Annotated in this window: 78 protein-coding genes and 4 pseudogenes; 57 read left to right on the top strand and 25 right to left on the bottom strand. The window is 42.8% G+C overall.

All coding sequences use genetic code 11. The features are described 5' to 3' along the window. Positions 1 to 179: 179 nt before the first annotated feature. Entirely contained in the window at positions 180 to 848 is a 669-nt protein-coding gene (locus EDD68_RS09555) for a hypothetical protein (protein ID WP_132372026.1), read from the bottom strand. Positions 849 to 1,237: 389 nt separating this feature from the next. Here EDD68_RS09555 and cysK point away from each other — a divergent pair, with 389 nt between their 5' ends. Together cysK and EDD68_RS09545 are read left to right on the top strand one after the other, a co-directional pair. Beyond that, the gene (gene cysK, locus EDD68_RS09550) at positions 1,238 to 2,176 is read left to right on the top strand and encodes a cysteine synthase A (protein WP_132372014.1); all 939 of its coding nucleotides are present in this window, start codon (positions 1,238 to 1,240) and stop codon (positions 2,174 to 2,176) included. Between the two features lie 129 nt (positions 2,177 to 2,305). Further along, positions 2,306 to 3,226: a DMT family transporter gene (locus tag EDD68_RS09545; RefSeq protein WP_243646823.1), complete on the top strand. Its 921-nt coding sequence runs from the start codon at positions 2,306 to 2,308 to the stop codon at positions 3,224 to 3,226. 42 nt (positions 3,227 to 3,268) lie between these two features. Here EDD68_RS09545 and EDD68_RS09540 read toward each other — a convergent pair whose 3' ends face one another. After that, entirely contained in the window at positions 3,269 to 4,591 is a 1,323-nt protein-coding gene (locus tag EDD68_RS09540; RefSeq protein WP_279388251.1) for a short-chain fatty acid transporter, read from the bottom strand. Between the two features lie 247 nt (positions 4,592 to 4,838). After that, complete coding sequence (locus EDD68_RS09535; RefSeq protein WP_132372012.1) at positions 4,839 to 5,432, bottom strand: hypothetical protein; 594 nt, start codon at positions 5,430 to 5,432, stop codon at positions 4,839 to 4,841. 234 nt (positions 5,433 to 5,666) lie between these two features. Here EDD68_RS09535 and EDD68_RS09530 point away from each other — a divergent pair, with 234 nt between their 5' ends. The 3 genes from EDD68_RS09530 (at position 5,667) to sdhB (ending at position 7,872) form a co-directional block, all read left to right on the top strand. Further along, positions 5,667 to 6,581: a phosphotransferase gene (locus EDD68_RS09530; protein ID WP_132372011.1), complete on the top strand. Its 915-nt coding sequence runs from the start codon at positions 5,667 to 5,669 to the stop codon at positions 6,579 to 6,581. Between the two features lie 210 nt (positions 6,582 to 6,791). Beyond that, the gene (locus tag EDD68_RS09525) at positions 6,792 to 7,169 is read left to right on the top strand and encodes a hypothetical protein (RefSeq protein ID WP_132372010.1); all 378 of its coding nucleotides are present in this window, start codon (positions 6,792 to 6,794) and stop codon (positions 7,167 to 7,169) included. Beyond that, positions 7,120 to 7,872, top strand: a complete 753-nt coding sequence (gene sdhB, locus EDD68_RS09520; protein WP_132372009.1) for a succinate dehydrogenase iron-sulfur subunit — start codon at positions 7,120 to 7,122, stop codon at positions 7,870 to 7,872. Before EDD68_RS09525 ends, sdhB begins: the two co-directional genes overlap by 50 nt. 101 nt (positions 7,873 to 7,973) lie before the next feature. Here the strand turns inward: sdhB and EDD68_RS09515 are convergent, their stop codons facing one another. Then, positions 7,974 to 8,180 (bottom strand): hypothetical protein, encoded by a 207-nt coding sequence (locus EDD68_RS09515; protein ID WP_132372008.1) that lies wholly within the window; start codon positions 8,178 to 8,180, stop codon positions 7,974 to 7,976. 99 nt (positions 8,181 to 8,279) lie between these two features. Continuing rightward, a complete protein-coding gene (locus EDD68_RS09510) occupies positions 8,280 to 9,101 on the bottom strand; it encodes an alpha/beta fold hydrolase (RefSeq protein ID WP_243646822.1) in 822 nt (273 codons plus the stop codon). Positions 9,102 to 9,261: 160 nt separating this feature from the next. Between EDD68_RS09510 and EDD68_RS09505 the strand changes: the two genes are divergently transcribed. Further along, positions 9,262 to 10,590, top strand: coding sequence for an amino acid permease (locus tag EDD68_RS09505; RefSeq protein WP_243646821.1), 1,329 nt, complete (start codon positions 9,262 to 9,264; stop codon positions 10,588 to 10,590). A gap of 147 nt (positions 10,591 to 10,737) precedes the next feature. On the opposite strand, the gene EDD68_RS09500 is transcribed toward EDD68_RS09505, so the two are convergent. Beyond that, the gene (locus tag EDD68_RS09500; protein WP_132372006.1) at positions 10,738 to 11,361 is read right to left on the bottom strand and encodes a LysE family transporter; all 624 of its coding nucleotides are present in this window, start codon (positions 11,359 to 11,361) and stop codon (positions 10,738 to 10,740) included. 165 nt (positions 11,362 to 11,526) lie between these two features. Here EDD68_RS09500 and EDD68_RS09495 point away from each other — a divergent pair, with 165 nt between their 5' ends. The 3 genes from EDD68_RS09495 to EDD68_RS09485 all read left to right on the top strand — a co-directional run bounded on the left by EDD68_RS09495 (position 11,527) and on the right by EDD68_RS09485 (position 13,130). Next, entirely contained in the window at positions 11,527 to 11,781 is a 255-nt protein-coding gene (locus tag EDD68_RS09495) for a hypothetical protein (protein WP_132372005.1), read from the top strand. Positions 11,782 to 12,132: 351 nt separating this feature from the next. Next, on the top strand, positions 12,133 to 12,681 hold the full coding sequence (locus EDD68_RS09490) for a DUF7010 family protein (protein WP_132372004.1): 549 nt from the start codon (positions 12,133 to 12,135) through the stop codon (positions 12,679 to 12,681). A gap of 53 nt (positions 12,682 to 12,734) precedes the next feature. Beyond that, complete coding sequence (locus tag EDD68_RS09485) at positions 12,735 to 13,130, top strand: VOC family protein (RefSeq protein ID WP_132372003.1); 396 nt, start codon at positions 12,735 to 12,737, stop codon at positions 13,128 to 13,130. Positions 13,131 to 13,295: 165 nt separating this feature from the next. Here EDD68_RS09485 and EDD68_RS09480 read toward each other — a convergent pair whose 3' ends face one another. The 6 genes and pseudogenes from EDD68_RS09480 to EDD68_RS09455 form a co-directional block, all read right to left on the bottom strand. After that, positions 13,296 to 14,627, bottom strand: coding sequence for a D-serine ammonia-lyase (locus EDD68_RS09480; protein WP_132372023.1), 1,332 nt, complete (start codon positions 14,625 to 14,627; stop codon positions 13,296 to 13,298). Between the two features lie 30 nt (positions 14,628 to 14,657). Beyond that, positions 14,658 to 15,710 carry a C45 family autoproteolytic acyltransferase/hydrolase gene (locus tag EDD68_RS09475; protein WP_132372002.1) on the bottom strand — a complete coding sequence of 351 codons (1,053 nt, stop codon included), beginning with the start codon at positions 15,708 to 15,710 and terminating at the stop codon, positions 14,658 to 14,660. 466 nt (positions 15,711 to 16,176) lie between these two features. Then, positions 16,177 to 16,292: pseudogene (locus EDD68_RS15715) on the bottom strand (IS4 family transposase); the annotation flags it as partial. Positions 16,293 to 16,505: 213 nt separating this feature from the next. Then, positions 16,506 to 17,003: an RDD family protein gene (locus EDD68_RS09465; RefSeq protein ID WP_132372001.1), complete on the bottom strand. Its 498-nt coding sequence runs from the start codon at positions 17,001 to 17,003 to the stop codon at positions 16,506 to 16,508. A 417-nt stretch (positions 17,004 to 17,420) separates the two neighbouring features. Next, positions 17,421 to 17,717, bottom strand: a pseudogene (locus EDD68_RS09460) (transposase); the annotation flags it as partial. Between the two features lie 358 nt (positions 17,718 to 18,075). Beyond that, entirely contained in the window at positions 18,076 to 18,291 is a 216-nt protein-coding gene (locus EDD68_RS09455) for a helix-turn-helix domain-containing protein (protein ID WP_132371999.1), read from the bottom strand. 139 nt (positions 18,292 to 18,430) lie between these two features. Between EDD68_RS09455 and EDD68_RS09450 the strand changes: the two genes are divergently transcribed. The 7 genes from EDD68_RS09450 (at position 18,431) to EDD68_RS09425 (ending at position 24,291) form a co-directional block, all read left to right on the top strand. Further along, entirely contained in the window at positions 18,431 to 18,772 is a 342-nt protein-coding gene (locus EDD68_RS09450; RefSeq protein WP_132372022.1) for a PadR family transcriptional regulator, read from the top strand. After that, complete coding sequence (locus tag EDD68_RS09445) at positions 18,759 to 19,400, top strand: HAAS signaling domain-containing protein (protein ID WP_132371998.1); 642 nt, start codon at positions 18,759 to 18,761, stop codon at positions 19,398 to 19,400. Before EDD68_RS09450 ends, EDD68_RS09445 begins: the two co-directional genes overlap by 14 nt. Positions 19,401 to 19,480: 80 nt before the next feature. Continuing rightward, complete coding sequence (locus tag EDD68_RS09440) at positions 19,481 to 20,929, top strand: DUF4153 domain-containing protein (protein WP_132371997.1); 1,449 nt, start codon at positions 19,481 to 19,483, stop codon at positions 20,927 to 20,929. An 84-nt stretch (positions 20,930 to 21,013) separates the two neighbouring features. Next, a complete protein-coding gene (locus EDD68_RS15595) occupies positions 21,014 to 21,145 on the top strand; it encodes a hypothetical protein (protein ID WP_279388250.1) in 132 nt (43 codons plus the stop codon). Positions 21,146 to 21,320: 175 nt separating this feature from the next. After that, a complete protein-coding gene (locus tag EDD68_RS09435) occupies positions 21,321 to 21,980 on the top strand; it encodes an HAD family hydrolase (RefSeq protein ID WP_132371996.1) in 660 nt (219 codons plus the stop codon). A 369-nt stretch (positions 21,981 to 22,349) separates the two neighbouring features. Beyond that, positions 22,350 to 23,606, top strand: coding sequence for a YeeE/YedE family protein (locus EDD68_RS09430; protein WP_132371995.1), 1,257 nt, complete (start codon positions 22,350 to 22,352; stop codon positions 23,604 to 23,606). Positions 23,607 to 23,751: 145 nt separating this feature from the next. Then, entirely contained in the window at positions 23,752 to 24,291 is a 540-nt protein-coding gene (locus EDD68_RS09425) for a hypothetical protein (protein WP_132371994.1), read from the top strand. 61 nt (positions 24,292 to 24,352) lie between these two features. On the opposite strand, the gene EDD68_RS09420 is transcribed toward EDD68_RS09425, so the two are convergent. Together EDD68_RS09420 and EDD68_RS09415 are read right to left on the bottom strand one after the other, a co-directional pair. Beyond that, a complete protein-coding gene (locus tag EDD68_RS09420) occupies positions 24,353 to 24,547 on the bottom strand; it encodes a hypothetical protein (protein WP_132371993.1) in 195 nt (64 codons plus the stop codon). 121 nt (positions 24,548 to 24,668) lie between these two features. Next, on the bottom strand, positions 24,669 to 26,141 hold the full coding sequence (locus EDD68_RS09415) for an amidase family protein (protein WP_132371992.1): 1,473 nt from the start codon (positions 26,139 to 26,141) through the stop codon (positions 24,669 to 24,671). Positions 26,142 to 26,311: 170 nt separating this feature from the next. Here EDD68_RS09415 and EDD68_RS09410 point away from each other — a divergent pair, with 170 nt between their 5' ends. Both EDD68_RS09410 and EDD68_RS09405 read left to right on the top strand, forming a co-directional pair. Then, positions 26,312 to 26,515 (top strand): FmdB family zinc ribbon protein, encoded by a 204-nt coding sequence (locus EDD68_RS09410; RefSeq protein ID WP_132371991.1) that lies wholly within the window; start codon positions 26,312 to 26,314, stop codon positions 26,513 to 26,515. A 545-nt stretch (positions 26,516 to 27,060) separates the two neighbouring features. Beyond that, on the top strand, positions 27,061 to 27,534 hold the full coding sequence (locus EDD68_RS09405) for a hypothetical protein (protein WP_243646820.1): 474 nt from the start codon (positions 27,061 to 27,063) through the stop codon (positions 27,532 to 27,534). A 97-nt stretch (positions 27,535 to 27,631) separates the two neighbouring features. On the opposite strand, the pseudogene EDD68_RS15660 reads toward EDD68_RS09405, so the two are convergent. Continuing rightward, positions 27,632 to 28,110, bottom strand: a pseudogene (locus EDD68_RS15660) (IS1634 family transposase); the annotation flags it as partial. Positions 28,111 to 29,036: 926 nt separating this feature from the next. On the opposite strand from EDD68_RS15660, the gene EDD68_RS09395 reads away from it, so the two are divergent. Continuing rightward, positions 29,037 to 29,387, top strand: coding sequence for a hypothetical protein (locus tag EDD68_RS09395; RefSeq protein ID WP_132371990.1), 351 nt, complete (start codon positions 29,037 to 29,039; stop codon positions 29,385 to 29,387). A 449-nt stretch (positions 29,388 to 29,836) separates the two neighbouring features. Here EDD68_RS09395 and megL read toward each other — a convergent pair whose 3' ends face one another. Together megL and EDD68_RS09385 are read right to left on the bottom strand one after the other, a co-directional pair. Beyond that, on the bottom strand, positions 29,837 to 31,054 hold the full coding sequence (gene megL / locus EDD68_RS09390) for a methionine gamma-lyase (RefSeq protein ID WP_132371989.1): 1,218 nt from the start codon (positions 31,052 to 31,054) through the stop codon (positions 29,837 to 29,839). A gap of 134 nt (positions 31,055 to 31,188) precedes the next feature. Further along, positions 31,189 to 31,866: a CPBP family intramembrane glutamic endopeptidase gene (locus tag EDD68_RS09385; RefSeq protein ID WP_132371988.1), complete on the bottom strand. Its 678-nt coding sequence runs from the start codon at positions 31,864 to 31,866 to the stop codon at positions 31,189 to 31,191. 809 nt (positions 31,867 to 32,675) lie between these two features. Here EDD68_RS09385 and EDD68_RS09380 point away from each other — a divergent pair. From EDD68_RS09380 to EDD68_RS09355, 6 genes are all read left to right on the top strand, one after another. Further along, the gene (locus EDD68_RS09380) at positions 32,676 to 33,215 is read left to right on the top strand and encodes a transcription repressor NadR (RefSeq protein ID WP_132371987.1); all 540 of its coding nucleotides are present in this window, start codon (positions 32,676 to 32,678) and stop codon (positions 33,213 to 33,215) included. 716 nt (positions 33,216 to 33,931) lie between these two features. Next, positions 33,932 to 35,122, top strand: a complete 1,191-nt coding sequence (locus EDD68_RS09375) for a glycine C-acetyltransferase (protein ID WP_132371986.1) — start codon at positions 33,932 to 33,934, stop codon at positions 35,120 to 35,122. Positions 35,123 to 35,163: 41 nt separating this feature from the next. After that, on the top strand, positions 35,164 to 36,126 hold the full coding sequence (locus EDD68_RS09370) for an L-threonine 3-dehydrogenase (RefSeq protein WP_132371985.1): 963 nt from the start codon (positions 35,164 to 35,166) through the stop codon (positions 36,124 to 36,126). Positions 36,127 to 36,537: 411 nt separating this feature from the next. After that, positions 36,538 to 36,861: a DUF342 domain-containing protein gene (locus EDD68_RS09365; protein ID WP_165902127.1), complete on the top strand. Its 324-nt coding sequence runs from the start codon at positions 36,538 to 36,540 to the stop codon at positions 36,859 to 36,861. A gap of 131 nt (positions 36,862 to 36,992) precedes the next feature. Beyond that, the gene (locus tag EDD68_RS09360; RefSeq protein ID WP_132371983.1) at positions 36,993 to 37,514 is read left to right on the top strand and encodes an acyl-CoA thioesterase; all 522 of its coding nucleotides are present in this window, start codon (positions 36,993 to 36,995) and stop codon (positions 37,512 to 37,514) included. Positions 37,515 to 37,595: 81 nt separating this feature from the next. Continuing rightward, positions 37,596 to 37,832, top strand: a complete 237-nt coding sequence (locus EDD68_RS09355; RefSeq protein WP_243646819.1) for a hypothetical protein — start codon at positions 37,596 to 37,598, stop codon at positions 37,830 to 37,832. Between the two features lie 395 nt (positions 37,833 to 38,227). Here the strand turns inward: EDD68_RS09355 and EDD68_RS09350 are convergent, their stop codons facing one another. Then, on the bottom strand, positions 38,228 to 39,913 hold the full coding sequence (locus EDD68_RS09350; protein ID WP_132371982.1) for a sensor domain-containing protein: 1,686 nt from the start codon (positions 39,911 to 39,913) through the stop codon (positions 38,228 to 38,230). A 459-nt stretch (positions 39,914 to 40,372) separates the two neighbouring features. Here EDD68_RS09350 and hutH point away from each other — a divergent pair, with 459 nt between their 5' ends. The 10 genes from hutH (at position 40,373) to EDD68_RS09300 (ending at position 52,775) form a co-directional block, all read left to right on the top strand. Beyond that, positions 40,373 to 41,911 carry a histidine ammonia-lyase gene (gene hutH, locus EDD68_RS09345; RefSeq protein ID WP_132371981.1) on the top strand — a complete coding sequence of 513 codons (1,539 nt, stop codon included), beginning with the start codon at positions 40,373 to 40,375 and terminating at the stop codon, positions 41,909 to 41,911. A gap of 3 nt (positions 41,912 to 41,914) precedes the next feature. Then, positions 41,915 to 43,486 (top strand): helix-turn-helix domain-containing protein, encoded by a 1,572-nt coding sequence (locus tag EDD68_RS09340; protein WP_132371980.1) that lies wholly within the window; start codon positions 41,915 to 41,917, stop codon positions 43,484 to 43,486. Between the two features lie 121 nt (positions 43,487 to 43,607). Continuing rightward, positions 43,608 to 44,942: a YjiH family protein gene (locus EDD68_RS09335; RefSeq protein WP_132371979.1), complete on the top strand. Its 1,335-nt coding sequence runs from the start codon at positions 43,608 to 43,610 to the stop codon at positions 44,940 to 44,942. 23 nt (positions 44,943 to 44,965) lie between these two features. Then, on the top strand, positions 44,966 to 46,624 hold the full coding sequence (gene hutU, locus EDD68_RS09330) for a urocanate hydratase (RefSeq protein WP_132371978.1): 1,659 nt from the start codon (positions 44,966 to 44,968) through the stop codon (positions 46,622 to 46,624). 177 nt (positions 46,625 to 46,801) lie between these two features. Beyond that, the gene (gene hutI / locus EDD68_RS09325) at positions 46,802 to 48,064 is read left to right on the top strand and encodes an imidazolonepropionase (RefSeq protein ID WP_132371977.1); all 1,263 of its coding nucleotides are present in this window, start codon (positions 46,802 to 46,804) and stop codon (positions 48,062 to 48,064) included. 31 nt (positions 48,065 to 48,095) lie between these two features. Beyond that, complete coding sequence (hutG, locus tag EDD68_RS09320) at positions 48,096 to 49,016, top strand: formimidoylglutamase (protein ID WP_132372018.1); 921 nt, start codon at positions 48,096 to 48,098, stop codon at positions 49,014 to 49,016. Positions 49,017 to 50,217: 1,201 nt separating this feature from the next. Beyond that, positions 50,218 to 50,556 carry an ArsR/SmtB family transcription factor gene (locus tag EDD68_RS09315; RefSeq protein WP_132371976.1) on the top strand — a complete coding sequence of 113 codons (339 nt, stop codon included), beginning with the start codon at positions 50,218 to 50,220 and terminating at the stop codon, positions 50,554 to 50,556. Positions 50,557 to 50,632: 76 nt separating this feature from the next. Further along, complete coding sequence (arsB, locus tag EDD68_RS09310; RefSeq protein WP_279388253.1) at positions 50,633 to 51,682, top strand: ACR3 family arsenite efflux transporter; 1,050 nt, start codon at positions 50,633 to 50,635, stop codon at positions 51,680 to 51,682. 167 nt (positions 51,683 to 51,849) lie between these two features. After that, on the top strand, positions 51,850 to 52,275 hold the full coding sequence (gene arsC / locus EDD68_RS09305) for an arsenate reductase (thioredoxin) (protein WP_207902567.1): 426 nt from the start codon (positions 51,850 to 51,852) through the stop codon (positions 52,273 to 52,275). Positions 52,276 to 52,283: 8 nt separating this feature from the next. Beyond that, positions 52,284 to 52,775 (top strand): HIT family protein, encoded by a 492-nt coding sequence (locus EDD68_RS09300; RefSeq protein ID WP_132371973.1) that lies wholly within the window; start codon positions 52,284 to 52,286, stop codon positions 52,773 to 52,775. A gap of 110 nt (positions 52,776 to 52,885) precedes the next feature. Here EDD68_RS09300 and EDD68_RS09295 read toward each other — a convergent pair whose 3' ends face one another. Beyond that, entirely contained in the window at positions 52,886 to 53,116 is a 231-nt protein-coding gene (locus EDD68_RS09295; RefSeq protein WP_132371972.1) for a hypothetical protein, read from the bottom strand. Positions 53,117 to 53,390: 274 nt separating this feature from the next. Here EDD68_RS09295 and EDD68_RS09290 point away from each other — a divergent pair, with 274 nt between their 5' ends. The 4 genes from EDD68_RS09290 (at position 53,391) to EDD68_RS09275 (ending at position 56,979) form a co-directional block, all read left to right on the top strand. After that, positions 53,391 to 53,621, top strand: a complete 231-nt coding sequence (locus tag EDD68_RS09290; RefSeq protein WP_207902566.1) for a FeoA family protein — start codon at positions 53,391 to 53,393, stop codon at positions 53,619 to 53,621. Beyond that, complete coding sequence (gene feoB / locus EDD68_RS09285; protein WP_132371970.1) at positions 53,615 to 55,603, top strand: ferrous iron transport protein B; 1,989 nt, start codon at positions 53,615 to 53,617, stop codon at positions 55,601 to 55,603. The genes EDD68_RS09290 and feoB overlap by 7 nt, the downstream gene beginning before the upstream one ends. Positions 55,604 to 55,622: 19 nt before the next feature. Next, on the top strand, positions 55,623 to 55,856 hold the full coding sequence (locus tag EDD68_RS09280) for a FeoB-associated Cys-rich membrane protein (RefSeq protein ID WP_132371969.1): 234 nt from the start codon (positions 55,623 to 55,625) through the stop codon (positions 55,854 to 55,856). Positions 55,857 to 56,250: 394 nt separating this feature from the next. Then, positions 56,251 to 56,979 carry an SAM-dependent methyltransferase gene (locus tag EDD68_RS09275; protein WP_165902126.1) on the top strand — a complete coding sequence of 243 codons (729 nt, stop codon included), beginning with the start codon at positions 56,251 to 56,253 and terminating at the stop codon, positions 56,977 to 56,979. Between the two features lie 95 nt (positions 56,980 to 57,074). Here the strand turns inward: EDD68_RS09275 and EDD68_RS09270 are convergent, their stop codons facing one another. Further along, positions 57,075 to 57,257 (bottom strand): SE1832 family protein, encoded by a 183-nt coding sequence (locus EDD68_RS09270; RefSeq protein ID WP_132371967.1) that lies wholly within the window; start codon positions 57,255 to 57,257, stop codon positions 57,075 to 57,077. A gap of 267 nt (positions 57,258 to 57,524) precedes the next feature. Here EDD68_RS09270 and EDD68_RS15240 point away from each other — a divergent pair, with 267 nt between their 5' ends. Then, on the top strand, positions 57,525 to 57,680 hold the full coding sequence (locus EDD68_RS15240; protein WP_165902125.1) for a hypothetical protein: 156 nt from the start codon (positions 57,525 to 57,527) through the stop codon (positions 57,678 to 57,680). 328 nt (positions 57,681 to 58,008) lie between these two features. Here EDD68_RS15240 and EDD68_RS09265 read toward each other — a convergent pair whose 3' ends face one another. Next, complete coding sequence (locus tag EDD68_RS09265; protein ID WP_165902124.1) at positions 58,009 to 58,860, bottom strand: GNAT family N-acetyltransferase; 852 nt, start codon at positions 58,858 to 58,860, stop codon at positions 58,009 to 58,011. A 43-nt stretch (positions 58,861 to 58,903) separates the two neighbouring features. After that, positions 58,904 to 59,632 (bottom strand): zinc ribbon domain-containing protein, encoded by a 729-nt coding sequence (locus EDD68_RS09260; protein WP_132371965.1) that lies wholly within the window; start codon positions 59,630 to 59,632, stop codon positions 58,904 to 58,906. 249 nt (positions 59,633 to 59,881) lie between these two features. Between EDD68_RS09260 and EDD68_RS09255 the strand changes: the two genes are divergently transcribed. The 3 genes from EDD68_RS09255 to EDD68_RS09245 all read left to right on the top strand — a co-directional run bounded on the left by EDD68_RS09255 (position 59,882) and on the right by EDD68_RS09245 (position 62,601). After that, complete coding sequence (locus EDD68_RS09255) at positions 59,882 to 60,721, top strand: lipoate--protein ligase family protein (RefSeq protein WP_132371964.1); 840 nt, start codon at positions 59,882 to 59,884, stop codon at positions 60,719 to 60,721. 2 nt (positions 60,722 to 60,723) lie between these two features. Beyond that, the gene (gene lipA, locus EDD68_RS09250) at positions 60,724 to 61,656 is read left to right on the top strand and encodes a lipoyl synthase (RefSeq protein WP_132371963.1); all 933 of its coding nucleotides are present in this window, start codon (positions 60,724 to 60,726) and stop codon (positions 61,654 to 61,656) included. A gap of 702 nt (positions 61,657 to 62,358) precedes the next feature. Beyond that, the gene (locus EDD68_RS09245; RefSeq protein WP_132371962.1) at positions 62,359 to 62,601 is read left to right on the top strand and encodes a hypothetical protein; all 243 of its coding nucleotides are present in this window, start codon (positions 62,359 to 62,361) and stop codon (positions 62,599 to 62,601) included. A 45-nt stretch (positions 62,602 to 62,646) separates the two neighbouring features. On the opposite strand, the gene EDD68_RS09240 is transcribed toward EDD68_RS09245, so the two are convergent. Together EDD68_RS09240 and EDD68_RS09235 are read right to left on the bottom strand one after the other, a co-directional pair. After that, positions 62,647 to 64,218 (bottom strand): FMN-binding glutamate synthase family protein, encoded by a 1,572-nt coding sequence (locus EDD68_RS09240; RefSeq protein ID WP_132371961.1) that lies wholly within the window; start codon positions 64,216 to 64,218, stop codon positions 62,647 to 62,649. A 334-nt stretch (positions 64,219 to 64,552) separates the two neighbouring features. After that, on the bottom strand, positions 64,553 to 65,743 hold the full coding sequence (locus EDD68_RS09235; protein WP_132371960.1) for an MFS transporter: 1,191 nt from the start codon (positions 65,741 to 65,743) through the stop codon (positions 64,553 to 64,555). A 731-nt stretch (positions 65,744 to 66,474) separates the two neighbouring features. Here EDD68_RS09235 and EDD68_RS09230 point away from each other — a divergent pair. The 3 genes from EDD68_RS09230 (at position 66,475) to EDD68_RS09220 (ending at position 69,375) form a co-directional block, all read left to right on the top strand. Further along, positions 66,475 to 66,966, top strand: coding sequence for a hypothetical protein (locus EDD68_RS09230; RefSeq protein ID WP_132371959.1), 492 nt, complete (start codon positions 66,475 to 66,477; stop codon positions 66,964 to 66,966). A gap of 575 nt (positions 66,967 to 67,541) precedes the next feature. Continuing rightward, on the top strand, positions 67,542 to 68,828 hold the full coding sequence (locus EDD68_RS09225) for an APC family permease (RefSeq protein ID WP_132371958.1): 1,287 nt from the start codon (positions 67,542 to 67,544) through the stop codon (positions 68,826 to 68,828). Further along, positions 68,812 to 69,375 carry a bifunctional transcriptional activator/DNA repair enzyme AdaA gene (locus EDD68_RS09220; protein WP_165902123.1) on the top strand — a complete coding sequence of 188 codons (564 nt, stop codon included), beginning with the start codon at positions 68,812 to 68,814 and terminating at the stop codon, positions 69,373 to 69,375. Before EDD68_RS09225 ends, EDD68_RS09220 begins: the two co-directional genes overlap by 17 nt. Before the next feature lie 574 nt (positions 69,376 to 69,949). Here EDD68_RS09220 and pdxR read toward each other — a convergent pair. Next, the gene (gene pdxR / locus EDD68_RS09215; protein ID WP_132371957.1) at positions 69,950 to 71,332 is read right to left on the bottom strand and encodes a MocR-like pyridoxine biosynthesis transcription factor PdxR; all 1,383 of its coding nucleotides are present in this window, start codon (positions 71,330 to 71,332) and stop codon (positions 69,950 to 69,952) included. A 97-nt stretch (positions 71,333 to 71,429) separates the two neighbouring features. Here pdxR and EDD68_RS09210 point away from each other — a divergent pair, with 97 nt between their 5' ends. The 11 genes and pseudogenes from EDD68_RS09210 (at position 71,430) to EDD68_RS09160 (ending at position 81,798) form a co-directional block, all read left to right on the top strand. Continuing rightward, positions 71,430 to 72,101 carry an FMN-binding negative transcriptional regulator gene (locus EDD68_RS09210; RefSeq protein ID WP_243646818.1) on the top strand — a complete coding sequence of 224 codons (672 nt, stop codon included), beginning with the start codon at positions 71,430 to 71,432 and terminating at the stop codon, positions 72,099 to 72,101. 57 nt (positions 72,102 to 72,158) lie between these two features. Further along, positions 72,159 to 72,798 (top strand): annotated as a pseudogene (locus EDD68_RS09205) (LysE family translocator). 294 nt (positions 72,799 to 73,092) lie between these two features. Beyond that, positions 73,093 to 73,587: a cupin domain-containing protein gene (locus tag EDD68_RS09200; protein ID WP_243646817.1), complete on the top strand. Its 495-nt coding sequence runs from the start codon at positions 73,093 to 73,095 to the stop codon at positions 73,585 to 73,587. A 286-nt stretch (positions 73,588 to 73,873) separates the two neighbouring features. After that, on the top strand, positions 73,874 to 74,269 hold the full coding sequence (locus EDD68_RS09195) for a MerR family transcriptional regulator (protein ID WP_132371955.1): 396 nt from the start codon (positions 73,874 to 73,876) through the stop codon (positions 74,267 to 74,269). Then, a complete protein-coding gene (locus tag EDD68_RS09190) occupies positions 74,266 to 75,786 on the top strand; it encodes a class I adenylate-forming enzyme family protein (RefSeq protein ID WP_132371954.1) in 1,521 nt (506 codons plus the stop codon). The genes EDD68_RS09195 and EDD68_RS09190 overlap by 4 nt, the downstream gene beginning before the upstream one ends. Then, the gene (locus tag EDD68_RS09185; RefSeq protein ID WP_132371953.1) at positions 75,783 to 77,453 is read left to right on the top strand and encodes an acyl-CoA dehydrogenase family protein; all 1,671 of its coding nucleotides are present in this window, start codon (positions 75,783 to 75,785) and stop codon (positions 77,451 to 77,453) included. The genes EDD68_RS09190 and EDD68_RS09185 overlap by 4 nt, the downstream gene beginning before the upstream one ends. A gap of 324 nt (positions 77,454 to 77,777) precedes the next feature. After that, the gene (locus tag EDD68_RS09180) at positions 77,778 to 78,554 is read left to right on the top strand and encodes a TerC family protein (protein ID WP_132371952.1); all 777 of its coding nucleotides are present in this window, start codon (positions 77,778 to 77,780) and stop codon (positions 78,552 to 78,554) included. 90 nt (positions 78,555 to 78,644) lie between these two features. Continuing rightward, positions 78,645 to 79,076, top strand: coding sequence for a universal stress protein (locus EDD68_RS09175; protein WP_132371951.1), 432 nt, complete (start codon positions 78,645 to 78,647; stop codon positions 79,074 to 79,076). A gap of 342 nt (positions 79,077 to 79,418) precedes the next feature. Further along, positions 79,419 to 80,258 (top strand): alpha/beta fold hydrolase, encoded by an 840-nt coding sequence (locus EDD68_RS09170; protein WP_132371950.1) that lies wholly within the window; start codon positions 79,419 to 79,421, stop codon positions 80,256 to 80,258. Positions 80,259 to 80,273: 15 nt separating this feature from the next. After that, positions 80,274 to 80,828, top strand: a complete 555-nt coding sequence (locus EDD68_RS09165; RefSeq protein ID WP_243646816.1) for an ATP-binding protein — start codon at positions 80,274 to 80,276, stop codon at positions 80,826 to 80,828. A gap of 130 nt (positions 80,829 to 80,958) precedes the next feature. After that, entirely contained in the window at positions 80,959 to 81,798 is an 840-nt protein-coding gene (locus tag EDD68_RS09160) for an alpha/beta fold hydrolase (protein WP_132371949.1), read from the top strand. Positions 81,799 to 82,224: the final 426 nt, after the last annotated feature.

Below are 82,224 nucleotides of genomic sequence, written 5' to 3'. Positions count from 1 at the left end.
ATGGACATTAAAAAAGATGACCCCGAATCAATATCGGGATCATCTCTTAGCTGCATAGGGTTTTTATAACTGTCCACTTTTCGGGGTACAGTTCAACCCTGCTTTCACGCGGTTTTCTTTTCATCACCTTTACAAAAATATTTATTTTTTCTTATGTCCCAGTCTCTACCCGAGTTGCATTAATATAACGAGTATCTATAACCCAGATTGATGCTTTTTCTTGCAAAGTAGGTCCCTTCAGAAGAACTGCTTATACTAAAGCCCACTGATTCCAGGAATTCAATCGAAAATTCCCCGCCCGCACTGTGTGTAGTTTCTACTACTACGGTTGCGGTCCCGCTGGTTTCAATTTCAGTAGCGGGGAAACTTCCTGATGTCGAAATGGTACTGGAATGCTCGTTATCATGTTCCCAGGTGCCTGAGCTCGCTTCTTGCCAGTATGTGTCTAAAATCTCGTTGATTTGACGGAAAGATCCACTAGAATAGACTCTCATGACTGTATATAGTCTAGAGACTGCTGGTCCATCTTCCCTTTCTTCATAGATCGTATGAATGGTATACGTTCCTGAAGATAGAGTCGCATCTGTGTTTTGTTGGGATGGATCTGGCTTTACGCTTTCTCCATAGGTGGTTAAAAGTTCTCCTGATTTTTTATCCAAAACTTTGATTTCTACCGTATCACCCTTTTCACTTCGCTTCAGTTCAATATCCGATCTGTCATAAGGGATTGTGACGTTCAAGTCTTTTAATTTTACCTTTGTCTCACTTTTTACTTCTGCTCCCACAACTCCGGGAGTTATCAAAGAAACCAGCAAAAGAACGGCCAATAAGAATGAGACACTCTTCATTTTACGCACTAAACATAAACTCCTTTTTCATAATTTAACATAAGCGCTTATGTTATCTATTATTCTATCAGGACATGCCAGGACGTTGTATTGAAGAAAAATAGGATAAAAAATGCCATTCACCCCCTTCTTTTATAGATTTTTGATAAATAAATGTAGCTAAACATGGCAGGTGTACCACAATGTTTTTTAGAGTAGATTTAATGTGGATGACTCTAGACCAAACTTACACATCCTAGCCCCTTTTAAAGTATTTTTAAGATTTCAGCAGAAGGTAAACAGGGTTTACGGTAACCTGGTGCATGTCTGTTTTTCCAGTTCAAACTTGAATGGAGCATTTTTGATTTCATCTATGTTAAAATGAGAAAAAACGAAAAGGAAGGGTCAATATGGTTCGGGTAGTAAATAATATCGCAGAATTAATCGGAGATACCCCCTTAGTGAAGTTAAACCGCATCGTGCCTGAGGGTGGTGCGGATGTATATGTAAAGCTGGAAATGTTTAACCCGAGCGGGAGCGTAAAAGATCGCGCTGCCTTCAATATGATTATGGAAGCAGAAAAAGCGGGTCTGCTCAAGCCGGGTGCCACAATCATTGAGCCGACGAGTGGCAACACCGGAATCGGCCTGGCGATGAATGCGGCTGCCAGAGGGTATAAGGCGATTCTGGTCATGCCTGATAATGCGACCAAAGAGCGGATCAAACTGTTAAAAGCTTACGGTGCGGAAGTGGTGTTAACTCCGGCAGCCGACAAAATGCCGGGGGCAATTGAAAAAGCCCACGAACTGATGAAAGAGATTCCGAATGGATTCATGCCCATGCAGTTTGAAAACAAAGCGAATCCGGATGCCCATCGTGACACGACTGCCCGGGAAATTATGGAGGCAATGGAACAGCTGGGGAAGCCGCTGTCAGCCTTTGTTGCTACTGCAGGAACAGGCGGAACGATTACTGGAACAGGAGAAGAACTGAAAAAAATGTACAAAGATCTGACTGTGCATGTAGCAGAACCATCCGGGTCTCCAGTACTTTCGGGCGGAAAACCAGGCAAGCACAAACTGGTGGGTACGAGTCCGGGATTTATACCTGATACATTGAATCAGGATGTGTACGATGAAATTATTCAGGTAACGGATGAAGATGCCTATCATATGACACGGAGACTTGCACGTGAAGAAGGTATTCTGGTAGGCGCTTCAGCCGGAGCAGCCTGCTATGCAGCCATCCAGGTTGCCGGAAGGAAATCACCAGAAGAGGTGATTGTCGCAATTGCTCCGGATACAGGCGAACGTTATTTATCCGGGGACCTGTTTGATTTTTCAAAGTAAACATGTCAAGGAAAATTACTGTAGGGGGTGACTCTATAAATGGAGCATCCCTGTTTTTGTATGGCAGATCATACGTTTTAAAGTAACCACATGCTCTCCACTTTTTAATTTAAAAAAGGCGGGATGAAGTTGAATGGTTTTCTAAGGCATTCTGGAATGGTTCAATTGCTTATGCTCTTCATTGCTGTTTTATGGGGCTATGCATGGGCGCTGATGAAGATGGCACTGAATTATATGGGGCCATTCACCTTTTCGACTCTTCGTTTTGCAGCCGGAACGTTAACGATGTTTATGGTACTCCTGTTTCTAAAAAAGCTTAGGCCGCCAAAACAAGCGTTGAAAAATTTGATGATTCTAGGGATTTTTCAGACGACGTTCGTATTTTTGCTGGTCATGTTTGGAATGCAGTTCGTGGAGGCCGGAAAATCCTCAGTTCTATTGTATTCCATGCCGATCTGGAGCGCCGTACTTGCTCAAGTCATCCTGAAAGAAGATATTACGGGTCTGAAATGGCTGGGAATTGTCGTAGGCAGCTCTGGCTTGACCTTCATGATTGGCTGGGACTTTTTACTGGAACAAAATACGATGAAGATCATTGGGGAGCTATTGATTGTCCTTGCAGCGGTGTCCTGGGCAGTTGCCAATGTTTTTTATCAGAAAGTGTTTGCAGGATGTAATCAAATACAGGTGACAGCTTACCAGATGCTGTTCGGAACGGTTGGATTAGGGCTGGCAACCATGGTTGCAGAATGGGACCAGCCTGTGCAAATCACTCCCCATAGTATTTACATCGTACTTTATACAGGTGTGATGGCATCAGCCTTTTGTTTTACATGCTGGTTTTATCTTTTGAAACGGGCGGATACCGTGACCGTAACGCTTTCTTCTTTGCTCGTTCCCGTATTTGGTGTGTTGTTCAGCTGGATCACCCTAAAGGAACCGATTACGTCCGAAATGGTGATTGGAACAGGCCTCATTTTATCCGGGATTTTATTGACGAAAAATGAACCGTTCGTCCGTCAGTGGGTATTCAGAAAAAAGCAAAGGTAAATAAAAAGCCAGCAGATGATGTGCCTGCTGGCATCAGGGATTCTATAATAAAATCAGTCCTAGTGCAATCATGACACCTGTAATAAACAAATGAATCAAACAAAATCCCATAATATCCCTGGCTTTTAATCCGGCAATAGCTAATGCAGGCAGGGCCCAGAACGGCTGAATGAGATTGGTCCAGGCATCCCCCCAGGCAACAGCCATCGCCGTTTTGGCAGGATCCACGCCAAGTGCAGCACCTGCCTCCAGCATAATGGGTGCCTGAACAGCCCACTGACCTCCTCCAGAAGGAACGAAGAAGTTAATCAGTCCTGCACTCAGGAAGGTGAAGAGCGGGTAAGTAACCTCATTTGAGAAGGATACGAACCATTCTGCAATGGCAGCCGCAAGCCCGGAATCAATCATCAAGCCCATGATTCCAGCATAAAATGGAAACTGAATAATAATTCCTCCAGCGCCTTTCACGGCATTTCGTACAGCATGAAGGAAATACTTTGGCCTGAAGTGGAACAGGATTCCCAGGAACAAGAAGGTAAAGTTGACAATGTTTAGATTCAGCTGAAACCCGTTCTGGTAAAAGTAACCAATGATAAAAGCAGGTCCAATCACCAAACCAAAAATAACCGAAAGCATCCAGCTGTTTTCCAGCCGCTCAGCAGGTGTCATGTCTGCCTCTGGCTTTTCTTCTGCAATAGGTTCATCCTTCAATGTTTCAGGGTCAATGGTTACCGCTTTTTCTTGATTAAACATCATTCGATTAATTACAGGAAGCACGATGAACATCGCGCCAACAATGACTAAGTTAAAGGGTGCAAAAATCGTTTCGCTGGTAGGAATAATGCCGATTAAGTCTTGAGAGAAATGATCAGGAGTGGCGATGGTCAACGGCACAGAACCGGCCAGCCCTCCATGCCAGACGATAAAGCCGGAATAGGCACTGGCAATTAACAGACGGTAATCAACTCCCCTTATATGCCGGGCAAGCTCTTTCGCAAATAACGCACCGATGACCAGTCCAAACCCCCAGTTGATCCAGCTGGCAGCCAGAGAAACAATGGTTACATTTACAACTGCTCCAGCTGGCGACTTGGAGATTTGAGCCAGCGAACTTAACACATATTTAAATACCCGGCTGCTGGCTAATACGTATCCCGTAACCAGGATGAGAACCATCTGCATGGAAAAAGTTAAGAGTCCCCAGAAACCGTTCCCCCACATCATGACTAAGTCTTGCGCAGGTGTAGGTGTAATGATCAGAGCCATGCCAAATACAACAAGTGTCAAAATCAGCACAAACAAATACGGGTCAGGCAAATATCGTTCCATTAAATTGTTCGACCATGAAGTTAAACGGCTAAACAAAGTTTCTCCTCCCCCTGTTCATTTTTAAAGGCAAATCACAAAGAGAAGACAATCCTCTTTTTTTCGGTTGAGAGTTCCCCATTTTGTTATTTCCGTGCTTGCGGACCGAGATATTTAATGTTTATTCAAAATATAGACGTGCTATGACTGCCGGATCCTTATGTCACGTAAATGAGGAAATCGTTCACGAATAAAATATCCTTGTTTTGAATTACCGGACAAAACGGTGAAGAATTTCGTAATGATGCTACAAGGGGAGAGTTGACGGCCCAAGGGGAAGCGGGAATGGCCCAACCTGGGGAGTGGATGGCCCAGGGAGGAGCAGCAATGGCCCAAGCCGGGGTGCGGACGGCCCAAGAGGGAGGTGCAATGGCCCATGGGTGATAGCTGACGGCCCAAGCCGGGATGCGGACGGCCCAAAGGAGAGCAATGGCCCAAGCCGGGGTGCGGACGGCCCAAGAGGGAGGTGCAATGGCCCATGGGTGATAGCTGACGGCCCAAGCCGGGATGCGGACGGCCCAAGTAAGAGGTGCAACGGTCCAAACCGGGGTGCGGACGGCCCAGGGAGGAGCAGGAATGGCCCAAACCGGGGTGCGAATGGCCCAAGAGGGAGGTGCAATGGCCCAAGCCGGGGTGCGGACGGCCCAAGAGGGAGGTGCAATGGCCCATGGGTGATAGCTGACGGCCCAAGCCGGGATGCGGACGGCCCAAGTAAGAGGTGCAACGGCCCAAACCGGGGTGCGGACGGCCCAAGCGCGAGGAGCAACGGCCCAAGCGCGGGGAGCGACGGCCCAAGTTGAGGAGCTAACGACCCAAGCGCGGGGAGCAATGGCCCAAACATGGGGCTGTATCGCTCAAGTCAGGAGCCTAATCACCCAAACATGGGTGCGGACGGCCCACGGGGGAGAGCTCATCGCCCGGGGATGAGCCGGAATTCCCCGGAGGAGAGAGCTGGTCATCCAAAAGACGGGAGTAACCATCAAACGGACTCATGAAAAAATCATTCATCAGCAGGAAGTTTGAATTTTTATGAAGTTTATAAAGGGAACCCCCTTAGCTGTAAAAATATAATCGTATGATCTTAAAAGGTCTGGTGATAATGGTGGATGTAAAAACGGTTCTATTGAACTATAAGATCGGTGGCAATATCAGCATCAAAAAAATAAACTCGGGAAGAACATCTCAGGTTTACCAAATCATATCTAATGAGAAAACGTGGATTTTACGCACACTCAGGGATGAGACGCAAGGATTATTGGAATTCGAAATTACCAATCATATCCGTGAAAAGGCTAAAGGTATTGTACCCAGAATTATCTGTACAAAAGAAGGACACCCTTTTGTAAAAGCAGGGAGTGATCTGTATCAATTACAGGAGTATATTCCAGGACAAACACCTCCCCGAAACAAAGAAGTGCACTCGATCATAGGAAAAGTTACGGGACAATTCCATTCGGCAATGGAAAGCTTTGAGAGTAATCGGAATCAGAGGGACCGCTTTCATTTGATGGAGCTCTGGGAAATGGCTCAGGAAAAATGGGAGTCCTTAAGAAAATATTCTCCGGACATCGTTCCGAATCTTCAAGATATGGAGTCGAAGATAGACGAACTGGCTATCGTGTCAGAACATCAGCCTCATTTTATTCATGGAGATCTGGGGACCTGGAATATGCTTTTTGATCATGAAGGTATCAGAATCATTGATTTTGGCGAGTCCAGAAAGGGGCATTTTTATTTTGATTTAGCTACCGCCATCACTTCCTCAATACCTGAAGCATGTGATCGTAGAACACAACAACAGTCTGTTTTTGACGTTTTGAAAGGTTATGAAACTCATCGGGAAAAAATTGAGACGGACAGGCTATATACATATATAGAACTGTGGATTTACCGCGGGGTCTTAGCCACCCTTGCGTATACGAATACTGCCGAACAAGCTGTCAGCCATTTCGTTTTGCTGAAGCAAATGGAAAACCTATTGAAAAAATAAAAAAACCATTCTTCCGGTTTTCGACCACCTCACGTCTTCCCTAATCATAGGGATTTTTTTATTTCCTCTCTTTCTAGATTCACTGTATGCAAGACGTTAGCGTGCATCGCTGGCTGATTAAACACGAGCATACTAAATATGCCTAACACCCAGGATGAGGAATAATTTATATGGTTATGGTCCAAATTAACAAAAAAGGAGTGGAATGATATGTTTTTGAAACCGCGCGTTGTTATGTTTGAGCCGGAAGAACTGGCAGAAGAAAAGCATCTGATTCCCTTTCAGAGGGGGCCCAGACGTATTCCCTGGGAACTGAAAGCAAAAAGACTATTTGTGTACACCTTTTCTGACCTTGTTCAGGTGTTTGGCGACTGGTATCAGAAAGGTTCCCCCGAAGTTTTTCAAGGCGTATTAAATATTAAACTGTCGCCGGAAGATATGAAACGGGCCCGATCAAATCAGCTCAGCGCTTCAGAAATTTTATCATTAAACTGGGAGGACTGGTTTATCTATAAAATCAATCCATCGGAGGGTCAGCATGGCAAAGAAGAGCATTCATTTAATTATCAAAAGACAAGATCATCCTGATGCAAAGCCGTATGAAGAGGAATTTCTCATTCCGTACCGTCCGAATATGAATATCATCGCTGCATTAATGGAAATCCGGAAAAATCCAGTCACGAAAGACGGAAAAAAAACAACCCCTGTTCAGTGGGATATGAACTGTCTCGAAGAAGTATGCGGAGCATGTTCCATGAACATAAACGGCAAGCCTCAGCAGGCGTGTTCGGCGTTGATAGACCAGAAAAAACAGCCCATCCGACTAGAGCCTTTAAGCAAATTTCCGGTCATACGGGATTTGTATGTGGACCGGAGCCGTATGTTTGATGCACTAAAGCGTGTCAAGGCCTGGATTCCGATCGACGGCACCTATGATTTAGGCCCAGGTCCCAGAATGGCTGAAACAAAACGGCAATGGGCTTATGAACTATCGAAATGTTTTACATGCGGTGTCTGTCTGGAGGCCTGTCCAAATGTCAATGAAAAATCACGATTCATGGGTCCATTTGTTTTTTCTCAGGTCCGATTAAAAAATGCCCATCCCACAGGCGAAATGCAAAAAGAAGAACGGCTTGAGGCATTTATGGGTGACGGTGGGCTGGAAGTCTGCGGGAATTCCCAAAATTGTGTTCAAGTTTGTCCAAAAGGTCTTCCCCTAACCACTTCCATCGCAGCCATCAACCGGGAAGCAACCTATCAATCGTTCAGAAGCTTTTTTGGCGGGGATTGATCTGCTGATGGCGGTAAGTAAAATTACGGGGAAGATTTTACATGGGAAGGGGACGTCTCTGAGACGTTCAATAGATTTGACGAGACTCCCCTTTATCACATTTAGTAAATAGGGTACTGGTTATACTGGTCTGGACTGCCAATTCCGCCCATCATCATGTACTGTTGTTCCAGCTGCATGACATATTGGAAATGCAATTGATAATAGTACATGTGTTTCTGAGGGTCTACGTATTCATATCTCTTAGCCATCAAGTAAGTTAAGGTGGCCATGTCCAGAAGTTCTTTCATCTGGTTGTTCAGTGCCATCATTCATTCCTCCCGAAAAATATTTTCCATGATAGGATATTCATCTAACTGAAAATGGTGATGATTTTAGCAGGAGGAAAATAAGAATAAACGGGTTTTCTATGGTGCCATATCCAGATGTTCGAGGAGTTCATTTGAGAATAGGGATGGGGAGTCCAGCATGGAATAATGGCTGCATTTAGGCAGGATTTTCAAACGCGATGACGGAAGGGTCTGATGTAAGGCTTGAGCCCAGTATGGCACTAAATAGCGGTCATGCTGTCCCCATAGAAGGGTAGTCGGAAATTGTATATTTTTCAAGTAAGGCACCAGGCGCTCTGTCTGGCGATGGTCCAGTGCAAAAGAGGCCTGCTGAAGCTGCTGCGGACCATCCGGCCCGGAAAAAGGTGCCGTGAAATATTTGATGATTTTAGGGGTTAATACCTGTGGATTGTACACCCCTTCCCGCAGCATACGTTCAATAAACAAAGGAGTCGGTTCAAATTCAAACGCGGTTGGCCAGCGGATGGAAACGACTTTTGGAAGAGGCCAGTTGGAAAAACACACCCCATCAGCAATTACAAGGCTTTTGACGTGCTGGGGATAGTGAACGGCGATAATTTGAACAATTCCTCCACCAAGATCATGGCCGACAAAATGAGCTTTTTCAATTCCCAGCTGGGAGAGAAGCTGAATCATGTATTCCGCCTGCTTCGGAAGGGTCAGTTCCGTATAGGGGGCCCTGTCTGATTTTCCGTATCCAATCATGTCCACCGCAATGATCTTATACTTTCCCTGCAGGTAAGGGATAACTTGATCCCACAGATGGGAATTGGTAGGGATGCCATGGATAAATACAACCACATCATCACACGGGGCATCCCAGTAACGGTAAAACATCTGGTAGTTGCCGACAAGCTTTCGGTCTGCTGATGTTGACAATGTAACATCCTCCTATTTTATGATGTCGTACCCAGAATATTTATATGCCTTGATGAGTGATTGGTATGCCTGCTTTTACCAGAATATTTGGTCAGATTGATCGTCGCCCAATGCCGCATGCATGCTCAAACGGTATCAAAGCCAACCAGGAGGTCTTTGCATGGGTGATCCAGAAAACAAGAAAAATCAGCATAATATGAAATGGTGGCAATTATCCCTGTTCGGCGTAGGCTGTACCATTGGAACAGGGTTTTTTCTTGGTTCCAGTATCGGGATTCAAATGACTGGACCATCTGTAATCATATCTTTTATTGCAGCGGGTCTGGCCACCTATCTCGTCTATGACGCATTATCCGCAATGATGGCTGTTCACCCGGAGAAGGGTTCTTTTCGTGAATATGCGAAAAAGGCTTTCGGACACTGGGCCGGTTTTAGCGTCGGATGGGTGTACTGCAGTTCTGAACTTCTGATCATGGGAAGTCAATTGACTGCACTATCCATATTTTCTCGGTTCTGGTTTCCCCAGATTCCCTTATGGATATTTGCTGTATGTTATGGGGCTCTCGGGATCGTGGTTCTTTTGGCAGGAGCTAAGAAGTTAAGTGATCTGGAAAATCTCTTTGCCGTTTTAAAAGTAGCGGCTATTGTCATGTTTATTATCATTGCCATATATTTTGTGTTTGCTGAGATCAGTCGAATGGGGGCTCTTCACATCCCTGTTTCACCACAGGATTTTTTCCCCGAGGGGGTATCTGGGTTATGGACAAGCCTTATCTTTGCCTTTTATGCCTTTGGAGGAATTGAAGTCATGGGTCTGATGGCTGCCGAACTAAGAAAACCCGAGGAAGCACCAAAAGCAGGAAGAGTCATGCTGGGCCTGCTTGTAATCATTTACGGCATGTCCATCTCCCTGGCACTGATCCTCGTTCAGTGGAATCAGTTTAGTTCGGAGGAAAGTCCCTTTGTAACCGTTCTCGAGCAATTTCATTTGACATTTTTTTCTCATCTTTTTAATGCTGTGTTTATTATTGCAGGATTTTCAACAATGGTCGCAGCCCTTTACGGAGTAACCATGATTTTGACGACACTTGCTGAAGATGGGGATGCTCCGTCTATGTTTGCAAGAAAGGAGCGATTGTCGGTTTCTGTCCCTTCCCTGATACTGTTAATCGTTGCGCTGGGGGCATCCATTATTATGGCTCTTTTGCTCCCGGAAAACATTTATGAGTATGTAACAACGGGAGCGGGGCTCATGCTCATTTACAACTGGCTATTTATTTTACAGTCGTCCAGAAGATTAACGAAGCCAGATACAGCAGGGCAGGTCAAAATACAGATGGGTATGGTTCTTGTTCTTCTGGCTGTAAGTGGGGCGGCTGTATCTGAATCTAGTCGTCCCGGGTTTCTGATTAGTCTTGGATTTGTAGCGGTTATTGGTATGGTTTCTTTTTTTCAATCAAAAATACGAAGTGAAAAGGAACTGAGGTAGTAATCATCTTTGATTTGACCTTTGGGCGGCTACACACAGATCCTGGGCCGTCAGCCGAAACCCTGGGCGAATGCCCCCTTTGCATGGGCGATTGGCACCATCCTTTGGGAGCACAAAATTTATCCCTCTACAGGGGGCGTTGCCCGCTTACAAAAGTAGCCTGATTCCCTGTGTGCCAAAATAAAGTCCGAACCCAATCATCACCAGGCCGGAAATGATGGAAATAGAGGATAATATATTACGATCAAAAAATCTGCGAAATCCGCTGGACACAGCTGCCATCGAGATATCCCATATAAACAACCCAATGAAAATAGCGCTGCTGTAAAGAAAAAGATCTTTCCTGCCATAAGCGGAAGCCGTATTTGCAAGAACAGAGCCATAAATGCCGAGCCAGAACAGGATGGTCAATGGATTGGTAATGGAAATCACAAATCCTGACAGAAATGATTGATAAGCAGGCTCGGTCTCTCTTGAGTCATCCGTTGTCACTTGTTTTCTGGAAACAATGCATTCAATGCCCGTATATAGCAATACAAAGCAGCCAAATAACCAGAGAAATGTTTTAATAAATGGCGAATCAATGATATGAACAAATCCCATATATACAATAAGCATATAAACCCCATCAGCCACAACAGCGCCCAGCCCGATCATCCAGGCATGGAAAAAACCTTTGCGTATTCCCCTGTCCAGCTGGGCGGCATTAATAGGTCCTATGGGGGCGGCAAGGGATATTCCCAGGAGAATATAACTGAAAAAGATTTGCACGATCCGTCACTCCTTAAAGGGGTTTCAACACATGTCTATTCATAGCAGGGGACTTGTACAACAAAAAAATGAGTTGAAATTTTGGGTGTCATGAATACGGGGGGGGGTCAGCGGTATAATCCGGTTTATTTTGACATATTTTATGTATAAAAGGTGGTGGCCTTCGTGGAGCATGAACGTCAATTAATGGAAGCCATTGAATCGGTTGAAATCGCGAGAAAAGCGGTTTTGAACGCCCAGGGAAACAATGATTCACAGCAGCTGCAGGAGGCACAGCAATGTTTAATCCGTGCCCAAAAGCTCGTGAATGCAATCCAGCGAAATGGTGTAACGGGTGATGAGCATGGGCAAAAGGAAATCCACCGCGCCCAGGAAATGCTCAATCATTTATTTGAAACCCAGACATCGTTGCAGGGATAGGAATCGTAGAGAACCCCGCTCACTCTCATAAACGAGGTGGAGCGGGGTCATTTTTTGCCGGGAATCCGGCCTATAGAAAATCATATTTCGAAACGGATCACATTCGGTCAGTTATCGGAAAGGGTTTGACCAACCTGTTTACGTGTGCAGAATCCCTCATGATTTATTATGTGTCACCTGTCGCATCTTTCAATCATGTTAGAACCCGGCAAATGGATCGTTATAATTGATGCCATTCTCCAGGAAGTAGAAATAGAATCATGAAGGGTTTACGGCAAAAATAGCGTATTTAAAAGAAAAGTAATTATTTTGGCTTGCCAAAAGTGAAACAAACGTTGGGAGTGGGAAGGAATGAATATAACTGAACTCAGGAACCAATTATCGGTAAGAGGGAAAAACGGGATTCCTTTTTTGATATCCGGTTCATTCATCTGGATGATGATAACTGTGATTCTTCTGCAGCCTCTGGATATGTTCGACAAAAATATTGTTACTCTTTTTTTAACCGGTTTGACGTTTCCCGTGGCTGTACTAATTTCAAAACTGATGAAGAGTGATTGGCGAATGAATGACCCGTTAGGAATGCTGGGATTCTATCTAAATATGGCTCAGTTTCTTTATTTTCCTTTTTTAATATGGGCTCTGTACAAGAGTCCTGAACATATGATATGGTTTTTTGCAATCATTACCGGCGCTCACCTATTTCCATTTGGCTGGTTTTATAAAGCCAGGGCGTATGATATGATGGCACCGATTATGGTTGGAGTGATTACGGTTACCGGCTGGAATATCCATGAAAAAAATCTATGGATTCTGTCAACAATGATGGCAGTTCTGATACTGGTGTTAGTGGCCTTTTTGTATAGGGATTATTTGAAAAAGGTGCCAAAATCCGTCTGAGTGATAGACTGAAAGGCAGGTATGACTTGTTGTTGTAAAAAGGAGATGATCGATTGTCAAAGGGACTGATTCATCACATCGAAATTTTTGTTTCCGATTTAAAACGGTCGGCTGATTTTTGGGGCTGGTTTTTGGAGGGACTTGGGTATACCCCTTTTCAGAAATGGGAAAAGGGGCAAAGCTGGAAACTGGGCCAGACGTATATGGTATTCGTTCAGGCTGAAGAAAGGTTTTTAGATATACCTTATCACAGGTGCCGGGTGGGACTAAATCATCTGGCGTTTCATGCCGAATCCCGTGCCCAGGTAGATGAAATGACAGAAATGTTAAGAGGCAGAGGGGTTCCCATTCTTTATGAAGATCGTCACCCCTTTGCAGGCGGAAACGATCATTATGCTGTATATTTTGAAGATCCGGATCGGATTAAGGTAGAGCTTGTAGCCCCATGACCGGATCTGTCTGAATGCAAAACCAGCGTTGACAGAAATCGACAGGTGCCTAATCGACAGGTGCCAGGCACCTGTCGATGGGGTTTTTGTGTATGTTATTATATAAAACTTTGATTTATCAGGGCTTCAAACAAAGATTTTTCGACAAGTGCCAGGCACCTTGACTTATTTTTTTAATCCTCGCTGGTAGAAGGTTTTGCGGTCTTCGTCGGGGACAAGGGATCCACCGGTTGACCAGACGAGGTGGGTGGCCTGATCCATTTTTCCCATTAAACCATCATCCTCTGTGTAGCGGGTTTCCTGCAGACGAAATGGGCCTGGCAGTCCTGCAGTCGCCGAAGGCTCTACAAAAATTCCTTCTTCGTCTTTCAGCATCGCAAGCAGAGGAAATAACTCCTCATCTTCAATGGTATATACCCCGCTTGCCAGCTTTTGAATAAAACCTGAAGCAAAGGCAGACGGCCTTCCAACTGCAAGCCCATCGGCTTCCGTCCGGTTATCAATGCCGAAGTCCTGGACGCTTACCTTTGAGCCGAGTTCCGTAAGCATTCCCAGCAGAACCGCCGGAGAATGGGTCGGCTCCACAAGAAAACAGTGGACATGATCACCGAACAGCTGCTTTAATCCAAAAGTGATGCCCCCCGGGGAGCCGCCAACTCCGCATGGCAGGTAGACAAACAGTGGATGATCCTCATCCACCGGGATGTTCTCCTGTTTGAACTGTTCTTTCAGCCGCAGTGCCGCCACACTATATCCCAAAAACAGATATTTCGACTTTTCGTCATCCACAAAATATCCCTTTGGATCTGCTTCTGTCTTTTTTCGTCCTTCATCGATAGCTTCACTGAAATCTCCGTCAAATTCAAAAACATTCGCGCCCTTTTTCCGAAGAAGTTCCTTTTTCCACTCCTTCGCGTCCCTGGACATATACACATTCACATTAAATCCAAGAACCGCTGCCATCGTCCCAATACTTAGCCCCAGGTTCCCGGTGGATCCTACCCCAATGGTAAATCGGGAGAAAAACTTCTTCATATCTGGTTCTGCAAATTTTTCGTAATGATCATTCCTGGTAATCAGTCCTGCATTCAGGGCAAGCTGTTCCGCATAATGAAGTACCTCGAAAAATCCGCCTCGCGCTTTGATGGAACCTGTAACAGGAAGGGCATTGTCCTGTTTGATATACAACCGCCCATTAATGGCGGCATTACGTTCTTTCTCAAGCCTTGTTTTCATATTTGGAATTTCCGTCAGCGGAGATTCAATCATTCCATTTGTCTCCTTTGTTTCTGGAAACACCTTCTTGAAAAAAGGCTGAAACCGTTCGAACAATTTTGCTGCAGCCAGCATATCATCCAGTGAGAGGGGAAGAGATGGAATATCCGCCATTCTGGGCCGCATATGATTTACCCAGAATACGGGTTTTAAATCCATGATGTCCCTCAGCAGGGGAAAATCTTTTTGCCATTCCTCAACGGTCTTGCCGTGAATCTTCATCGCCATAAACTTTCACCACTCTTCAAAAATTTAATAAGCCTTTTCATCCATATGGGCAAACGGGATGTCCGTATCGACACTTCCATAAAAACGCTTAATGGAAACCTCGTTTCCATCAAGCCAATCCCCAAAATTAATTTCATATGGTTCGGCATCACCACCAAGGGCAAACCATGCCTGGAGATTCCCTGGAAAATAGGCAGATGTATGAATGGTCCCTGCCCAGTTTCGATATTGTTTGGAAAAAATACCGCGGTCCGTTTCATTGAGAAGACGAAAAGCATCCTTCGCACTCAAAATATAAGGCTGGTTGCCCTTCAGGATCTCCATTCGCTTATAGGAATCTTCCAGGTGATGACGGTTTTCCTCTGTCATGATTTCAAAGTGATTCGTGCACAGATTTGCCTTTCGGACTTCCGTTCCCCGGGGGCTTGCTTCTATCACATAGGATGCCCCGGACCGGTCAAAAATAATATAGCTGAAGGAGTGGCGGTGGGGAATCTCCCGAAGTCGTTCAATGGCTTCATCGCAATTTCGGCTGGACTCCAGCACAAGTCGGGCGATCATACAGCAAATAAAACCGTCTTTAGGCTTTTTCCGATGCGTAAAATTATAGCCGATCACAAGCCCCGCCTCATTCATTCCGTCCATTCTTCCGGTAATCCGCTGGCCTGGCCCGATCGTAGCCATTCCCTGATCTTCGGGCTGAAACAGCACATACCTTCCCTCATAGGTTTTCGGCATATAATCATAATTCCGGACAAAATAATCGTCCCCGATCATAATGGAGCAGCCTGAACGGACATAATCGAGCCGGTACCCGCCAAACTCGGCCAGCACCTCTTCCATTGGCCATTTCAGACTGTCCTGAAGGCCGATAAGCTCCTCCCAGACACCTTCAGAAAAGGCCGTGATCCAGTGTTTCGCTTCTTGAACATCGATGGAAAACCTCGGTTTTCGGATTCGTTTTTGCTTCTTACGATTATGTATAATCAACGAATCCTGTAATCGTTCTCCCTGAAAAAAGCCGAACGCATAATAACTTCCCCGAAACGTAATGACATCGCTGTAAATTTGTCTCATGAAAAGATTCCCCAATTCATCGTTCTTCTCTCTCAGTATAAGGAGTATAGAGGAAAAATAAAAGAAGCGAAGAAAAGTTTTATTTAGTATTCACATTTATCCCTATGTCTACTGTGAGAGGACTAAGTCAGTTAAATACCTAAAAGAAATGTGATTCCCTATTGATTCATTATAGTATGTATGTACACTAGCGATGCATAAATATAGTTAGAATATTATATTCAGATTATGTATATCTCTACCAAATGAGCAAAAAAGCTCATGCAATCCTAAAAGTGTACTGTCCATTTGGTAAAAATATATATTTTATCCCCTTCGACTACAGCTACAACTCCGGTTAAACATTATGGACTTGCCCGTCCATCAAAACGTCGAATCCATATGTATGCAGGCTTCCAGATGGCGGCTTTCAGCCAGCGTTTGATACGGAGTAATGCTTCGCTTCCAATTGTTCATTGTTCAAACCATAAACTATGAGTGCTAAGTAAATCTGGTTATAAACTGCTGTTTCACTCATGCCGTAAAATTGTTTGATTGAACGTGCTGTTTCAACCACTTGAAAAAGAGCTCGGTGGCCCATCGGGAATAAAAAATTCCGTCAAGCTATTCTAAATAAGAAGACCTAAAAAACACCTATTTCATCGTAGTGGAATTCGTTTGCTTTTTGAGAAATACTTTTCAGTCCTTTGATATCCTCCCTCTATAAACCCTACTTTAAATAACCGAAATTTTACAAAAAATAATTATATTCCGGTTCGTTAGAAAATTGATTTTAATTAGTTTAATTGCAAGTTGTCATTGTAATTCTACTTTTGTACCTGCTATTAAATCACCTAAATGACGCTTATCTTTTCTAAATAACCCCATAAACAGCAATACTAACCCAAGGAAGGTTCCACTATTGACAATAATGATTGCAGTCATATCAAAATCACTATATACTCCATGGATAACACCTACATGTCCTAATTGCCACGGCAAAAACTTTATACTATTTCTTAATAAACTTGAACGAAATCTGTGGTTTGTGTAAGTCAATTTCAATCCAGATACTCTTTTTCCAATGGATCCTTTTTTAAAATAATCTAGATATGAAAAAATAAAGATAATTGGTATTACGGATGTAAGTGTTGCTATCAATTGCGCTTGTATTTCTGTATATTTTGGAATCCCCTTAAATATAAAAAAGATGATTCCCAGGTTGACGATTAATAACATAACCAAGTATGAAATTATGAATAAGTAATCAACAAGCAATTCTATTAATCTATTTTTAATAGGGATATTGTTCATATAACACCTCTGTATATTTCGATTTATTTCATTTATTGCTTAAAACAGCTTAAATTAAGAAATTGTGTGCTTGCACTGGAAGTTTCTTTTTGGAACTCATTGCTTTTCCATAAAGAAGCGACTGTTCAATAACAAGTAACTTGGAGTGCGTTATAAATATATTAACAGGAGTGGGGCATTATGGGCTACTGTTTAATGGATAGGGGTATTTAGTTGTATTGTTGGAGTCTTTGTTTTGTTGATGATCAATCATAAGAATAAGAAATATGGCTTGCCTTGCCTACTTCCTGTCTAATTTTTGATTTGTTTACACAAAACTTTTAATCGAAAACAACCTTAATGAATGAATTTCCTTCATAAGTTAGGGGCAACCAGCGGGCGAATGGCTAAATACAGGGTCTTCCTGAGCCGACTTCATTCCCGTTTGGCAATTCTCGTTTGCCCTTTATACTTCCCGAAACTGTATTCACGAAGAGAAAGCCCTGCTGGGTTTACGAGCTGCTGCGGATGACTGTACCTGGACAGATCTCCCACTTTAGTTAAAAATAGTGCCACGGTAACCGCCCCTAATCCATCAATACCCATCATTTGTTGTGCACCAGGGATAGTTTCTACGACAGTTTCCAGTTCAGTGTCCAGCCTGTTAAGTTGCTGGTGATAGCGATCATATTGTTCCATCAAGACTTCTAACTCTTTGCGCGCAAAGGTGGTACCGATATGGTGTCCAACCTTTTTTCGCTTGTTTTACAAGCTCTTCAGTCCAATCCAGAAGCTTCTGATAACCCGTAATACGGTTTTCAACATGCATCCTTTTGCCAGTCTCAAACCCGCGAATATCCTGTCTCGAGCAACGTGTTTGTCTTTAGCGATATCAATGCCTATAATGAGTGTGGATGAAGTTACGGTTTTCCGTATAATTCATGACTGGGTCCTCTCTGGTATTTTTTAAATTCGGGGTTATTGCAATGACACCCTGTACTATACCAGGAGGGCTCTTTTTTTATCAAACCTCAAATTTCTTCATTACAGGAATGCTCTCTGTCCAACCAAAATCATTCGTCCAGGCTTTTACCTAAATGCATACTAATATTAAGACACACATAAATAGAGGGATTATACTTTTGGCCTCAATAAGATTCATTGTTTGTCTTGATACACCTACTTTTTTAGCTAACTCACTCTGTGTTAATCCACCTTTTTCCGAGCGAGCAATTTTTACTCTATTGGCTACTGCTATCTTTTTTCGCGTATAACTCTCCTCATTTAAAATGAAACATATATTATACATAAAAATATAAATTACACCTTTAATTTCCTAAATATTAACAAAACGTTAATGTCCATATTTTACTCATTGAATCCTTTACAAATCAAACAAACATAGGTAAGATATCTATATACCTCTAAAAACTAGGTAGGTGTTCATCGTGTTTAACCGGGAACTGGTAAAAGGCAGTACATCTTTACTGATACTTCAACTACTGCATGAGCGTGATATGTACGGCTATGAGCTTGTAAAGGAAATGGACCGCCGCAGTGACCATCATTTTCAGATGAAGGAAGGCACCCTTTATCCAGCTTTGCATAAATTAGAGAAGCAGGCCTATGTGGAGCATTACTGGAAGGAGCAGGAGAAGGGACCTGCCCGCAAGTATTACCGGATTACCGAAGCCGGCAAACAAGTGCTTCAGGAAAAAACCAAAGAGTGGCAAAAATATGTGCAGGTGATGAACCAGGTGATGGGGGGATCGGGAAATGATTCGGTCTAAAGAAGCGTTTCTGCGAAAACTGGAACAGGAACTATCCTTTCACCCTGATTGTCGGGAAATTGTCGCGGAATACCAGTCCCATCTGGAAGAAATCATTCATGAACGGACATTTGAAATGAAAGATGAGCAACAGATCATGTCGTCTGTGGTCGAACGCCTGGGGAGTCCCGAAGAGATTGCATCCATGTGGAAGGAAGAAGCAAAGGTCCACCCGGAAAAAACCAGCTGGATGTTTGTGATCATCAATATCACACTGTTTCTGGGCGGGGGACTGTTAACTTTTATTTATCACGCTTTTGAATGGACCTGGGCGGATGCCCTGTGGCTATACTTAACCGATATTCCCTTTCTCATTATTTTACTTTACATAGGGTTCTGGGTGTTTCTGGGCTATGAAATGGGGAAAGAATTTGGCTATCAGGGGAAACATTTGCTGAAAAAAACATTCACTCTTGCCCTTGTTCCCAACCTGGTGCTGATGGCTCTTACTGTCCTGCGGATGATTCCTTATCACTGGTTTAGTCCGTTATTAAATACCCCCTTTATTGTAACGTGTATCGTGTTAACCGCTTTGTTGTACCCCATTTGCTGGATGGCGTACTACTGGGGCAGAAGGGCTTCGGTCTGACCCCATATTTTTTTACATATGTACCTAGAAAAACTATATAAATAGAAAAACAATGTATTGAACATAAGGAGGATGCTTGAATGTCAAAACGTGATTGGATTATATTTGGGATGGCTTTTATCCTGGGAATAGGTGCGGAAATTTCCTTCTTTCACGGGGAAATCGGTCTTTCTTTCCCTGTGTTTATAACCCTCTTTTATCTAGGGTTCTTCTGGATTTTCCGGGACCATCCGTTCGCAAACTTAAAATTGGGGCTGCTGTTTACCGTCAGCATATGGGTTTTATCAGCTTCTTATCTGTTTTATTCAAACCCGTTTTTCTATGCCTTTAACCTGCTCGTTATCCCCGGGCTGATGTTCCTGCAGATGATCATCATCACCAGCCCAGCATCATGGCCCTGGGATCGCCTGCCCTATTTGCAGGCAGCATTTACACGGATGGCCGACTCGGTCAAAAACATCATTCACCTGTTTTCTTCTGTTGTTGACCTGATGCTGAAGGGGCTGGATCAAAAAAAACGGAACATTTTTAAGAAGATATTGCTGGGGGTATTGATCGCCTCTCCGATTGTGGTTGTAGTCCTATTTTTGCTCATGATGGCAGATCCAGCGTTCAGCCGTCTTGTGATCAGACTTCCAGAATGGTTTTTCTCCTTTGTAAGACTAGAAATGACAATCCGAATGGTGATCGTCATCATATTCTCCCTTGGGTTTTACGGAGAGTTCCAGGCTCTGCATAAAAAATGGGAACCCAATCCTGGATCGGGCGGCAAGGGGATCCTGCATCTCGATGGCATTATGATCATAACAGTACTGACGCTGCTCAACATGATTTATGGATTGTTTGTCCTGGTTCAGTTTCACTATTTTTTCAGCGGGCAGTTGTATGGCGATTATACCTATGCCCAGTACGCCAGGAGAGGTTTCTTTGAACTGATCATGGTCACCCTGATTAATTGGTCCGTGTTATTGGCGGTTTTGAATTTTGGCAGAAAAATCGGCCCGGGGCTGAAGCGGGCCATACAGGTGATGCTTACTCTTATGATTGTGTTTAGCGGGGTTATGCTGGCTTCCGCTTATTTGCGCCTTCATATGTATGAGGAGGCCTATGGATACACTCTGGATCGGATTCTGGCCCACGCTTTCATGATTTTTCTTGGGGTTATTTTTCTGTATACCCTGATCAGAGTGTGGATTGAGCACCTGTCATTGATGCGGTTTTATATGATCTTTTCCATTCTGTTTTATACCGCTTTAAATGTGGTGAATGTGAATGGTCTGATCGTAGAAAAAAATCTCGAAAGATATGAAGAAACCGGGAAAATAGATATCGATTATTTCAATCAGCTGTCCTACTCAGGACTGATGGGATTGATGGACCTGTATGAATTGAATCCCCAATTGACCGAACTGAAAAAAATCCTTGCCGATCGGAAAGAAATGATGATTCATGATTCGAGGTCATGGCAATCTTTCAACCTGGAGCGGAAAAAAGCTTATGAAAGGCTAAAGGGGATGGAACTGGACTAACTTATCATGTGGGTGCAACAAGGGAAAAATTCGATTCCAAAATTACTTTTTAGTGTTTTTTAATAAAACTACCGTTTTGGGTCGATGAAGATACAGATCACGATTGTGCTGATCAGCATTATTCTTGTGTTTTTGCAGGTTATACTTCAAATCAATCTGTATATCGGGGCAAAGCTGAATAATATAGATAAAAAGATAAAAGAACATAACCTGTAGAATCCGCTGGGGAGAGTGGTTTTTTGGAATGCATATTAGTTATTCTCCAGGAGGATAAAAAATGATCGGGTTAGGCAAGAGGGATGGGAATATTACAGATCAGTTTCAAAAGGATTTGTAAACTTATGTTAAAATCCAATTAGGAATTAGATTTATTTACGAGGGAGAGAGGATAATGACACAGGCAATCATCTTTGATATGGATGGAACACTATTTCAAACAGACAAAATATTAGAAGTATCGCTGGATGATGTTTTTAGTCGATTACGGTCATTAAATAAATGGAATACGGATACGCCTATTGATCAATATCGTAAGATTCTTGGAGTCCCTCTGCCAAAAGTATGGGAGAAATTATTACCTCAACATTCCGATGAAGAAAGAGCAAAAGTCGATGCGTACTTTCTAGAACGACTGATTGAGAATATAAGAAGCGGGAAAGGTGCTTTATATCCTAACGTGAAAGAAGTCTTTAGATATTTGAAAGAGAATAACTATTCTATATACATAGCTAGTAATGGATTAACAGATTATTTAAACACCATTGTCAGTTATTATCATTTGGATAGATGGGTTACGGAAACATTTAGTATCCAACAAATTCAATCTTTGAATAAATCAGACTTAGTCCATCGTATTGTAAAGAAATACGGTATCACTACTGGAGCGGTAGTAGGAGACCGGCTATCCGATATAAATGCAGCTAAAGATAATGGTCTTGTATCAATAGGGTGTAACTTTGACTTTGCGCTAGAAGACGAACTATCTCAGGCTGATGTGGTAATTGATGATTTAATTGATCTACAATCAATTATACATGTATTAAATGAATAACTGCCTGAACAGAACGTTTGGCATAGCTGAAATAAGGAGTTGTCGTTTTGGCAGTTCCTATTTACATTAGTGGAATTTATAGAAAAAGAGTAGTACCTGAATAATGGACGGTCAGTATTACAGCGATCCACTTTAATTTTTTTGTTTCTGCGGTAAACGAGACAATCGATTCAGCAGAAGCCTTTTCTTAGAACCCCCTGGATGAATCATATTTCCCCCTGACACCTTACTGATAGTTGAACATGGCTTTATGACTGACCTTTAAATCTTATCCTGGATAAATATCTATTTACTTATCTACACCAATGTATTAGAATACATATTATCCTAATTCATACTAAATTTATAGGAATAAGGGGGTAAACCTCTATGGAAATATCAACTGCAAATCAAAAAGCGGTCAACACCGGCAACTCAGGGTCTCCACTGGACCTATCTTCTCCCCAAAAGCGGAATATGACTCTGGGGCTTGGCACAACGCTGGTGCTCAGTGTGATTGCTTATCAAATAGCAGGCTTGCAGCAGGCTTTACTGATCTGGATCGGATTATTTCTAGGATATGCATTATTTCATGCCCGCTTTGGCTTTACATCTGCATTTCGGCGCCTTCTGGCCGTTGGAAATGGGGAACAGATCAGGGCGCATATGATCATGCTGGCTGCTGCCAGTACATTATTCGCCATCATTTTGACCACTGGAATCGGATTTTTTGGCGTGGAGCCTTCCGGTTATGTCTTCCCTGCAGGAGTCAGTGTGGCTGTGGGGGCTTTCCTGTTTGGGCTCGGAATGCAGCTGGGAAATGGATGTGCATCCGGAACCCTGTATGCAGTAGGTCAGGGAAGAACCGAAATGGTGATTACATTACTCGGATTTATCGCAGGATCTGTCGTTGGTGCGTGGCACTGGGGCTTCTGGATGAATGAAACTCCGGCACTCCCGGCCATCTCTTTGATTGAAAATGCCGGTATGGGTGTTTTTGGAGGCTGGCTGCTGCAAATGCTCATTCTGGGAGGGATTTTTGCCCTGACGATTATGATTGAGAAAAAACGCAAGCCGCCTAAATTACGTCCATTGCCCACGACAAAAGGATTCTGGGCTCGTCTCATTCGGGGATCCTGGCCGTTATGGGTTGCTGCCCTGGTGCTGGCGGTTCTAAACGCGATTACATTGATGATGAGGGGAAATCCATGGGGAATTACTTCCGCCTTTGCCCTCTGGGGATCCAAAGCAGCGATGGCAATGGGGATTGATGTCACCGGCTGGACTTACTGGCAGGGTGCAAAAGCTGATGCCCTGACCCAGTCTGTTTTCTTTGATACTACCAGTGTCATGAACTTTGGTGTGATTTTAGGAGCATTTCTCGCTTCAGCAGCCGGAGGATTGTTTACAGTAAGAAAAATACCTTTTAAAGTTGGTCTTGCTGCTTTAATTGGCGGACTGTTGATGGGATATGGAGCCCGGATTGCATTTGGCTGTAATATCGGTGCCTATTTTGGCGGAATTGCGTCTTTTAGTCTCCATGGCTACCTGTGGATGGTAATGGGCCTTGTAGGATCTTATTTTGCGTTATATATCCGCCCACTCTTTGGACTTTCTGTACCAGATAAAAAGGATCGTTTTTGTTAGAGATATACAATCGGAGAGGCTGCCCTATGCCGGGCAGCCTCTTTTTATTTGTGAAAGCAGTAAATCAGATTGATCTCCGGCAGCTCAAATCAAGACCGGGTTATTATGATAAAATAACAGTACCAAAAATTTAGGGGATGATGATGTGGCGGGGAATCTGTTATACATACCGTATACGATTTTCATAATCTTAGCAGTCATCTTGATCAGTTTTATCCTTGCCTCAAAAGCAGGGAACAGGGCGGCTAAACATTTTTTCATGGCCGCTGTTCCGGTTGTGGTTCTGATCCAGTTTTACTACTGGAATTTGGATTTTAATGACTGGGTGAAAAGTTATTTATTCTCCAGCAGCGAATTTGTATGTGGTTATGCCGATGAACTCGAAGAATTGCCAATTCCCCTTCCAGAACGGACCGTGCTTAAGGGAAGAGAAGATTTCTGTTCGCCTTTTTATATCACCTACACGGATTTTTACGATTTCATGTCTTTTTATGCGGAGAAATTAAAAGAGATGAAACGAAACGGTGACGTGAAAAGCTATCAGTTTATGGAACGCGGGAGTGAACACCTGAGTAAAGGATATGCTGTTATCCTGAATTCGGGTTCATCTTTAGAAATCGTTATGAGAAATAGCGAAGATCCAGGCAAGAGGCTTCTTTCCATTGATTACGAGCCGGTCCATTAGTGGGGGATTGCGGTTAGAAAATGGAACAATTTATAGGGTGAACAGCGAAAAAAAAAGCCTTTTAACTCCAGGGGCCCTGGCCAAAGCATTTTTGATGATATAACAGGAGTTTTCTTTGTTCAATGGGCTTGATGGAATGGACTTCTTGATCCGGCGAAACTCTCCTTTTGATGTCATGAAGTTTCATCATCGCAAAAAAGGTATACAGCAAAATAAAAGGAATCAGTGCGAGCATGACGTTAAGAAGGGTACTCATGAACTGAACCTCCTTTAAAATAGAGTTCCTATATCATATGAAAAAGAACTGCACCAGATGATAAAAATCATTGGGCAGTTCTAGTCTTTTTTCGATCATCAAAATGAGAAGCCGGGACCCATCAGGACAATTCAGGCGGTTTTCGGAACCGGGTTGCCTGCTCAAAGGCATATCCTATCTCGATTAATTTCTCTTCTTCAAACGCTCCGGCTGTAAAGGTGACCCCAAGGGGTTTTCCTGCACTGGTATAACCTCCGGGCACGGTTATGGATGGATATCCGGCTTTTGCGGCAATTCCGGCTCCCAGGTTATTGGGAAACAGAATCACATCCAGATGATACTGTTCCATGGCTGCATCAATTCCCCTGGTTTGGGAAAGGTAGATATCCTTCTCCCGGGTTTGAACATATTCAGCTTCCGTCAGGGTCCCGCTGGTTTTTTCGGACTTGATAAGCAGGGTTTGTCCAAATCTCAGCATTTCCTCTGAATGTTCCTCATGAAAGGCAATTAATTCTTTCAGAGAATGAACCGGGATCCGGGATTCCACATGATGAAGGTAAGCATTTAATGCAGGTTTAAATTCATAGATCAGTGTATTCAGGTTCCATTTTTCATGGGCCGCTGGGATTTCCACCGGGTCCATTATTGTGGCCCCCTCCTGCTTCATAATGGAAATGGCACGTTCCATCAGTTCTTTTTCCTCATCATCTAAATGGGAAAAATAAGGATCACGGGCGACCCCAATGGTGACGCCTTTCAGTCCGGCCGGGTTGAGAAAGGCTGTATTTTGAATCGTTTGTGAAGGATTTGTCAGGGTAACCGGATCATCGGGATCGGTTCCGGAAATAGCCGCTAATATCCGTGCTGCATCTTCTACTGTTCTGGCAATCGGTCCAGCGGTGTCCTGGCTGTGGGAAATCGGAATGATGCCTGAACGGCTGACAAGTCCCACAGTTGGCTTGATTCCGACCACTGAATTGGAGCTTGCCGGACTCAGAATGGAACCGGATGTTTCCGTTCCAATGGCCCCGGCCGTCAAATTGGCAGCCACACTTGCCCCCGAACCGCTTGAAGACCCCCCCACATCAAAGGTGCCGGGACCATATGGATTTTTCACCTGTCCTCCCCTTGAACTATATCCGTTAGGCATATGTTCCGTCATAAAATTCGCCCATTCGGTCATGTTTGCTTTTCCCAGGATGACAGCACCGGCTTCCCGCAGTTTTTTCGCCACAAAGGAATCCTTGCTTGCCACATGATCTTTCAGGGCCAGAGATCCTGCACTCGTATGAAGCTTATCTGCTGTATCGATGTTATCTTTTAATAAAATCGGGATACCGTGGAGTGGCCCCCGCTTTCCTTTTTGTCTTCGCTCAAGATCAAGGGCCTCGGCTATCTGAACCGCATCGGGGTTGATTTCCAGCACGGAATTCATGCCGTTTTCTCCTTTGTCGAAGCGGCTGATCCGATCCATATACATCAGAACCAGGTCTCTGGCTGTTATTTCCCCTGAATCCATTGCCTTTTGCATATCTTTAAAAGTAGCTTCCAATAACCAGTCGTCCACCCGTTTGGCCAATTCTGGATTTTCCATTATCATCTCTCCTGTTTCATTTGGTGTATTAATTCTATATTACAAAATTTTCAGAATAATTGAAACGGTTAAGCAATAGCTGGTATATGTTGCCTTATTTTGTGCTGAAAGGTTGCATTTGATGCTGAACCGAATCATAATATACCTGGAGGTGTATAGGGGGTGAGAAGATGCCATTATTTGATTTAAAGTGTACAGCTTGCGGAAATGAGTTTCAAAAAATGGTTTCTTTTTCAAAAATAAAAGAAGCTGCCTGTCCAAAGTGCGGTCACACCAATAATGAACGAATATATAAAGCCAATATAAAGGGACCCATTTCATCAGGCGGTTCATCATCCAGCTCGGCTCCAGCGGGAAACAGCGGTTTCACCTGAGCATCCTGTTAAGTCTGCCATGGGTCCATGGCAACGGAAAAAAGCACGGACGGACTCGTTCGTGCTTTTTTAAAGCTTTTTCAAATCTCATCGGCGGATAAAATGAGGGAAAAGGTTAACTTAAATTCCTTCATCATTCGTCAGCCTAAAAATAGGAGCTATAGCCTATCCATTCCGATACCATGAGTAACATGTCTCTTAAAGCAAATATCAGCAAAAACAAAACACAATATAAAGAATGTTATGGACAGTTTCTCCAAATAGCTGCTCACTCATGACTCCTTCTGTATGATCATACTTGAAAATCGGTGATCTCGGATCCCCTTTTTATTGAACAGCTAAACTTTTTTTGAGAAAATTGCTTTTAAACAGTACCTATTATATAAAGTGGAAGTTCCAGAAGAAAATACAACCTTCTATGAGAAAAAAATAAAAAAAGTTATCCTTTCAATCCTCTGTTCAGGGATATTTGGGAATGCATGCCGCACATCACAACGATACGACGGTCCGAAAACGGGAAGAACAGAATATATGATAAATAAATAATGGAAAAATTTTGGGGTGATCGGATGGATTGGACACCAGAAAAAGCCTATAGAAAATTACAGGACATTTATACGGATGAGATCATGCAGCAGGAAAAAAGGAGGGTTTTTCAGCAAGTTTATCGTCATCTGCGTGAACATATGGAGGATCTGGCCATCAGCAATGGCCTGAAACCAAAGGCGGAAAAACAGCTGTCCCTGTTTAAAGAATATACGTTTATGCCGGGGAATAATTTGTTTCAATCGATGCGGTATGTGTTTTTGCTGGCGAGAGGAGAAAAGGAGTATGACCGGGGAGAGACACAGCGTCACTTGCAAAGAATTTACCGGGCGCTGTTTACATCAGCGGGCACGAAGAATCCGGTTATTCCGGAGTCGTTCTGGGACACGCCCCTGGGGGTTGCCTGTGTAGTGGCTGAAAAAGGAGTTGAAGCAGTATATCCGATTTTAGATGAGATTGACGCGGAGGAATAACCTCGAGTTCGACAGTTGCTAGGTAAACGAAATGCCCACGAACCTTTGATATAAAAGCGTTGGTGGGCGTTTTTAGACAGACTAGGTGTGACCAGGGTTTTGGCTCAATTTCAATGATGTTTGGACGCGCCTCAACTCCTAGATCCACAAAGGTTTCACGCTGTTTCAATGTTCATTCTGTGCGCTGATACAGATCTCTGTTTTTTGAAGAAAAATACCTTAAATGCATACGCTCCATTTCTCTTCGAATTTGTTTCCAGGTTGAACCCGTCTCAACCTCAACTATCCGAACCAACAGAAGAGCTAACCAACTGATTAATATAATGTGCTCGAATCCTTTCTTCCAACCGATGGTATATCGGGCGTAGATGCAGTGTTGACTTCAATATGCGAAACGCATTTTCGACCGGTAATAGCTGCTTATAGCCCAGGGCGACATCTTCGACCGACAGCGTGTCGTCGGACGTAAGAATGAAGTACGTTCCATCGTATTTCTCTGCCTCTCGAATCGCTTGCTTGTCAGTTTTAATCGACCACCTTTAAAAGGCGAATATACTTCCCATAAGTAGGGTGAGATGAATGGGAATCCCTTCCCTGGTAACAGCCAGTCCAATGACGGTTTGGATAGGGTCAGATCGTTTATACCTGGACTAAGTGCGTAAAAACTTGTCCATTGTTATAATAGAGATAAATGTTAAATATAATAGACGAGGAGGTAAACTGTGCAAAAGAAAAAAAACCACTCTGCTTTTCAAATAGTTACAACTATAATTTTCATACTTATATTACTTATCATGCACTATTCCCTTGATCGTCAAGGTGTACCTATTAATGACAACCGAAGCATGTATTTAACCGGAGGATTGATATTTCTTACAATATCCTGGTTATATATAATAACTAGTTTACAAATAAACAAAAAGCCAAGGATGTTAGAATCTCATAAATGGAAATTTGCCCCACTTTTTGTAGGGATCATTAGCTTTTTTTCTATTTTAGCTCTATTTACTTTTGCTTCTTTTGATCTATTTTCTACATTATTAGATACATGGAATGCATTATTTTATTTAATTGTCGTTTATTTTATTATATTATACTTCTATTTTATAATGTCTTTTGTGTACAGATTTTTGGAAACAAAAAAAGAGGTGATACATTATACCTATTTTTGGTCATTATTAATTATACTCATATTGGTTTTCGCTATTTAATTCCATTAATCATTTTTTCAAAGAGAGTCATAAATCTTAATCTTTTCCTACAAAATTATTCTTGCGTTTTTAAAGGTTTCAACTGCTCCCTTTAACAAATGGATATATCTCCTACGTATTCCTCATCAAGTATAAAACCTTTAAAAGCCCGATACGAAGAATTGTCTGTGTGATTATCATTTCCATTGTAATGGATTTTTTTATGGACAGAAGCAAAAAACATTTACACAGACTTTTATATATCATCAACCAGTAATCATTTATAGTATTACTATAGCTATACTTCTTTTTATGCCTTTGCAACAAATTATGTTAACGGTTGGTTACAAGTTACATCAAGCAGAAAGAAATGAAGTTGTAAAAATGATCGAAACAGGAAAATTAAAACCGAATAATGATTCACGACTTATTCAATTACCAGATGACTATGCTCACTTATCTAAAGGCGGAGGAGAAGTATTAATTGAAAAAAACCAAACAACCTATTCAATATTATTTTTTACTTATCGTGGTTTACTAGATAATTTCTCAGGTTTTTTATACATACCTAACAGTAAGAGTCCCGATAATATTAGTTTTATTAATAGAGTTAAAGAAACTGAAAGGATTGACAATAAATGGTATTTTGTAAGCTCTTTTTAAATATTTGAGATAGGTGTAGGGGTGTATATATGTATTCGTGGTATTTATTAAATATAAAAGTAAGGACGATCCTTGAATAGAGAGAATAGGCCTTACTTTTTGTGTGTTTACTTATTTTTGTTTGTTAGGTAAATCTTGAAATTTTTTGGTCCTTTCCGATCATTCATCCAACTTTTGATCACTAAGTTTTGTTTAATTTCCTTTGATCTCTTCGTGGTTTGCCTCTCTAATTTTTTCTATTTCGTCTTTAGTGAAGGTCCGATTTGAATATTCTTATAATTCAGCGAAATATTTTGGTTTTTGAATTGAAGTAACCGATGTAGACCGGGCCGGATAGCGGAGATTTGCCGGAGGGAAAATCCGAACATATTCACGTGATAATTGAATATGTTCGGATATTTCATGGTCTTATGGAATGTTTGTTCTGGCCTCTATCGGTTGTTTTGTCTTCAATAAGCGGGATTTTTCATCTTTGCCAGCTCATCCAGTGCCTGTTTCAGGTCATCACAGATGTCTTCCCAGGCTTCGAGACCAACAGACAGACGAATAAGCTGATCGGTGATTCCCATTTTTAATCGGGATTCTTCAGGTACAACAGCGTGTGTCATCGTTGCCGGATGCTGGATTAAGGTTTCCGCATCTCCAAGACTGACGGCAATCGGGATAAAGTTCAGCATATTAAGAAACTTCTGCGCATCCTGTTTATCTCCTTTGATTTCAAAAGATACGAGACCACCGCCCTGTTTCATCTGTTTTTTCGTGATGGGATAATCGGGGTGATCAGGATCACCAGGGTAATATACCTTCGAAACCATTGGATGTTCTTTTAGCATCTCTGTTATTTTCCTGGCGTTGGAACAATGGCGGTCAAGGCGAACAGGCAGGGTTTTGAGTCCCCGCAGGAGAAGCCAGGCATCAAATGGTGAGATGATTCCCCCGACATCTTTCTGGGTGGTTACCGATACCTCATCAAGAAAATCTTTTGGCCCCACAACAAGTCCGGCAACTACATCTCCATGCCCGCCGATATATTTGGTAGCACTGTGAATGACAATATCACAGCCGATCGTTAAAGGTTGCTGCAGGTAAGGCGAAGAAAAGGTGTTGTCAACCACGACAGGAATATCATATTCTTTTGCCACGTTTACCACCAGTTCCAGGTCAACTAGTTTCATCGTAGGGTTAATGGGGGTTTCCACATAGATGAGAGCGGTTTCTGGTCTGACTAAGGAACGGATCTGTTCTTCCGTTTCCATTGGTGTAAAATCGGTGTGGATATGATATTTTTCCTTCATCATGGAAAGTAAACCGAAAGTACATCCGTAGATTCCCTGAGAGCAAATGATGTGGTCGCTGGCTTTCGTGAGGGCGATTAAAACGGCAGATACGGCCGCCATTCCTGAACCAAAAGCCAGGGCGGCTTCCCCATTTTCCAGCTGAGCCATTCGTTCTTCCAGAATCCGTACCGTTGGATTGCCGAGTCGGGAATAAATATATCCATCTTCATCACCAGCAAAGCGGCGTTCCCCCTGTTCAGCCGATTCAAATGTAAAGGTAGAAGTTTGAAAAATAGGTGGCGTTAAACTGCCCTGAAATTGATTCGCATCATAGCCATCGTGAATGACCATGGTATCCATTTTGATACTGCGTTTTTTCTTGTTCTTCATCATATTCTCCCCCTTAAGTACAGACTAGGTCCTACTTCTATCATACGCCAATAGGCTTTTTTATGAAAGCGTTTTCTTTTATGTCTTTGCTCTTACAGAAGGGGAAGAACATCAGATCATTTCTCATCAAAACGTTATGAGTGCAAGAACCAATAAAATCCTATAGAGACAATGGCAATATCGGCCATGATATGAACGATCCATGAATTCAGGAAATTGCCGGATTTCGTGTTTAAATAATTAAAGATAAGTCCAATGGAGAACAGTCCCACCAATGCAAGCAACAGCAATGAAACATCAAACCAGACAGCAAAAATTGCCAGGTGATAAAGGGAAAATAAAAGGGCTGAATAGATATAGGCAAAGGTTTTGTTTCCGTTCTGGCTGATTTTAAAAAAGATAAAGCCTCGAAAATAAAATTCTTCCAGAAGGGAGTTGCCAAAGGCAATGTATAAAGCAACAAGAATATAAGTCTGAAACGTGATGTCAAGCCGTGTTTTTAAATCATTTATAATGGCCGATGGATCGATTACGCTCTGCAGCATCAGGTAAGCTCCAATAATCGTCAATGCCGAAAGAAAACCAAGGAGGATGCCGGTTTTTAACTGGCTCACCTGAGTATTTTTGAGGTTCAACACATGTAAAATGTTTTCTCCCCAGACAAAACGTATGATCACGAGGGGGATGCCAAGGAACAAACCGATTTTTAAAATCGTTTTGGACAAATAGCTAAATCCGAGAAGCTGTTCGGCAACGATCATCATACATACACTGATGATCGATATCATGATAATGGCGGTATTTTGTTTCAATGAATAGCCCTCCCAATCCGGGGATAATATAGTGTAATAATACACTATATGTTACGTTTGTCAATCTTTTTTAGCTGCTATTCGTTTTTTTATATAATCCACGTTTTTCGCCGCTCAATCGAGTTAATTTTTCCGTTTTCTGCTAGAACGGAATAATGACACGATCAATAGGATGGTCAGGCCAATTAATACAAGATGTATGAATTGAAACAAAGCATCTTCCAAATTAAAATTACTCCATTCTCATCCCCCCTCTGATTTATCATTTTAATTGGATTGTACGACATGAAGCCTATTTGATAACAGATGATGCTATGAAAATATTAGAGGGTCTTATTGCATTCGGAAAAAGGCAATCGTTAAAGCAGTTTTAGAAGATTTCCTGAGGGGATAAAGGCCGTTCTTCATGATGAGTTGTGCCAGGTTAAGGAAACGTATGATATACTAAATTTATCCAGTTTCATCAAACTTGAATGGATCACAAAGGGGCAATGTAGTTCAAGTATCGGAAAATGGTAAGTAAAAAGATTCCGGGAAGAACCAGGAGAGCTGTTTTGGAGAACAGGAGGGCGATAAATTGAGTTACAAAAAGATCGCTGTTGTTTTTATGGTGATGGCTTTACTGTTTCTGTTAGGGTATTTTGGTTTCATGTATTTCGTGACACATTTTCCCTTTAATGGTTGATCACCGTAATTGGAAAATGCCGTTAACCTATTTCAAGGAGGATGAAAAACAGCTCTCTGTATTCGTACATACCGGCAGAATTGTGGTAAAATCTAGCTGAAAAGATCCAGGAGGAGATCCGAATATGAAAGAAGACAAAAAAATTTTAGGAGAAGAGCGCAGGGAGTTTATCATAAATGAATTAAAAAGCCGTCATGAGCCTATTACCGGCAGCGAGCTTGCCGAGAAGGCCAACGTGAGCCGCCAGGTGATTGTCAGCGATATTTCCCTGTTAAAAGCTAAAAATGAACCCATTATTGCCACGAGCCAGGGTTATATGTATATGAAACCTTCCGAACCATCCCATTTGTATGAACGAACATTGGCCTTTTACCATCCCCCCGAACGAACAGAAGAAGAACTCCATTTAATCGTTGATCATGGTGCAACTGTTAAGAATGTTACGGTAGAACATCCGATTTATGGCGAGTTTACTGCTTCTATTATGGTTTCGAACCGCAGAGAGGTCAAAAAATTTTTAGAAAAGGTGCGCTCCGCCAATGCGGCTTTGCTCTCTGAATTAACGGGCGGCATTCATCTGCATACCCTTACAGCAGAAACGGAAGAAATTCTTGATGAGGTAGAAGAAGCGCTGGAGAAAGCTGGATTTTTAGTTGAATCATAAAAGGGAACATAAAAAAATAGAACCCATTTACACACATATAGCATCGAATATAGAGAGGTACCAGTGAGGACTAACGAATCCTCACTTTTTATATTTTGGTTTTTCCAGTCCGGGAAGAATTCAAGCCTATCAGTTAAGGTATGGTAGAAAAATGACACCGGGATCTGTCCGAAAACGGCTGCTATAAGTAAATTCGCAAGTTCCAGCTGACTTTCAAAAGAGCTCCTGATCAGATAGAAACCTTAGATATCCTGGAAGTGTTTTACACTATATTCCTTCCTGGCAGGCGGGTGAATATGATGGTTTAAATCGGGTGGATATCGCAAAAAATGATGTTATAGAAATCTGGCTTGAGACAGAGGAACAAGGGTGGGAATCTGCTTTGAGCAGGTACACGACGGAACCCATTCATAAAGCCCCAGGAATAGTTGAACCTGTTCCCGGAACCCTTCTGATAATGAAACATTTGCGGATTATATCGGGAGCACGATTTTTTTGGACTTATTTTTCTGGTGGTCACGGCTGTTACGGTAGCTGTCAGGAAAAAAGAAAAAGTTTATGGAAGATGTCCCAATTCACCTCTTCTGTCCTTTTAGTGTAAACATTTTTTTGGATTTGTGATAAAGTATTAACAGGAGAAATGTCCGAAAGCAGCTAGTGTACACAGGATGTGAACATTTGTTTTTAAAACGCTTACATATTAAGGAGGTTCTTATATGTCCAGTAAAACCTTAGATCATTTTCTTCAGGAAAATTTACAGGACCTGAAAGAAAGGGGTCTTTATAACGAAATTGACCCGGTTCAGGGAGCTAATGGGCCGGTCATCACCATTAACGGTAAAGAACTGATCAATTTATCCTCTAACAACTATCTCGGTTTAGCGACTGACGAACGACTAAAAGAAGTAGCCATCGAAGCGGTTAAGGAATACGGGGTAGGGGCAGGGGCTGTCCGCACCATTAACGGAACCCTTGACCTTCACCTGAAACTGGAAGAGCAGATTGCAAAATTTAAAGGCACCGAAGCGGCCATTGCTTATCAGTCTGGGTTTAACTGTAATGTTGCGGCTATCCCTGGAGTAATGGATAAACATGACGCTATCCTTTCCGATGAACTGAACCATGCATCCATCATAGACGGCTGCCGTCTTTCCAGGGCGAAAATTATCCGTTTCAACCACTCTGACATGGATGATCTTCGAAAGAAAGCGAAAGAAGCCGTTGAATCCGGCCAGTATAACAAAATTATGGTCATTACCGACGGCGTATTCTCCATGGATGGGGATATTGCGAAGCTTCCAGAGATCGTGGAAATCGCAGAAGAATTTGACCTTATCACGTACGTAGATGATGCCCATGGTTCCGGTGTTACGGGAAAAGGAGCCGGGACAGTTAAACATTTTGGCCTTCAGGATCAAGTCGATTTCCAGATTGGAACTCTTTCTAAAGCCATTGGTGTCATCGGAGGGTATGTGGCCGGTAAACGGGATCTCATTGACTGGCTAAAAGTCCGTTCCCGTCCATTCCTCTTCTCAACGGCTGTAACACCGGCGGATGCAGCTGCCAGCACAAAAGCCATTGAGCTGCTGATGGAAAGCACCGAGCTTCATGATAAACTGTGGGAAAATGGCCGCTACCTGAAAGATGGGCTGAAAAAATTAGGGTTTGACATTGGTCAGAGCGAAACGCCAATCACACCATGTATAATAGGCGAGGAAAAGACCACACAGGAATTCAGCAAGCGACTTTATGAAGAAGGTGTTTATGCTAAGTCCATTGTCTTCCCGACCGTGCCGAGGGGAACTGGACGGGTACGCAATATGCCGACGGCTGCCCATACAAAAGACATGCTGGATCAAGCCCTTCACAGCTATGAAAAGGTTGGTAAGGAACTGGGCGTTATTTAATTCGACATCAACGATTTTGAACTGGACAGGGGGAATATTCAATGAAAAAAATCCTGGTTACAGGAGCATTAGGCCAGATTGGTTCGGAGCTAGTCATGAAATTGCGTGAAGAGTACGGCTCTGACCAGGTGATCGCTTCCGATATTCGAACGATGGATGGTGACGTGGTTCATTCAGGACCCTTTGAAATCTTAGATGTTACCGATGATCAGAAGATGCATGATATTGCCAAAAAATATCAGGTGGATACCATTATTCATCTGGCTGCTCTGTTATCTGCAAAGGCGGAAAATAATCCGCAGCTGGCGTGGAATTTAAACATGGGCGGTCTGGTCAATGCTTTAGAAGTGGCCAGAGAGCTCGGAACGAAATTTTTTACCCCAAGTTCCATCGGAGCATTCGGGCCAACAACGCCAAAGGACAACACACCGCAGGATACGATTCAGCGTCCAACAACCATGTACGGAGTCAATAAAGTAGCAGGAGAGCTCCTCTGTGATTACTACTATCATAAATTTGGCGTTGATACCCGGGGTGTACGCTTCCCTGGCCTGATCTCCTATGTGACACCTCCAGGGGGCGGAACGACGGACTATGCAGTAGAAATCTATTATGAAGCCATTAAAAAGAAAACGTACTCGTCCTATATCGCTGAAGGTACCTATATGGATATGATGTATATGCCAGATGCCATCCGCGCCATTATTCAGCTAATGGAGGCAGATCCTGATCGTTTAACACACCGGAATGCCTTTAATGTCACAGCCTTCAGCGCTGCTCCGGAAGATTTCGAAAAAGCCATCCGGAAGCATATCCCAGAATTTGAAATGGATTATGATGTCGATCCTGTCAGACAATCCATTGCCGAAAGCTGGCCGAACTCCATCGATGCGTCTGCAGCCAGAGAAGAATGGGGATTCCGTGCTGAATTTGACCTGGATAAAATGACAGAAGATATGCTCAAAAAGCTGGATAGCAAATTAAAAAACGCTAATCACGTGTGAGATTAAACCCTGCGCCTTATTAGATGGCGGCAGGGTCTTCTTTTTGCGAAAACATGAAAGGATAACAAGTCTCTTGCATTCTCAGATGGGGGTTGATTGTCCAGCTCCGGCACCCACCCTTGAGCTGCTTCGGACTGTGCAGCGGAAATAACCTCCTCGCTGGTTCTCCAGCAGTCTTCGGGGCCTGCGTGGTTTCTTATTCGTCACAGGGGTCGGATTGGCTATTGGTTTCTGCATTCCGCTTTAAAAACGTCCCATATCTCATTATTTATCCTGCTATCTCCCTATTTTGTGTCTATCTTTTCAGTTACCCCGCTAGATTGCCTGCACAAGTAGAATTCTCCAGTCTTATGATATATGGAAACCTCCTTGAAAGAAAGATGGTGAGTAAAGATGACCAGAGATTTGAATGTGAAAATCAGGGAGATCGAGCTTAGACTGAGCGAATTAGAGGAACAGCATGATAACATAGCCGAATATTTAAAAAATGTATTGTCTGAGAATGATATTAAAGTTTTATTGAGTGATTATCTGGAGTATAAACATTATTTGTCCAGAGAACAGATTCAATCTTTAATCAGCAAAGTTCATAGTGAAAAAGATAAAGACTATGTCATAAAAGAGGAAATGGAAAGCAGTCTCCGGAAATACCATATTAAAACATTGAAATGGGGAGTTACCTTTGTCTTAAGCACAGCTGGTCTGATTATTGGCATCATTCGGATTTTTTTCTGAATACCATAAAAAAGTACAAGCATCAGGTATTTAGTAGTTGACAAAAAATCATTTGTATTAAAGGATAAGAAGCAAAGAGGAATGATAAAATAACGATCAACGATATAATAGAGAAAGGTGAGGTAGTCCCGATGAAAGCAAAACCATGCATCGATTCCCTTGCAGTTAAAATATCCCATGTGCTTCCTCCGGATACGAACAGTCATGGAACATTATTTGGGGGAAAATTAATGGCTTATATTGATGATGTAGCAGCAATTGCAGCGGAAAGGCATTCCCGGAGGCCTGTTGTTACTGCTTCTACAGATTCAGTGGATTTTCTTCATCCGGTAAAAGAGGGAGATACCATCTGTTTAGAAGCTTTTGTCACATATACCCATCACACATCAATGGAGGTATTTGTCAAAGCTGTAACGGAAAATTTGATTACTGGAGACCGGAAAATGTGTGCAACTGCCTTTTTAACGCTGGTCGCCCTGGATAAAAATAATCGTCCAACCCCGGTCCCGAAGGTCTATCCTGAAACAGAAGAGGAGAAATGGCTGCACGAAGGTGCTAAAAAGAGGGCTGAATATCGCCGGCAGAGAAGAGATGATTCGAAGGAGCTTGCCGAAAAATTTGGAACAGACCTGCCCTGGAAAAGAGGGAAATAACCGTTGATGATCCCTTTTTAATGTTACAATCATAGATCAAAGGGGTTTTTGTTCCGGCACTAGACTTTAGGGAGTGATTGCATGAATGATATGAATGAGTACAGGGCCAGAAAAAACGGACAGGTAACACCGAAAATGCTATTAGAGCTTCTTGAGAAAGAAATTGAAGAGGGAAACATAGATGCACTGGCTTATGTAGCCCGGCGAAAAGACGGATATATCATATCTGGCTGGTCAAATATGCCTCATACAGAAATCATCGGTTTGTTTGAGGTTGGAAAAAAACAGGTGATTGATCATATGTATGAGAATGAATAAGAAAGAAGGATGGCAGGGGATGTCTCATATCGTCCCGTTTGAACATGGTCTACAATCTGCTATATTCTTGCTGCTATGATTTTGTTATGGTCATCTTAATTATTTTCCGTTTGACTTCATCTGGTTAAAGAACAAAATGATACGATGATGGGAACAGAATAAAAAATAATTGAATTACTGAAAGAAAAAGCAAAATAATATTTGCTGTGTACGATTACCCCGAATTCAGATGTCTTCATCTACTGTAAAAGCTACAGCAAACAGCAAAACCAGAGAACATGATCATCATGTCTCTGGTTTTTTGTGTGCGAGGATGAAGAAAGAATACCCTGGATATTATAATTCCATATCACTTGATGCTAATCGCAGGAGGATATTGTAAGTTTGCAAAAAGGTTAGAGGTTCGTTTTGCTTTCTTTAAAAAATCCCATCAGTTCTTCCAGAGGAAGCGGCTTGCTTAAATAAAACCCCTGAATTTCGGTGCAGCCCATTTTTTTCAACATCTGCAAATGTTCCGGCTTTTCAACTCCTTCGGCTGTCACTTCAAGGTCCAGATTCTTGGCTAGTCTCACCATCATCTGGGCGATTTGCTGATCTTTCTGGTTAAAGTCCATGTTCATAATAAAAGATTTGTCAATTTTAATTTTTTGCACGGAAAGTACTTTTAGGTGACTTAACGATGAATAACTCGTCCCAAAATCGTCCAGTACAACCCGAAATCCATTCTTATGCAGAAGCTGAAACTGTTCCTTTGCCATTTGCATGTCTAGCAGGGCACTTTCGGTAATTTCAAGCTCAATTGAAGCTGGTGACAATTGGTGGTCCGTTAAAGCATTTTGTAATTTATGGATAAATTCATTATCCTTCAGTTGCAGGGGTGAAATATTTACAGCAGCAATCAGATCAGGTATGTATGTTTTTAGAATCACTAAATCGTTGCACACCTGATGGATCACCCAGTTACCGATGTTCTGAATTTGATTCGTTTCTTCTGCAATCGGAATAAATTCACCGGGAGAAATAATCCCCAGTTCAGGGTGATTCCATCGAATAAGTGCTTCTACATTATAATGACCGTCCCGCAAATCCAATTTAGGCTGATACACCAGGAAAAACTGATTTTCGTTCAAAGCCAGGGGCAGGTCACTGGTAATTTTGCGGCTTCGGCTATCCTCGCCCGTATGAAGGTCATCTGCCTGCTGCATGCCTGCTTTATCCCCGGCAGGATCGGCCTTCAGCATACGCTGAAAAGCTTTTGACAAAGCAGTACGAATGTCGGCTGTATCCTTGTGAACGAGGGCTGAGCCAGTTCGGGGACTCAGATGAATTTCCGTTTCTTTTATTTTAATCGGTTTTTTTAATTCTTCTAACCATTTTTGAGTCATGCTGTTCATTTGAAATGAGTTTTCTGTATGCAGGGCAATGACAAATTCATTATTCGAAACCCGGCTCACCAGGTCTTCTGGCTTCAATAGAGTTTTGATTCGATTGACTATGTGGTGAAGACATTCCATTTCAAAGCCCTTGAGATCTGGATGATGGAAAAAACTCATCTGAGGGTAAGAAAGATAAATTAAATTCCAGATGGAATTACGGTAAGTATTAAGCCGTATCTTGCTTTCCAGTTGACTGAGAAATGTTTCAATATAAGGAAAGCCTGTAATTGGATCTGAAATCGAAGCCCCGCTCTCAAGCATGACCACACGGGTAATATCCCTGGTTAGTCCAATGACATACCATTCATGGTTATACGAGATCGGAATTAAAATGGATTCCCCATATCTTTCTTCAGTGTCCATATTTAAACGATCGCGGTATGTGATTGGGTGTTTTTTTTTAATGGCTTCGTGGTACTTTTTGGAAAGGTGGTCCGCCACATCATCGTCATAAACTTCCCGAATGGTTTTGCCTAAGTCTTCTTCCTTTAAAGAGGCTAATTGTTTAGCACTCTGACTTACCCGTTGATACCGAAAGTCATTTGGAGGTATAAATTTCATCAGAAACACGATATCAAACAGCTTTGTAAACATTTCGAAAAGCTGTTCCTCTTTAAACACAATCTGGCTGTTGTCGTTGTGCATCTATAATCACCTTTATCTGGTTTTGACATGTTTTTCTCCGTGTTTTGTCAATCTTGACTTATGTACATATATCGACAATACATGAAAATATTTTAGTATTTTCATGGTATTTGCCGATGGAAAAGAGACGATTTCCTTCCTCCGTTTCTAACTGTCTCATATACAAATATTTACCATTGATTAACACTTGAGGGGGCCGCCTATTGACGAATCTGGGTGAAGTACTTACACTTAATTTAAGTATATTCTGAAAATTGAATAAAGTAAACGCGTATTTTGCTATGATGGACCCTGGCTCAAATCATAGGGTGATTGATCAAAAGGAGAATTGGGCTATGAATCATTATGGATGTTTCAAAATAGGCATAAGAAAGCAGGGACTTGTTATGGATCCACTGGATCATAACAGGTCCCTTTTTCATTACGCACTTTATTGTGATAAAGGGATGGTGTGGACATATGATTACGTTAACAGGCAATGACTTGACGGTCCAGGAAGTAGAGCGGGTTGTTTTTGGTCATGAAAAGGTGGCCATTTCCAATGAAAGTATGGAAAAATTGCGTAAAAGCCGGCAAACCATAGAAGAGATGATTAAACAAAAGCAAGTGATTTATGGGATAAATACAGGGTTTGGGAAATTGAGTGATGTCGTTATTGACGAAGATGCTCTGGATGACTTGCAGCAACATCTGATTGATTCCCACTCCTGTGGGGTGGGGGAGCCTTTTTCTGAATCAGTTAGCCGGGCTATGGTACTTCTTCGGGCCAATGCCCTTGCCAAAGGTTACTCTGGAATCAGACCGATCATTGTTGAAAGACTGATTGATCTAATCAATGATGGCATTCACCCGGTGATTCCCCGGCAGGGTTCCCTTGGTGCCAGCGGAGATCTGGCCCCATTGGCTCACCTGGCACAGGTTTTGACGGGAAAGGGAGAGGTGTTTGATCAGGGGAAAAGGATATCGGCGATCGAAGCACTCAGGCGTGAAGAACTGGAGCCAGTCCAGTTAAAAGCAAAGGAAGGATTAGCCCTGATCAATGGCACACAGGCTATGACAGCTGTCGGGGTAATTGCTTATCTTGAAGCTGAAAAACTGGCTCTTCAGAGCGAACTCATTGGGGCCATGACGCTGGAAGCACTAAGGGGAATCATTGATGCTTTTGATGAAGATCTTCATCAGGTGAGAGGTTATCCGGAACAACAGGAATCAGCCAGACGGATACGTTTGATGTTAAAGGATAGTCAGCTGGTAACCCGACAGGGGGAGTTAAGGGTGCAGGATGCTTATTCTTTAAGGTGCATGCCCCAGGTGATTGGAGCGACCTGGCAATGCCTGAATTATGTCAGAGAAAAATTACAGATCGAAATCAATGCGGCGACAGATAATCCGCTGATTTTTTCTGATACCGAAAAAGTCCTTTCCGGTGGCAACTTCCATGGTCAGCCGATCGCACTGGCTATGGATTTCATGAAGACGGGAATTGCGGAAATTGCCAATATGGCAGAACGTCGGGTGGAACGGATGGTGAACCCTCAGTTGAATGATCTCCCCCCATTTTTAAGCACCAATCCGGGATTGCAGTCAGGAGTGATGATTATGCAATATACGGCAGCATCCCTGGTATCCGAAAATAAAACGTTAGCCCATCCAGCCAGCGTGGATTCCATTCCGTCGTCAGCCAATCAGGAAGATCATGTCAGCATGGGGACGATAGCTGCCCGTCATGCTTATGAGATCATTCAAAATGTCAGACGGGTCCTGGCCATTGAACTGATCTGTGCCATGCAGGCAGTGGAGATTCGGGGAAAAGACAAAATGGCTACGGTTACGAGGAGATTTTTGGAGGATGCCCGACGGATTGTTCCACGCATTGACAATGACCGGGTTTTTTCAAAGGATATTGAAGCTATGAATCATTGGCTAAGGGATTTGAGCATGGAACAAATGGATAAATATGTATATCCTTCATCCACTCGTGTCAGATCGGAGAGATGAGACATGAAATATTTGATTGCTGAAAGAGATGACTTAGAACGCAAAGGACTTCGCTGGCTGATTACCTCTCATCAATTACCTTATTCTGAAATGATAGAGGTCAGGGAGCCTGAGAGATGTATTCAACATATCCAGAAAAAACAGCCTGATGTCATTGTACTGGAGCTGGATATGTTTACGGATGATCAACTGCATTTTCTGGAAAACTACTTTTCTCAACATGATGCCCGATTGATCGCTCATACCGGCCGGAAAACCTTTGACTCTGCCTACAGAGCATTGAAACTCTGCGCTGGAGCCCTGTTTGTTAAGCCTTTTGACACCGATGAATGGATCAAAACATTGCGGCAACTGATTAGAAGAACCCGAAAACCGTCATCTGAATACTGGGGAACCACTGACGAGTGGTCGGACACCTCGTGGATCTACCATTTGCTTTTCGGCCTTCCCATTGATCAGGACGAAATGAAAAACATGACCAAACATCTCCCATTTGAGAGACCGCCTACCACTGTAGTCGTGCTGGATGTGGATGAAGAAAGCCGTACCTCTATAAACCCTAAAGAGCTTCTGGATACGGTCAGGGAACATTTAGCCGAGTATCGGCCTCTGGTGGTCTATGTGGAGCGAAAAATCGTACTGCTGTTTGACCTGCATTCCATCGCAAAGGATGCCACCGTCACCAACCTGGAACAGATTATGCTCAGATTTTGCAGGAAAGTAAAAACAGAGTACCGTTTTTCCCTTACAGCAGGAATTGGAAACAGTTATGATCACCCGAAGTATCTGCATCAGTCCTACCTGGAGGCGACACAGGCTCTGGATCGCCGCTTTTATTTTGGAGGTAATCAAGTTTTTAGTGATCGTCACCCGTTTATCCTTTACCGAATAGATCCCTTTTTATCACCGGAAGAACGGGATGAGCTGCTGCATTACCTGGAACAAACCGATCGGCAGGGAATCAAAGACTGGCTTTATCGTCTGTTTGGAACCTTTCCTGACCCTTCTGACAGGTTTCCTTCGCCGGATGATATGAGAATTAAATTGACCAGTGTCATGGCGAATCTGCGGCGCTTCATGCTCAAAAAGGAATATTTAACAGGGGCAGAAAACCAGTACCGAAATGTGCTTGAGAGAATTTTGAATGGTGAAGTGCTAGCAGATATTGTCCAGCAGCTCCTTTATTTTTGCTATCAGTTATGTGATCTTGTGGAAAAAAGAGAACGCACGTACCAATCCCTTCTAGTCCAGCAGCTGATTCAGTATATTCAAGAACACTATGCAGAACCTATAACCCTTAAAGATGCGTCCCGATTAATTGACAGAAATCCTTATTATATCAGTCATCTATTTAAGCAGGAGACCGGATGGACTTTCAGTGATTATATACAAAAGACTCGGGTGGAGAGGGCAAAAGGGTTGTTAAAAACCCCCCGGCTAAAAATTCATGACATAGCCCGTCAGGTTGGTTTTGAAGACCCGGCTTATTTCAGTAAGGTGTTTAAAAAATGGGTTCAGCAGACACCGAGGGAATGGAAATCAAAAAATAGCACTAGTTCAGCAAAATCGTCATAAAAACGTAAATAGCACGGGGTTGGACCAGCAAATTAAAAACAAAACAATCATTATTTTCTGAAAATTTTAACTGGATGAAACCCCTTCCTGGAGATATGATGTAGAAAAAAGGAGGGGTACCATGGCGCAAACGAAAACGACAGGTTTGGAATCGAATTTGCCGCCGGAAAAAAATCTGGCCGAATCCATTTTGAAGTTAGTTGTATTTAGTGCTATTGGGATTTTTATGTTTTTTATTCCCATTTCCGTCGGAGGCACGTCGTCTATTCCACTGGACCATGTGGTCAGCTGGGTTCGAAGCACATTTCCTTCACTGGTACCCATTTATGCACTTATTGTGATTGTACTCGGTGCGCTTTACCCTTTTGTAACAAAGACCTGGAATAAAAATAAAGTGGAAATGGTGTTTTCGTTTTTAAAGGTTTTAGGCGTATTTGCTGCCATGCTGATTTATTTTGAGGCCGGACCAGAGTGGCTGCTGGCTCCGGATATAGGACCGTTTTTGTTTGATAAACTGGTGATACCTGTAGGCATTCTTGTTCCGATAGGGTCGGTATTTCTTGCCTTCATCGTCGGCTATGGACTGCTTGAACTGGTTGGCATTCTGCTGAAACCAGTCATGCGGCCGATCTGGAAGACACCCGGGAGATCGGCCATTGATGCTGTGGCATCTTTTGCTGGCAGTTATTCCATTGGACTGTTAATTACGAACAGGGTGTATAAAGAAGGGAAATATTCGGTCAAAGAAGCGATGATCATTGCCACGGGCTTTTCTACGGTATCGGCAACTTTTATGATCGTCGTTGCGAAAACATTAGGGTTTATGGAGATATGGAATGCTTTTTTCTGGACCACGTTGCTGGTTACGTTTATTGTGACAGCCATAACTGTTCGGATCTGGCCCCTGAGTAAGGAAAGGGAAGATTATTTTCATCAGCCTGTTAAGGAACCTGAGCCAGAAGGAAATATGATTAAAAGTGCCTGGAACGAAGGGATAAAAGCTGCAGGCAATTCTCCTTCTTTAGGGCAAAATATCTGGGAAAACTTGCGTGATGGATTTGTGATGACCATGAGCATATTGCCTTCCATCATGTCTGTTGGGCTCATCGGCCTGCTTCTTGCAACGTATACTCCAACCTTTGACATTATCGGTTACTTGTTTTATCCATTTACACTGCTTCTGCAAATCCCGGAGCCAATGCTGGCTGCCAAAGCTGCTGCTGTTGAAATTGCCGAAATGTTTTTGCCGGCTCTTCTCGTTGCAGAAGCCCCACTGGTTACGAAGTTTGTAACAGGTGTCGTATCGATCTCATCAGTACTCTTCTTCTCAGCATCTATTCCATGCATTCTTTCGACAGACATTCCGGTAAGCATTCCGAAACTATTCGTCATATGGATAGAACGGACGATTTTGACGCTGTTAATTGCAACTCCAATTGCATTTATGATACTTTGAAAAATTTTCGGGGGGATTTAGTGATGACGAGTATACACAAACCGATTCGTGCGCCGCGTGGAACCAAACTGAATACGAAGGGGTGGATTCAGGAAGCAGCTCTTAGAATGCTGATGAACAACCTCGATCCGGAAGTGGCTGAAAAACCGGAGGAGCTTGTGGTTTACGGCGGAATCGGGAAAGCGGCCCGAAACTGGGAAAGCTATCACAAAATTGTGGAGACGTTAAAGGAACTTGAAAATGACGAAACATTGATTGTGCAGTCAGGAAAGCCGGTTGCTGTGTTTCAATCTCATGAGGATGCCCCAAGGGTACTCCTGGCCAATTCCAATCTCGTTCCGGCCTGGGCCAACTGGGAGACGTTCCGTGAACTGGAGAAAAAGGGTCTGATTATGTTTGGCCAGATGACTGCCGGGAGCTGGATTTATATTGGTACCCAGGGGATTCTTCAGGGAACCTATGAAACGTTTGCAGAAGCTGCCCGCCAGCACTTTAATGGTACGTTAAAAGGGACCCTGACGGTTACGGCAGGTCTTGGAGGCATGGGAGGGGCCCAGCCCCTTGCCGTAACCATGAATGAAGGGGTGGTGATTGCGGTAGAGTGTGATGAACACCGCATTCGCCGCCGGATCGAGACCAAATATCTAGATGTGATGACCGATTCCCTGGATCAAGCCCTGGAAATGGCGAAAGAGGCAAAGTCAGAGAGGAAACCTCTTTCCATTGGCTTGCTCGGGAATGCAGCGGAAATTTTGCCTGAGCTCGTCAGGAGGGGCGAGGTGCCGGATCTCGTGACCGACCAGACGTCTGCCCATGATCCATTAAACGGGTATCTGCCGGAAGGAATGTCTCTGGAAGAAGGAGAAAAGCTGCGCCAGTCTGACCCGGACGAATACCTCAAGATAGCCAGGGAAAGCATCGCCAAACATGTACAGGCCATGCTGGATTTACAAAAGGCAGGAGCGGTCGTTTTCGATTACGGAAATAACATTCGCCAGGAAGCCTATCATGCTGGTGTTAAAAATGCCTTTGACTTCCCGGGGTTTGTTCCTGCTTTTATTCGTCCGCAATTTTGTGAAGGAAAAGGTCCGTTCCGCTGGGCTGCCCTGTCCGGGGATCCGAAAGATATTGATAAAATTGATGATGTGCTCTTGAAGGAATTTGCGGATCATAAACATCTGTGCAAGTGGATTCGTATGGCAAAGGAGAAAGTGGCATTTCAGGGGCTTCCTTCCCGAATCTGCTGGCTCGGTTATGGGGAGCGGGCGAAATTTGGACGAATCATCAATGACATGGTCGCATCCGGAGAAATCTCCGCTCCTATTGTAATCGGCCGGGATCATCTGGATTGCGGATCAGTGGCATCGCCAAACCGGGAGACAGAAGGAATGAAAGACGGCAGTGACGCCATTGCCGACTGGCCGATTTTAAACGCCCTGATTAATGGTGTGAATGGGGCGAGCTGGGTATCTGTCCACCATGGTGGCGGTGTTGGCATGGGGTATTCCATTCATGCCGGCATGGTCATTGTAGCTGATGGTACCGAAGCGGCTTCAAAGCGCCTGGAGCGGGTGCTCACTTCTGATCCGGGTATGGGCGTGGCCCGTCATGTGGATGCGGGGTATGATCTTGCCGTCCAAACAGCAAAGGAAAAAGGGGTCCATATTCCGATGATGGATTAAATAGGCGGGGATAGATGCTGGTAATCAATTTTTAAAGGAAAAAAGAACAGGCGGCAGAACGCCATGCCTGTTCTTTCCGTTATTTTTTGAGAGATGATAGACGGGCTGATTGTGATAGATAACATGTTTAAAAAAGTCTGAATCATCCCATGGAAGACATACAGAGGAGGAATAGTGATGGAAACATCCGTAGATTTCGTGATTCATCCTATCGGGCAATTGCTGACCATGGATAAGCCTGGACCCGTGAAGGGTAGAGAAATGCAAAATCTGGAGGTCGTTGAAAATGCCCTTGTTGCCGTAAAGGATGGAAAGATCGTCTGGGCCGGACCGGAAAAAGAGGCTCCTGAATTTGAGGCTTCCCAGAGGATAAATGCAGGAGGGAAGCTGGTTACCCCGGGCCTGGTAGAACCCCATACCCATCTGGTGTTTGGCGGGTCCCGGGAGCATGAAATGACCCTGAAGCAAAAAGGTGTCCCGTACTTAGACATTTTGAAACAGGGTGGGGGAATCCTATCCACTGTCAAAGCAACCCGGGAAACATCCGAAGAAGAGCTTTTGCAAAAGGCCCTGTTTCACCTGGACCGTATGGCCATGCATGGGATTACCACAGTGGAAGCGAAAAGCGGTTATGGGATGGATCGGGAAACAGAACTGAAACAGCTGCAGGTGGTGAAAAAAGCGAACGAATCCCATCCTCTGGATCTGGTGTCCACCTTTTTAGGGGCTCACGCCATAACGAGGGAATATCAAGATAATCCGGACGCCCTGCTGGATGAGATGGCCGATATGTTTGAGGAAATAAAAGAGAAAAATCTCGCAGAATTTGTGGATATTTTTTGCGAAACCGGGGTTTTTACCTTAGAACAATCCCGTCGATACTTATCGAAGGCCAGGGAAAAAGGATTTAGTGTGAAAATCCACGCGGATGAAATTGATCCGTTAGGCGGTACCGAATTAGCGGTTGAACTCGGGGCCGTAAGCGGAGATCATCTGGCGGTGGCATCTGAAGAAGGTATCAGGAGGCTGGCTGAATCCAATACGATCGGAGTGCTGCTCCCGGGAACGACCTTTTATTTAGGGAAAGATGACTATGCCCCGGCTCGGAAAATGATCGAGGCGGGAGCCGCGATTGCCCTGTCCACCGACTTCAACCCGGGGAGCTGTGTGACGGAAAACCTGCAGCTGATTATGTCCCTTGCAGCGCTGAAACTGAAAATGACACCGGAAGAAATCTGGCATGCGGTTACCATTAATGCGGCTTATGCGATTAATCGTGGGAACGAGGCAGGAGTGATTGCAAAGGGGCGGAAAGCGGATATTGTGATCTGGGATGCCCCGAATTATCTTTATGTTCCATATCATTACGGGGTCAATCATGTGCATACGGTGTTTAAAGACGGTCAAATAATTTTTGAGCGGGGTGGTCTGATTGGCTGAGTTTAAACATGTCCGTCCAGCAGGGGAGGCCATGTTCAAGGATCGTTATATCACAAAAATAAAAGAGCTGTTGACACCGTGGCAGAAAGGAGTGAAAGGGGAGTTTGGCCTGGTTGGCGCCCCTCTGTCCAAATCATCCATCAGCCATTCCGGTGCAGCCTTTGCCCCGGGAGCCATTCGGGAAGCGATGCAATCCTATTCGACGTATTCAGGAGAAATGGGGGTTGATTTGAAAGATCGGGTGATCGTGGATTTTGGAGATGTAGATTTGCACCCGACGGATATTCCAGGAAGTCAGGAGCAGATTTACGAAGGAGTAAAGGAAGTTCTCGATACCGAAGCCGCTGATCACTGGATGGTTCTGGGTGGGGATCATTCCATCAGCTTTCCGTCCATTCGTGCCTTCCGGGAAACGTTTGGCCGTATTGGGGTCATTCAGTTCGATGCCCATCATGATTTGCGGAACCTGGAGGACGGCGGTCCGACGAATGGAACCCCATTTCGGAGTCTTTTGGAGCATCAGGTTTTGGAAGGAAAGGATTTAATTCAAATGGGGATTCGGGATTTTGCAAATGGCGAAGCGTATGATCAATTCGCAAAGGAAAAGGGCGTTACGGTTTATACGATGGGAGATGTGAGAAAGCAGCCGATGGAGGATCTGGTGAATCAGTCGCTGAAGCAGCTGGAGGATCAGGTGGATGTGATTTATCTTTCGGTCGATATGGACGTTCTCGATCAGGCCTTTGCCCCGGGGTGTCCGGCGATCGGTCCCGGAGGCATGGACAGCCGGACCCTGCTTGAAGGGGTGTATCATGCTGCCAGACACCCAAAGGTTCGGGCGATGGATATTGTCGAGATTGATCCAACGGTTGATTTCCGAAATATGACAAGCCGTGTTGCTGCCAACGTCATCCTGGCGTATATGAAAGGGAAGGTAAAAAACTTTAATTAAGCTGATTAGATTCGTAATGAGGTGCTTTCCTTTTTGAAGAATGGAAAACCCAGTCATGATGTCATGGCTGGGTTTTCTGATGCTCGAGATTAAATCTAGCCTGAATAAGATGACTGATAAGAGTCAAGTGAGTGGGATAAGGACTGCTCAAGTGCGATAACTTGATCTGAAGTTTTGATAATAGTGACACAAGCGTTGATATCTTGACTCGAAGCGTAGAAAAGTTTGCTGCAAGAAAAGACAAATTTTTTTGAGGTAAATATAATGTGATGGAAGGAGAAAATAAATTTTTATGAAGTGCAGATAATCTTATAGAAGAAGAAAATAAATTTTTTTGGGGCGTAGATAAGCCTGCCGCAAGAATAGATAATTCTTTCAGAGAATTAAATAATCAACTGTAAAAGTAGAAAAGTCTAGCTGACTATAGATAAACAAACCTCGATGTAGAAAAATGAAAAAGAACGCGACTTCCGTTATCATATAAAAATGTTAAAGCTATGACAAAATGACAGGGCCGACTCTCAATAAAATTCACTCATGAGGCAGCCCATGTATGTTTTAAGATTTTTTTTAATGGGATGAAAATATATTCTGGCATTTTCGCCTACAAGTAGTAGTATAAAGGAGCGTGGTCAAAGTAAAAACCGGCTCTAGAAAATGAGCCGGAATTGGGAGGCGTCAGAAAAACGAGGGGTACAAACGGAGATATTTCAGGAATAACATATTAAATGGATAGGTGATCAAACCAGATTTGATCCACTGGGGTAAAGGTCATGTTATTTTTTTATTTTGTAACGGGGAATGCCTCCCTTTTACTTGATTATGTTATAACATGAACCCAGAATAAAATGCGAATCTAAGAAATGGGTAAAATTTTTGTCGAATGACCCTAGTTTTTTAAAAATTTCTATAGGAATTATGAAAAAACTGAGCCTAAAAATTAAAAAACTACAAAAAAAATAAAAAATTTTTTGGGGGAAAATAAGGATTTTTCGATTCGATTCGAGAAGATTAGATAAAGTGATTCGACTAAATTGGACTAATTTTTATGGTTAGACACAGGATTAATTGAATAAATTTTTGGTAAAGATTTTTATTTTTAAAAACAAATAACCATATGATTATATTATAATAAGTATGGAATTCTTAAAACTGTCATTCGACAAGTGCCTGGCACCTGTCGAAGGGGGTGAAAGTATTTATGGAATTTGAAAATCTGGCGGGGAAACTGAAGGCATTAAGTGAACCAACTCGATTAAAAATCATTGGACTTTTGAAAGTTAGAGATTGCTGTGTATGTGAACTTGTACCTGTGTTTGGCATTTCTCAGCCAGCGATTTCAAAACATATGTTCCGGTTGAAATCTGCTGGTCTCGTGAAAGAGGAGCGCCGGGGGAAGTGGGTGTTCTACTCATTGAATAAAGAAGCATTTAAAGAATTGGGTTTTGATCTATCCGTACTTCCTGATCTTACGAATGAACTGAAAGCTATTGAGGATCAGGGCAGCAGTGTTCAGTGCAACATTCTAGAACAGGCTTAAAGATTATTCGACAGGTGACAGGCACTAATCAAATAACAGGATTTGTTGAGAGGATGAAGAAACATTGGCAAAACCGATTGCAAAACGTTTATCGATTTTGGACAGATATTTAACGTTATGGATTTTTACGGCGATGGCAGCCGGGATTATCATCGGAAATATAGCACCTGAATTTGTGGACTTTCTGAACCAGTTTCAAATGGGCACAACGTCCATTCCGATTGCTATCGGGCTGATGATCATGATGTACCCACCTCTGGCCAAAGTAAAATATGAAAAGCTGGGGGAAGTGTTCAAGGATGTTAAAATCCTTGGCCTTTCATTATTCCAAAACTGGGTGATCGGTCCCACCCTTATGTTTGTTCTGGCCATTATCTTTTTACGTGATTATCCGGAGTATATGGTTGGGTTAATCATTATTGGACTTGCCCGCTGTATTGCAATGGTCATTGTCTGGAATGACCTTTCGAAGGGGAGTACAGAGTATGCAGCCGGACTGGTAGCGTTTAACTCCATATTCCAGGTGTTCTTTTATTCGGTTTATACCTATTTATTTGTCACGTTGTTCCCGAAATGGCTCGGACTTGAAAGTATGGTTATTGATATTTCCATGGCTGAGGTGGCCAAAAGTGTCTTTATCTATTTAGGGATTCCGTTCATTGCGGGTATGATTACCAGGTTTGTCTTCGTGAAGACAAAAAGCCATAACTGGTATGAAACCAAATTTGTGCCCAAAATCAGCCCGTTAACACTGGTTGCTCTATTGTTTACGATTGTGGTGATGTTTTCGCTGAAAGCGGATATGATTGTGGAACTGCCGTTTGACGTGGTGCGGATAGCAATACCACTGCTCATTTATTTTGTGGTGATGTTTTTCATTTCATTTTTTATGGGGAAAAAGGCAGGGGCTGATTACTCTGTCAGCACTACGCTATCGTTTACCGCAGCCAGCAACAACTTTGAACTGGCCATTGCGGTTGCAGTAGGCGTCTTCGGAATTCACTCCGGAGCAGCCTTTGCAGCTGTTATTGGGCCCTTAGTGGAAGTGCCGGTAATGCTGGCACTGGTCAATGTAGCATTCTGGTTGCGCAGGAAATATTTCCCGACAGGTGACAGGCACATTTAACGAGAGTTGGCAGGTAGACTGGGCTCAATCCCGTTCAGGCTAACAGGATCATTCGACAGGTGACCGGCACCCTCAGGAGGAAGCTGGGCTATCAAGAAGTAATTACCATTCGACAGGAGACAGGCACCACTAGGCACCACTTGATTTAGGAAAGGAGAGTTTCTATGATGAAGAAACCGATGATTTATTTTCTGTGTACGGGGAATTCCTGCCGGAGCCAGATGGCGGAAGGCTGGGCGAAACATCTGGCCGGGGATCGGGCAGAAGTCTACAGTGCAGGGGTGGAAACCCATGGACTCAACCCCCGTGCTGTGGAGGCGATGAAACAGGCCGGGGTGGACATCAGCGGACATCAATCTGAGCTCATTGACCTCGATCTGTTAAATCGAGCAGATTATGTCATTACCCTGTGTGGGGACGCTAATGACAGGTGCCCGGCAACACCGCCACATGTAAACCGGATACACTGGGGATTTGAAGACCCAGCAAAAGCTACGGGTACTGAAGAAGAGATCATGACAAAATTTGCAGAAGTACGTGATCAAATCAAGGACCGCATTGAGATGTTTTTAAAAAATGAACTTGAAATGTGAGGGTTCGAATGCGAAAAATGAAATTGTCCAATGGCAGGGTAGTGGAGGTCGAGTGTTTAAGCTGTGCCATTGTGAACGGGATTGTGGAGCCTGATGGAGGGACCATAGTGGAGTCAGCCCATTTTCATGCCCATCAGGATGTGGCTTACCCCATAAAAGGGCTAGTCATACTAGCCTCTAGACGGCATGTGAAAACCTTTGATCAGCTGACGGATGAAGAAGCGGCAGACTATATCCGGATTCTTCGCAGGATCCGGGAAGCTCAGCGCAACGTATTGGGAATCGAGAATGTATATTACTTCTACAACGAAGATACCACCCACCATTTTCACACCTGGATGGTTCCCCGTTATGAGTGGATGTATGAATTTGGCCGCTCAGTTGAGTCAGTCCGTCCGGTTCTGCTTCATGCCAGAAAACATATGAATGGTGAACAACATGTTCAGGGCGTCAGAAAAGCCATTCAGCTGCTGCAAAAAGAATTACAGGCAGCACCATAAAAAAGTCGACATCTCCTCAAAAAGGGATGTCGACTTTTTCATACTCGGACTTCATCGTGTATGGAACAAAAACCAGCGCATGCATTAAATGTTTTCCAAATTCCAACAGCTCAATCTATCGCTCCCCGGCCACCACACCATTCATCCCAGGTCAACAGCGACCAGTCCCGTACCGTGTTTAGCCGAACAAATTTGTTATATTCCTTTTCTGAAAAATTCGGGCGCAATTCGGCACGAAAACTGTTGTGGAGTCGGGTGGAACCGATGTCCTTCTCTGTATAAAGGGGATTCGGATTATCATTCCATAAGTCTTCAGCACCAGCCGGTTCGACTTTCGACATTTCACCACTCCTAAAATTCAGAATATTTATTCCATTATATACCTATATGAAAGCGCTCACTATAAAATGGCTGCAATATCAGAAAATCTGCAGCTATATTTCATGAAGCGAATGAATGAAGAATGTTTTTTAAACAAGGTAAAAGAGTAAGACGGTTTACAACTAAATAGGGTAGGGGGTATAATAAAATCAAACTCATTGATAATGATTTTCAATAAAAGGGAAGTAGTTGTCATTTGAATTTTTCAACGTTATGGATAAGGAGAGGGCCGGCATGAATCTCTTTGACATAAAAGAAGGAGAAAAAGTGACCATTACTAGCATGAACGGACTCCAAGACAGGGTTCGACGCCGTTTGCAGCATTTAGGGCTAATGGAGGGTTCTGAAATTTGCTATCAGTGCAAGGTTCCCTTTGGCGGACCATGTATTCTGGCAACAGAGAATCAAAAAATTGGGATCCGCCGAAAAGATGCTGCCTGTATTCAGGTGAGGAAATCATGTTGACTTATGCGTTATTTGGAAATCCCAATACAGGGAAAACCTCATTGTTTAATCAATTGACCGGATCTTATCAGACTGTGGGGAACTGGGCTGGTGTCACGGTCGAAAAAAAGATCGGAAAACTGAAAGGAAACCAGGGGGAGCTCATTGACCTCCCTGGCATATATACCCTCAACCCTTTATCTGAAGATGAAACAGTTGCGATGAACTTTCTGCTGCAGGAGTCTTTTGAAGGTGCCGTCAATATTGTGGATGCATCGCATTTAGACAAAAATTTATATTTAACCGTGCAACTTCTGGAATTTGGCAAGCCGCTGGTGATTGGCTTAAATATGGTAGATGTGGCGAAACGCCGGGGGATCGATGTAGATGCTCAAAAACTTGAAGAAGTGCTTGGTATTCCCGTAGTCCCTATTATTGCCCGAAGCGGACAGGGCTTAGATCAGCTTCAGACTTATCTGGCACAGCTATCAGATAAGTCTAGACGGGCTCTGAGGCTCAATTATGGGGATGCTGTGGAACAGGCAATCGAAAACATCGAGGCGAATATACCTGATGATAGCCATAACCGCCGCTGGCTTGCCCTTCAATTTTTAGAAGGCAATCCGATCGTTGAAAAATATTTATCTGAAAACATATCGATGGATGCTTTAAATCGTTTTAAACAGCAGGCAGAAAAACTGCTGAATGGACGATCTTTATATCAGCATATCCAAACGGTTCGGCAGGAGTTTGTTCAAGATGTGATGAAAAAAACAGTCCGTAAAGGCAAAGCTAATGTTCTCCTGTCGGAACGGCTGGATCAGGTATTGACCCATCGGATTTTTGGTATCCCTATTTTTCTTGGACTTATGTTTCTGATTTTTCAATTGACGTTTGACTGGCTGGGCACGCCCTTATCGGATGCACTGGATTCCTTTTTTGCCGGACCGTTGACAGGGTGGCTGGAGGCACTCCTTGGGGCTATGGATGCCACCGTATTTATTCACCGGTTAATCATCGATGGGATTGTTGCAGGTGTAGGCGGGGTACTTGTGTTCGTCCCGCAGATTTTCATTTTGTTTTTCTTCATTTCAATAATAGAAGATTCGGGGTATATGGCCCGGGTAGCCGTCCTAATGGACCGGGTGATGGAAAAGATTGGACTAAACGGAAAGGCGTTTATCCCGATGATTATTGGGTTTGGCTGTAATGTCCCTGCCGTGATGGCAACGAGAAGTATAGAGCAACCGAAAGAACGCCTCATCACGATGCTGCTGTCTCCGTTGATGTCCTGCTCAGCCCGGCTGCCAGTTTATGCTTTGTTTGCCGGTGCTTTTTTTGCCGAGAATCAGGGAATCGTAGTCCTATCCCTTTATGTACTGGGAATCATACTTGCCTTTGCACTGGCTAAACTGCTGTCATCAACGATTTTGAGAAATGAAGGGTCTTTTTTTGTGGTCGAATTGCCGCCATATCATACACCGCAGGTAAGATCCTTAATTCGCAGCACCTGGGAAAAGGGGAAAGGCTTTATCAAAAAGGCAGGTACCATCATTTTTGCGGGGACGGTGTTGATCTGGCTCCTGTCGTACACAGGACCAACTGGCATGGATGTTTCGATTGATGAAAGTTTTCTGGCAGTGTCAGGTCAATGGGTTGCCCCCCTTTTAGCCCCCATTGGTTTTGGTACGTGGGAAGCCGGAGTTGCGTTAATGACAGGTGCCCTGGCTAAGGAAGTCATTATATCCACGATGAACATCATTTACTTTGTTCCGGACGTGGATACCCTTAAGGGAGTAATTATGGCCAGCTTCACACCACTTCAAGCATACAGTTTTATGGCATTTGTGCTTCTGTATATGCCATGTATTGCCACAGTCGCAGTCATTCGAAAAGAGTCCCATTCCCTGAAATGGACGCTCTTTTCTCTCGTGTACGGGCTCGTTCTGGCCTATCTGGTATCCCTGGTGATTTATCAAGTGGGGCAACTGCTAGGATTTTAAAAGGGAAGAGGTTTTTGAAATGTTCATCAGTATTTTCCTTGGGGTTATGATATTTGGCTATGCAGCCTGGCACTTGTACCGGTTCTGGAAAAAGAGCCACGAAGAAGGGCCCTGTGGAACCTGTTCATTAAAAGACAGCTGTCAGTCCGGCTGTTCCATTGTTTCTCCGGAACAAAGACAGGAATATTTGAAGAAGATGAAAAAGGAAAACCAGCCGCTCGATAAAGCTAAAAAAGAGGAGAAAGAATCTTGACATCCTGTTCATTACTTGATTATATATAGGTAATCGATGTTAGGAGGAAATTTGTTTGAAAGTCGTTGTTCTTAACTAACTAAACGAATTGAATAAGGCTTTGTTACTCCTGATATGTCCCTGTAAAAAAATTGTGCAGCAAGGACAAGGACTTGCTATGCCCAAAACAGGTGAAGGGCTTTAGAAAGGGACCGGTTTTTGGACAAAGCCATGGTTAAGAACAGCGGTAAATTCCATGGATCTTAAAAAACTAGTTTACGTCATGGTACCGTGCTGTTTCGCACGGTTTTTTCACGTCTTAAAGATCGATTTTCAGACCTTTTAGGCAGGGATGGGACCAATGCTGTTCTGTCCCTGTCTTTTTTATGAAAAATACATGAGGAGGAATATCTCAATGAATTTTTTTGACCTGGTTAATATTTCAGAGAAGTATATGAAGGTGATTAACCCTTCATCTCCAGAAAAAATCTTGAAAGTAGGAGAAATTGTGAAGGTTGACCAGTCTTCAAGGGTGCTGGATGTAGGGGCAGGTTTTGGTGAAACACTCGCATTATGGGGAAAACATTTTCAAATAAGCGGTATTGGAGTGGATATCCGGCCATATGCCAGAGAACGGGCTGAAGCAAGGTTTAAAGAACTAAACCTGGAGGATCGGCTGGAATTTGTCTGTATGGACGGGAAGCAATTTAAAACGGATGAAAAGTTTGACGTGGTCGCCTGTCTTGGAGCTACTTTTATTTATGGAGATTTCAAAAGAACCCTTCAAACCCTGGAAGCTATGATGAAGGATGAAGGACGTGCAGTAATTGGTGAGCGATATTTGTCAAGAAGTGATGCACCAGAATCACTTCAGAAGGAAGCCCAGACTGAATATGAACTTCTGAAGGATATTCGAGAATCAGGGTTTGAGCTGGAGTATATTATTCGCTCTTCTCAGGATGAGTGGGACCGGTATATTTGTGACAACTGGTATGGCCTGATCAAATGGCTGGAACATCATCCAGATCACCCCGAAAAACAGGAGGTGCTCGATTTTTTACATGAACATCAGGCGGATTATCTTCAGTTTGAGAGAGAGTTTACAGGCTGGGCTATCTATATTATGCGAAAAAGTTTATGCTAGATGACCGTATCACCGGAATTAAAGCAAAACCCTCGTTATCTGAAAAAGGTAACGAGGGTTTAAATCTTGATATGTCCAAAAGTTTGCCTGGCTGCTTATTCCTTTGCAGCAGCGAGCTGTTCCCTTAATTCTTTCAGTTCTTCCTCCATGTGCTGCAATGTTTTTTCCAGAGGTGATACGTTGCCTCCAATAGACTCTACTTTGTCAAGGTCGCCCTGAATCCGGATATAGTCCATTTTCAGCTCGGCGATTTTTTGTTCCAGTTCTTTACGGTTCATGGTACACACCCCATTTATGATGGTCTGTTTTTATTGTAGTAGATGAGTCATGAAAAGGAAAGAAAAAGGAATGGCAGTTCCCTCTTTTCCTTAAACAGGTAAAAGCAGCCCGCACCTGATGATTTTTCTGTCATAGAACAATAGAGTGGCGAGGTAAAGGGGGGAGAAAAGGTTCAACATTTTGTAAAAATATTTTTATTGATTGGGGATGAAATCGGGAATAACTGAAATGAAGACCTTATAAATGAGGGAAAGGAGCTAATGACCGTGTACCAGGCAGATGAATGGTTGATCCATCATCAGTTTATTGATCAGGATCTGGGATGTTGTCGAGGCTGTGGAAGAGGACTGAAAACCGAGGAAGAATACAAAATGAAATTATGTAACCATTGTTATAAGAGAGGAATCCAGATCAAACATTAGGAAAAAAAGTGCCTGGCATTTACTCATTTGAGATGCCAGGCCGTTTTTTGACGTTAGTAACAATTCGAATCAACACATAAAATACCATGGCATTGAGCCAAAAGTATCCGAAATGAACACTGGTTGCCGATCGAATGTTTGTAAGCTAAATAGCTGCCACTTGTATTCAGGAAGTTCTGAGCCATAAAAGGTGATGAATTGAAAGGGAAGTCCGAATCGATATCCATTCTCTTGAACCAGAGTGTCATCCGAAACAAAGATGAACAAGAATGATAGGATTACGCTTAAGATCAAGGTATATTTGCGGTTCATTCCATCACAGCCCGACTCAATCATCTACTATCTCTAAAACAAGAGAATCACAAACGGGCTGATATCCGATTCTAGTATAAATTTTATTAGAAGTTGGATTCGCTAGATCAGTGTACAGGAAACAGAAGGTATAATCGTTTAATATTTCCCGGCTCAGGTGTTTGACCAGAGAAGAGGCGTATCCTTTCTTACGCTCTTCAATAGGAGTATATACGAGAGAAACGGTCTGTCCATGGTCAGTTTTTCTAGTTCGAGCGGCCATGGCGACCGGCTTGTGTTTCACTTCCCATAAATAAAGAGACCCCTCTTGTACTCTATGCTCGGCTAATTGAGCCGCTTCCTCCCTTGAGAGGGGACGTTCTGGCGTTTCTCTATTGAAAGCAAGCACCCAATCTTCTAAAAATGACAGATCTTCTTTTGTCGCCATCCGCATACTTCCTTCACTTTCCGGAATATCTTCAACTTCGGACAGCTGATAAATCCGCTGCTTCATTCCTAACTTGTAATCCTGTCCGCTAATCTTTTTCCAGGATTCTGCGAATACAGAGACCTGATGTTTTTCTCCGATCAGACTGGGAATCTTGACCTTAGAAGCGGCCAGTTTTTTTGCAGCAAACTCAGCTGTACGGGCTATCTGATCTGCGTCATGGAATGTTACAATCAAATGATGAGGAGGCGTCATGAAAAAAGACCCGAGGATCTTTTGTTTATTCTCGACGGTGGCCATCAGGATATCCCCAAGATCATGCTGATTCAGAAGGCGGTTTAACACACCAATGGGAAGATTATGACAGGCTTCATGTTTTAGCAACAAAGGTTTAACTTTACGATCAAATTCTGTGGCACGTTCATATTTCATCCAGCGCATCATTTCAGCTCCTTTTAGCCATATTAACAGGATGATCCGAGGGTTACAACCCCATAAAAGCAGGAATGAGCAGCCGCATATAGACCCGCATCGTGAAGCTAAGGAAGATAAATGATAGAGCGTAAATACCGAACAGCAGATATACGAAGTCAACGGATTGGACCCGTTCTTTCGGCAATTTTTCCTTCAAAATGAATACTGGAATGACAAAGAGGGCACCAAGGGTTCCAATCAAACTGAAAATAACCGAAAGAGTATTTAAATCCAGCATACTTAATAAAAATCCAGCCAGATAGATGATCAAAAATGGAATGACATAGCCCCCGAATTGAGCGAACACCGCTTTCAAGCTGACATCAGCTTTCATCATGTAGAGGGCGCCATACACTGCTCCTGCCACCACCAACTGCATAGCGAAAATTGCGAGAAGTGGCATCACGAAAAATTGAAAAAACGGCACATTTCCAAACAGCGGATGATTCAATGATATGAAAACAAATAGTGAAACCATGAATCCAAATAGTCCCATAGTGATCATGCCATATATAAAGCCTTCTTCGTTCAGGTTTTTGGCATTTGAGGGCTGTTTGAAGTAGGTCAACAAATATTGAGCGTACCCATTCAAGCTAGTGGATTTCGAGGACTCATCTGCAGGTTTGTCTAAAGGTGACAGACCTTCCTCTGTCTCATCCATCGCTTTTTTCAGTGAAGTCCCACAGTTAAAACAAAATAACTCTTCATCTACTTCCTGTCCGCAGTTTGGACACTTCATGTTCATCCCCCCAAAAGATTTTTTATTTTATTGCCCTAATCAGACATATAAGCTTAATTCGACAATGATTGCACAACTTCCTTTTACACTGAAAATTTTTCGGCAGGGAACCAATCATTTTGCACATTCTTGTCTTTTTCTTTTTTTTAAAAATCATTATTCCACTATATATTTGTAAAGTTCACATAGGATTGTTAAAATGTTTTTGATGTTCTCTAGTCATGCTCTCAGCAAAGCGAGGGAAGCAATATGAAGGAAACATGGTTTTTTATAGATACAGATATTCAGACACCTGCTTTTAACATGGCTCTTGATGAAGCGCTTTTAAACTGGCACAGTCAGGGGTTGATCCCGCCGGTATTGCGCTTTTATCAGTGGAAGCCGGCAGGTTTGTCCCTCGGGTATTTTCAAAAAATCCAGGGGAAAATACGTGTGGAAGCCGTTGAAAAGCACGGGTTTGATATGGTGCGCAGGCTGACCGGCGGAAGGGCGGTGCTCCATGACCATGAGCTCACCTATAGTGTGGTGGTCAGCGAGGAGCATGAAAAAATGCCGAAAACGGTCACGGAGGCTTACCGAGTGATTTCCCAGGGCATTTTGGAAGGCTACCGCAACCTTGGCATTCAGGCAGAGTTTTCGATACCGGAACGTAAACTGGGGAAAAACAGTTCGGCGGTCTGTTTTGAAGAGCCTTCCTGGTATGAACTTGTGATTGATGGGAAAAAAGCAGCGGGAAGTGCCCAGACGAGACAAAAGGGGGTCATTCTCCAGCATGGTTCTGTTCCCATCAGCATGGATACCGAAGTTCTTTTCGATCTGTTTGAGTATTCCAGTGACAAGATACGGCAGCGCGCGAAGGAGAAGTTTGCGGAAAGGGCGATTACGATTGAAGAAGTACTGAAACGAGAGGTGCCGGTCGAAGAAGTGAAAGATGCCTTTTATGAAGGCTTCCGTTCAGGATTGGGTATCGAGCTTCAACCATTTGAGTTAACCAGTGAACAGCTGGAAGAGGTTCAAAATTTGGCTGACACCCGTTACAGCACGGATGCCTGGACTTACAAACGGGAGAAAGCAGAAGGGGTGGTTTAAACATGAGCAAAAGAGAAGAATACGTACGCAAGCCGGAATGGCTTAAAATTAAATTAAACACGAATAAAAACTATACGGGTCTGAAGAAAATGATGCGGGAAAAACGCCTACATACGGTTTGTGAAGAGGCAAAGTGCCCCAACATTCATGAATGCTGGGCTGTTCGAAAAACGGCTACCTTTATGATTTTAGGTCGTATCTGTACCCGCGCCTGCCGATTCTGTGCCGTTCAGACCGGAAAACCGACGGAACTGGACTGGCAGGAGCCGGAACGCGTGGCAGAATCTGTTGAAATAATGGGACTTCGCCATGTGGTGGTCACAGCTGTAGCAAGGGATGATCTGGAAGATGGCGGAGCAGCCGTTTTTGCCGAAACCATACGGGCTATTCGCCGCCGCAATCCGGGCTGTACAGTTGAAGTACTGCCTTCAGACATGAAAGGAGATTATGAAAGCCTGCACACATTGATGGATGCGAAACCCGATATTTTCAATCACAATATTGAAACCGTCCGCCGCCTGACCCCAAGAGTCCGGGCAAAGGCGACCTATGACCGTTCACTTGAGCTTTTGAAGCGGGTGAAAGAAATTGCACCGGATACTCCGACGAAATCCAGCATCATGGTTGGTCTGGGGGAAACGAAAGAAGAAATCCTGGAAGCCATGGATGATCTTTTGGCCCATGATGTAGATATTTTAACCATTGGCCAGTACCTGCAGCCAACCCGCAAACACTTAAAAGTTGAACGCTATTACCGTCCGGAAGAATTTGCAGAGTTAAGCCGGATTGCCCGTGAAAAAGGGTTCAAACATTGTCAGGCTGGCCCCCTTGTCCGTTCGTCCTACCATGCGGATGAGCAGGTAAGCGAAGCAGCCAAGCGCAGAAGGGAACAATACGAAAAGCATTATATTCAAAAAGCGGCTGATCAAAGCTAATTGAGTTCATTGGTTTTCCGTCAATGTTGTGCCGTTTCTGGCTGTCAAAGCCGTTCATGTAAATCGTATACTTTATTCTGGTTCAGCAAGTTACTAACGTCTGGAACATGATGGTCCAGGCGTTTTTATATGAACCTCGATGGAAAAAGAATTGACAAAATGGGCCGATCTTTACTTTTAGTGTCAGACATGTCTTTTTTGTTTTTGTGTAAGTCTGTGCTTCACAGGTGAAATGAAGGATCATTTCACAGTATGTCAGGCAAGTTATGTTCTTCACCAGACATTTGACGGACATTTTCACAGTATGCAAGGCAGGATATGTCTCCCACATGCCAAATAAAGGACACAATCAATATATGTAAGACAGGCTTTGTCCTTCATCGGCCATATGCAAAACATGTTTCTCGGGTATTCGTCTTGATTTGTCTTTTGATGAACTTCGTGTGGGATAAAACTTTGTGGCTCAGCGTGATTGGTTGCTGAGGAGCTTGGTTATAGATGGGATGCCATTTTTAAGTCTTGATTTGTCCTTCACCCTCTAAAATGAAAAGGGATATTTCTTTTCCAGACATACCGGGTCTATTTGAATGAACATGCTGTGACACTGGTGTATCGTTTGTGTGTTCTTTCCCTCCTGACATGAATTTAACATTTAAATTTATTCATGTTTTAGCATATAATACAAGTAGGAGGAGGGATTATATGGAATTTTACTGGGCTGGATTTCTCTTCTGGTTTCTGTTAACGGTTTCTGTCATTACATTCATAGCAGCTTTCTGGAAACGATTATGGTGGTTGATGGCCGTAAGTGGATTAACGATGACGCCTGTTGCGGTGTATTTCAGTTTTTATCCTTTATATCCATGGGCCAAATTTGTTCCAGTCATTCATTTCGTTTTGGCAATTATATTTTTTATCAGCAATAGAAATGTTGGTCATCATTAAATCTGGTGCAGTTTACCAGATCCATTTTTTTTAACATCCCTCTCTTCAGGCTCCTGGCCCTTTCACCGAGTTTATTTCATGCAGCCGGTCAAATTGATCTTTATACACAATATGTCTACGGGAAAATTCAACGGGGCTTTCAATTCCGCTGGCTGCGGCCAGGTTGTACAATCCTTCCCTCAGGGAAACGAGGTAGTTGGTCACTCGATACGATTTTTCATCTATGCTTAAAGCTTTCTGCAAGTCAGGGTCAGTGGTTGCTACCCCTACTGGACAGTTATTTGTATGGCAAACCTGAGCCATGATGCAGCCGACGGTCACCATAAAAGCCCGAGCAATATGGACAAGGTCAGCTCCCATGGCCAGTGCTACCGCGATTCGGTCCGGCGTAAATAATTTTCCGGAAGCGATGATTTTTACTCGGTCACGCACACCAAATTTCGACAGTACATCGTGAACCAGTGGCAGGCCAGAACGGAGCGGCAGCCCGACACTGTCAGCCAGTTCCTGATAGGTGGCACCGGTTCCCCCTTCACCGCCGTCAACCGTTATAAAATCCGGGCCTTTCCCGGTTTCTTTCATGATGCGGGCCAGTTCTTCCAACTCGGAGCGGTGCCCTGCAACAATCTTAATTCCTGTCGGGAGCCCAGTAACCGACCGGATTTCCTCCACAAATTCAATCATTGATACTGTATCTGTAAATTCGTTGAACCGATTAGGGCTGTCAACGGATTGGTATGGTTCAAGGTTTCGGATTTTGGCGATTTCCGGCGTCACTTTTTCTGCTTCAATGTGTCCGCCTCTCGTTTTAGCTCCCTGTGCAAACTTCAGCTCTATCGCTTTCACCTGCTCCAGTTCGCTTTTTTTCTTCAATAACTCCCAGGAAAATTCGCCATCCTTCGTCCGGACTCCAAATAATCCGGGTCCAATTTGCATGATGAGATCCACATTACCTTTCAAGTGATAATCGGAAATGCCTCCTTCTCCGGTATTCATCCAGGTTCCCCCTGCACGTCCCAGCCCGGTGGATAATGCTTCAATAGCCCGTTCGCCTAGCGCTCCGTAGCTCATTCCAGACATACCGATTAACCCTTTCAGCCGGAAGGGATAGCGGCAGTTGGGACCAATCACAACAGCATCCTCATCGGTCAATAGATAGGGGTCAATCAACCTGTCCTCCCGATGTTCCTTTCGGGCGAATAATAGTTCTTTATCAATCTCATATACTTTTGTCATGATTTTTGGTTCCTGATCCATCCGAAGCTCATCGGATTGTTTTGGAAACATGGTGTTTTTTATGTAAAAGCCGGGTTCTTCAAAATTTCGTTTCGATCCAAATCCTAACAGACGTTTGTTGTACTTTGCTGGAATCACAATATCCTGGTAGTCTTTTCGTGAAAAAGGCTGACCATCATTGTCGTTGATAAACCAGTACTGGCGCAGTTCCGGCCCGATATGTTCCAAAAAGTATCGAATCCTTCCGATAATCGGGTAATTTCGGAGTACCGAATGGCTCTGCTGCCGGCGGTCAAAGAAAAAGAAATAAATCGCGAATAAACCAGGAATCAATAAAATGATCATAATAATGGTTGATAATATTTCACCCAACAGAAACATCCTCCTTCATATGGTCCTAACGTATGATTCGACTTTCTTCCTATAGAAACCTTTTTATCTAGACAAAAAGAAACCTTTTGCCTGTCAATTTAGCAAATCCCTCTTTACTTCCAGATCGAACAACAACTTTACCAATCAAACACCAATTTGTGTCAATCTTCTTAATTGATCAACAGAATATTATTTATGATTTCGAGGGCAACAATAAGGCAGCCGTCAATCATATTCCACCCATCAATCAACATGATATGTGTGAGGTTTGATAAATTTGAATATGAATTTGGGGGACGTGCACATATGTAACCCCCGTATGGATGTGAGCATACGGGGGTTATTACATCTGTCCAGTCAGCGTTTTTTCTTTTTTGTAGTCCATCCAGGTGAGCAAGAAAACGATTAAGAAGAAGAAACTGGACATGGCAAATACACTGCCGAGCTCCAGGGAGAACATTTGAGCTATGGAACCGAACAAAATGCCGCTCATCCCGATCCCCAGATCGATGGCAGAATAAAACATACCATTGGCGACTCCACTGCGTTCGACAGTCGTTTTAGAAATTACCCAGGCCTGCAGTCCGGGCATCATCGAACCGAATCCAATTCCGAATAATCCTCCGGAAAGGGCGAGCATCCAGGAATGATGGGCATACACAAGAATCCACATAGCCACAAACGCAATCAGCGAAGAACCCAGAATCAGAAGCCATGGCCCCTTTAAGTCATAAAACCTTCCGGACAGTGGACGGAAAATGGTCGCCATAATGGCATTCACCAGATAGAAAAGAAAAATATGTTCAATCCCCCGGTTTTCCCCAAAGATGACCAGGAACGTAATAATAGATCCATAGGCAAAGGTGGTCATCAGCGTCACAAAGGCCGGGTACCAGCTGTTTCTGTCAATCAATGATCCAAAAAAAGAAAATTTTGTATCCTTTATGGAAGTTTTCTGAACAGCCTCGGGTGTGCGAAAGGCCGTCAATGAAAACAGTATAAATCCTACTGTACCTAAAACTGCAGATATCATAATCAACAGGTTAAAGGAATAGTTTTGAAAAATAAAAATGCCGAGGCTGGGAGCAATAATCATTCCGATTGTAGCGGAAAGACCGAAGTATCCCATTCCTTCTCCAATTCTGCTTCTGGGAACTAAATCCACGCCCGCTGTCCCATTTACTGTTGTAGACCAGCCCCAGGCCACACCATGAATAAAACGCAAAAACAGAAGGAGGAAAATAATTTGAGTGAGCGGATACACCATCGTTAGTAAGAGTAACGACAACGAACCGATTAAAACGAGTTTTTTCCGAGTCTGGCTTTCCAGTAAAAAGCCGATATATGGCCGAATCATAATCGCCCCTATAGAAAACAGGGTTGTCACCAGACCGACCTGTGTCGCCGTAGCTCCGATATCTTCAATGTACGGGGGAAGGGTTGGAATAAGCATCTGAAAGCTCATAAACGTAAAGCCGTTCCCCAAAATTAACAAGACAAAGGGCAACGTCCACAATCTTGCATTCTGCTGCATATCGTTCTCCACCTTTTACATAAACATCATCTTGAACTAGAAAATGCCGCCCGATTGGTCAAAAAAGACAAACGGGCGACAGCTTTCATCCACTTTTTTATTGTCATATACAAACCATAGCACATTAATGGTCATTTGCCTATGAAAAATGGTTTGTAAAAAAATGTAATATATGATTCGTTAATAAACTTGTGCTACTGCAATATGGTAACATGGAGGGGAGGCAGTAAATCTCATTCAAATCATTCGTCATCAGTTAAATAAAGGTTATAAATGTCTGCAGGAACAGCACAGCATTATTCTAATGTTTCCTTAGTTACAGGATTGCTAAATCGGATGTCCATCACTCCATCATTGCTTGCTTTGTAACGGAAGATCGTTACTGTGGAGGTTATTAGATGAAACGAAAATTCCCGGTGATTATGTTTATGTTTCTGATGGCTGCTGGCCAGTAGTTATAACTACCTGAATCCAGAAGACAAGTACATACATGATTGGAATGTTGTTCAAAGAACCAATAATTTGAACATCACAATGGAACCCATTGCAGAAGGAATCACTTTAGAAAAAACTGGAAACATGCATTCACTCCTTATAAGCATTCCACTCACTTATGAAATTAAGCCTTCCCAACCCTGAAACAAATCAGCCTTCCTCTCTTTATATGTTTATGTCCTCAGATGATCTAAATGCAAATAGAGGTTTTACTTGATGAAAGGGAGTAATTTTAAGTGAAAAAAAGTAGGTTTATATTTTTAGCATGCTTATTTACTATTGGATCATTGATATCTGTCGGGTTAATCATAAACTATGACAGTGAATCTCCAGAAGTCCAGGGGGATTGGCCTCACAAAGATATAGATGAATTAATTAAAGATTCAGATTTAATCGCGATAGTTAAAGTAAAAGATAAAAAAATGAAAGAATCTAAAGTAGAAAAAGAAGCTGGGCTAAAAAGGCAATTTTCTACACTAAAAATAAAAGAGGTCATAAAAGGTAAGCCGGAAAAAGAGATCATTTTAAATCAAGCATATAATTTTGTGGATATAGGTAAAGAGTATTTAATGTTTCTTTCAAAAGGCTCAGATGGATATTACTACGAACTAACTAATGTATCAATTGTGCCAAAAAAGAACAGTAAGTTTAAATCTAAAATAAAAGGTTTGCAAGGAACTTTTAATGAAATTGAATTGATTAATAAAGTAAAGGAAAAAGTAAAATAACGTCAGGGATAATGATTAAAGTTTTTGTTGTTCTTATTCAAAATCCTCTGTTTCGTTCCAATCATGTACATAGGTATAAATTAAACGTTTTAGATCTTCTCCATATATGATCATAATGTTTTCAAAGTCATTTTTTCTGTTAGAAAGTTGATTCGAATTGAACAATATCAAAAACACCTACCTTCAATGAGGAATTCTTCAATATTTTAGACTGTGTCTAAGGTAAATATGTCTCACTTTTTTTAGTTTCGTTTTGTATGATCAAACAATTTGTCAAGATCCTATTCAATTAAGAAGGCAGGAAGAGAGAAAATTTAAGGGGAATTCATCTTTGGAAACGTGGTTATTTCAGATATCGGGAGTCATTATTTTATATTATAAGAATCTATATGGACTGTTCTCTAGTACAGGGAGATCCGATCAGAGGGATAAAGCTTGTTGAAAATGGAGGCAGAAGAGTAATCGATCAAATAACTTTGAATGTATGGGTCAAAATGAAAGAGCAAAAAAAGAAGTGAATCTTACATAAATGGGCTGTTAGGATTAGGTCAAAAGAGAAAAGGCAGGGAATCAAGATGGAAAAACAGCCCATAGGTTTATATCAAGGTATTGCCCTTTATATGGCGGCCGTTTTAGGTTCTGGTGTTCTGTTTTTATCAGGGGTGACGGCTTCGATTGCAGGTCCGGCATCTATATTGTCCTGGTTGCTAGTGATCATTCTCAGTTTTCCTCTAGCCTACTCATTTGCCTGTCTGGCACGTGATTATCCTGATGCTGGAGGGGCAGCAACATTTGTAAGAAAGGCATTTGGTTTTCATTCCGGAAATCTGGTGGGATGGTTTTATTTTGTTACGGCTGCCGTGGGACAGACCATTGTATCGTTAACCGGGGCATTTTATGTCAGTCACGCCTTTGATTTGCCGCTGCGAGTCACACCTTTAATTGCTATATTGATATTAACCATTGCCGGTATCACGAATTATTATGGGGTCCAGGTAAGCGGAAAAGTGGCACTCGTTCTCAGTACATGTTTGCTCTTAATACTGTTAATTGCTGTTTTCGCTGCATTTCCGATGATGGAGTGGGAGCAGTTTTCACCTTTTCTTCCCCATGGGTGGTTTTCTGTCGGGAAAGCGATGACTTTTATTTTATGGTCATTTTTTGGCTGGGAAGCGATCACGAATCTGGCCGATCATTTTAAAAAGCCTGAAAACAATATTGTGCGGAGTACCATCATTAGTGCGGTCATTATTGGAACATTGTTTTTAGCATTAAGTATCGTCACCATTGGAACAGGGACATATGGAAGTATGGAACGTAATCTTTCTCCCCTCGGCGTGATGATTGGAGAAAGACTGGGAATAGGCGCAAAGATGACTACAGGGATTATGGCCTTTATGATTTGTACAGGTACATCCAATGCGTTTGTGGCCAGTTTAACTCAGCTGGGATATTCTCTGAGCAGGGATGGAGCTTTTCCCAAAATATTATCTGTTTTGCATCCGGTTCAACAAATTCCCCGACGGATGGTTGTTTTTGTCATTGGGTTTGCTTCAGCAGGTGTTGTGATGACAGACTTTTTTTCGATGACCTTTGATGATTTCCTGTTTATTCCGACATCCCTTGGCATTTTTGTCTATATATTTTCAATGGCTGCCGGAGTCAGGCTTTTCAAAGGACAAACACTACCACGGTGGTGTTCAGCGCTTTCCCTTATTCTTTGTCTCCTGGTACTTCCTTTTTTTGAATGGTTCATCTCGGTGCCGATTATAATTACGGGGCTCTATTTCGGATATATGATGTTCCTGCAAAAGAAACGTTCGGAACCCGGGAGGATGGATGCTCATGAACATATCAGATAAACTAACAGCAGAAGTCATGTGGAAAGCCACGGTTACTTGTGATGCCCGTTACGATGGAGAATTCTTTTATGCCGTTAAAACAACAGGGATTTTTTGCCGACCTTCCTGCAAATCCAGAACCCCGCAATTAAACAATGTCCGTTTCTTTAAGTATGCTCAAGAGGCTTTGAGAGAAGGGTTTCGCCCGTGCAAGAGATGTCGTCCTGATATATATGTCAGGCACTACGATCCATCACAGGAAATAGTAGAGGATGTTCAAACGATTCTGGAAAACCGTTATGATGAAAAAATCCAATTAAAAAATCTGGCTCAGGACGTGGGGTTAAGCCCATTTTATCTAAACAGGCTGTTTAAAGAAAAAACAGGATTCACACCCCGACAGTATCTAGAGAAGGTTCGAATCCAGAAAGCCGTTTTGCTTCTAAAAACCACCGATCTGAGCAGCACGGAAATTGGCTTTCAGGTCGGTTATGAGAATTTATCTAGTTTTTACAAAGCATTTAAAAATGTGACAGGCTGTTCACCCGGGGAATACAGGAAAATGTAGCTATCAAACAGGTATCTCCTGTGGTTTTTCAGCTGTTTGCACATGTAAAAATTCACCGCACCCCAGGTGGAAAACAGATAATAGTAAACCTATGTGCAAAATATTTCTTGAGGATCTTTAGTCTAAATTATGGTAAATGAGGGAAGGCACTCTATCATAAGTGTATGTTTGGAAGAGAGAGAGTCCTTCCCATGGAAAAGATTAAATTAATATCGTATGAAATAATAAATAACACTGATAACTTAATCGAACTTGAAGATTGCATCAAGACGTATATGCATGAGATATTAGCTTCTTTATTGGGGGGACATTTTTACCCAGTTGAATCAAGCCATTAAGAAACAAAAACAGGAAGAGGGTTGGACTGTCATCAAAGATGATGTAAAAACGGTTCAAGTTATCTTTGGGGGCATAATCTTCCGACATGCATCGATAATCGAAAAGGGAGACTTTGCATTGTTATACTGAGCCTCATCATCTCTTGTTTATTTGCCTTTCATTATTCACATTTGAACCTCTGCCTTCCCTTCTTCTTAGCTTCCGCATATTTTGATAGATCCGCTCATGAGTGTTATTACAACCAAGCTTTTTTTAAGAGCTCTACACCAAGTTGGATGTCATCAAAAGAAAGATGACTAAATCCAAGTTTAATCATGGGTTTTTCAGGATAGTTTTTAACAAAGTAACGAGAGGTAGGATACACTTTGACACCATAAGCACAAGCACTCTCGATTAGCCATTCTTCTGAACGGTTCAAGTGTACTTTCACCAATAAAAATAACCCCGATTGTTCACCAATAATGGAAATGTTTTGCTCAAATTCTTTATTTAATACTGTTACTAGGTGTTGCATTTTTCGTTTATATACCAGACGCATACGTTTAAGGTGGCGAATCCATTCTCCATTTTTCATAAATTTAGCCATAGTGAGTTGGTTAAGTATTGAAGTCGTACTTTCGAAAAGACGGAATTGATGTTTATAGCGATCTAATAGGGGTTTCGGCAACACCATGTAACTTAAACGGATTCCCGGAAGGAATGATTTTGAGAAATTCCCTAAATAAATGACCCTTGTTGAATCAATAGAAGCAAGAGCAGGAAATGGTTTTTGTGTATAACGGTATTCACTATCATAATCGTCTTCGAGAATATATCCACGCATTTTGTTTACCCAATGAATAAGCATGTGCCGTTGTTGAATAGTCATGCTTACTCCCATGGGACTTTGATGAGAAGGGGTTACATAAATTAATCGTGATTTCATTTGATCTAGGTGTGACAGCTCAGCACCTGTTTCATAAACCGGCAAAGTTTCAAACATAAAACGATGGAATTGAAATGCTTCCCTAGCACCGTCAAAGCCAGGATCTTCAACAATAATACTCTGGAACTCATCCTTCAATATATGCCCAAGGTATATAAGCATTTGTTGAGTACTACTTCCGATAACAATTGCATTTGGATCAGTTTTCACCCCTCGGGACTGGAATAAATAACCTGCAATTTGTTCGCGCAGACATAATTCTCCAAAAGGGTCCCCGTATCGAAAACAGTCCTTTACCGTTAATACCTGGTTTGAGAGTCTCCTCCAAGTCTTTAAAGGGAAATGCTGTTGATCAACCACGTCTGCACGGAAATCAATACAAAATGGCTGAACGGGCTTTGTTTGCTCGTGATAATCAGAAGGGTTGTGAGTTTCCTGGTATAAAAGGGGCTCTAACTCATTTACAAAATAACCTTTTCGGCTCTCTCCACGTATATAACCTTCCGCAACAAGGAGTTCATATGCCATTAAAGTTGTATTACGGCTCACATTTAAGGAATCTGCCAGTTGACGAATAGAGGGTAATGGTTCATTCGTCTTTAGGTCACCTTGCTCAATAAATGATTTTAATCTTTCGTAGATTTGCTTATATTTTGGGCCGTTGTCATTTAAATGAAAAATGATATTTTTCATTTACATCCCCTCTGACATGTATATTTTATTATTATTGTATCTATATTTATGTCAGTTTGTATAGTATTATATTTTTACAGATTTTAATTTATATTTAATGCTTGTATTTATTGAACACAATGACAAGTTGAAAAGGATGATTATTGTGTACATCTCTGAAAAAGATCGTTTGGATCATGATGAAGCAGTTCAAATCATGAAGTCTTACCCGTTTGCTATATTGATTTCTTTGGATGAACATCGACCGTTGGCAACACATATTCCTGTAGAAATTCGTGCTGAAAAGGGGAAATTATATGCGACTGGGCACATTGCATATGGAAACATGCAGAAAAAAACGTTGGATCATAATCGTGATGTGCTACTCATTTTTCAAGGACCGCATGCTTACATTTCATCCAGTTGGTATGAAAAGGAAGATGTTCCTACATGGAACTATATAGCTGTACATGCGTATGGAACATCGCGTGTCATCACTGATGACGAGCTGATATCGGCTTTAGGTAATATGCTTAAACACTATGAGTCTCATCGAGAAAATGGCAGGCTGTGGGATACGTTTGATCCAGATTTTATTAGGAGGCAAATGAAAGGAATAGTTGGCTTTGAACTTGAAATTACATCGATACAAGCTGCAGCAAAAATGAGTCAGAATCGGAGTGACACGGATTACAAATCGATTGTTGCAGAGCTTGAAAAATCAAATCAAAAAGAGGAAATCCAGGTTGCAAAGTGGATGCGTGAGAAACGGAAAGGATTATTTAAGTAAGAAGGCCTATCGAAGTTAAATCATGTGCTAAAAATGTTACAAGGGGAATGAATATTCATGGAATTATCAACGGTTTGGCTATTTTCAATTGCTGCGGCCACATTGTTAATAATACCAGGGCCAGCTGTGTTCTACATTATGGGAAGAAGTATAGAGCAAGGGAAGAAAGCAGGCCTGGTATCCGTTCTAGGTGTTTCACTTGGGGGGATTGTTCACGTTTTAGCTGGAGCAATCGGAGTTTCTGCTGTCCTTATGACATCAGCAACAGCCTTTAATATTGTTAAATACTTGGGTGCTGTTTATCTTATCTATTTGGGGTATAAAACTTTGTTCTCTACATCTGATCATGCAACTTCAGAAACTCAAAAATCTCCGTCCAATAATTTATTAAAGTTTTTTTACCAATCAGCGCTTGTAGAAGTCATGAACCCTAAAACTGCACTCTTTTTTTTTAGCCTTCTTACCACAATTCATATCACCTTCTGCCGGATCAGTTGCAGTACAATTTTTGTTTTTAGGAACTATATTTATTATACTAGCTCTCATTAGTGATGGTCTGTATGCTGTTCTTGCAGCAAGTATTAGAGAGAGGATTATGAGAAGTAAAGTGAGTTCAAAAATACTGAATCGGGTAAGTGGCTATTTATATATTGTTTTAGGGCTCTTCTCCGCCCTTGCAAGTCCCTCCAAATCATAAGCAGAAATATGTGAAAAATTTCAAGTTGTACCATAGCAAATAACCCTTTATCCAAGGCAATAAATTAAATGAAAGGTTAGCGATAGTTTATGCCAAGATTCATCATTGACCACAAAAGATATTTATAACTCAGCATAACTTAAAAGGTTGGAACTAGATCACAAAAATTAACTGAACTTTCATAAAAATATGATAAAATAATGAAATAGAAAACAATAAGATCCATCATGCAAGGAGGATGCGTATGTCTGAAGTTGAAGTACTCACAAATTTACGGGAGAAAGAATTACGTTTTTGGAAACGAGCGATGAAACAGACGGTGCATATGAGCATATCGAAGTATTTTTGCCGCCGGGAGGGGAAGGTCCGCCTTTGCACTACCACAAAAATTTTGAAGAAAGTTTTGAGGTGCTTGAAGGTGAGTTGAAGATTCTTTATGGGGAAGGAGAAAAAGTATTAAAAGCAGGAAACACGCTTGTTGTTCCAAAGGAAACCAATCATACGTTTTTGAATGCATCTGATGAAAACGACGTTACATTTGGGGTGAAAATTGAGCCTGCCCATCAGTTTGAGCAGTCGATGAGAATTTTGTACGGTTTAATTGAAGACGGCAAAACGGATGAAGAAGGTTTGCCGCACAATAAAATCCATGCAGCCTTAATATTGGATATGCAGGATTCACGTGTGGTCAAGTTGCCATTTTTGTTAAAATTGCTGCTTAATTATCTCGCGAAGAGAGGAAGAAATAAAGGGATTGATCAGGAGTTAATTCAAACGTATGCAAAATGATGCTTCAAGTATTTAACAATGTGTGCCGAATCTTAAGGATTTATTGTCTCCGACTTTTCCTAAAAAACAAAAGATGCTTCATTTTGTCCGTGAAAAGATTGTTGACGGACTTTTTTTGTGTTTAATTGGGTTAAAGGTGACCAGCAAGACCATTGATACGAATGCCCTCTTTAAAAGTTGCCCGTTAAGCTATGAGGGGATGCAATGCCTTTATTCATCATTGACATTAACGTTAACGTAAACTAGAATAGAAGTACACAAAATTTTCAGGAAGTTGTGAAATAAAATGGAACAAACCTACACCATATCCGATCTTGCCCATGAATTTGATATCAGTACCAGAACTATTCGCTATTACGAGGAGCGGGGGCTGATTCATCCCGGCCGGACAGAGGGCGGGCAGCGAATCTATTCCCGAAAAGACCGGACGCATCTCCGGCTCATTTTGCGGGGGAAGCGGTTTGGCTTTTCCCTTGAGGAAATTGCCGAAATGATCAATATGTTTGATCAGGACCGCTCCGGGAAAAAGCAGCTGGAGGTTACGATCCAGTATGGCAGGAAAAAAATCAAGGAGGTGGATGAAAAAATTCAGGATATGGTCGCGCTGAGGGAGGAAATGGAATCATTGCTTCAAGATTTTCAATCACGCCTTCAACAACTAAAGGGGGAGGAATCACGTTGAATATTTCCGAATTGCTGGCAAGAAATGCGAGAAAGTTTCCGAACAAAGAGGGATTTGTCTCAGGAAAGGAACGTTTCACGTATAAAGAGGTGGATCAAAAGGTCAATCAGCTGGCCAGTGCCTTAAAAGAAAAAGGAATTACTCAGGGGGACAAGGTGATTTTATTTTCACCAAATACGATGGATTTTGTGTACAGTTATTTTGCTGTGCAGCGTCTTGGCGCCATCATTGTGCCGATAAACGCCAAACTCACTACTGAGGAAATCCGATACATTCTCGAACATAGTGAGGCAAAGGCATTGATTGGTCATGAACTGATCTGGGCACAGGCAGCCCCGCTGGTTGAAGAATATCCGATACTCTGGATCACCACAGGAAAACCGAGTCATCCCGGCGTGGAAATTTTACATAACGTAATTGAAAGCGGTTCCAATACGCCAATTGCATGTACCCTAAAAGAAGATGACCTATCCACTATGCTGTATACATCCGGTACTACAGGCAAACCAAAGGGTGTGCTGCTTTCCCAGCGGTGTGCCTTAACGGTTGCCACCATGATGTGCATTGAAACCGGAATGAACGATGACTCACGGATTCTGCATATGATGCCTCTTAGCCACTCAGCACCGCTGCACCTCTTTTTCGTCGCAGGAACGTATGTGGGGGCAACCCATGTACTGGCACCAACCTTCACACCAGATCTACTGCTTCAGCTTGTATCTAAAGAAAAAGTCACCCACTTTTTTGGAGCACCTGTAGCCTACCTGCTGACTGCCAAACACCCAGAAATTGAACAATATGACTTGTCCAGTGTAAAGCGATGGATTTATGGGGGAGCTCCACTGTCCCAGGTGGAAGTGCAATTTGTTCAGGAAAAATTCCAGACAGATCAGCTCATGTGTGTGTATGGTCTCACCGAAGCCGGACCAAACGGCACGTTCCTTAGCCCAAAAGATCATCAAACGAAAGCCGGAAGTATCGGCAAGCGGGCTGCTTTGAACTGTGAGGTGCGAATTGTCAATGCGGAAGGTGAGGATGTTGAACCGGGCGAAATCGGGGAGATCATCCTGCGAGGAGAAGGCAATATGGTCGGCTATTACAAAGATGACGAAAAAACGAAGGAAGCGATAAAGGATGGCTGGCTCTATACCGGCGATATGGCGAGATTTGATGAAGACGGCTATATCTGGATTGTGGACCGAAAGAATGACATGATTATTTCCGGGGGTGTCAACATTTATCCAAAAGAAATTGAGGATACGCTGAAAACCCATCCGGCCATTGAGGATGTGGCCGTTATTGGAACACCACATCCAGACTGGGGCGAAACGGTGAAAGCCTTCGTGGTGGCAGGTGAGCCGATGGAAAACATGGAAGAGACATGCAAAGACTTCCTGGAAGGGAAACTGGCAAAATTCAAAATCCCACGGGTGTATGAGCAAATCGTCGAACTGCCCCGCAATGCCACCGGAAAAATTTTAAAACATCAACTGCGGGAAAAGGAGCATGCGCAATGAGTAAATTTTATGATCAGGAAGCCGTACTGCTAAGAATTTTAAAGGACAAACTGGATCCCGAATTGTACGAATATGCCGTCCAGGAACTGGAGACGTTTTATGACAAATGCTACGAAGAATTTGACCCCCGGGCCGTTCATACCGATCGGGAAGGGCAGCCGAAGCTGATTAAATATAACCGTTTTGGTGATGATGTATCGGAAATCTGGGTGAATGAAGGCTATCAAAAGACGGTTGAAGATACGTACAATGCGGGAATTGTGGGGTATGTCCACAAACCAATTCCCGAACTGGGCCGGAAAGGGAATTATTTATACAGCTATGCCCAGGGGTACTTACTCTCACAGGTGGAACCTGGTTTTTATTGCCCGGTCACTTTGACCATGGCCGTAGCGTACTTAATCGATCATTTTGCCGATGATCATTTGCGGGAAACCTTCCTCCCCCATGTGCTTTCCACTGGCGAAGTGGAGCTTTATGAAGGGGCGACCTTTTTAACGGAGCGTCAGGGCGGATCCGACGTAGGGGCCAATGAGGTGAAGGCTGTCCAGGATGGTGATGGATACCGTCTGTTTGGGGAAAAATATTTTGCCTCCAATGCCGGGCAATGTGGAGTGGCAGCAGTTCTCGCCCGGATAGAGGGGAGTGAGCCAGGTACAAAAGGACTGAGTCTCTTTTTGGTTCCTTGGCGAAAAGAAGATGGATCGATCAATGATATACAGGTGCGCCGGCTTAAGGATAAGCTCGGCGTTCGAGCTGTTCCGTCAGCAGAAATTGTGTTTGAAGGTTCCAGGGCCTATCTGGTGGGGGACCCGAAAAAAGGGTTTTACTATATGATGGAAGCGCTGAACTTATCCAGGGTCTGTAACGCCATCGCTTCTGTTGGCATCATGAAGCGGGCCTTGAAGGAAGCCCACGAGTATGCGGGCTGGCGGGAAGCCTTCGGGAACAAAATTATACAATATCCAATGGTCAAGGAAACCCTGACAAATCTGCAGGCCCGTTATGAAATTCAGCTTTCTGCCCTATATGAGTTGATTGAAATGTTTGACCAGGTGATGAATGATCGGGATCGTGTGACAGATGAACAAGTAGCCATGAACCGTTTGCTGATCGCTTTATTAAAAGCCCGAACAGCAGATGAAGCCATTGATTTTTCTCATGAAGCTATTGAAATGCACGGGGGCAATGGGTATATTGAAGATTTTGTCACCCCCCGGCTACTGCGTGATGCCCAGGTGCTGACCGTCTGGGAAGGAACCGCCAACATCCTCGGACTGGAAGTGCTGCGACTGATCAAAAAATATCAGGTCCACGAGCTCTTTTTCAAAAAAATCCACCAGATGCTCGATGGCAGCACCATGGATCAAACCTGGCTCCAGCCGATTCAAAAGAAAATGAAAAAACTGCAGACAGCCCTTCAGTATTTACAGGATCAGGATGAAGACGCCCAGACTTATCATGCCAAACGTCTGGCCAATATGATGACGGACATTTATTTAGCTGCCCATGCTATTGAGCGGGCTGAAACGGAGCGGGATGAAACCATCGCAAAATTAATGATTGATCATTTATTCGGGGACTATGGATTAGACGAAGACATGCTCCCGGTCAAAAAATTTGCGGAAATTATGAAACCAGAATCAAAATCATTCGTAAATTCATAGTGAATGATGTATAATTGGAATCAGAAAACTGAATCGATCTTTTTCTCTTCTAAAGGGGAGTAGCTGGACAATAAAGTCGTCATTACGAGAGGTAACCTCTCCGGCTTTATTGGCAACGATAAGTTGTTAGCGAGACCTTTACGTGCGGAATGCGTAAAGGTCTTTTTTACGGGCCTTTATCGCATGCGCGGTAAAGGTTTTTTAATTTGCTTAAAATGGTACAGGTTGCAGAAGATAAGGGTAACTGCCACAAAGTACAAATCACATCGACGTATCAGCGCACTCTCACGATGTTTAACCAATAGTTAAAGGAGTGGATGTTCAATGGATTGGGGTTTATTGATGGAATATGGCTGGGTATTGCTTGTCCTGGTTGGACTGGAAGGGATTCTGGCAGCGGACAATGCGCTGGTGCTTGCGATCATGGTTAAGCACCTTCCAGAAGACAAACGGAAGAAAGCTTTGTTTTATGGATTGCTGGGTGCCATGATACTACGTCTTGGGTCTTTATTTATTATCTCATTCCTGGTGGATGTATGGCAGGTACAGGCCATTGGTGCGCTCTATCTTCTGTATATCGCCATCAATTACTTAATCAAAAAATATGTCCGAAAAGAAGATCATCATAAGAGCAAAAAACCAAAGAAAGCCCCATCCGGATTCTGGGGAACAGTAGCGAAAGTAGAATTTGCCGATCTGGCATTTGCAGTGGATTCCATTCTGGCTGCTGTGGCACTGGCTGTCGCATTGCCGGCAACACCCCTTCCGACAATCGGGGGCATGGATGGAGGACAATTTTTGGTCGTGTTTGCCGGGGGAATGATTGGTGTCATCATTATGCGTTTTGCAGCGAATCTGTTTGTCAATCTGTTAAACAGCAGGCCCGGACTCGAAACAGCCGCCTTTTTAATCGTGGGATGGGTCGGTATAAAACTGTCTGTCATCACCCTGGCACATCCTGACATTGGGCTCATTTCCGAGCATTTTGCCCATTCAACTCTCTGGAAATTGATTTTCTATACAGTACTTGTGGGGACTGCAGCTGCTGGATGGTTTCTTTCGTCAAAAGGACAAAAGCGGAAAAGGGAAAATGCTGTCTGATTCCAGGGAATGATTCACAAGAAGTTCAATAATACGATAGGATAATATCATTTTTTGTAGAAATGTTAATGTATGAAGGAGGAAAAATATATGGGAAAAACATTTATTGTACCAGTTGATGGTTCTGAACATTCTGTGAAAGCGTTGAAATATGCCCTTGACATAGCTGAGGAAACCAATTCTGATATCCTGCTTGTCAATGTTCAGCCAAGCTATCAAAATGTTCATTACGTCAAACGATTCATAAAAGAAAGCCAGCTGGCTGAATATCGAGAAATGATGGCCAAAGAAGTATTCGAAAAAATGGAGCCACATATAAAAGACGCAAAAGTAAATATTGAGAAGAAAATGTTAATTGGACTTCCGGAAAAGGAAATCATTAAGGCTGCTGAAGAATTGCCAGGATGTACCGGCATTATTATGGGATCCAGAGGACTCGGCATGATGAAAAGCAAAGTGCTTGGAAGTGTCAGTTACAGCGTACTCCATGAATCCAGCTGTCCGGTAACCATTGTTCCGTAAACATGTTTATATAGCTGACCTGATGCCATATGTACAGGTCAGTTTTTTTAGTCTGATCCTTGATGAATAAGTCCTGATAATCAGTGTGCGAAGTCTGATATTTTGCATATAAGTCCTGATTTCCGTTGACTGAATCCTGATATTTAGCATGTAAGCCCTGATTCCTGGTGTCTGAATCCTGATACCTGGTAGATGAATCCTGATTCAGGGGATGTAACCCCTGATTTATTCCTTAACGTTCAACCGGGAAACTTGAATCGGCTGGAAGTTCCAAAGAGACCAGGAAGGAAAAATGAAGAGGTATCATCCGTCAATAGGAATGAAAATAGAGGAGGTGTAAATATGAAACGAACCGTTAGAGATGGAATTCAATTAAACGTGGAACGCAGCGGAAGGGGAATTCCGTGTGTTTACCTGCATGGAGGCCCGGGGTACTGGAGCAAATCTTTTCAAGAAATAGCGGGCATTATCCTTGAGGAACATCTGGATATGATCTACCTGGATCAAAGAGGCTGCGGTCGTTCAGATCCGGATCCAGAAGAACATTATTCGTTAAAAAAGCTGGTGGATGATTTGGAGGATATCAGGCAGCAGCTTCATATCGATGAATGGGTACTCATGGGACATTCCTTTGGTGGAATTCTGGCTGTTAACTATGCTGATCAATATCCGGAGTATACAAAAGGGGTGATTTTATTCAATGCTACATTAAACATGAAGGATTCATTAGAATATCAGATTCAAAAGGGGCTTCGGACATTGCAGCTGCCTTCTGTTGAAATACCGAGAGATCACATAGAAGAATTAACCGCCTTATTCAATCGAACTTTAGAGGAGCTTCGAAAACGTGATCTTTATGATTCATTTCAATTTATGAACCCTGATAACAAAAAAATAATAGACCGCATTGACCAGTCATTGGAAATGAAGTCTTCATTTCAACAATATGTTTTTTCATCAGAAGAATATTTTAAGGACTTCACCCCGTTAACTAGAGAAATAGAAAAACCGGTTTTAGTGATCACAGGAGAACATGATCACGCAATAGGCCCTGACCATTACCGAACCTTCCAGTTCCCACATTCCCAAATCATGAAAATAAATGGCGCTCACCATACATACCTGGAAAATCAGAGAGAACTGGAGAAAGGTATTGAGAATTTTGTTAAGACAATGATGTGATTGGAGTGAGCTTTCATGAGACTAGTCATCATGACCGTCGGAAAAACCCATAGCGGGAAAACGACATTTGCAAAATCCTTAGAAAAACAATTGCCCAACTCCGTCGTCATCGACCAGGATCATCAGGCTGAATTCCTCAACACGTATTACCCGGCATTATTGCCGAAACAGGGGCCAAATAAAATTAAGCATGCCCTCACCCAGACCCTTGTGGACTATGCGGTTCGCGAAACCAATCACCATCTTATTTTATGCAATTCGAACCTGAATCGGCAGGATCGGATCAAGTGGCTTGAATACTATCGTAATAAGGGGTTTATACGTGTTCTGGTGTTTTTTGATTTGGCTGATGATGTTCTTGAGGAGCGGGTTGGGAAAAGTAAGCGCAGCACTAACATATTTAGGATGCCCATCTCTTATCAAGAACTGCTGGCAAGACAGCAAGAGCTGATGAATGAGGAAAGTGCAAATTTTCCGAGAGAAGATGAAGCTGATTATCTGTTGGTGATTCAAAAGCCAGATGAAGTTGATTCTGTTATTCGGGAGATTATTAAACTCGTAAAAGGTTGAGGGGTATATATAGGTTATGAACTAATTTTCCTCCAAATAGATTTGTAATAACAGAGAAACAATAAAGGGAACAAACCGACTTGTATAGAACATTTGATTAGGGGAATATTTTCAACATGGAGGAAGTGGCATGTGGACAAGGAAAATGGTTTCTACCAAACGGGGAGATTTTGAAGTTTTTGTGTGTGGAGAAGGAGAGCCTTTATGTGTCACCCATTTATATAGTGAGTTCAATGAGCGGGGAGATTATTTTTCCGATCGGTTTGTGAATCAGTTTACGGTTTATCTTGTAAACCTGAAAGAGACAGGCTCCTCCAGCCGGGTGAAGGATGATAAGGAATTAAGCATGAAAGAAACCGTCAAAGATCTGGAAGCCTTGAGAAAAGCTTTAAATGTTGAAAAGTGGGGGTTTGCCGGTCATTCCACCGGAGGTATGATTGGCCTCGTTTATGGAGCATCATACCCGGAATCGTTGACAAAACTCATGGTAGGCGGAGCAGCGGCATCCCAAGAGTATATGGAACATCCAGGGAGCATATACAGCAGGCAAAATCCGCTGAATCCAAGATTGAAAGAAATTTTTTCAATTTTGAAGTCAAAGGAAGCATCAAAAGAGGAAAAAGCAAAAGCCGGCAGAGAGTGGACAGAGATGTCACTGCATCACCCGGAAAAGTTTGATGAATATTTTGCAAAGCCCAGCAGCGGAAGGGTTGTCAACAGAAGACTGGACTATTATTCGTTTCAAGAGCTTCCTGAATACGATATTAGAGAAGATCTTAAAAACATTGGCGTCCCCACCATCGTTTACTGCGGACGGCATGATGCCCAGTGTCCGCTGGATTGCTCGAAAGAAATCCACGATTTAATCCCGGCATCAAAGCTATATATTTTTGAACACAGTAACCATGTACCGTATCTGGAGGAACAAGAATTATTTGATCGAATGGTGGCTGATTTTAGCCAGTTATAAAAGAAGGGTTGTTCGACAAAATATATCAAAACCTGATAAATTCCTGGCACATGTCGAATTTATGAAAAAGGTGACTTGAAGTCACTCTTAAAGGGATGAGGTTGGGAATCAGGATTTGGTGTTCCCATTCCTTAAAAAATCTAAACATAGCTTGCTGTTCAGCTATAAGGAGAGTCTTGATTGTTTGGATGCCTTCCCTTTTTCCCCGTTTTTCGGTATTGTGATGATTATTACCATTCAAAAAAATTACTAGATACGGGGTTTATTTCAGTTTCAGACTGATGATGCTGGAATTCGTACACTTACTGATTTTAGTGATTATAGCTTATGCTGGCTCTCCCCAATGAAGTGTGCTGAAAATTGAAAAATGCAGAATCTTCCTCTATTGTTAATAGTAACCCAAACCAAAACCAATAGAAAGGAAGA

The organism is Melghiribacillus thermohalophilus, from assembly GCF_004342905.1.
GTDB lineage: Bacteria > Bacillota > Bacilli > Bacillales > Alkalibacillaceae > Melghiribacillus > Melghiribacillus thermohalophilus.
The sequence above is the reverse complement of the archived record's forward strand: the minus strand, read 5'-3'. Positions and strand labels throughout refer to the sequence as shown.

Excerpts from the sequence above, each read along its gene's own strand:
- hutI (WP_132371977.1), top strand. The coding sequence starts at position 46,802 with ATGGAAACATCCGTAGATTTCGTGATTCATCCTATCGGGCAATTGCTG.
- EDD68_RS09335 (WP_132371979.1), top strand. The coding sequence starts at position 43,608 with ATGGCGCAAACGAAAACGACAGGTTTGGAATCGAATTTGCCGCCGGAA.
- cysK (WP_132372014.1), top strand. The coding sequence starts at position 1,238 with ATGGTTCGGGTAGTAAATAATATCGCAGAATTAATCGGAGATACCCCC.
- EDD68_RS09160 (WP_132371949.1), top strand. The coding sequence starts at position 80,959 with ATGTGGACAAGGAAAATGGTTTCTACCAAACGGGGAGATTTTGAAGTT.
- EDD68_RS09490 (WP_132372004.1), top strand. The coding sequence starts at position 12,133 with ATGAATATAACTGAACTCAGGAACCAATTATCGGTAAGAGGGAAAAAC.
- EDD68_RS09420 (WP_132371993.1), bottom strand. The coding sequence starts at position 24,547 with ATGAGTACCCTTCTTAACGTCATGCTCGCACTGATTCCTTTTATTTTG.
- EDD68_RS09380 (WP_132371987.1), top strand. The coding sequence starts at position 32,676 with ATGAAAGAAGACAAAAAAATTTTAGGAGAAGAGCGCAGGGAGTTTATC.
- EDD68_RS09185 (WP_132371953.1), top strand. The coding sequence starts at position 75,783 with ATGAGTAAATTTTATGATCAGGAAGCCGTACTGCTAAGAATTTTAAAG.
- EDD68_RS15595 (WP_279388250.1), top strand. The coding sequence starts at position 21,014 with ATGAAGATACAGATCACGATTGTGCTGATCAGCATTATTCTTGTGTTT.
- EDD68_RS09465 (WP_132372001.1), bottom strand. The coding sequence starts at position 17,003 with ATGAACAATATCCCTATTAAAAATAGATTAATAGAATTGCTTGTTGAT.
- hutH (WP_132371981.1), top strand. The coding sequence starts at position 40,373 with ATGATTACGTTAACAGGCAATGACTTGACGGTCCAGGAAGTAGAGCGG.
- EDD68_RS09480 (WP_132372023.1), bottom strand. The coding sequence starts at position 14,627 with ATGAAGATTCACGGCAAGACCGTTGAGGAATGGCAAAAAGATTTTCCC.
- EDD68_RS09515 (WP_132372008.1), bottom strand. The coding sequence starts at position 8,180 with ATGGCACTGAACAACCAGATGAAAGAACTTCTGGACATGGCCACCTTA.
- lipA (WP_132371963.1), top strand. The coding sequence starts at position 60,724 with ATGAGCAAAAGAGAAGAATACGTACGCAAGCCGGAATGGCTTAAAATT.
- EDD68_RS09240 (WP_132371961.1), bottom strand. The coding sequence starts at position 64,218 with ATGTTTCTGTTGGGTGAAATATTATCAACCATTATTATGATCATTTTA.
- EDD68_RS09475 (WP_132372002.1), bottom strand. The coding sequence starts at position 15,710 with ATGAGACAAATTTACAGCGATGTCATTACGTTTCGGGGAAGTTATTAT.
- EDD68_RS09355 (WP_243646819.1), top strand. The coding sequence starts at position 37,596 with ATGAATGATATGAATGAGTACAGGGCCAGAAAAAACGGACAGGTAACA.
- EDD68_RS09270 (WP_132371967.1), bottom strand. The coding sequence starts at position 57,257 with ATGAACCGTAAAGAACTGGAACAAAAAATCGCCGAGCTGAAAATGGAC.
- EDD68_RS09375 (WP_132371986.1), top strand. The coding sequence starts at position 33,932 with ATGTCCAGTAAAACCTTAGATCATTTTCTTCAGGAAAATTTACAGGAC.
- EDD68_RS09225 (WP_132371958.1), top strand. The coding sequence starts at position 67,542 with ATGGAAAAACAGCCCATAGGTTTATATCAAGGTATTGCCCTTTATATG.
- EDD68_RS09210 (WP_243646818.1), top strand. The coding sequence starts at position 71,430 with ATGCTTGTATTTATTGAACACAATGACAAGTTGAAAAGGATGATTATT.
- EDD68_RS09435 (WP_132371996.1), top strand. The coding sequence starts at position 21,321 with ATGACACAGGCAATCATCTTTGATATGGATGGAACACTATTTCAAACA.
- EDD68_RS09235 (WP_132371960.1), bottom strand. The coding sequence starts at position 65,743 with ATGCAGCAGAATGCAAGATTGTGGACGTTGCCCTTTGTCTTGTTAATT.
- EDD68_RS09340 (WP_132371980.1), top strand. The coding sequence starts at position 41,915 with ATGAAATATTTGATTGCTGAAAGAGATGACTTAGAACGCAAAGGACTT.
- EDD68_RS09165 (WP_243646816.1), top strand. The coding sequence starts at position 80,274 with ATGAGACTAGTCATCATGACCGTCGGAAAAACCCATAGCGGGAAAACG.
- EDD68_RS09360 (WP_132371983.1), top strand. The coding sequence starts at position 36,993 with ATGAAAGCAAAACCATGCATCGATTCCCTTGCAGTTAAAATATCCCAT.
- EDD68_RS09350 (WP_132371982.1), bottom strand. The coding sequence starts at position 39,913 with ATGCACAACGACAACAGCCAGATTGTGTTTAAAGAGGAACAGCTTTTC.
- EDD68_RS09180 (WP_132371952.1), top strand. The coding sequence starts at position 77,778 with ATGGATTGGGGTTTATTGATGGAATATGGCTGGGTATTGCTTGTCCTG.
- EDD68_RS09290 (WP_207902566.1), top strand. The coding sequence starts at position 53,391 with ATGAATCTCTTTGACATAAAAGAAGGAGAAAAAGTGACCATTACTAGC.
- sdhB (WP_132372009.1), top strand. The coding sequence starts at position 7,120 with ATGGCAAAGAAGAGCATTCATTTAATTATCAAAAGACAAGATCATCCT.
- EDD68_RS09525 (WP_132372010.1), top strand. The coding sequence starts at position 6,792 with ATGTTTTTGAAACCGCGCGTTGTTATGTTTGAGCCGGAAGAACTGGCA.
- EDD68_RS09455 (WP_132371999.1), bottom strand. The coding sequence starts at position 18,291 with ATGTATAATATATGTTTCATTTTAAATGAGGAGAGTTATACGCGAAAA.
- EDD68_RS09410 (WP_132371991.1), top strand. The coding sequence starts at position 26,312 with ATGCCATTATTTGATTTAAAGTGTACAGCTTGCGGAAATGAGTTTCAA.
- EDD68_RS09275 (WP_165902126.1), top strand. The coding sequence starts at position 56,251 with ATGAATTTTTTTGACCTGGTTAATATTTCAGAGAAGTATATGAAGGTG.
- EDD68_RS09170 (WP_132371950.1), top strand. The coding sequence starts at position 79,419 with ATGAAACGAACCGTTAGAGATGGAATTCAATTAAACGTGGAACGCAGC.
- EDD68_RS09220 (WP_165902123.1), top strand. The coding sequence starts at position 68,812 with ATGAACATATCAGATAAACTAACAGCAGAAGTCATGTGGAAAGCCACG.
- EDD68_RS09440 (WP_132371997.1), top strand. The coding sequence starts at position 19,481 with ATGTCAAAACGTGATTGGATTATATTTGGGATGGCTTTTATCCTGGGA.
- EDD68_RS09555 (WP_132372026.1), bottom strand. The coding sequence starts at position 848 with ATGAAGAGTGTCTCATTCTTATTGGCCGTTCTTTTGCTGGTTTCTTTG.
- EDD68_RS09295 (WP_132371972.1), bottom strand. The coding sequence starts at position 53,116 with ATGTCGAAAGTCGAACCGGCTGGTGCTGAAGACTTATGGAATGATAAT.
- EDD68_RS09300 (WP_132371973.1), top strand. The coding sequence starts at position 52,284 with ATGCGAAAAATGAAATTGTCCAATGGCAGGGTAGTGGAGGTCGAGTGT.
- EDD68_RS09315 (WP_132371976.1), top strand. The coding sequence starts at position 50,218 with ATGGAATTTGAAAATCTGGCGGGGAAACTGAAGGCATTAAGTGAACCA.
- EDD68_RS09195 (WP_132371955.1), top strand. The coding sequence starts at position 73,874 with ATGGAACAAACCTACACCATATCCGATCTTGCCCATGAATTTGATATC.
- EDD68_RS09445 (WP_132371998.1), top strand. The coding sequence starts at position 18,759 with ATGATTCGGTCTAAAGAAGCGTTTCTGCGAAAACTGGAACAGGAACTA.
- EDD68_RS09530 (WP_132372011.1), top strand. The coding sequence starts at position 5,667 with ATGATCTTAAAAGGTCTGGTGATAATGGTGGATGTAAAAACGGTTCTA.
- EDD68_RS09175 (WP_132371951.1), top strand. The coding sequence starts at position 78,645 with ATGGGAAAAACATTTATTGTACCAGTTGATGGTTCTGAACATTCTGTG.
- EDD68_RS09535 (WP_132372012.1), bottom strand. The coding sequence starts at position 5,432 with ATGTTTGGGCCATTGCTCCCCGCGCTTGGGTCGTTAGCTCCTCAACTT.
- EDD68_RS09505 (WP_243646821.1), top strand. The coding sequence starts at position 9,262 with ATGGGTGATCCAGAAAACAAGAAAAATCAGCATAATATGAAATGGTGG.
- EDD68_RS09280 (WP_132371969.1), top strand. The coding sequence starts at position 55,623 with ATGTTCATCAGTATTTTCCTTGGGGTTATGATATTTGGCTATGCAGCC.
- EDD68_RS09395 (WP_132371990.1), top strand. The coding sequence starts at position 29,037 with ATGCCTTTGCAACAAATTATGTTAACGGTTGGTTACAAGTTACATCAA.
- EDD68_RS09245 (WP_132371962.1), top strand. The coding sequence starts at position 62,359 with ATGGAATTTTACTGGGCTGGATTTCTCTTCTGGTTTCTGTTAACGGTT.
- EDD68_RS09265 (WP_165902124.1), bottom strand. The coding sequence starts at position 58,860 with ATGCGCTGGATGAAATATGAACGTGCCACAGAATTTGATCGTAAAGTT.
- EDD68_RS09370 (WP_132371985.1), top strand. The coding sequence starts at position 35,164 with ATGAAAAAAATCCTGGTTACAGGAGCATTAGGCCAGATTGGTTCGGAG.
- megL (WP_132371989.1), bottom strand. The coding sequence starts at position 31,054 with ATGAAGAACAAGAAAAAACGCAGTATCAAAATGGATACCATGGTCATT.
- feoB (WP_132371970.1), top strand. The coding sequence starts at position 53,615 with ATGTTGACTTATGCGTTATTTGGAAATCCCAATACAGGGAAAACCTCA.
- EDD68_RS09255 (WP_132371964.1), top strand. The coding sequence starts at position 59,882 with ATGAAGGAAACATGGTTTTTTATAGATACAGATATTCAGACACCTGCT.
- EDD68_RS09405 (WP_243646820.1), top strand. The coding sequence starts at position 27,061 with ATGGAAAAATTTTGGGGTGATCGGATGGATTGGACACCAGAAAAAGCC.
- hutG (WP_132372018.1), top strand. The coding sequence starts at position 48,096 with ATGTTCAAGGATCGTTATATCACAAAAATAAAAGAGCTGTTGACACCG.
- pdxR (WP_132371957.1), bottom strand. The coding sequence starts at position 71,332 with ATGAAAAATATCATTTTTCATTTAAATGACAACGGCCCAAAATATAAG.
- EDD68_RS09260 (WP_132371965.1), bottom strand. The coding sequence starts at position 59,632 with ATGAAGTGTCCAAACTGCGGACAGGAAGTAGATGAAGAGTTATTTTGT.
- arsC (WP_207902567.1), top strand. The coding sequence starts at position 51,850 with ATGAAGAAACCGATGATTTATTTTCTGTGTACGGGGAATTCCTGCCGG.
- hutU (WP_132371978.1), top strand. The coding sequence starts at position 44,966 with ATGACGAGTATACACAAACCGATTCGTGCGCCGCGTGGAACCAAACTG.
- EDD68_RS09415 (WP_132371992.1), bottom strand. The coding sequence starts at position 26,141 with ATGGAAAATCCAGAATTGGCCAAACGGGTGGACGACTGGTTATTGGAA.
- EDD68_RS09430 (WP_132371995.1), top strand. The coding sequence starts at position 22,350 with ATGGAAATATCAACTGCAAATCAAAAAGCGGTCAACACCGGCAACTCA.